The organism is Flavobacterium sp. LS1P28 (assembly GCF_003970335.1).
Taxonomy (GTDB): Bacteria; Bacteroidota; Bacteroidia; order Flavobacteriales; family Flavobacteriaceae; genus Flavobacterium.
The window spans coordinates 1-111,633 of record NZ_RYDI01000011.1; the positions used below are offsets into that span (position 1 = coordinate 1).

The 111,633-nt window shown below is 35.5% G+C and carries 111 protein-coding genes, 2 tRNA genes and 2 pseudogenes; 46 read left to right on the forward strand and 69 right to left on the reverse strand.

The window, feature by feature from the left end; genetic code table 11:
* Positions 1–118: 118 nt before the first annotated feature.
* Together EKL97_RS09570 and EKL97_RS09575 are read right to left on the reverse strand one after the other, a co-directional pair.
* A complete protein-coding gene (locus EKL97_RS09570) occupies positions 119–1,258 on the reverse strand; it encodes a DUF4105 domain-containing protein (protein ID WP_126568733.1) in 1,140 nt (379 codons plus the stop codon).
* Between the two features lie 218 nt (positions 1,259–1,476).
* Entirely contained in the window at positions 1,477–2,463 is a 987-nt protein-coding gene (locus tag EKL97_RS09575) for a PorV/PorQ family protein (RefSeq protein ID WP_126462170.1), read from the reverse strand.
* Positions 2,464–2,994: 531 nt separating this feature from the next.
* Between EKL97_RS09575 and EKL97_RS09580 the strand changes: the two genes are divergently transcribed.
* Together EKL97_RS09580 and EKL97_RS09585 are read left to right on the forward strand one after the other, a co-directional pair.
* A complete protein-coding gene (locus EKL97_RS09580; RefSeq protein WP_126555203.1) occupies positions 2,995–3,711 on the forward strand; it encodes a CDP-alcohol phosphatidyltransferase family protein in 717 nt (238 codons plus the stop codon).
* A 7-nt stretch (positions 3,712–3,718) separates the two neighbouring features.
* Complete coding sequence (locus EKL97_RS09585) at positions 3,719–4,582, forward strand: glycoside hydrolase family 25 protein (protein WP_126568734.1); 864 nt, start codon at positions 3,719–3,721, stop codon at positions 4,580–4,582.
* Positions 4,583–4,768: 186 nt separating this feature from the next.
* Here EKL97_RS09585 and EKL97_RS09590 read toward each other — a convergent pair whose 3' ends face one another.
* The 7 genes from EKL97_RS09590 to EKL97_RS09625 all read right to left on the reverse strand — a co-directional run bounded on the left by EKL97_RS09590 (position 4,769) and on the right by EKL97_RS09625 (position 9,081).
* The gene (locus tag EKL97_RS09590) at positions 4,769–5,116 is read right to left on the reverse strand and encodes a DUF86 domain-containing protein (RefSeq protein ID WP_126568735.1); all 348 of its coding nucleotides are present in this window, start codon (positions 5,114–5,116) and stop codon (positions 4,769–4,771) included.
* Positions 5,109–5,408 (reverse strand): nucleotidyltransferase family protein, encoded by a 300-nt coding sequence (locus tag EKL97_RS09595; RefSeq protein ID WP_126562235.1) that lies wholly within the window; start codon positions 5,406–5,408, stop codon positions 5,109–5,111. Before EKL97_RS09595 ends, EKL97_RS09590 begins: the two co-directional genes overlap by 8 nt.
* 395 nt (positions 5,409–5,803) lie before the next feature.
* Positions 5,804–6,034: a DUF5808 domain-containing protein gene (locus EKL97_RS09605; protein WP_126562237.1), complete on the reverse strand. Its 231-nt coding sequence runs from the start codon at positions 6,032–6,034 to the stop codon at positions 5,804–5,806.
* Positions 6,035–6,119: 85 nt separating this feature from the next.
* Entirely contained in the window at positions 6,120–6,860 is a 741-nt protein-coding gene (lptB, locus tag EKL97_RS09610) for an LPS export ABC transporter ATP-binding protein (protein ID WP_066082639.1), read from the reverse strand.
* A gap of 94 nt (positions 6,861–6,954) precedes the next feature.
* Complete coding sequence (locus EKL97_RS09615) at positions 6,955–7,308, reverse strand: carboxymuconolactone decarboxylase family protein (RefSeq protein WP_126453460.1); 354 nt, start codon at positions 7,306–7,308, stop codon at positions 6,955–6,957.
* Positions 7,301–8,116 carry a twin-arginine translocase subunit TatC gene (gene tatC / locus EKL97_RS09620; protein ID WP_126453463.1) on the reverse strand — a complete coding sequence of 272 codons (816 nt, stop codon included), beginning with the start codon at positions 8,114–8,116 and terminating at the stop codon, positions 7,301–7,303. Before tatC ends, EKL97_RS09615 begins: the two co-directional genes overlap by 8 nt.
* Positions 8,116–9,081, reverse strand: a complete 966-nt coding sequence (locus EKL97_RS09625; RefSeq protein WP_199740693.1) for an SIS domain-containing protein — start codon at positions 9,079–9,081, stop codon at positions 8,116–8,118. Before EKL97_RS09625 ends, tatC begins: the two co-directional genes overlap by 1 nt.
* 85 nt (positions 9,082–9,166) lie before the next feature.
* On the opposite strand from EKL97_RS09625, the gene EKL97_RS09630 reads away from it, so the two are divergent.
* Genes EKL97_RS09630 through EKL97_RS09640 form a run of 3 tightly spaced genes read left to right on the forward strand, consistent with a single transcriptional unit; the run spans position 9,167 to position 12,549 of the window.
* Positions 9,167–11,362 (forward strand): RecQ family ATP-dependent DNA helicase, encoded by a 2,196-nt coding sequence (locus tag EKL97_RS09630; protein WP_126462057.1) that lies wholly within the window; start codon positions 9,167–9,169, stop codon positions 11,360–11,362.
* A 9-nt stretch (positions 11,363–11,371) separates the two neighbouring features.
* A complete protein-coding gene (locus tag EKL97_RS09635; RefSeq protein WP_126568736.1) occupies positions 11,372–12,121 on the forward strand; it encodes a hypothetical protein in 750 nt (249 codons plus the stop codon).
* Positions 12,122–12,126: 5 nt separating this feature from the next.
* Positions 12,127–12,549, forward strand: a complete 423-nt coding sequence (locus EKL97_RS09640; RefSeq protein ID WP_126555157.1) for a hypothetical protein — start codon at positions 12,127–12,129, stop codon at positions 12,547–12,549.
* Positions 12,550–12,634: 85 nt separating this feature from the next.
* On the opposite strand, the gene EKL97_RS09645 is transcribed toward EKL97_RS09640, so the two are convergent.
* On the reverse strand, positions 12,635–12,874 hold the full coding sequence (locus tag EKL97_RS09645; RefSeq protein ID WP_126462062.1) for a hypothetical protein: 240 nt from the start codon (positions 12,872–12,874) through the stop codon (positions 12,635–12,637).
* 213 nt (positions 12,875–13,087) lie between these two features.
* Here EKL97_RS09645 and EKL97_RS09650 point away from each other — a divergent pair, with 213 nt between their 5' ends.
* Positions 13,088–14,653, forward strand: coding sequence for an NAD(P)/FAD-dependent oxidoreductase (locus EKL97_RS09650; protein WP_126568737.1), 1,566 nt, complete (start codon positions 13,088–13,090; stop codon positions 14,651–14,653).
* Positions 14,654–14,960: 307 nt separating this feature from the next.
* Here the strand turns inward: EKL97_RS09650 and EKL97_RS09655 are convergent, their stop codons facing one another.
* The 5 genes from EKL97_RS09655 to msrB all read right to left on the reverse strand — a co-directional run bounded on the left by EKL97_RS09655 (position 14,961) and on the right by msrB (position 19,380).
* Complete coding sequence (locus EKL97_RS09655; protein ID WP_126462068.1) at positions 14,961–16,049, reverse strand: glycoside hydrolase family 130 protein; 1,089 nt, start codon at positions 16,047–16,049, stop codon at positions 14,961–14,963.
* A 220-nt stretch (positions 16,050–16,269) separates the two neighbouring features.
* Complete coding sequence (locus EKL97_RS15570) at positions 16,270–16,434, reverse strand: hypothetical protein (protein ID WP_156063255.1); 165 nt, start codon at positions 16,432–16,434, stop codon at positions 16,270–16,272.
* A gap of 250 nt (positions 16,435–16,684) precedes the next feature.
* Positions 16,685–17,992, reverse strand: a complete 1,308-nt coding sequence (locus EKL97_RS09660; protein WP_126462070.1) for an amidohydrolase — start codon at positions 17,990–17,992, stop codon at positions 16,685–16,687.
* Positions 17,993–18,203: 211 nt separating this feature from the next.
* Complete coding sequence (gene msrA / locus EKL97_RS09665) at positions 18,204–18,818, reverse strand: peptide-methionine (S)-S-oxide reductase MsrA (RefSeq protein ID WP_126462073.1); 615 nt, start codon at positions 18,816–18,818, stop codon at positions 18,204–18,206.
* A gap of 1 nt (position 18,819) precedes the next feature.
* Entirely contained in the window at positions 18,820–19,380 is a 561-nt protein-coding gene (gene msrB, locus EKL97_RS09670; RefSeq protein ID WP_126568738.1) for a peptide-methionine (R)-S-oxide reductase MsrB, read from the reverse strand.
* Positions 19,381–19,669: 289 nt separating this feature from the next.
* On the opposite strand from msrB, the gene idi reads away from it, so the two are divergent.
* The 7 genes from idi (at position 19,670) to EKL97_RS09705 (ending at position 23,300) form a co-directional block, all read left to right on the forward strand.
* Positions 19,670–20,230 (forward strand): isopentenyl-diphosphate Delta-isomerase, encoded by a 561-nt coding sequence (idi, locus tag EKL97_RS09675; RefSeq protein ID WP_126462079.1) that lies wholly within the window; start codon positions 19,670–19,672, stop codon positions 20,228–20,230.
* Between the two features lie 12 nt (positions 20,231–20,242).
* The gene (locus EKL97_RS09680; protein WP_126555142.1) at positions 20,243–20,653 is read left to right on the forward strand and encodes a 6-pyruvoyl trahydropterin synthase family protein; all 411 of its coding nucleotides are present in this window, start codon (positions 20,243–20,245) and stop codon (positions 20,651–20,653) included.
* Positions 20,653–21,108, forward strand: coding sequence for a peroxiredoxin (locus EKL97_RS09685; RefSeq protein ID WP_126462085.1), 456 nt, complete (start codon positions 20,653–20,655; stop codon positions 21,106–21,108). The genes EKL97_RS09680 and EKL97_RS09685 overlap by 1 nt, the downstream gene beginning before the upstream one ends.
* 148 nt (positions 21,109–21,256) lie before the next feature.
* Complete coding sequence (locus EKL97_RS09690; RefSeq protein ID WP_126568739.1) at positions 21,257–22,219, forward strand: type I phosphomannose isomerase catalytic subunit; 963 nt, start codon at positions 21,257–21,259, stop codon at positions 22,217–22,219.
* A 68-nt stretch (positions 22,220–22,287) separates the two neighbouring features.
* Complete coding sequence (locus EKL97_RS09695; RefSeq protein ID WP_126453511.1) at positions 22,288–22,554, forward strand: hypothetical protein; 267 nt, start codon at positions 22,288–22,290, stop codon at positions 22,552–22,554.
* Positions 22,555–22,632: 78 nt separating this feature from the next.
* Positions 22,633–22,706, forward strand: a tRNA-Thr gene (locus EKL97_RS09700).
* Between the two features lie 129 nt (positions 22,707–22,835).
* Positions 22,836–23,300 (forward strand): hypothetical protein, encoded by a 465-nt coding sequence (locus tag EKL97_RS09705; protein ID WP_126555133.1) that lies wholly within the window; start codon positions 22,836–22,838, stop codon positions 23,298–23,300.
* A 188-nt stretch (positions 23,301–23,488) separates the two neighbouring features.
* Here the strand turns inward: EKL97_RS09705 and EKL97_RS09710 are convergent, their stop codons facing one another.
* The 11 genes from EKL97_RS09710 to EKL97_RS09760 form a co-directional block, all read right to left on the reverse strand.
* Positions 23,489–24,199 carry a DUF4369 domain-containing protein gene (locus tag EKL97_RS09710; protein WP_126453513.1) on the reverse strand — a complete coding sequence of 237 codons (711 nt, stop codon included), beginning with the start codon at positions 24,197–24,199 and terminating at the stop codon, positions 23,489–23,491.
* Positions 24,200–24,412: 213 nt separating this feature from the next.
* Complete coding sequence (locus EKL97_RS09715) at positions 24,413–26,281, reverse strand: peptidase M61 (protein ID WP_126462098.1); 1,869 nt, start codon at positions 26,279–26,281, stop codon at positions 24,413–24,415.
* Positions 26,282–26,336: 55 nt separating this feature from the next.
* The gene (locus tag EKL97_RS09720) at positions 26,337–27,284 is read right to left on the reverse strand and encodes an alpha/beta hydrolase (protein WP_126462101.1); all 948 of its coding nucleotides are present in this window, start codon (positions 27,282–27,284) and stop codon (positions 26,337–26,339) included.
* Position 27,285: 1 nt separating this feature from the next.
* Positions 27,286–27,630: a hypothetical protein gene (locus tag EKL97_RS09725; RefSeq protein WP_126462104.1), complete on the reverse strand. Its 345-nt coding sequence runs from the start codon at positions 27,628–27,630 to the stop codon at positions 27,286–27,288.
* Between the two features lie 62 nt (positions 27,631–27,692).
* Positions 27,693–27,971 (reverse strand): DUF2805 domain-containing protein, encoded by a 279-nt coding sequence (locus EKL97_RS09730; RefSeq protein WP_126462107.1) that lies wholly within the window; start codon positions 27,969–27,971, stop codon positions 27,693–27,695.
* A 109-nt stretch (positions 27,972–28,080) separates the two neighbouring features.
* A complete protein-coding gene (locus EKL97_RS09735; RefSeq protein WP_126568740.1) occupies positions 28,081–28,908 on the reverse strand; it encodes a sterol desaturase family protein in 828 nt (275 codons plus the stop codon).
* A gap of 45 nt (positions 28,909–28,953) precedes the next feature.
* On the reverse strand, positions 28,954–29,562 hold the full coding sequence (locus EKL97_RS09740; RefSeq protein ID WP_126568741.1) for an alpha-ketoglutarate-dependent dioxygenase AlkB family protein: 609 nt from the start codon (positions 29,560–29,562) through the stop codon (positions 28,954–28,956).
* Between the two features lie 4 nt (positions 29,563–29,566).
* Positions 29,567–29,920, reverse strand: a complete 354-nt coding sequence (locus EKL97_RS09745) for a MauE/DoxX family redox-associated membrane protein (RefSeq protein ID WP_126462116.1) — start codon at positions 29,918–29,920, stop codon at positions 29,567–29,569.
* Between the two features lie 68 nt (positions 29,921–29,988).
* Entirely contained in the window at positions 29,989–30,885 is an 897-nt protein-coding gene (locus EKL97_RS09750; RefSeq protein WP_126555115.1) for a DMT family transporter, read from the reverse strand.
* A 109-nt stretch (positions 30,886–30,994) separates the two neighbouring features.
* The gene (locus tag EKL97_RS09755) at positions 30,995–31,141 is read right to left on the reverse strand and encodes a DUF2721 domain-containing protein (RefSeq protein ID WP_126563838.1); all 147 of its coding nucleotides are present in this window, start codon (positions 31,139–31,141) and stop codon (positions 30,995–30,997) included.
* A 99-nt stretch (positions 31,142–31,240) separates the two neighbouring features.
* On the reverse strand, positions 31,241–32,161 hold the full coding sequence (locus EKL97_RS09760) for a LysR family transcriptional regulator (RefSeq protein ID WP_126555109.1): 921 nt from the start codon (positions 32,159–32,161) through the stop codon (positions 31,241–31,243).
* 89 nt (positions 32,162–32,250) lie between these two features.
* On the opposite strand from EKL97_RS09760, the gene EKL97_RS09765 reads away from it, so the two are divergent.
* The 6 genes from EKL97_RS09765 to EKL97_RS09790 all read left to right on the forward strand — a co-directional run bounded on the left by EKL97_RS09765 (position 32,251) and on the right by EKL97_RS09790 (position 38,440).
* Positions 32,251–33,687 carry an NADP-dependent isocitrate dehydrogenase gene (locus EKL97_RS09765; RefSeq protein ID WP_126568742.1) on the forward strand — a complete coding sequence of 479 codons (1,437 nt, stop codon included), beginning with the start codon at positions 32,251–32,253 and terminating at the stop codon, positions 33,685–33,687.
* Between the two features lie 300 nt (positions 33,688–33,987).
* On the forward strand, positions 33,988–34,290 hold the full coding sequence (locus EKL97_RS09770) for a hypothetical protein (RefSeq protein ID WP_126462128.1): 303 nt from the start codon (positions 33,988–33,990) through the stop codon (positions 34,288–34,290).
* Positions 34,283–35,119: a DUF6671 family protein gene (locus EKL97_RS09775; protein ID WP_126568743.1), complete on the forward strand. Its 837-nt coding sequence runs from the start codon at positions 34,283–34,285 to the stop codon at positions 35,117–35,119. The genes EKL97_RS09770 and EKL97_RS09775 overlap by 8 nt, the downstream gene beginning before the upstream one ends.
* Before the next feature lie 3 nt (positions 35,120–35,122).
* Positions 35,123–36,082: an L-threonylcarbamoyladenylate synthase gene (locus EKL97_RS09780; protein ID WP_126568744.1), complete on the forward strand. Its 960-nt coding sequence runs from the start codon at positions 35,123–35,125 to the stop codon at positions 36,080–36,082.
* 3 nt (positions 36,083–36,085) lie between these two features.
* Positions 36,086–37,438, forward strand: coding sequence for a dihydroorotase (locus EKL97_RS09785; RefSeq protein WP_126568745.1), 1,353 nt, complete (start codon positions 36,086–36,088; stop codon positions 37,436–37,438).
* A gap of 36 nt (positions 37,439–37,474) precedes the next feature.
* Positions 37,475–38,440: a sodium-dependent bicarbonate transport family permease gene (locus EKL97_RS09790; protein WP_126568746.1), complete on the forward strand. Its 966-nt coding sequence runs from the start codon at positions 37,475–37,477 to the stop codon at positions 38,438–38,440.
* A gap of 264 nt (positions 38,441–38,704) precedes the next feature.
* On the opposite strand, the gene EKL97_RS09795 is transcribed toward EKL97_RS09790, so the two are convergent.
* Positions 38,705–40,003 (reverse strand): erythromycin esterase family protein, encoded by a 1,299-nt coding sequence (locus EKL97_RS09795; RefSeq protein ID WP_126568747.1) that lies wholly within the window; start codon positions 40,001–40,003, stop codon positions 38,705–38,707.
* A gap of 367 nt (positions 40,004–40,370) precedes the next feature.
* Positions 40,371–40,925, reverse strand: coding sequence for an REP-associated tyrosine transposase (locus EKL97_RS09800; protein WP_126568748.1), 555 nt, complete (start codon positions 40,923–40,925; stop codon positions 40,371–40,373).
* 85 nt (positions 40,926–41,010) lie between these two features.
* Here EKL97_RS09800 and EKL97_RS15855 point away from each other — a divergent pair.
* Positions 41,011–41,229 (forward strand): annotated as a pseudogene (locus tag EKL97_RS15855) (RNA pseudouridine synthase); the annotation flags it as partial.
* Between the two features lie 50 nt (positions 41,230–41,279).
* Here EKL97_RS15855 and EKL97_RS09810 read toward each other — a convergent pair.
* From EKL97_RS09810 to htpG, 3 genes are all read right to left on the reverse strand, one after another.
* Positions 41,280–41,696, reverse strand: coding sequence for a YybH family protein (locus tag EKL97_RS09810; RefSeq protein WP_126568749.1), 417 nt, complete (start codon positions 41,694–41,696; stop codon positions 41,280–41,282).
* Between the two features lie 1,479 nt (positions 41,697–43,175).
* On the reverse strand, positions 43,176–43,346 hold the full coding sequence (locus tag EKL97_RS15575) for a hypothetical protein (RefSeq protein ID WP_158614923.1): 171 nt from the start codon (positions 43,344–43,346) through the stop codon (positions 43,176–43,178).
* Between the two features lie 433 nt (positions 43,347–43,779).
* Positions 43,780–45,681: a molecular chaperone HtpG gene (gene htpG, locus EKL97_RS09815; RefSeq protein WP_126568750.1), complete on the reverse strand. Its 1,902-nt coding sequence runs from the start codon at positions 45,679–45,681 to the stop codon at positions 43,780–43,782.
* Positions 45,682–45,861: 180 nt separating this feature from the next.
* On the opposite strand from htpG, the gene EKL97_RS09820 reads away from it, so the two are divergent.
* The 3 genes from EKL97_RS09820 (at position 45,862) to EKL97_RS09830 (ending at position 48,102) form a co-directional block, all read left to right on the forward strand.
* Positions 45,862–46,338 (forward strand): lipocalin family protein, encoded by a 477-nt coding sequence (locus tag EKL97_RS09820; protein ID WP_126555085.1) that lies wholly within the window; start codon positions 45,862–45,864, stop codon positions 46,336–46,338.
* Positions 46,339–46,355: 17 nt separating this feature from the next.
* Positions 46,356–47,051, forward strand: coding sequence for an OmpA family protein (locus tag EKL97_RS09825; protein WP_126568751.1), 696 nt, complete (start codon positions 46,356–46,358; stop codon positions 47,049–47,051).
* A 103-nt stretch (positions 47,052–47,154) separates the two neighbouring features.
* Positions 47,155–48,102 carry an ABC transporter ATP-binding protein gene (locus EKL97_RS09830; protein WP_126568772.1) on the forward strand — a complete coding sequence of 316 codons (948 nt, stop codon included), beginning with the start codon at positions 47,155–47,157 and terminating at the stop codon, positions 48,100–48,102.
* 205 nt (positions 48,103–48,307) lie between these two features.
* On the opposite strand, the gene EKL97_RS09835 is transcribed toward EKL97_RS09830, so the two are convergent.
* Positions 48,308–50,719, reverse strand: a complete 2,412-nt coding sequence (locus EKL97_RS09835; RefSeq protein WP_126563847.1) for a prolyl oligopeptidase family serine peptidase — start codon at positions 50,717–50,719, stop codon at positions 48,308–48,310.
* 291 nt (positions 50,720–51,010) lie between these two features.
* Between EKL97_RS09835 and EKL97_RS09840 the strand changes: the two genes are divergently transcribed.
* The 3 genes from EKL97_RS09840 (at position 51,011) to EKL97_RS09850 (ending at position 53,846) form a co-directional block, all read left to right on the forward strand.
* Positions 51,011–52,018: a 3-oxoacyl-ACP synthase III family protein gene (locus EKL97_RS09840; RefSeq protein ID WP_126563848.1), complete on the forward strand. Its 1,008-nt coding sequence runs from the start codon at positions 51,011–51,013 to the stop codon at positions 52,016–52,018.
* A 151-nt stretch (positions 52,019–52,169) separates the two neighbouring features.
* Positions 52,170–53,165 carry an isoaspartyl peptidase/L-asparaginase family protein gene (locus EKL97_RS09845; RefSeq protein WP_126461556.1) on the forward strand — a complete coding sequence of 332 codons (996 nt, stop codon included), beginning with the start codon at positions 52,170–52,172 and terminating at the stop codon, positions 53,163–53,165.
* On the forward strand, positions 53,166–53,846 hold the full coding sequence (locus EKL97_RS09850) for a copper homeostasis protein CutC (protein WP_126461553.1): 681 nt from the start codon (positions 53,166–53,168) through the stop codon (positions 53,844–53,846).
* A 197-nt stretch (positions 53,847–54,043) separates the two neighbouring features.
* Here the strand turns inward: EKL97_RS09850 and EKL97_RS09855 are convergent, their stop codons facing one another.
* Complete coding sequence (locus tag EKL97_RS09855) at positions 54,044–58,330, reverse strand: T9SS type B sorting domain-containing protein (RefSeq protein WP_158614924.1); 4,287 nt, start codon at positions 58,328–58,330, stop codon at positions 54,044–54,046.
* Positions 58,331–58,559: 229 nt separating this feature from the next.
* On the opposite strand from EKL97_RS09855, the gene argS reads away from it, so the two are divergent.
* The 7 genes from argS (at position 58,560) to EKL97_RS09890 (ending at position 68,442) form a co-directional block, all read left to right on the forward strand.
* The gene (gene argS, locus EKL97_RS09860) at positions 58,560–60,350 is read left to right on the forward strand and encodes an arginine--tRNA ligase (RefSeq protein WP_126568753.1); all 1,791 of its coding nucleotides are present in this window, start codon (positions 58,560–58,562) and stop codon (positions 60,348–60,350) included.
* 52 nt (positions 60,351–60,402) lie between these two features.
* Positions 60,403–61,119 carry a hypothetical protein gene (locus EKL97_RS09865; protein ID WP_126568754.1) on the forward strand — a complete coding sequence of 239 codons (717 nt, stop codon included), beginning with the start codon at positions 60,403–60,405 and terminating at the stop codon, positions 61,117–61,119.
* 128 nt (positions 61,120–61,247) lie between these two features.
* Positions 61,248–62,597, forward strand: coding sequence for a signal recognition particle protein (gene ffh, locus EKL97_RS09870; protein WP_126461544.1), 1,350 nt, complete (start codon positions 61,248–61,250; stop codon positions 62,595–62,597).
* Between the two features lie 77 nt (positions 62,598–62,674).
* On the forward strand, positions 62,675–63,556 hold the full coding sequence (locus tag EKL97_RS09875) for a bifunctional 5,10-methylenetetrahydrofolate dehydrogenase/5,10-methenyltetrahydrofolate cyclohydrolase (RefSeq protein ID WP_126568755.1): 882 nt from the start codon (positions 62,675–62,677) through the stop codon (positions 63,554–63,556).
* A gap of 227 nt (positions 63,557–63,783) precedes the next feature.
* A complete protein-coding gene (locus tag EKL97_RS09880; protein ID WP_126461538.1) occupies positions 63,784–64,710 on the forward strand; it encodes a magnesium transporter CorA family protein in 927 nt (308 codons plus the stop codon).
* Between the two features lie 273 nt (positions 64,711–64,983).
* A complete protein-coding gene (locus EKL97_RS09885; RefSeq protein WP_126568756.1) occupies positions 64,984–66,627 on the forward strand; it encodes a M14 family metallopeptidase in 1,644 nt (547 codons plus the stop codon).
* Between the two features lie 60 nt (positions 66,628–66,687).
* Entirely contained in the window at positions 66,688–68,442 is a 1,755-nt protein-coding gene (locus EKL97_RS09890; protein WP_126568757.1) for a M14 family metallopeptidase, read from the forward strand.
* Positions 68,443–68,572: 130 nt separating this feature from the next.
* On the opposite strand, the gene rluF is transcribed toward EKL97_RS09890, so the two are convergent.
* From rluF to EKL97_RS09910, 4 genes are all read right to left on the reverse strand, one after another.
* Entirely contained in the window at positions 68,573–69,385 is an 813-nt protein-coding gene (gene rluF / locus EKL97_RS09895; protein ID WP_126568758.1) for a 23S rRNA pseudouridine(2604) synthase RluF, read from the reverse strand.
* 109 nt (positions 69,386–69,494) lie between these two features.
* Complete coding sequence (locus tag EKL97_RS09900; protein ID WP_126461526.1) at positions 69,495–70,343, reverse strand: alpha/beta fold hydrolase; 849 nt, start codon at positions 70,341–70,343, stop codon at positions 69,495–69,497.
* A 39-nt stretch (positions 70,344–70,382) separates the two neighbouring features.
* Entirely contained in the window at positions 70,383–71,162 is a 780-nt protein-coding gene (locus EKL97_RS09905; RefSeq protein WP_126453591.1) for a zinc ribbon domain-containing protein, read from the reverse strand.
* A gap of 3 nt (positions 71,163–71,165) precedes the next feature.
* Positions 71,166–72,260, reverse strand: a complete 1,095-nt coding sequence (locus EKL97_RS09910; protein WP_126461523.1) for a Nif3-like dinuclear metal center hexameric protein — start codon at positions 72,258–72,260, stop codon at positions 71,166–71,168.
* Positions 72,261–72,386: 126 nt separating this feature from the next.
* On the opposite strand from EKL97_RS09910, the gene lpxK reads away from it, so the two are divergent.
* The gene (lpxK, locus tag EKL97_RS09915) at positions 72,387–73,412 is read left to right on the forward strand and encodes a tetraacyldisaccharide 4'-kinase (protein WP_126563853.1); all 1,026 of its coding nucleotides are present in this window, start codon (positions 72,387–72,389) and stop codon (positions 73,410–73,412) included.
* Entirely contained in the window at positions 73,384–74,196 is an 813-nt protein-coding gene (locus EKL97_RS09920; protein WP_126563854.1) for a purine-nucleoside phosphorylase, read from the forward strand. Before lpxK ends, EKL97_RS09920 begins: the two co-directional genes overlap by 29 nt.
* Positions 74,197–74,199: 3 nt before the next feature.
* On the opposite strand, the gene EKL97_RS09925 is transcribed toward EKL97_RS09920, so the two are convergent.
* The 14 genes from EKL97_RS09925 to recF form a co-directional block, all read right to left on the reverse strand.
* A complete protein-coding gene (locus EKL97_RS09925; RefSeq protein WP_126563855.1) occupies positions 74,200–74,511 on the reverse strand; it encodes a response regulator in 312 nt (103 codons plus the stop codon).
* A 104-nt stretch (positions 74,512–74,615) separates the two neighbouring features.
* Positions 74,616–74,924, reverse strand: coding sequence for an ATP-binding protein (locus EKL97_RS09930; protein WP_126568759.1), 309 nt, complete (start codon positions 74,922–74,924; stop codon positions 74,616–74,618).
* Between the two features lie 55 nt (positions 74,925–74,979).
* Positions 74,980–75,153, reverse strand: coding sequence for a tetratricopeptide repeat protein (locus EKL97_RS16040; protein ID WP_126562342.1), 174 nt, complete (start codon positions 75,151–75,153; stop codon positions 74,980–74,982).
* A gap of 139 nt (positions 75,154–75,292) precedes the next feature.
* On the reverse strand, positions 75,293–76,303 hold the full coding sequence (gap, locus tag EKL97_RS09940) for a type I glyceraldehyde-3-phosphate dehydrogenase (protein WP_126461511.1): 1,011 nt from the start codon (positions 76,301–76,303) through the stop codon (positions 75,293–75,295).
* Positions 76,304–76,378: 75 nt separating this feature from the next.
* The gene (lipA, locus tag EKL97_RS09945; RefSeq protein WP_126453603.1) at positions 76,379–77,248 is read right to left on the reverse strand and encodes a lipoyl synthase; all 870 of its coding nucleotides are present in this window, start codon (positions 77,246–77,248) and stop codon (positions 76,379–76,381) included.
* Positions 77,249–77,878: 630 nt separating this feature from the next.
* Positions 77,879–78,430 carry an RNA polymerase sigma factor gene (locus EKL97_RS09950; protein WP_126461508.1) on the reverse strand — a complete coding sequence of 184 codons (552 nt, stop codon included), beginning with the start codon at positions 78,428–78,430 and terminating at the stop codon, positions 77,879–77,881.
* Complete coding sequence (locus EKL97_RS09955; RefSeq protein ID WP_126461505.1) at positions 78,421–79,527, reverse strand: glycosyltransferase; 1,107 nt, start codon at positions 79,525–79,527, stop codon at positions 78,421–78,423. Before EKL97_RS09955 ends, EKL97_RS09950 begins: the two co-directional genes overlap by 10 nt.
* A 112-nt stretch (positions 79,528–79,639) precedes the next feature.
* Complete coding sequence (locus EKL97_RS09960) at positions 79,640–80,254, reverse strand: FMN-binding negative transcriptional regulator (RefSeq protein ID WP_126461502.1); 615 nt, start codon at positions 80,252–80,254, stop codon at positions 79,640–79,642.
* Positions 80,255–80,332: 78 nt separating this feature from the next.
* Positions 80,333–81,346: a UDP-N-acetylmuramate dehydrogenase gene (gene murB / locus EKL97_RS09965; protein WP_126555053.1), complete on the reverse strand. Its 1,014-nt coding sequence runs from the start codon at positions 81,344–81,346 to the stop codon at positions 80,333–80,335.
* A gap of 48 nt (positions 81,347–81,394) precedes the next feature.
* The gene (gene asnB, locus EKL97_RS09970; protein ID WP_126568760.1) at positions 81,395–83,242 is read right to left on the reverse strand and encodes an asparagine synthase (glutamine-hydrolyzing); all 1,848 of its coding nucleotides are present in this window, start codon (positions 83,240–83,242) and stop codon (positions 81,395–81,397) included.
* Between the two features lie 2 nt (positions 83,243–83,244).
* Positions 83,245–84,321 (reverse strand): glycosyltransferase family 4 protein, encoded by a 1,077-nt coding sequence (locus EKL97_RS09975; protein ID WP_126568761.1) that lies wholly within the window; start codon positions 84,319–84,321, stop codon positions 83,245–83,247.
* A 5-nt stretch (positions 84,322–84,326) separates the two neighbouring features.
* Positions 84,327–84,998: a DUF2461 domain-containing protein gene (locus EKL97_RS09980; protein WP_126568762.1), complete on the reverse strand. Its 672-nt coding sequence runs from the start codon at positions 84,996–84,998 to the stop codon at positions 84,327–84,329.
* 6 nt (positions 84,999–85,004) lie between these two features.
* Positions 85,005–85,703 carry a thioredoxin domain-containing protein gene (locus EKL97_RS09985; RefSeq protein ID WP_126562324.1) on the reverse strand — a complete coding sequence of 233 codons (699 nt, stop codon included), beginning with the start codon at positions 85,701–85,703 and terminating at the stop codon, positions 85,005–85,007.
* Positions 85,704–85,781: 78 nt separating this feature from the next.
* Positions 85,782–86,861, reverse strand: coding sequence for a DNA replication/repair protein RecF (recF, locus tag EKL97_RS09990; RefSeq protein WP_126461484.1), 1,080 nt, complete (start codon positions 86,859–86,861; stop codon positions 85,782–85,784).
* A 232-nt stretch (positions 86,862–87,093) separates the two neighbouring features.
* Between recF and EKL97_RS09995 the strand changes: the two genes are divergently transcribed.
* The 6 genes from EKL97_RS09995 (at position 87,094) to EKL97_RS10020 (ending at position 93,341) form a co-directional block, all read left to right on the forward strand.
* Complete coding sequence (locus EKL97_RS09995) at positions 87,094–87,867, forward strand: tetratricopeptide repeat protein (protein ID WP_126568763.1); 774 nt, start codon at positions 87,094–87,096, stop codon at positions 87,865–87,867.
* Positions 87,868–87,940: 73 nt separating this feature from the next.
* Positions 87,941–88,513: a 6,7-dimethyl-8-ribityllumazine synthase gene (gene ribH / locus EKL97_RS10000; protein ID WP_126563861.1), complete on the forward strand. Its 573-nt coding sequence runs from the start codon at positions 87,941–87,943 to the stop codon at positions 88,511–88,513.
* A gap of 212 nt (positions 88,514–88,725) precedes the next feature.
* The gene (gene mutL / locus EKL97_RS10005) at positions 88,726–90,567 is read left to right on the forward strand and encodes a DNA mismatch repair endonuclease MutL (RefSeq protein WP_126568764.1); all 1,842 of its coding nucleotides are present in this window, start codon (positions 88,726–88,728) and stop codon (positions 90,565–90,567) included.
* Positions 90,564–91,310 carry a rhomboid family intramembrane serine protease gene (locus EKL97_RS10010; protein WP_126453633.1) on the forward strand — a complete coding sequence of 249 codons (747 nt, stop codon included), beginning with the start codon at positions 90,564–90,566 and terminating at the stop codon, positions 91,308–91,310. The genes mutL and EKL97_RS10010 overlap by 4 nt, the downstream gene beginning before the upstream one ends.
* Positions 91,311–91,373: 63 nt before the next feature.
* Positions 91,374–92,243 (forward strand): rhomboid family protein, encoded by an 870-nt coding sequence (locus EKL97_RS10015; protein ID WP_126562329.1) that lies wholly within the window; start codon positions 91,374–91,376, stop codon positions 92,241–92,243.
* 51 nt (positions 92,244–92,294) lie between these two features.
* Positions 92,295–93,341 carry an endonuclease/exonuclease/phosphatase family protein gene (locus tag EKL97_RS10020; RefSeq protein ID WP_126562332.1) on the forward strand — a complete coding sequence of 349 codons (1,047 nt, stop codon included), beginning with the start codon at positions 92,295–92,297 and terminating at the stop codon, positions 93,339–93,341.
* A 16-nt stretch (positions 93,342–93,357) separates the two neighbouring features.
* Here the strand turns inward: EKL97_RS10020 and EKL97_RS10025 are convergent, their stop codons facing one another.
* The 7 genes from EKL97_RS10025 to EKL97_RS10055 all read right to left on the reverse strand — a co-directional run bounded on the left by EKL97_RS10025 (position 93,358) and on the right by EKL97_RS10055 (position 98,921).
* A complete protein-coding gene (locus tag EKL97_RS10025) occupies positions 93,358–93,984 on the reverse strand; it encodes a WbqC family protein (protein ID WP_126562333.1) in 627 nt (208 codons plus the stop codon).
* Between the two features lie 90 nt (positions 93,985–94,074).
* On the reverse strand, positions 94,075–95,646 hold the full coding sequence (lepB, locus tag EKL97_RS10030; protein ID WP_126568765.1) for a signal peptidase I: 1,572 nt from the start codon (positions 95,644–95,646) through the stop codon (positions 94,075–94,077).
* 68 nt (positions 95,647–95,714) lie between these two features.
* A complete protein-coding gene (gene dapB / locus EKL97_RS10035) occupies positions 95,715–96,443 on the reverse strand; it encodes a 4-hydroxy-tetrahydrodipicolinate reductase (protein WP_126453644.1) in 729 nt (242 codons plus the stop codon).
* A 3-nt stretch (positions 96,444–96,446) separates the two neighbouring features.
* The gene (locus EKL97_RS10040; RefSeq protein WP_126568766.1) at positions 96,447–96,644 is read right to left on the reverse strand and encodes a hypothetical protein; all 198 of its coding nucleotides are present in this window, start codon (positions 96,642–96,644) and stop codon (positions 96,447–96,449) included.
* Between the two features lie 45 nt (positions 96,645–96,689).
* Positions 96,690–97,250, reverse strand: a complete 561-nt coding sequence (locus EKL97_RS10045; protein ID WP_126461437.1) for a DUF5683 domain-containing protein — start codon at positions 97,248–97,250, stop codon at positions 96,690–96,692.
* Positions 97,250–98,149 carry a ParB/RepB/Spo0J family partition protein gene (locus EKL97_RS10050; RefSeq protein ID WP_126453647.1) on the reverse strand — a complete coding sequence of 300 codons (900 nt, stop codon included), beginning with the start codon at positions 98,147–98,149 and terminating at the stop codon, positions 97,250–97,252. The genes EKL97_RS10045 and EKL97_RS10050 overlap by 1 nt, the downstream gene beginning before the upstream one ends.
* A 4-nt stretch (positions 98,150–98,153) precedes the next feature.
* Complete coding sequence (locus tag EKL97_RS10055; protein WP_126453649.1) at positions 98,154–98,921, reverse strand: ParA family protein; 768 nt, start codon at positions 98,919–98,921, stop codon at positions 98,154–98,156.
* Between the two features lie 339 nt (positions 98,922–99,260).
* On the opposite strand from EKL97_RS10055, the gene EKL97_RS10060 reads away from it, so the two are divergent.
* The 4 genes from EKL97_RS10060 to trxB all read left to right on the forward strand — a co-directional run bounded on the left by EKL97_RS10060 (position 99,261) and on the right by trxB (position 101,126).
* Positions 99,261–99,335, forward strand: a tRNA-Pro gene (locus EKL97_RS10060).
* 43 nt (positions 99,336–99,378) lie between these two features.
* On the forward strand, positions 99,379–99,624 hold the full coding sequence (locus EKL97_RS10065) for a GIY-YIG nuclease family protein (RefSeq protein ID WP_126461428.1): 246 nt from the start codon (positions 99,379–99,381) through the stop codon (positions 99,622–99,624).
* Between the two features lie 113 nt (positions 99,625–99,737).
* On the forward strand, positions 99,738–99,983 hold the full coding sequence (locus EKL97_RS10070) for a GIY-YIG nuclease family protein (protein WP_126461428.1): 246 nt from the start codon (positions 99,738–99,740) through the stop codon (positions 99,981–99,983).
* A 198-nt stretch (positions 99,984–100,181) separates the two neighbouring features.
* Positions 100,182–101,126 carry a thioredoxin-disulfide reductase gene (gene trxB, locus EKL97_RS10075; RefSeq protein WP_126456237.1) on the forward strand — a complete coding sequence of 315 codons (945 nt, stop codon included), beginning with the start codon at positions 100,182–100,184 and terminating at the stop codon, positions 101,124–101,126.
* 115 nt (positions 101,127–101,241) lie between these two features.
* On the opposite strand, the gene EKL97_RS10080 is transcribed toward trxB, so the two are convergent.
* From EKL97_RS10080 to EKL97_RS10100, 5 genes are all read right to left on the reverse strand, one after another.
* Complete coding sequence (locus EKL97_RS10080; protein WP_126568767.1) at positions 101,242–102,075, reverse strand: GIN domain-containing protein; 834 nt, start codon at positions 102,073–102,075, stop codon at positions 101,242–101,244.
* Positions 102,076–102,161: 86 nt separating this feature from the next.
* Positions 102,162–102,902 carry a head GIN domain-containing protein gene (locus EKL97_RS10085; RefSeq protein ID WP_126456241.1) on the reverse strand — a complete coding sequence of 247 codons (741 nt, stop codon included), beginning with the start codon at positions 102,900–102,902 and terminating at the stop codon, positions 102,162–102,164.
* 2 nt (positions 102,903–102,904) lie between these two features.
* A complete protein-coding gene (locus EKL97_RS10090) occupies positions 102,905–104,638 on the reverse strand; it encodes a PspC domain-containing protein (protein ID WP_126568768.1) in 1,734 nt (577 codons plus the stop codon).
* 2 nt (positions 104,639–104,640) lie between these two features.
* Entirely contained in the window at positions 104,641–104,973 is a 333-nt protein-coding gene (locus EKL97_RS10095) for a PadR family transcriptional regulator (RefSeq protein ID WP_126456245.1), read from the reverse strand.
* Between the two features lie 271 nt (positions 104,974–105,244).
* Entirely contained in the window at positions 105,245–105,700 is a 456-nt protein-coding gene (locus EKL97_RS10100) for a DUF4870 domain-containing protein (RefSeq protein WP_126456247.1), read from the reverse strand.
* A 234-nt stretch (positions 105,701–105,934) separates the two neighbouring features.
* Here EKL97_RS10100 and EKL97_RS10105 point away from each other — a divergent pair, with 234 nt between their 5' ends.
* On the forward strand, positions 105,935–106,387 hold the full coding sequence (locus EKL97_RS10105; protein WP_126461413.1) for a DUF4442 domain-containing protein: 453 nt from the start codon (positions 105,935–105,937) through the stop codon (positions 106,385–106,387).
* Positions 106,388–106,667: 280 nt separating this feature from the next.
* Here the strand turns inward: EKL97_RS10105 and EKL97_RS10110 are convergent, their stop codons facing one another.
* The 6 genes and pseudogenes from EKL97_RS10110 to EKL97_RS10130 all read right to left on the reverse strand — a co-directional run bounded on the left by EKL97_RS10110 (position 106,668) and on the right by EKL97_RS10130 (position 111,371).
* A complete protein-coding gene (locus EKL97_RS10110) occupies positions 106,668–107,228 on the reverse strand; it encodes a DUF6642 family protein (RefSeq protein WP_126461601.1) in 561 nt (186 codons plus the stop codon).
* A 386-nt stretch (positions 107,229–107,614) separates the two neighbouring features.
* A complete protein-coding gene (locus EKL97_RS10115) occupies positions 107,615–109,150 on the reverse strand; it encodes a M20/M25/M40 family metallo-hydrolase (protein ID WP_126461410.1) in 1,536 nt (511 codons plus the stop codon).
* A 362-nt stretch (positions 109,151–109,512) separates the two neighbouring features.
* Positions 109,513–109,731 (reverse strand): GDCCVxC domain-containing (seleno)protein, encoded by a 219-nt coding sequence (locus tag EKL97_RS15865; RefSeq protein ID WP_231507379.1) that lies wholly within the window; start codon positions 109,729–109,731, stop codon positions 109,513–109,515.
* Between the two features lie 51 nt (positions 109,732–109,782).
* A pseudogene (locus EKL97_RS15870) lies at positions 109,783–110,127 on the reverse strand (MerC domain-containing protein); the annotation flags it as partial.
* 615 nt (positions 110,128–110,742) lie between these two features.
* Positions 110,743–111,174 carry an RDD family protein gene (locus tag EKL97_RS10125; RefSeq protein ID WP_126568770.1) on the reverse strand — a complete coding sequence of 144 codons (432 nt, stop codon included), beginning with the start codon at positions 111,172–111,174 and terminating at the stop codon, positions 110,743–110,745.
* Positions 111,174–111,371, reverse strand: a complete 198-nt coding sequence (locus EKL97_RS10130) for a hypothetical protein (RefSeq protein ID WP_126568771.1) — start codon at positions 111,369–111,371, stop codon at positions 111,174–111,176. Before EKL97_RS10130 ends, EKL97_RS10125 begins: the two co-directional genes overlap by 1 nt.
* Between the last annotated feature and the right edge of the window lie 262 nt (positions 111,372–111,633).

The window sequence follows — 111,633 nt, forward strand, 5'->3', positions numbered from 1 at the left end:
CTTTCTCCTGTAAATTTTTCCATACTTTAAATATACATAAAAATCATAAGTATTTATCGGAACACCTCAAAAATTTTAATATTTGTTTAGAATAATTCAGGTATAGTAAATTAAGATGTTACAATAGTGTAGGAATTCTTTTTTTATTTTTAATGGCCAGTCGCACTAAGATAATTCCGCTGGTTACCATTAAGGGTAAAACTATTATTAAATGTGCTTTGTTGATTATCAAAAAGAAATAGAGTACAACGGAGAGCAGATTAAATAAAACCAAATTATAGATCCCTTTTTGGCTCTTTTTCCAATAAAAATACAATAACCCTATTAAGGTTGGGTTAAACAACAAAATATTGTAGTTGTAACCCAGCTCAAGATGATCTGAATAAAACCCAATAAACGTAAAGAATAGTCCTATTGTTGCCATTAGAATAAGGTACAACAAATTGATACCCTTTTTGTTTATAAAAATGATTAGAGCAAGCAGTAAAAAATAGGTATACGGATTGTTCCACCAAGAGAAGGGAACTTCATTTTTGAATTCGATTATGGTTTTGTTTTCCGGTGCCAGCGGTCGGTTTTGAAAAAAAACTTTTTTTAGGCTTTTTTGCAATTCAAAGGGAAGAAATAATTGCGTGCCTAATTGATCTACTTTTTTTCCAAAAATGATACTTGTTCCTAGTTTCTCATAAAAATGACCGTCAAAATACGGATACAAAATAGTTCTGTAGGTGAGGTCAGTATCAGCATTTTTTACAATAGCGGTTGTGTCTAGTGTTTTGTTGATAATGGCAACAACCATAGAGGTGCAGTTTTTATCGATAAACTTATAGGTGTAATAACTTTCTCCTGATGCTAAGGATGTATTGAGGTTGTCAAACAGTTTTTGTTTTAAATGTTTAGGAATATTCAGCTCCTGCTCATAAACAGATCTTCTTTCGTACTGATATTGATTGATGAAATCTGGATAGGAATTTGCTACAGCAAAATACTGTAGGTCTCCTTTTATAAATTTCATCACGAAATTAGGGGTGTTAAAATCAAAAGCTCCATAATTATATACCACATCAATTGCATTTATTGTATCCTGAACGCGAATTGCCGTGTGGCCAAAAAGAGAATACGATTCATTGCCTGTTCCACAGGTTAGTACACTGACCTTCGTGTTTTTTGATAATTGGATGTTTTGTCCAAAACTACACGGTGCCGTTAAAAATAAAAACAGGAAGAAAATTATTTTTTTGAAAGAAGAGGTTTGCATTCGTTAGCTTTTAAAGGGTAATAGGGCGCTTATGTATTTAAAAAATAAATTTGCGTCCGCATTGATTGTATTTGTTTTCCAAAGATACTCAAAGAAACAAAAATGAAGCAGAAAGTTTGGTGGTTAAAATCAGAATTCATGTTTTCTAACGTATCGTGAACTTTTAAAAAATGGAATCATAATCCACAGCATTATTTGATTATAAAGGTTCTGTTAAATTAATTTCGGAACATTCCCAAATCTACTTTCACTGAAAAAATATTTGAGTATAAAGCGGTACTTTGATTGCCTAAATCGGTCAATGCATAGTCAATCTGAATGCCTTTGTATTTAAATCCCAAGCCAATATTAGGTTGGAAACCTACTCTTTCCGTCTGATCTAATTGCTGTACATTCTGAAAATTACCCACTCCGGCACGAACGAAGACCAAATCAGTGTAGCCAAATTCCAGTCCTAAAGCGGGATCAATACTTATAAAATTAGTTGCAATTAAATCATTGGTTCTGGCAAAGCGCATATTCACATTGGCTGCAGCCTGAATGCTGTAATCATACCGAATGATGAACCTTTTAGCAAGTCCCAATTGTGCTTTTGGGGCAGTAATTTCAGTGCTTTCCGGTAATTCTTGGTTTTCTTCAGGAATGGCACCAGCAATTTTTTTATATTCGTCTTCGTCAATATTCCACACGTTATACGTCGTTGTAATGTCGCGGAGCATTAGCCCAAATTGCCAGTTGTTTTTTTCGAATTGGATTCCGGCATCAAAACCAAATCCCCATGAATTAGCAAATTTCCCGATGATTCGGCGAATCACTTTAGCGCTTATACCATATTGAAATCCGGGAACGGGTAGTTTTCTGGCATAGGAAAAGGTAAATCCATAATCAGCCGTAGAGAAAAGACTGATTCGGTTGTAGTCAATATTACCCTGACTATCGATTAATTCAGTGGTGTTTAATATATCATCAACTCCAAAACGTATTAATGAAATGCCCCAAGCACTGTGATCATCAATTGGGCTGGCGTAGGCCAAGTAATCGTATTGGGCAATATTTGCAAAATAATTAGCATGCATTACTGAAACCTGATGGTCTTCCAGATGAATCAGGCCAGCGGGATTCCAATATCCTGAATTGACATCTCTGGTTGAAGCCACGACAGTATTTGACATGCCCAATGCAGCCGCATCAACCCCGATATTCATGAATTCATTGGAGTATTTTCTATCCGCTTGGCCATACGTGAGGGTGCTTGCCAAGAGGATTGCTACTAAAAAGCTTTTTTTTAAGGGCATCATTTTTACGAACTAAAAGTCTGTTTAATTTTCATCAAAAATATAATTTTTTACTGAGGTTATTTGATTTTGCTGCTGAATTTAGTATTGTGGATCAATTTAGTGTGGATTAGTCCTGAATTTATTGGATCTTCTAGTTTCTTGAGCTAAAAAATTTATGGGTAACAATGGTCGTAAAGAATTAAATTAACACGCGGATAGTACTTGAAAAGTTTGTTTTTATTCATTTTTTTAGAATCATAGTAAATTACAAAAGGAAGAATACCTTTTTTACAGCTGTTGTTTGAATTATTTGCACATAATTTAGAAATGCCCCTTTCAGAGTTTTGAGTCCTTAAAAAGCTACTTGGCTGTAGCGGTTTAAATCTCTATTACAAAACGTACTTTTCATTCACTTATTATGTTAAATTTGCCATCTTTGTGTACTTAAACTTTATTATGATGACTATTAAAAAGCATATCCCGAATTTAATTACGTTACTGAATCTTTTTTGTGGGTGCATTGCGCTGGTATTTGCTTTTAATAAAGATTTTGAAATGGCCTTTTATTTTGTTTGTCTGGGTATATTTTTGGACTTTTTTGATGGTTTTTTTGCCCGATTATTCAGGGTGTCAAGTCCGCTTGGCTTGCAGTTGGATTCTTTGGCAGATATGGTGACCAGCGGAGTTGTCCCGGGTTTAGTGATGTTTCAAATGATGATTAGTCATGCAACAACAGCACCAGCAGGTTATTTGCAGTTTTTCCCTTATTTGGGTTTTGTAATTGCGTTGGGCTCTTGTTATCGTTTGGCTAATTTTAATATCGATACCCGTCAAACAGATTCTTTTATTGGTTTGCCAACGCCTGCCAATGCACTGTTTATTCTGAGTCTGCCGTTGGTTTTGAAATATACCGATTCTATATTTATTGTTGAACTATTGACCAACCCATGGTTTTTATTAGTGCTAACCGTATTGAGCGCCTTTATGCTAAATGCGGAAATTCCGTTATTTTCTCTGAAAATCAAGAAGTTCAGTTTCAAAGAAAACACCCTTCAAATTGTCTTTTTGATCTGTGCTTTTCTATTGTTGGTTTTCTTTCGCTATTTAGGAATTCCATTACTGATACTGTTTTATGTTTTACTGTCGGTTTTGAATAATAAAGTAGTCAAAAAGTAATTTTTGAATGAGAAAACAAACCGTACGAAGAAAAACTACCCTTGTCCGTAAACATAAGAAGAAAGCAACTGTTTTCTCCGGAAAGTTTTTACGCTATTCTATTGGTACTCTTTTAGTAGCACTGATGGCTGCTGTTGGATATCATTATAGAGATGGTTTAGCGTATTATTTTAGTTTTAAATCGGATAAAATTCTACAAGAAGAAACTGAAGCCAAGCGCATTTCTGATGTTCGAAATTTTCAGGTTTTAGAAAAACACGAAAGAAAAAGTATCGGTTTAGATGTTTCAGAATACCAAGGTAAAATCAGATGGACTTATGTGGATACTTTAGAAAATAAATATCCACTACATTTTGTGTTTATTCGCGCTACGGTTGGGAAAGACCGGAAAGACCGAAATTTTGAGCGGAACTGGCTGGGTGCCAAAGAAAATAAAATGATTAGAGGCGCCTATCATTATTATCGTCCTAACGAAAATTCAATTGAACAAGCCCAACTTTTTATCAAAACCGTCACCCTTCAAAAGGGAGATTTACCGCCAGTTTTGGATATTGAAAAATTACCTAAAAACCAGTCGATTGAAAATCTTAAATTAGGCTTGAAAAGGTGGTTAAATGCTGTAGAATCCCATTACGGGGTGAGGCCTATTATCTATACCGGCGAGCGCTATTACGATGATTTTTTGAAAGAGGAATTCGGCGATTATCTTTTTTGGATAGCCAATTATAATTTTTACAGGGAGGAAATAGCCAAAGACTGGTTGTTTTGGCAATTTACGGAGAAAGCTTCTGTTCCAGGAATAAATGGCAATGTAGATGTCAATATTTACAATGGAGATTTGGAGCAGTTGCGGTATATTACCGTGGAGTAGTTTTTTTTTAATGAGAAGTGGTCAGTGAGAAGTGTTCAGTATTCAGTGATCAGTATTCAGTAGTCAGTGAGCAGTAGTTAATAAGCAGTGTTCAGTGAATAGTGAAAAATAAATTAGTGAAAGGTTTTAGCTTCTGATTTGCAACTCTTACGATTTTAGAGTAAAATAAGTTATTGAATTTTTACTTTAGTTATTTTTCAATACTGTATCTATTTCGATTTTTAATTTTGGTAAGTGATTGGTAAGTATAGCCCAAATAGTTTCATCGGATATGTTATCGTAGGTATGAATTACTTGGTTTCTTAATCCAACGATTGCGGTTGCATCAGTAATTTTGGAAGTAAAAGAACTGTCAGTTTTTAATATTCTATTTATGGCTTCTCCAATGATTTCAAGATTCCGTTCTACGGCTCTTTTTCTCATTATGTTTTTTCTGTATTCAAAAAAATCCATCTTTTCATCTATAAAATAACTGTTTATTTCATCAATAGACACTTGGACATCATAAAGCCGTTTTAGGATTTTTTTATCCATAAATTAATTGTTTGTTTTCTTCAATAGAACTAATTAAGTAGGGGTTTTTTAAAGTTTGTTCTTCTACTAAATCAATTTCTCTTTGCAGTAAATGTTTAAGTTTAGTTTTAAGATCAATGTAGTTTAAGAAGTATAATTTAAGGTCAAAAGATTTAAATTTCACTAAGAAATCAATGTCACTTTTTTCATTAAAAGAAGAAGTTGTTGCAGAACCAAAAAGATATAACTTTTCTACATTATGTGTTTCACATAAATTTTTAATTGTTTCTTTATTTAGGCTTATTAGATTCATATATCAAAGATATAGATTTTTTCTTATATGTTGTGAGTTTCTGAAAAGGTCGCAGGTCAAACGCATTAAAATTGAACCACATAGAAGCATAGAATTTAATTTAATTTTTGATTTAAATCTGTTACGAACAGTCGAAATTTAGGTGACATAGAAAAAAAGCCACTGCTTTTTTTTCTATTGTGAACTCTTATCACCATCAATTTTTTTTTTCACAGGAATAAATACTATGCTTCTATGTGGTTTGACTTAAATTTATTTTAATGCGTCTGATTGGAGGTTGTTTTAGCAATTCACTGAAAAGGCATCAGTTCCGGGGATAAAAGGGAATGTCGATTTTAATATTTATAGTGGAGATTTGCAACAGTTGCGCTATATTGCTGTGGAATAAATTATTGCTATTTTAGGATAGAAAAGGTCACAAAGGCAAAAAATAATAGGGCTCCAATCAAAAAAAGTACTGATTTAGGATTGGCAAAATTTATTGTGTTGCCCATCCAAGCATTTTTTTTAGGGGGTAAAATACGTTTATCTCCTTTGTTGTAATAAAACACTCCCCAAATCCAGTTGTCGGGATCTTTACTCCATTTCTCTAATGTCTCTTGACTTGGGTTGTCTTGATCTACCATTTTTGTAAATTTTAGGTTTAAATAAAAAATTATGAAATAGTAATTTTATAACCAAGCTTCTGATCACTTAAGAATTGATCACTTTTTAAAATTCCAATTTTTTCTTTCTCAACTCGAAATTTTGCCCCAGATACACACGACGTACCATTTCATCCTCAACTAATTCTTCTGGAATTCCGGCTTTAAGGATGCCACCTTCAAACATCAGGTAGGTTTTATCAGTGATGGCTAAGGTTTCCTGAACGTTGTGATCTGTAATAAGAATTCCGATATTTTTATTTTTTAATTGCGCTACAATTCGCTGAATGTCTTCAACGGCAACAGGATCGACACCGGCAAATGGTTCATCTAATAAAATGAATTTTGGATCTGTAGCCAGACAACGGGCTATTTCAGTTCTGCGGCGTTCACCGCCGGAAAGTAAATCCCCACGATTGGTTCTAATGTGTTCTAAACTAAACTCATCAATTAAACTTTCCATTTTTGCTTCTTGTTCCGCTTTGGATAATTTTGTCAATTGCAAAACACTTAATATATTGTCTTCGATGCTTAATTTTCTAAAAACGGAAGCTTCTTGAGCTAAATAACCAATTCCCTGCTGTGCTCTTTTATACATCGGGTAATCTGTGATGTTCAAATCATCTAGGAATATATTTCCGGAATTGGGTTTTACTAATCCCACAATCATGTAAAATGAAGTTGTCTTTCCGGCACCGTTAGGCCCCAAGAGTCCAACGATTTCGCCTTGATTTACCTCTACCGAAATGCCTTTGACAACACTGCGTCCTTTGTAGGTTTTGATTAGATTTTCGGCTCGTAATTTCATTTTTTTTGGTTTAATCGTTTAACGCATCAATCGTTTAATTGTTTAATCGTCAAATAAACGAATAAACAATTAAACGATAGAACTTCTTAACAAATTATTTTGTTGCGGTTTCCTCCAGTGCTTCCCAGAACTCATAGGCTCTGCGCAAATGAGGCACAACAATAGTTCCGCCAACAAGTGTAGCAATTCCCATCGCCTCCATCATTTCTTCTTTGGTGACACCTTCTTTGAAGCTCGTCTCCAAATGGTATTTTACGCAATCATCGCAGCGTAAAACGGCTGAAGCAACAAGGCCTAAAAGCTCTTTTGTTTTTACGTCCAAAGCACCTGGAGCATACGCATTGGTATCCAAATTAAAAATTCGCTTTACAATTTTATTATTGTCTGCCAATAATTTTTCGTTCATTTTCGAACGGTACTCGTTGAATTCATTTATGATATCAGCCATTTACTTTTTTTTGATTTTTTACAACTATTTTCGATATTAAGATACTTGCTTCATAGATTAACAACATCGGGATGGTTACAATTATTTGACTCACCACATCCGGAGGCGTTACAATTGCCGCTACTATAAGGATGATGACTACGGCATATTTCCAGTATTTCCTCAAAAATTCAGGGGTTACCAAGCCTAATTTAGTCAGGAAATAGATAATTATTGGTAATTCAAAAAATAATCCGCAAGCGATAACACTGGTTTTTACCATCCCAATGTAGGAATCAACGCTAAACTGATTTTTTACTACATCACTTATGGTAAATGTAGCAAAAAAGTTCATCGACATGGGGACAATTACGAAATAACCAAAAAGGACACCCATGAAAAAGAGCAAGGAGGAGGTGATCACAAAAAGCTTTGCGTGTTTTTTTTCGGTTTCATACAATGCTGGGCTTATAAATTTCCAGATTTCCCATAATACAAAAGGAAATCCCAATATAAAACCGGCAGTGATACAGGTCCAGATCAATACATTGATCTGCCCTTCCATATTGGTGTTTTGAATGATAAAAGCCATTTCGGTTACGCAAATACTATCAGCAAAACCCAAATAATGTGATAAATCACAAAAAGCACGGTAGGTAATAAAATTTGGATTGGTTGGTCCAAAGATGATAACGTCAAAAATATAGTCACTGATAAAAAATGTAACAGTGGCCAGGATTAATATAGCCACAGTACTTCGAACTAATAACCATCTTAATTCTTCAAGATGATCTAAAAAGGACATTTCGTTTAAGTTTTTCTTTGCCATTATAGTATTCCTTCTTTTAAAATGTCGTGTATATGTAAAACTCCTTTGTATTCGCCATGATCAACCACTACTAATTGGGTGATAGAAAAATCTTCCATTATGTTGAATGCCTCAACTACCATAGCTTCCGAAGAAGTCATTTTTGGGTTTTTTGTCATAATATCTTTTGCGGTTAAATCAGTGAAATTATCTCGTTCATTGAGCATTCTTCTTATATCTCCGTCCGTAATGATTCCGATTACCTTATGCTGATCTACAACTGCAGTGACGCCAAGACGCTTTTCTGAAATTTCGAAAATAACTTTCTTGATTGAAGCATCCGGAGTAACCATCGGTTTGAGACTGTGCTCTAACATATCTTTCACTTTGAGCAATAATTTTTTTCCTAATGCGCCCCCAGGATGGTAGACTGCAAAATCTTCCGGTTTGAAATCGCGCATTTCCATCAGGCAAACCGCAAGTGCATCTCCCATGACAAGTTGTGCGGTAGTGCTGTTTGTAGGCGCAAGATTGTTTGGACAGGCTTCGGAGGTGACGGTAGTATTCAATACAAAATCAGATCCTTTGGCAAGAAAAGAGGACGTATTTCCAGTAATGGCAATCAAGGTATTGCCAAAACGCTTCAATAACGGAACCAGTACTTTTATCTCCGGACTGTTGCCGCTTTTCGAAATACAAATAATCACATCGTCATTTTGTATCATTCCTAAATCACCATGAATGGCTTCGGAGGCATGAAGAAACAACGACGGAGTTCCGGTAGAGTTAAAAGTAGCCACCATTTTTTGGGCAATAATAGCGCTTTTTCCTATCCCTGTTACTACTAGTCTTCCGGCAGTATTATAGATGCTTTGTGTGGCACTAATAAAGTTTTCATCCAGAAAATCAGCGAGTTTTGCAATGGATTGGCTTTCCGATAAAATAGTTTTTTTGGCACTGGCCAATATATTTTCTGTAGTTATCAAAACTGAATAATTAAAATTTGTGTGTGTAAAAGAAATTTGTACCTTTAGATGATGCAAATTTATACAAAATACCACATAATAAAGAATGAATTCAAACGAAATTGAAATACACAAAGAATTAAAGAAATATTTTGGCTTCAGCCAATTTAAGGGATTGCAAGAACAAGTCATAAAAAGTCTGTTGAATAAGCAGAACACTTTTGTGATAATGCCAACTGGTGGGGGAAAATCACTTTGCTACCAGCTGCCAGCTTTAATTCAGGAAGGAACTGCAATAGTAGTATCGCCTTTAATCGCTTTGATGAAAAATCAAGTTGATGCCATTCGAAGTTTATCCTCAGAAAACGGGATTGCTCATGTTTTAAATTCCTCCCTGACCAAAACTGAAATTGCGCAAGTAAAAAAGGATATTACCTCTGGATTGACTAAGCTTTTGTACGTTGCGCCAGAATCGTTGACAAAGGAAGAATATGTCAATTTTCTAAAAACCGTACCCATTTCTTTCGTAGCCATAGATGAGGCTCATTGTATCTCAGAGTGGGGACATGATTTTAGACCAGAATACCGGAACCTGAAACACATCATAAAACAACTGGGTGATTTATCTATTATAGGACTAACGGCTACTGCTACTCCTAAAGTACAGGAAGACATTCTCAAAAACTTGGATATGTGTGATGCTACCACTTTTAAGGCATCCTTCAATAGACCCAATTTGTATTATGAAGTCCGTACTAAAACAAAAAATATTGAATCGGATATTATTCGGTTCATCAAACAGCATAAAGGCAAATCGGGTATTATTTATTGCCTGAGCCGTAAAAAAGTCGAGGCTATTGCCGAGGTGTTGCAAGTCAACGGGATAAGTGCCGTGCCATATCATGCGGGATTAGATGCTAAAACCCGTGCAAAACATCAGGACATGTTCCTTATGGAGGATGTCGATGTCGTAGTGGCCACCATCGCTTTTGGGATGGGAATAGACAAGCCGGATGTGCGTTTTGTAATTCACCATGATATTCCTAAATCATTAGAAAGCTACTATCAGGAAACAGGACGTGCCGGTCGAGATGGTGGTGAAGGCCATTGCTTGGCATATTACTCCTATAAAGATGTCGAGAAATTAGAAAAATTCATGTCCGGGAAACCCGTTGCAGAACAGGAAATTGGATTTGCTTTATTACAGGAGGTTGTGGCTTACGCCGAAACTTCGATGTCCAGAAGAAAGTTTCTGTTGCATTACTTTGGAGAAGAATTTGACGATGTCACGGGCGAAGGAGCAGATATGGATGACAACGTTAGAAATCCAAAAACAAAAACAGAAGCTAAAGCGGAAGTAGTACAACTGCTGGAAGTGGTGCGTGATACCAAACATTTATACAAATCAAAAGAAGTTGTTTTTACCTTGATTGGTCGTGTCAATGCAGTGATCAAGGCGCATAGAACGGATGCGCAGTCTTTTTTTGGATGCGGTTCAAAACACGATGAAAAATATTGGATGGCCTTGCTGCGACAGGTTTTGGTAGCTGGCTATTTATCAAAAGATATAGAAACCTATGGCATTGTCAAAATTACCGGCAAAGGACTGGATTTTATAAAAAAACCAAAATCCTTTATGATGTCGGAAGATCATCAATACAATGAGTCAGTCGATGAGGCTATTGTAACCGCATCAAAATCTACCGGAGTTGCAGATGAAATTTTGATGGGTATGTTGCGGGATTTGCGTAAAAAAGTAGCTAAAAAAGTTGGCGTTCCACCATTTGTGGTTTTTCAGGATCCATCACTAGAAGATATGGCTTTGAAATATCCGGTTTCTCAAGAAGAATTGATTAATATTCATGGGGTTGGAGAAGGAAAAGCCAAAAAATATGGAAAGGAATTTCTGGAATTAATCAGCCGCTATGTTGTAGAAAATGACATTACGCGTCCGGAAGATCTTGTCGTAAAATCGACAGGAGTCAATTCAGTAAATAAACTCTATATCATTCAGAATATTGACAGAAAATTATCGCTCGATGATATTGCTTCCGCAAAAGGGATTAAGATGGATGTTTTAATAAAAGAGATGGAACAAATTGTGTATTCCGGTACCAAGCTGAACATAAAATATTGGATTGACGACATGCTTGACGATGAACAACAAGAAGAAATTCACGAGTATTTCATGGAATCCGAATCGGATAATATTGAAGCCGCGCTCAAGGAATTTGACGGTGAATATGATCTTTGTGAATTGCGTCTGATGCGAATAAAATTCATTAGCGAAGTGGCGAATTAAAATAATTTTATGAAGTTTTTAAAAGTGTTTTTTGCTTTTTTAGTATCAGTCAGCTCATTTGCAACAGGTCAGGTTCTAGATTGTTTAATTATCGAAAAAGATACTTTAGCCATACAATCAAATCCTTTAGAAGGGTATTTTAAAGATCATCCAATTCCAGAAAAATTAATAAATAACCTTTCCAGTGCCAATTGGAGAGGTTATGTTGCTTATTTTAAATTTATAGATGGAAAATTTGTTGTTGAAAATATTTATAAAGAAGATTATAAAGAAAATAGCAACGGTAAGACTGATTATTTTCTGACCTCTATTTATAAAGATGTTTTTGGGACAAATGTTACTTTTGAATGCAATTATTATTCGGGTTTATTAATATGTCCTTCAGGAAAAATAGTGCAATATGTCCATATGGGGTATAGTTCTCTTTTTGAAAACTACAATCTTATAGAAATAAAAAACGGAATCAATCTCAAATCCAAAAAATTGACTGCGGGAGAGTTTTATCAATTTAGAAGAGATTATTTTAAATACTTTAAACATACCGAAGAATATAAAATAAAGGCTAACGATTTTAAAGAAATATCGATGCAGTCCAATCTTTCTAGCGGGTCTTTTTTTATAGAGAATCCAGGTTTAGGAAGAAAAAACGAATCACTTAAGAAAAAAGAAGCCGAGTTTAAAGCGGATAAGCAAGTTGATGCTTTTCTGTTTGCTTTTTTAAATGATTATATGAAAACAATAGAAATTCCAACAAATTAATAGTTATGAAAAAAAGATACCCATTTTTTAAAATAGTTGCTTTGGCAGTATTTTCAGTTTTAATTTTGAGTTTTACAATCGATAAAAAAGAGCAAGACGAGAAGCTGGTTGGTATTTGGAAAGGTTTTGAAAAAGATGGGCAAATAGAAGGAATTGAAAAACATTGGATTCAACAAAGATTTACTGACGGCACTTATGTAATAATGTTTACATCAAAGGAAGACTGTGAAGTCGAGACTTTTACCGAAAAAGGGAAATGGTGGACCGAAGAGGGTAAATTTTACGAGTCTTCAGAAAGTACTAACGATATAGATGTTTATAATTATGAAGTCAAAAATGATGAAGTCGTTGAATTTAAAAGTATACGGCTGTCTGGGGAAAACAATGATACCTATATATTTAGTGATTACAAACTTGATTTAAAGTGATGTAAGGTTCTATGATTAGGCTTAAATTTTGATAACAACCGTTGTTTTGATTTTTTTGTACATTTAGACCTTCGGCTTTATGACTTTAGACTGTAAATAATTCTCCACGATGCGGTTTCAAAGCATCTCGTACCTGAATCATGTTTTCATCGGTGACCACCATAAAAGCAATGGCAAGCATTTCGCTTTGGATTTCGAACCCAGTGATATTCAATGGCAATTTTTCAATAGCGATGTATTCTTTTAAATGGATTTCATGGTGTTCGGCAGTTTTTGCGGAAGCTGGCCCACGGAAATCCCATATCAATTTTATTTTTCTGGACATTTTTCCTTAAGATTAATCGGTTAATGGTTTAACTGGGTAACTGTTTTAGCATACAAAGTTACAACCTCTAATTCGAAAACTAGTCAATTTTAAAAATTGAAAACGGATTCTGTTTTCTACAAGAAGAAGTCAGTACAAAATACTACTTTTGTACGTGGATTATTTTTGACATTTTAAAAGTCAAATAATCTGAAAATCGAATAATCTAAAAAAATGCCTCAAGAACTCTTATTACAAGTATCCCCGGAAATTGCAGCAAATGATGTGCTGCTAAAAAATCATTTGTCAAAACAAATTACCGTTTCTGTAACTGAAATTCAACATATTTCTATTTTAAAGAGGTCGATCGATGCCCGTCAAAAAGCCATTAAAATCAATCTTAAAGTTGTGATTTTTTTAAAAGGAGAGCCTTTTCAAGAGCAAAAAATACAACTTCCGGAGTATAAAAATGTTTCCTCAGCTCAAGAAGTACTTGTTGTTGGTGCCGGACCCGCCGGACTTTTTGCTGCTTTGCAATTGATCGAGTTAGGGTTAAGGCCTATAGTTATCGAGCGCGGAAAAGACGTTAGGGGCAGACGAAGAGATTTAAAAGCCATCAATCTCGATCATGTCGTCAATGAAGATTCCAATTATTGTTTTGGCGAAGGCGGTGCCGGAACCTATTCGGACGGGAAGTTGTATACGCGTTCTAAAAAAAGAGGTGATGTAACGCGTGTCTTGGAGTTGTTTGTCGCTTTTGGAGCCTCTGAATATATTCTGATTGAGGCGCATCCGCATATTGGAACAAATAAATTACCTCAGATTATTCAGGACATTCGAGAGAAAATCATCGAATGTGGTGGACAGGTTTTATTTGAAACCCGATTGACCGATATTTTATTAAAAAATAATGAAGTTCAGGGTGTTGTTACTCAAAACGGCGACACCATTCTTGCCAATAAACTCATTTTGGCTACGGGACATTCAGCTCGTGATATTTTCGAATTGTTAGACCGAAAAAAGATTTTTATCGAGGCCAAACCTTTTGCCTTGGGCGTGCGGGCAGAACATCCGCAATCTTTGATTGACAGCATTCAGTACAGTTGTGATTACCGTGGGGAGTTTTTACCTCCCGCTCCGTATTCTATTGTGAAACAAGTAGGAGGCCGGGGAATGTATTCCTTTTGTATGTGTCCTGGCGGCGTGATTGCTCCTTGCGCCACGAGTCCCGGCGAAGTGGTTACTAATGGTTGGTCCCCATCCAAAAGGGATCAGGCTACTGCTAATTCGGGAATTGTAATCGAATTGCAACTGGAGGATTTTAAACCTTTTGCTAAATTTGGTGCTTTGGCCGGAATGGAATTCCAAAAAAGTATCGAGCAACGCGCTTGGCATTTAGCTGGCGAAAGCCAAAAAGTGCCAGCACAACGCATGATTGATTTTACACAAAACCGAGTTTCATCGGATATTCCAAAAACATCGTATGTTCCCGGAACTACTTCGGTAGAAATGGGACAGGTTTTCCCCGATTTTTTAACGCAAATATTACGGGAAGGATTTACTGAATTTGGAAAATCAATGCGAGGTTATTTGACTAATGAAGCCGTGCTTCATGCGCCAGAATCCAGAACGTCATCCCCGGTGCGTATTCCCAGAGATCCCTTGACCTATGAACATGTTCAAATAAAAGGGCTGTATCCTTGTGGAGAAGGCGCAGGTTATGCAGGCGGAATTATTTCTGCCGCTATTGATGGCGAGAAATGTGCGTTGATGATTGGAGCGATTTTAAACCAAAAATAATCTGAATAGGAATTTAGGTTTTACTACAGATTTTCCAGCTTTGAAATAAACTTCACTAATTGCCACCAATATCAATTATTATTAATTGGCATTGGTGGCTTATACTTAGAATTGCAGCCGTGCCAACTTTAAGTTTTCCCACTAAATCTAACCAGTTTTTTATAGCGTTCTTTATTTCTACTTTCAATGAATTTGAAAAAGTTAAAAAAAAAGAATTAATCCCCAAAATAAAAGGGATATAATATTCAGATTTTTGGCTTATTTAGGAAGTTTAGTAGTTGATTAATTAATGTCAACAAGATGGGTATTATCTGTTTTTGACAGCAACGGCAATTTTTGAATCAGCCGTTCCATAATACAAGAACCATTGTTTTTTAAAGTAAACTAATCCTTCTACAAAACAAACCTCATTTACTTCGCCTGTTTTTTCATAAGGCTTGTCCGGATGAAGGAAATAACTATCCATTCGGTCTATTAATTTATAGGGCTTTTCTTTGTCAAATAGCGCCTGGCTTGCTGCATAAGTGAATTTAGGTAAACTTGAATCATTATAATTTTCGGCATTACTTCCGTTGTAAATCAGCACGATACCTTGCTTTTGAAGTAATGCAAAAGGACCGGGTTCTACTAAACGACTATCAAAATACCCCATTCTGGGATGTAAAACAGTAATCATTTTTTTGTTTTCATTATTTTCGGCTACTTCCCAATGGATGAGATCTTCAGAGGTTGCTATATACAAATCAGTATCCCCAAAATACATCCAGTATTTGCCTTTAATTTTTGTAGCTATGATTTTATCTTTGTATAATTTGCAAACTATAGCTCCGGATTTTGACCACAAGTCTTTGTATTTTTCTTCCCTTAATACTAAACCGTGTTTTGTCCATGTTTTTAAATCTTTTGAACTGGCTAAACAAAGACGCGCAGTTTTACCATCATAGGATGTGTAAGTCATAATGTAAGTCCCATTCTCGCTTTCTATAATTCTAGGATCTTCAACACCTCCTTTCCATTCGTATTGTTTCATCGTGTCGTTGTCCGGATAGAATATTGGTGTGGGTTGTTTTTTAAAGTGCAGTCCATCATCGCTGATAGCTAGGCCTAATCTTGATGTCATGTCTTTGTCTTGCGCTCTGTAGATGAGGTATACTTTTCCGTCTTTGACAATAGCGGATGGATTAAGAACATTTCGTTCTTCCCAGTGGACTTTTTTGTTGCTTATTGGAGATTGAAAAACAGGATGTAACTGTGGTTCTAAAATAGGGTTTAGGCTATCTACTTTTACAAAGTCGAGCATCGCCCAATCCTTACTTTTACTTTGTGATTTATAGATAGAATTACCGCCGCAACTCAGTAGGATAAATGCGAATATGAGCATGATGGTTAGTTTCATAATGGTTATATAAATATGGTTTTAAGTATTCTTGAAGGAGTTTATGATTCCTAGCGTTATTTAGTATTTATTTGTCTCCAATAGGTGTGAAAGAGTCTTGTACGGTAAAGTTGCATCTATTTTATTAAACAACAATTCTCTTTTTGAAGTTACTATGATTTTAATGCTTTTAAGATGTTTTTTTTACATGTATTATGCTCATAAGATGAAATTGTTTGGCTTATTTTTTTGTTACAAAAGGCAACCAATTCAAATAAAGCTCTCTGTTTCTTGATTTCAACCCGCAACTCATGGAAAGTTTTAACAGTATAGGAGTCAGACGTTTTTTATAAGACGAGGTTCTACGCCCTTTTTGGTATTTAAAATAGGTTTCAAGTGCTTTCATTTTACAGCTTTTTAGTTGGCAATTTTCCTAGAGATTTCTTTTGAATATGTTTAGTGTTTCCTTGACAGAATCAACTTTTAAGATGCAGACATAAATTTACTAAAAATCGTTAAAAAAAACAGGTTAAGTTGCTTTAAATAAATCATTTGAATATTATTTTTTTGAATCATACAAAGGTGTAAAAAAACCGAAAATTTCTTTTCGGTTGTAGTTTTAAAAACTTTTTAAAATTGTCTATTCAGGTACTAATTTATTTTTTAGCATTCATTTCCATATAATCTATAGTTAGGTCGGACATTGCTTTCATTCCTAATACAAAACTACCCTCGTCGATATAAAAATCGGGGGTATGATGTGAGGCTGTTTCGGCAGGATTTTTGCCTTTTGGCATTCCACCCAGGAAAAAGAAAAGTCCGGGAACTTTGTCTTGATAGTACGAAAAATCTTCGGCTCCAGTTGCTGCAGGAGTCAATACCACATTGTTTTTCCCCGCTACAGTTTCTAATGTAGGGAGCATTTTTTCAGTCAATATAGGATCGTTATAGGTAATCAGGGTTTGTTTAGTGATGATCACCTCGGCAGTAGCTCCGGCACTTTCTGCAATATTGGTGGTAATTTGTTTCAATCTATTATGGATCATTTCCTGAACTTGTTTGTCTAGGGTCCGAATCGTTCCTGCCATTTCAAGTTCTTCCGGTATAATATTACTTCTTACGCCAGATGTAATTTTTCCAACACTAACCACGGCCGCGGACTCCGTTAAATCTACATTGCGACTCACAATAGTTTGTAATCCCAATATTATTTGGGAAGCCGCAACAATAGGATCTACGGATTGCCATGGGCTGGCTCCGTGTGATTGTTTTCCTTTTATTTTTATCTTGAACCAGTCTGAGGAAGCCATCGCTCCTTTTGGACGGTAATTGATTTTGCCGACTTCGGTGTCTGCGCTAATGTGTAAGCCAAAAATCACATCTACTTTTGGATTTTCCAGAACGCCTTCTTTTACCATTAGTGCAGCTCCACCTTCTTCACCATCGGGAGCGCCTTCCTCAGCAGGTTGAAAAATGAATTTAACCGTTCCTTTTAATTCACTTTTGATAGCGGCCAGAATTTCAGCAGTTCCCATCAGCATGGCTATATGCGAATCATGTCCGCAAGCATGCATGACACCTACTTCCTGACCGTTGTATTCTCCCATTGCTTTTGAGGCAAAAGGAATGGCGACTCTTTCTGTTACAGGCAAGGCATCCATATCTGCCCTAAGTGCTACAACCGGACCGGGTTTTCCGCCTTTTAAAATTCCTACCACGCCAGTTTTGGCCACACCAGTTTGTACTTCCATGCCCAAAGAACGCAAATGTGTTGCTATTTTTTCGGCAGTTTTAAATTCTCTATTGCCTAATTCAGGGTTTTGGTGAAAGTCTCTCCGCCAGGTACTGACTTTAGATTCTAAGGAGGCTGCTTTTTGGGCAACCGTGGCTTTAAGAACGGAATTTTGTGCAGTAGCAAAAAAGGAGAAGGAGCATAAGCCAGCAAAAAGAATAATTTTTTTCATTAGTTGGTAGTGTAAAATTTGGTTGCTAAACAGCCTTTATTTTAGTTAAAAACACAGCTGTTTCGATTCTAAAGAAGGTCAGTTAGAAACAAATATAGCAAAATTATTTCGTCTGGCATTAATTTTAAATAGGGGTGTAAAGTGTCTTTTTTTTGAGTAGGATATAAAAAAACCGTCTTGTCATTTCAAACAAGACGGTATTCTTACTCTTTTATTTTTGTTTCTTCAATCGGTTTTTAAAAAGCTTTTCGAATTTCTCCATTTTAGGTTGAATTACCATTTGACAATAGGGTTGGTTCTTATTGTTGGCGTAGTAATTTTGATGGTAATCTTCTGCTTTGTAAAATTTAGTCAACGGTTCTAGTGTTGTTACTATCGGACTATCATAAATCTTGGCCTTTTTCATTGCGTTGATTATCGTTTGCGCTGATTTTTTTTGTGCTTCATTTTTATAAAAAATGGCGGAACGGTATTGTGTTCCTACATCGGCGCCCTGCCGGTTAAGTGTCGTTGGGTCATGTACCGTAAAAAAGACTTTGAAAATCTCATCTAGATTCGTTACGTTTTTGTCATAGGTAATTTTTACCACTTCCGCATAACCCGATCTTCCAGTTGACACATCTTCATAGGTAGGATTGGTATTTTTGCCGCCTGCATATCCTGAGATTACCGATTGTACTCCAATGAGATTCTCATAAACGGCCTCAACACACCAGTAACATCCACCGGCTAAAGTAATGGATTCAAGATTGGATTGCTTTGGTGTTTGACCTTGCGCAAACAAGCTACTGGTCGTTAAAATACATACTAAAAATAATTTTTTCATGTTATTTGGTATCAGGTATAAAGTCAAGTGCGATTGAATTCATGCAGTATCTTTTTTTGGTTGGTTCCGGCCCGTCATCAAAAAGATGACCTAAGTGACCGTCACATCTTCCGCAGAGCGCTTCAGTTCTTTCCATTCCCAGTGAATTATCGGTTTTATAAACCACACTGTTTTTATTGTCTTGTTCGAAAAAGCTTGGCCAGCCGCAAGTGCTGGAAAATTTGGCGCCGGAACGAAATAATTTGTTGCCACAGGCGGCACAATAATAAGTCCCCTTGTCATCTGTATTCCAGAATTTTCCTGTGAAAGGTCTTTCCGTATCCGCATTACGAGTTACTTCATAGACATCTTCGGGTAGAACTTTTTTCCATTCGGCATTACTTACTTTGAGTTTTGCAGTATCCGTATTGGAGTAATATGGGTTTCCAGGTTTTTCAATTGTGTTTTTCATTGTGACAGTTTTTTTTATAGGATCTTGTTTCTTTGTTGTTTGTGCACAGGCAGTGAACATGAATAAAGAGGTTAAAAATAATACACTTACGAATTGGTTTTTTGTTTTCATCTTTTTTTTATTTACAGTACAAATGTAAAGCGCTTTTTATTTTAAAATGTCGGCTACTTTGCAATTGAATTTTCTTTTATTTAAGTTTTTGATTCCTCTATATTTACGAAAAAAATAGCCTTTTAGTTTTGCGGGTCTTACCCACGCTAAATTGTAAATTAGAAGACTAATACAAAGAATATAAAATTAGAATATTAGGATATTCAACACTCGTTAAACTTTTCACAAATTCAAAAACGGTACAGATACCCGTTCTTTTTTTGTATTTTTGACCTAATTATAAATCCACATGTTAGAAGAAAATGTAATCTTAGTTAATGAAAATGATGAGCAGATAGGGCTGATGCCTAAGCTTGAAGCGCATGAAAAAGCAGTTCTGCATCGTGCCTTTTCAGTTTTTGTTCTAAACAGTACGAATGAAATCATGCTGCAGCAGCGGGCAGGTCAAAAATATCATTCCCCGTTATTGTGGACTAATACATGTTGCAGTCATCAACGCGAGGGAGAAACAAATATTCAGGCGGGAAACCGAAGGCTATTTGAGGAAATGGGTTTTAAAACAGAACTCAAAGAACTTTTTCATTTTATTTATAAAGCGCCGTTTGATAATGGCTTGACGGAGCATGAACTTGATCATGTGATGATTGGCTATTATAACGACGCACCGGTCATCAATCCGGAGGAAGTGGAAGACTGGAAATGGATGAAAATTGAGGATGTTAAAATGGATATGGAATTGCAGCCGGCCTTATACACCGTTTGGTTCAAAATAATTTTTGACGAGTTTTATTATTTTCTGGAAGAACATAAAAGCCCTTTGTCTCTGAACTCGAGCACAGATAACCCCTAATTTATACGTTTTATGAAAGTGACTATTTCACGAAAAGCCCATTTCAATGCGGCTCACAGATTGCATAGGAAAGATTGGACTTTTGAACAAAATGATGCCGTTTTTGGCAAGTGCAACAATCCAAATTTCCACGGGCATAACTATGAACTGATAGTAAGTGTGACTGGGGAAATTGATCCGGAAACGGGTTATGTAATGGATGTGAAATTTCTGAGTGATATTATTAAAGAGGAAGTTGAGCATCAGTTTGATCATAAAAATCTGAACTTGGATGTTCCGGAGTTTCAGGATTTGAATCCAACAGCTGAAAATATTGTAGTAGTCATTTGGAATAAAATTAGAAAAAGAATCAAGGCAGAGTTTAAATTAGAAGTGGTTTTATACGAAACACCTCGGAATTTTGTAACTTATAAAGGAGAATAATGGAGCTAAAAGTAGGAGATACTATTCCCCATTTCATGGCGAAAGACACCAATGGAACTGATTTTGACAGTGGAAACGTAGTAGGCCAAAAACCGCTTGTAATTTATTTTTATCCTAAAGATAATTCGCCTGGATGTACTGCGCAAGCCTGTAGTTTTAGGGATCAATACGAAGATTTTAAGGATTTGGGTGCAGAAGTGATAGGGATTAGCAGCGATAGCGTTGCCTCACATCAAAAATTCAGCAAACAATTCAAACTGCCTTTTATTCTCTTGTCCGATTCTGATAAAAAAATAAGAAAACTTTTTGGGGTTCCCTCTGGAATGTTCGGGTTGCTTCCGGGACGAGTGACTTATGTAACGGATAAAAACGGAGTAGTACAAATGATTTTTGACAGTATTCTGGCAACAAAACATATTCCTAAAGCACTTGAAGCCATTAAAAAATTAGTATAATCAATTACAAGATGTGATTTGCTACCTTTCTGATTGGAATTAATTTATACTTTTTTCGGTAGTTTAACGGACTCCTGTAAATGGAAACCTATTTTGGTAGAAAACAATATTGATTTGTTTACATTTGGGACTCAAAAAAAATAGTTACATGACATTTTATCCCTTACAGTTTAAACCCATTTTAAAAGAAAGAATCTGGGGTGGTGAAAAATTAAAAACAATACTTAATAAACCCATTGCCTCAACGCATATTGGCGAAAGTTGGGAGTTATCGACTGTAGCAGGAGATGTCAGTATTGTGGCTCACGGAGATTGGAAAGGCAGTGCATTGACAGATATTATTAATGAGTTTCCTGAGAAAATCCTAGGAACAGCGGTTTATAATCGCTTTGGAAAGCAATTTCCGTTGCTTTTTAAATATTTAGATGCCCGTCAAGATTTGTCTATTCAAGTACATCCTAATGATGCCTTAGCAAAAAAACGCCACAATTCTTTTGGTAAAACAGAGATGTGGTATATCATGCAAGCAGATGATGACGCCCGAATTATTGTAGGTTTCAAAGAAAAATCGAATCCCGAAGCCTATTTAGAAAACCTAAAAAATAAAACCCTGCTCTCTATTCTGGATGATATAAAGGTACAAGCAGGAGATGTTTTCTTTCTGGAAACCGGCACTGTTCACGCTATTGGTGCTGGATTAATGGTGGCCGAGATTCAACAAACTTCGGATATTACGTATCGATTGTATGATTTTGATCGAGTAGATACGAATGGGAATACCAGAGAATTGCATGTGGATTTGGCATTGGAAGCGATCAATTACAACACAGTTGAAACTAAAAAAGAATACTCTAAGAATAGCAATGAGTCTAATCCAGTGGTTGATTCTCCTTACTTTACCACTAACTTTATCCCGCTAGATGGAGCTATTTCAGTTTCTAAATCTGGAGAAAGCTTTACCGTATATATGTGTGTGGAAGGAGCATTTGAAATAGAATTTGACAATTCAAAACTAGAATATAAAAAGGGAGATACCGTTTTGATTCCTGCTGCCATGCATGCATTCATTATCAATGGAAAAGCTTCAATTTTAGAAATTTACATTTCATAGTCGGTAATAGAAAGATTATGTGTACTTTTGCAGACGCAAATTAAAATTCAAATTTTAAAAAAATAAAAATGGCAAACATTAAGAATTTAAAAAAAGACATCAACTACGTTTTAGGAGATATTATTGAAGCAGTTTACTTGTTCGAAATTTCTACAACAGGAAAACCAACAACAGAAACGAATGCTTTAATTGACGAAGCGATTGCTGCTTTTGACACTTTAATCACAAAGGTAAATGTTAAAAAAGTAGAAAATAAAAAAGCACACTTCAAACAAATTAATGTTGAATTGGAACAAACTGCTAATCAATTGATTGCTAAAATCAACGAATTGTAGTCAAAAAAAAAGCAAAAAAAGTTTGAATTTGTTTTGGAAAACAGAAATTCAGACCTATATTTGCACCCGTAATGAGTCGCCAGCGTAGCTCAGTTGGCTAGAGCAGCTGATTTGTAATCAGCAGGTCGTGGGTTCGAGTCCCTCCGCCGGCTCTTTGATAAAACCATCCCGTCTTAAGCGGGATGGTTTTTTGTTTTTGGGGACATGACAATTGATTCCTATTTAATGCTTTTCATAATTTTTTTTGTTAAATTTGGGTTCTAACAAAAAAACAAATACATATGGAAGAGCATTCAGTGATTGAAAGTTTCGAAATGAAACTTAGCGCCTCTGCTAAGGGCTTTTTGAAAGAAACCGCAAAGTGGGCCTATTTTTTGTCCATTCTTGGTTACATCGGAATTGGGTTTATTATTTTTGCCGCTTTATTCGCCGGAACGCTATTCTCTGCTATGGCTAAGGTGAATCCTGCTATGGGAATGATGGGATCTTCTTTTGGGTTTGTAATGGCTTTTGTATACTTTTTGATAGCCATTCTTTATTTTTTTCCAGTATATTACTTGAATAAGTTTGCTTCAAATGCCAAAGCAGCATTCCAAAACAATGATTCAGATGCCTTGACTACTTCGTTAGAATACCTAAAGTCACATTATAAATACATTGGAATTATGACTCTGGTTGTTTTCTCTCTTTATCTTTTACTATTTGTAGGAATGATTGTTGCTGGAATAACTTCTAGTGCGCTATAGTGTGTTTTTAGGTCCTTAAACTGCTTTTATTCAGTATGTTAATCGGACTGTAATTATAAAACAAAAAACCATCTTGCCTTAACAAGATGGTTTTTGTTTCATTTTTTTTTAGAACATAAATTATGAAAAAATACTACTCAGGATAGAATACGAGGAGGTTCTAATAGTACTTCTCTTAATTTGTATGATTATTGCTGTTTTTTGATTGTTGCTACATACTCTGTTAATTGCTTTCCATAAAGAGATTTTGCCACTTTAGGAGACATTGATTTTTGAATCGTATCTAAGTATTTTATGTTGATGTCGTAAATCTGGGATAAGGCAATATAAGGCGCCACTTCGTAGTCTCTGTTGTTTAGAGCGAAATTTGTGGCAAATAAGTATTTTCTTTTCAAGTTAGAATCCTGTTTTGCTCCTATGCTATCAATGGTTTTTATGTTTTGACTTTTTACTGCATTGAATTTTTTTTCTATTAAAGTAAGACTTTCATCGGTGAAGCGGCTGTTTATTTTTTTAAATTCTTCAAAGATTTCATTGTTTTTAGAACCTGTAATTGTAGCATCAGATAAGTAGCGATCTAAACTGGTTTCAATAGTTATTTTTCCCGGCTCAGCAAAGAAAGGCAGGTTGTTGTCCATGGAATTACTCACGCCTCTGTCTAGAAACAAGTATAGCATTTCAGGTGATTTTAGATCTAAGTGACTTTCAAAAACGGCGCTTCCGTCAATATGAATCGTGTCAATTGCAACCAGCATTGTATCAACGACTCTTTGGATGTATAAAGTTCCTTTTTTTAATCCTTTAATATTTCCGGTAATGTGTACATTCCCTCCAGGTTCCTCCTTATTACAGGACGATAAAAGGATTAAAGTGATAAATGCTAGAATAGTTTTTTTCATGTGAAGTTAAAATTTGTTTTTTAGGACATGGCATCGTCATTTTTTATGATTTGTCCTGATATCTCGGGATAGAATCCTGGCGATTTGATTAGTGTTTAGATTTTGGCGCAAAATAAAGAAAATTGTTGGAATGATTTTGCTAACACATTCAAATTTATCAAAAAAAATCCCAATTTATTTCTAAATTGAGATGTTCCTCATTAAATTATCAATTTAAGCTTTTAACCAGGCTTCTTTTAAAACGGTTTTGGACGTATCAGTGGCTTTAAGAACTTCTTTTTCTTCGTAAGGAAGTGTAACTTTTCCTTTGATTATTTGTTCTTTTCCATCCCGTTTTATCTTAATTGTGATTGTATCGTTCTCTTTCCAGTTTTGACTTTCAGCAATCATTTCATAAATATTGTCTAATGAATAAGGTTTTTCATTTATAGAGATGATGATGTCGCCTCCTTTTAGCTCTAAAGTGGTATAAAAATCGTTTAGTTCTATAGTTGGAATTACGATAATTTCCTTTGTTTGTTGGTTCACGGTTATGTACGGGGATTGTCCTTTTAAGAACACATTACCAGGTACTTTTGCCATAGCTTTTGTGATGCCTACTTTAGCTAAGTACGTTTCATACGGTATTGGTGTTGGTCCGGAAACATAAGTTGTTAAAAAAGTCCCTACTTCAGGGTAGGTAAATGAAGTTATTTTTGCAAAAAGGTCCTTGTCATTAAACGGTTTTGAAGCGCCATATTCATTTGATAACTTTTGCATCAAATCAAGAATTCCTCTTTCTCCGTTGCTTTTTTCTCTGATAATGATATCCAGACACATTCCAATAAGAGCTCCTTTTTCATATACGTTCAAGTATTGGGCTTTGTAAGGTTCAGTCAACACATTTGCGCTCATCGTTGTGAAAGGCATCGTGTCATTCATTGCATTTGCATGTGCAATTTTTTCAGACATACGCGTATAAAATTCCTCTTCTGTAATTAATCCTTGATTAATCTGAAAAAGATTGGCAAAATATTCCGTCACCCCTTCGTACAGCCATAAATGTTCTGACATTTTAGGCGTGTTGTAATCAAAATAGTGAATTTCTTTAGAATGAATGGTTAAAGGAGTTACGATATGAAAAAATTCATGCGAAACTACATCTTTCATTGATTGTACCAATTCTTCTTTTGGCATCATTTCCGGTAAAACCACTGTAGTGGCTGTAGGGTGTTCTAAGGCTCCAAATCCCTTTGCATCAGTATCTTTCATGCTTGATAAATACAACAAGACGGTATATTTTTTGGTAGCGTTTATTTTTCCTAAAAATGTTTTTTGAGCAGTCATCATGGTTTTCATCTGTGGAGTAATACTTTCAGCAGTTACTTTTCCGGTAGGCGAAAAAACACTGATCAATATTTCCATACCGTCTACAGTAAAAGTAGTGTAGTCCGGTTTAGCATACATAATTGGATTTTCAACTAATTGAGCATAACGAGCTGTTGTAAATACATCATTTGTAGTACTTGCGTCTTGATCTGTCATGGAAGTTGCTCCCCAAAGTGTTTCCGGATGGGCTATATTTACCGTATAAGCAAGGTCTTTTTTGTCTTGAAAATAGCCCACAAAACCATGCGTGTTTAGCATGAAATTGACTCCTGCATCTATATTTGTTCCGGCAGGAGAGAAAATATCATTCTTGCCAAAGCCGCTTCCCTTTTCAGTATCAAATGTGTCGTTAACCCAATAGGTTATTTTAGTGACAGTTTTGGCATTCTTGATATTCCAGGTGTTGTCATCCGTTTTGTTAACCGGAAGTATATTGCCCTTATTGTCAAAAGCTTTTAGATCTTCAATGTATTTTCCATAATCATCAATAGAGTAGGTGCCAGGGACAATTTTAGGAATGCTGTAAGTGACTTCATCAGTGCTAATTTTTGGTGCGGTAATCGTAACCATTACTTTGTCTTCTTTAACGTCATTTAAGTTGATTGCTACGTGTACTACATCGGTAATTGATTTTGAAACATTTGCTGAAGTGCCAACAGTTTTACAGCTCCAAAGAAGAGTAGCAAATGCTATTGCAAAAAATATTTTTTTCATTTGTATTGTTTTTTGTTTATTGTATAGGTCTTTTACAAGAGGGAATTGTTACCCCTTATAACGATTTTATAAAGCCAGTTATTGCTGTCACCACTTTTGGAGCAATGGGTAAGTCCGGATTAGAATAGGATTTCATATTTACAGAATCATCTCCATTTATCTCTTTGAAAATATGATTCATTTTCTCGATCAGAACTAGCTTTGCTTCCGGTTTGGCTTTTTTTAACAGTTCTGCTTCAGCAACTGACACCTGTAAATCTGCAGTTCCGTTTAGCAGTAGTACGGGTATTTTTAACTTTGCAATTTCAATTTGCGGATTGTATTTTATCCATGAAATCATATAGGGCTGGATGCTTGCTCTAAAAAGGGAAGCTAACATGGGGTTTTTTAACTCGAAAGTTTCTCCGTTTTTAAGAATGTCCAGGTTTTTCTGAACTTCTTCTTTGAGGTAAGGGGCTTGCTTTGCTATTTGTTCCACCAGAACGGCATCAATGGTTCTTCCGGCTCCAGCTAATGAAATAAAAGCATCCGCTTTGCCATTGGCAGCAATCATTCCTATTAAGGAACCTTCGCTGTGTCCGGCAATTATTATTTTGTTGTACTTTTTTTGATTTTTAAAAAACAGCAAAACGGTGGTTGCGTCAGTGATGAAATCATCAAAAGTAAGGGTAGCTTCATTTACCGTTCCACTCTTCATTTGAGCAAGGATTCTTTTATCATAGCTAAAGACGGCAATATCATTTTTAGTTAATTCTTCGGATAAATATTTCAGGGAATTATTGGGGAGTCCTTTTTGATTGCCGTCCCTGTCTGTAGGGCCTGAACCTGCAATAAGGATGACAAGATTCGTCTTTTTGTTTTGTTTTAAAGGAGAGTACAACGACCCATTTAACAATGGATTTATAGTAACTTCATCCTTATTAAAAGATTGAATTGCTGTTTTTGTTTGTGAATGGCAGAGTATTGAACACGAGATCAGGAGTACGAGTAGTAATTTTTTCATTTTATTTCGCATTTAATTCGTTTATTGTTTCTTCCGGATTTTCGACTTCAATAATTAGTTTATTGTAATAGGAATCTTTGAGTTCAACAATAATTGCATTTTTTTTATTGCAAACGTCCCAAAAGTTGCGTTTTCCTTTTTTGATATAAGTGCCAGCAGTTATAACCCATGGTAATTGGGTGCCTGGCATTTTCCAGCCGATCCAAAATGTAAATTCATCGTTGCTTTGATACGCTCGGATTATTTTATCTTTCGGTACACGAATCTTATTTTCGAAAGCCCAAAATGTATGACTTCCTAGAATATCAAAAATAAATTCGTTTTCGTTTGATGTTACTGAAACCATAAATGTATGAGTTGAGACTGCTGTTTTAAAACAGAAAACTCCCGAATATCAGGAGTTTTATTTTAATCTAGTTTGTTTTTTATGTAATATTTACCGTCTAAGTCTTCGTCAAAATCATCCACTTTTATGGGTTTTGGTTTTGGTTTATTTGCGGTAGCTTTCTTTTTCCACATTTCAAATTTTTCTGCCGGCATCTTCTTCTTCATTATCTCTAGGATCTCTTTTTCGGCCAAACCAAATTCTTTTTTAATGATTTCAAAAGGATTTTTTTCTTCTAAAGCCATTGTAACAAGTTTTTCTGTTTGCTCCCAGTTCAATTCTTTGCGGTTACTCTTTTTCATCACGTGAAAATTAATTCAAATAGGTGTTAATGATTATTAAATTAAATTTTTTAATTTCATTCAATATTAAGAAAAATTATAATTACTTTTTCTCAAAAGATGATTTTTTTTAATTTTTTTTCTTTAATGGCTGTTTTTGAAACGGTATTTTCAATAAATTTTTTAATGCATTGTGTTCCTCAGGATTAGGATGGGTATCAATTCCGTAAATAATTTCTTCTTTTAGAAGTGTCATAAATGTGCCAAATAACCGATCCCAGATTGAAAATATATTGCCATAATTACTATCGGTATAGGGCAAAACATGATGGTGGTGTACTTTGTGCATGTCTGGCGATACGATAAAATAGCTCATAATAGTATCTATTTTTTTAGGAAGTGAAATGTTAGCATGATTGAATTGCGTTGCTACTACAGATAATGTTTGGTATAGAAAAACCATCCACATGGGGCTTCCAATGATTAAAACACCCAAAGCGGTAAATGTAAATCGGATCACACTTTCTCCCGGATGGTGTCTATTGGCGGTTGTGGTGTCAATCCAGGTGTCTGTATGATGAATCAAATGAAAACGCCACAGGAACTTGGTTTTATGTTCGACTAGATGCACCAGATAAGCGCCTATTAAATCCAATAAAAGCAATCCAATAAGGGCGTAAAGCCATAGCGGTATTTCAGGAAGCCATTGTAAAATTCCAAAATTTGTAGCAATTGTCCAGTCAGCCGCTTTTAATAAAATAAAAGCTAGGCAAAAATTGACAGCAATAGTCGTGAAGGTCATAAAAATATTGATGCCGGCGTGATGCCATTTTTTATAGGTGAAGTTAAAAAGCGGAAAAGCATTTTCGATCAGCCAGAAAAAAGTGATTCCGCCCACAAGAATTAAACTTCGGTGTGACGATGGAATGGTAGAAAAATAAGTAATGATATCATTCATAATTCAGATATTTATTCCAAATTTAATAATTTTTTATGAAAGTAATTATTTGATTACCCGGAAAGTGCCATTTATTCTGGGGCCAATAGGTTTTGTGGTTTTTGGAATCTGGTGTTTCCAGAAATGTTGTGTCGTTCCTTTCATCAGCAACAAACTTCCATGTTCCAGTATGATAGTTTTTTTTAGGTCTTTATCTAAATTATGTTTGAGTTGAAAGGTTCGTTGGGCTCCAAAACTCAACGACGCAATTATGGGATTGATTCCTAATTCTTTTTCGTTGTCAGCATGCCAACCGTTGCTGTCTTTTCCGTCGCGATATTGGTTGAGTAAGACGGTTGTAAAAGTAGTATCAGCACTTTTTTCGACTTGAGATTTTAGCTTTTGCAAAAGCAAATTCCAAGGATGTGGCTGCATCGTTATATTCGAATACGAGTAAGGTTTTCCTTCGTTTCCAAATAAAGCCGTCAAACGAGGCTGCGGATGAATTTTCCCGTATACACGAATATCGTCTTGTTGCCAAGGGATATCTTGCATTAATTCGGCAAAAATAATATCGGCTTGTTCTTGGTCAAAAAAATGAGGATAGTAGATGATATCCGCATCTGGCAAGTCAATAAATACGGGTTCTGATGTGGATTCGAAAAGTGATTTCACGAGATTAAGTATATTGGTACGCCCAGTAAATTAAAAATAATTGCAGTGGCATTCGCAATAGTAAGGCCCATTTTGGCAGACCCATTCTTGCTTTTTCATCAAAATACATATACAAATGTGTTGGAAAAATAGCAATCAACAAAGCGATCACCCCCCAAGCGGCGTAGTTGGAGAGTAACGGAATACAAAGCGAAATTCCCAGAAATATTTCTGCTAAACCACTGATGTAATTTAATAATTTTGGATTTGGAAAGTACGAAGGAATGATTTTCAAGTACAGTCTGGGATTCCTGAAATGGTTTAATCCTGCGATAAAGTAGACGAAAGCCATCACATATAAATGCCAAGGTAAATTCATAGTAAAGTTATTTAATACGAATTTATAAAAATTTTATTAAAATCAGTGCAAATGGATTGAAACTGCAATTAGGAGGTTCGCTTCAGGTTTACATTCATTATGATAATTGCTAAAATAATTAAAATAATGCCAAGCCATTGGATCAGGTTTACCTGCTCATTCAATAATAGATATGCCATAAGTACCGATACGGGAAGTTCCAGTGCCGAAACAATACTTCCCAGTCCGATTCCAGTCAGCGGAAAACCGGCATTCAACAATAAAGGTGGAATTATGGTTCCGAAAAGGGCTAAAATGATTCCCCATTTCATGAAAATTTCAAAGTTAAAAGGAGTAGTTTGTGTTGAGATTGCAAAAAAGGTCACGATGACAGCACCTCCCAACAACATGAATAAACTGCGTTGTGCCGAGGAAATATGAGTTGCCACACGATTAGCGGTAAACATTGTTGTAGTAAAAGAAGCTGCTGCTAAAAGCCCTAAAGCAATACCGCGCCAGTCTAAAACGATACTATTCTCGAAGACATTGGTAGCAAGGATAGTTCCGGTTAAGACAATAAATACGGAAACTATTTTTTGAGTAGAAGGAATTTTTTTTTCTAAAATCATTTCGAATAAAACACCCATCCAGACGGTTTGCATCAATAAAACAATCGCAATAGAAACAGGAATGTATTTTACTGCCAAATAATAAAAGATACTCGTAAATCCTAAAGAAGTTCCGGCAAGCATCAGCTGAGTGATGTTTTTTTGGGATGCTTTTATAACGGTTTTTCCTTTCTTAGCTTTTTGAAACATATTGATCAGCAGCATTCCCATGATTCCATATACAAATTGGGCAACGGTAACTTCGGGTGTGGTGTAGCCTTGACCGTAGGCTATCTTTACAAAAGTAGCCAGCATTCCGTAACTCGTTGCGCCGAGACCAACTAAGAAAACTCCTTTTAAGACACTATTTTTTATCATTTTTTTAATTTTAAAAAGCGGGCAAAGATAGGGTTTAGTTCCTAGTTATAAGGTGTAAATTGGTAGATAATATCAGAGTCAACCATAAATTCAGGTTTTTGATTTCCAATTAAATTACATCATTTTGCTTTTCGTGGTAGGTTTTTTTTAATCCTCTTATGATTGCAGCATTAGCCAAAAACCGGTTGGTATACACCAATAAAATCAACGAAGTTGCGCTAAAAAGTAATGCTAGAGTTTCTATTTGTAAAATCATAATTTAATCGAATCATTGTAAAGGCAAATATTGCTAATCTTTTGATGCATTTTAGTATTGCAATGAATAAGAGGAGCTTTCCTTTACTGACTTAAATTTTTAAAGTGTAATCCAGTTAAAGGTTTGTTCGATGATTCTTGTTTTTTCTTTTTGAATAAATTTTAAATAGGCATCGGCTACAGGTGAAAACTTTTTGCCTTTTAACCAAATTAAATTCCAGTTGGATTGAATAGGCAAGCCTTTTACCGGAATAATTTGTAGGTCTCCATTATTAAGCTCGTTTTTTATACCAATTAAAGGCATGATCGAGCATCCGAGTCCAGCCAGTACGGCTTGTTTTACCGCTTCATTTCCGGTCAGCACCATTTTTTTTGAAACTGTTAATTGATTCTGTTCTATAAATTTTTCCATCACATATCTTGTTCCTGATCCTTGCTCGCGATAGATGATGGGTAAGGTTTCTATGATTTTTTTTTCTTGAATTCCTTTTCCCATTTTTTGATCACTATTAGCAACAAGGAAAAGGGAATTAGGCATAAGCTCCACTTTCTCGATTTGCAGGGTTTCTGGTAACACGGAAACCAGAGAAAAATCTACTTCATTTCTTTCTAAATTTTTCAGTACTTTAGTTTTATTGGTCACATCCAGAATCAATTCGACACCTTGATTTTGTTTCAAAAAATCAGATAAAAAATAAGGAATTACATATTTCCCGGTTGATACGACAGAAATTTTTAATCGTCCTGTCAGTTGTCCCTTGAATGCCATTGTTTTATAATTGATCGCATGTACTTCATTTAGAATTTTTTCTGCAGCCGTGGCGATTTCTTTGCCAAAATCAGTAACAAACAGCTTTCTTCCGATTACTTCTGTTAACGGTACATCAAATTGATCTTGAAAATTTTTTAATTGAATGGATACTGCGGGTTGTGTAAGGTGCAGTTCCATTGCGGCTTTAGTGATGCTTTTATTTTGGGTAATTTTTAAAAAGACATGCAGCTGGTGTAGCGTATAATTCATAAATAATTTTTATGCTTTGTATTACAAATATAAATAAAAATATATGGATAGCCTGTTTTACTTTTGTAAAAAAAAATAAACAAAAAGATATGCAAAGAATAACAATAGCAAAAGGAGACGGAATAGGACCTGAAATAATGGATGCTACTCTAAAAATTATTAAGGCAGCGGGCGCACAGCTTCAATTTGATGAAATTGAAGTTGGTGAAAAAGTGTATTTAAAAGGTAATACCTCCGGAATTGAAAAGTCATCTTGGGATTCTATAATAAACAATAGAATATTTCTCAAAGCTCCAATTACTACTCCGCAAGGTGGTGGTTATAAAAGTTTGAATGTTACCACTAGAAAATTCTTAGGATTATATTCTAATGTTAGACCATGTATGAGTTTGCACCCTTTTGTGGAAACAAAACATCCAAAAATGGATATTGTCATTGTTCGTGAAAATGAAGAAGATTTATATGCGGGAATAGAACATCAGCAAACGGATGAAGTTGTGCAGTGTTTGAAAATCATCAGTCGTCCCGGCTGTGAAAAAATTGTTCGCTATGCTTTTGAATATGCCAAACAGTATGGAAGAAAGAAGGTAACTTGTTTCACAAAAGACAACATCATGAAGCAGACGGACGGATTATTCCATGAAGTGTTTGATGAGTTAGCGAAAGAGTATCCTGAAATTGAAAACGAGCACTGGATTATTGATATTGGTGCTGCAAAAATGAGCGATACACCAGAGAATTTTGATGTTATTGTAACCTTAAATTTATACGGTGACGTGATTTCTGATATCGCTGCACAAATTGCCGGTTCTGTGGGGCTGGCAGGCTCAGCAAATATTGGAGAAGAATGTGCAATGTTTGAAGCAATTCACGGATCTGCACCCAGAAGAGCCGGGCAAAATGTTGCGAATCCGTCGGGATTATTACAAGGAGCAGTAATGATGCTGAATCATATTGGGCAAAACGAAGTGGCTAGTAAAGTACAAAATGCATGGCTGAAAACGCTTGAAGACGGAATACATACCTATGATATCTTCAAAGAAGGCGTAAGCACTGCAAAAGTAGGGACTTCAGAATTTGCCGACGCAGTAATCCTAAATTTAGGGCAAAAACCAAAACAGCTTCCTGCTGTAGATTATAAAAATGTTCAAGCCTTAGATCTCCCGAAATATAAGAGAAGACCAGCTGCAAAAAAAGAATTGGTAGGTCACGATGTATTTGTGCATTGGAATGGAACCGATCCTAATTCGCTAGCTGAAATTCTAAAAAATATAGGGACTGAAAATCTAAAACTGAAAATGATTTCCAATAGAGGAATCAAAGTTTGGCCCGAAGGATTTAAACAAACCTTTTGTACAGATCACTGGAGATGCCGTTTCAAAGCTGAGGATGGAGTACTAGTTAACAAAGAGGAGATCATTGGATTATTGCAGCAATGCATCGACCATAATATCGATAGCATCAAAACTGAAAATTTATATAAATTTGACGGGAAAATGGCTTTTTCATTGGGTCAAGGACAGTAAGAAATGCGTTAACTTCTCCTTTATTTAATTGGTACTCTTTCACTAAATGTGCTGTTTCCTTTAAAGAATTTAATAAGGTGAGTCATTCCTAACACGCTCCAGTAAGTAGTAAAAAAATTAGTCCCTATGAAAAATAAAAATAAAAAAATTAGTTTGGTCTTTGGAATAGTTTGGTTGATTGGTGGAATACTATTGACAATCGTAGCACCTAATAACTTATTTTTCACACTGTTTCTAGGTTTGGGAATATTTTTCACGATCTACACATTACAAAAAAATAAAATTTCATTATAAAGTATTATGGAAAAAGAATATCAGTTTAAGTTAGTTGAAGGTCAGTTTGCACCATCAGAAGCAGGAAAAGTACTGTTTTCGTTAATCAACAATAAGATTAATTATCATAATTTAGAAAAATTTAGCAATCAAATTCGATTTGATGAAGACTGTTCGCATTCAAAAATAAGGCTTGAAACTCTTTTAGAAGCCTCTGAATACATCAAGGAACTCATCAAAGAAGCGTCGTCAAAGGATTTGGAACTGAAAATTGACAGTGTAATTCAAATTGTACTGTGTCCTAAAGTAAAAACTGAATTGAATGTTTGAGGGTAGACAATTACTCATTGCCACCAAGCATCACAAAGAAAAAGTGATTGCTCCAATTTTTGAAAAAGGATTAGGTGTTCACTGTTTTGTTCCTGAAAGTTATGATTCGGATATTTTCGGTACTTTTTCAGGTGAAGTGGAGCGGAAAAACACGGCAGTTGAAACCGTCAGAGCTAAATGTTTGGCGGCAATGGAAGAATTTGACTGCGATTTGGCTATTGCCAGCGAAGGCTCTTTTGGTTCACATCCTTCTATCTTTTTTGCCCAGGCCGATGATGAGTTTTTAATTTTTATCGATAAAAAAAACGACTTAGAAATCATTGCCAGAGAACTCAGTTTGGAGACTAATTTTTATGGAGAAAATATTTCTAGTAAAGAAATGCTCTTGGATTTTGCAAATAAGATTCAATTTCCTGCCCATGCCATAATTTTGCGAAGCAAGCCTGATGATCTAACAACACTAGTTAAAGGGATTACCACAAAAAGTGAATTGGAAGATACTTTTCAGCACCTTGTGAACAAATATGGGAGTGTTTATGCTGAAACTGATATGCGTGCGCTGTACAACCCCACTCGTATGGGTGTGATAAAAGTAGCGGCGCAAAAATTATTGGAAGCTATAAAAACGGAATGCCCAAGCTGTAAAGCACCGGGTTTTTGTGTGATAGATGCGAAACAGGGCTTGCCTTGTTCATGGTGTTCAGCGCCCACACGATCTACCTTGAGTTTTATTTACAGTTGTAAAAAGTGTTGTTTTAGTTCTGAAAAAATGTATCCCCATCAAAAAATAACCGAAGAACCAGGATTCTGCGATTCCTGTAATCCATAAGATATGAGTATAATCAGTAGTTCGATTCCAAAAGCTGTTGCGCTTTTAAATCAGGAGCAAATCATAGGAATTCCTACCGAAACGGTTTATGGTTTAGCCGCCAATATTTACAGTTCAAAGGCGGTAGAGCGTATATTTTCGATTAAAAAACGTCCGTTTTTTAATCCGTTAATTGTTCATATCAAATCGGCAACTGTCCTTTCTGAAATAGCGAGAGACATTCCTGAAAAAGCGAACTTGTTAGCAAAAGCTTTTTGGCCGGGACCTTTAACTTTGGTTTTAAAAAAGCAAATTTCCATTCCGGATTTGGTTACCGGTGGTAAAGATACCGTAGCGATCAGAGTTCCAAATCACCCAGTAGCCTTAGCCCTGCTGAATCAGTTAGCCTATCCGCTAGCGGCTCCGAGTGCTAATCCGTTTGGCTCTCTTAGTCCCACTACAGCAATACATGTTGCTGACTATTTTGAAGAGGTGTTACCAATGGTTTTGGATGGTGGAGCTTGTCAAAGGGGAATAGAGTCAACGATCATCGGATTTGAAAATGGGGAGCCTATTTTATATCGCTTGGGTTCTTTGGCTGTTGAGGATATTGAAGCAATTGTTGGGCCGGTAAAAATGATTACCCATGATGATATTGCTCCAGCGGCACCAGGCATGTTTTCTAAGCACTATGCTCCTTCGACGACGACTTTTTTGACAGCTGATGTGACGGAGAAGCTAAAAATGTTTCCGGATCAAAAAATTGGAGTTTTAGTATTCCAAAAAGGGATTGATGATCCAAAAATTGTACAACAGGAAATTTTATCACCTACAGGCAATTTAGCAGAAGCCGCATCGCAATTGTATGCTGCTTTGCATCGATTAGATGAGTGTACACTTGACTTGATTATAGCAGAACGTTTTCCAGATGTGGGTTTAGGCAAAACGATAAACGATCGATTAGAAAGAGCCACTAAAAAATAAGATATGGATACTATTATCAGAAATGCAAAAGTGGTCAATGAAGGACATATACTTAATTTAGATCTTCTGATTTCAGGGGAACGAATTGAAAAGATAGCACCATCAATTAGACTAAATCCTGAAAAAATATATATCGAAATTGATGCGACAGGACTTTATCTGCTTCCGGGAGTCATTGATGATCAGGTTCATTTTAGAGATCCGGGACTAACACATAAAGGCACTATTTTTTCAGAGTCGGTTGCCGCTGTGGCTGGCGGCATCACCTCCTTTATGGATATGCCCAACACGATTCCCAATACGCTGACTCAAGAGTTATTAGAAGAAAAATACACGATGGCGGCTGAGAAATCAATTGCTAATTATTCGTTTTTTATGGGAATTTCAAAAAATAACTTGGAAGAAGCTTTAAAAACAAATACTGAAAATGTATGTGGGATTACGGATGATGGTCTTTATTTTAATAATGACGAGGGAATTTTAGCCAACTATCCAGAATTTTTGGAGCAACTTTTTTCAAGAACCGATACCTTGGTAGCTTTGCACAGCGAAGATGATTCACTGATAAAAAAGAATACGGAGGATTATAAACTAATTTACGGAACTGAAATTCCTTTTTTTTATCATTCTCTTATTCGGGATGAGGAAGTTTGCCTAAAAGCAACTGAACGAGTATTGAAAATTGCTAAAAAACACCAAACACGCTTGCATCTCTTTCATATTTCAACTTTGGCGGAAGCCAAATTATTTGATAATCATACACCGATCAGAGAAAAACGAATCACCGCCGAGGCTTGTATACATCATCTTTGGTTTTCGGATGCCGATTATGAAAGACTGGGCTCCAAGATCAAATGGAATCCCTCCATAAAAACAGAGCAAGATAGAAAAGGTTTACTGCAGTATTTGCTCAATAATTCAATAGATATTATTGCAACGGATCATGCTCCTCATACTGTTGCCGAAAAAGCAGGGAATTATTTTCAGGCGCATTCCGGCGGACCATTAGTACAACATGCTCTTTTAGCAATGTTAGAATTATTTCATCGTGGTGAAATTCCGTTGGAGAAAGTAGTGGAGAAAATGAGCCATAATGTAGCCGAAATTTACAGAATAAAAGAACGAGGCTATATAAGGGAGGGCTATTTTGCCGATTTAGTTTTAGTCGATTTAAATAAAAAACAGGAAGTAACTCCAGACTCTCTTTTATATAAATGCAAATGGTCTCCTTTTGTAGGACAGGTTTTTAAAAGCAGCATCAGTTCAACTTTTGTAAATGGAAATTTGGTGTATGAAAAAGGACTTGTGAAGACAGATATAAAAGGAAAAAGATTGCGATTTGAAAAGATAAGATAATCAAAATGTATAAAATAATTTTAAAATAATTAAAATATGAATCTTAGTTTATTACTGGATAATTTAACTAATCCTGCCTTGTTGTTTTTTGTGTTGGGAATTATAGCCGTCTATGTCAAAAGTGATTTAGAAATTCCGGAGAATACCTCTAAATTTATATCGTTGTACCTTCTTTTTTCGATTGGTTTTAAAGGTGGACAGGAATTAGCTCACAGTCACTTTACTATAGAGATACTTTGGTCGATCGTTTTTGGAGTTTTGATTGCGGTATTAATTCCACTTTATACTTTTTTTATTTTAAAGAAAAAGTTTAGCATTGAGAATTCGGGCGCCATAGCCGCCGCTTATGGATCCGTGAGTGCAGTGACCTTTGTAACGGCCATCTCTTTTTTAGAAATTCAAAATTACAATTTTAGCGGCCACATGGTTGCTGTTATGGCGCTGATGGAAGCTCCGGCAATCATTATCGGAGTGATTTTGATCCGATTATTTAGTAAGGAAAAAGTTCAAAAAACGAAGATGACCACGATTATCAAACATTCATTTACTAATGGAAGCGTGCTCTTGATTCTAGGTAGTTTGGTTATTGGGTTTTTGGCCAGTGAGCAACAGGCTTTAGGAATTAAGCCGTTTACTACTGATATTTTCAAAGGGTTTTTGGCTTTATTTTTACTGGACATGGGAATTGTTAGTGGACGAAAATTAAATGATTTTTTCAAAAGTGGCTGGTTTAGCGTCTTTTTTGCTATTGTTTTCCCATTGATCAACGGGTGTATTGTGGCTTTCTTAAGTCAATTCGTTACCGATGATGTTGGGAATCGTTTTATTTTTGCTGTCTTAGCGGCCAGTGCTTCTTATATTGCGGTTCCGGCAGCAATGAAAATAGCCGTTCCAAAGGCGAATCCAGGAATATTTTTACCCATGGCTTTGGCAGTAACGTTTCCTTTTAACATTACTTTTGGGATGCCCATTTATTTTTCAATTGTGCTGTGTCATATTTAATGAGGTGCTACGCCAAATGTTTATAAATTATCAATCAGATTTAAATCCACACATAGAAGAGAAATATCGCTTTTAACTCATTACTATCGCTAATGTCCCGCTCGTGCCGATAACAATTTATAGTTTTTTACTCTTGAGAATGTGTACGAGCGGGATGCTCGCGCTAGTTGGGGCGATTGGGTTTGCCAAATTATCCTAAATACAGAACCAACAATAGTATAAGTTAATTGCCCAAAAGCCGTTGTAATGCCTATTGTAAAACGTTTATTTCGTAATCAAAATATTAGTTGGAAGTGTAATATTTTTTACAAAGATTAATCCATCGTACATTTCTGAAAACTTTTTTTGATAAAGATGATTATTTTTGAAATTGAAACCTCCACCACCTGCAACTAGTTGTTTATTTTTCCCTTTAAAGAAATTGGAGGAATTACCATCCAAAGCTTTAGACATATCAATAAAGTAAATTTCGTCCTTTGCTTCAATAAGTGTTTCGGCATAAGTTTTGGCAAATGGTTCACTTAATTCAAATTTTTTCCAACTGGGTTTTTCGTCCTTGTTGGAAAAATAACCAGCTAATGTACCGGTGCCAAAGTCAAACCCAACACTATAATAATCGTTTTTATAATATTCTTTCAAATGTCTGCCTAAATTATAAATGTTTCGTCCGCTATAATTTCCAGCTTGCTTATTATTAATATGTTCGTTATGAGCCCAAATAAAAGCTTTTCCATTTTTTGATTTATTTTCTACTATCCATTTAGCATTTTCAAACATTAGCAAATCTCTATCTTGACTATGATGATTTTGTACATAGTAAGTATATTTTGATAAATAATTCAAGGCTCTTATTGCTAAATTGAACTCATAAATATTCTCGTTTTTAATACCTTTTCTAAAATCAAATAAAATACTCTCAATTTTATTTAGCTTAGGAATTTGAATGTCTGCCCAATCAGTTTTTCCAGAGTATTTCACTTCTTTTTCTACACAATTGTCAACTACTAAAAGAAGTTCTTCACTTATAGGAATATTATATTTTTTTACTAAATTTTGTATTTCCTGATTGATTTTTTTCACGTCTTGAATGTCCATACCATAAAAACGAATTTGCTCGTCCTTAGTTTTATTAAGGTTATAATTTCTCATCCATTCCAAAAGATTGACCACTTCTTTGCAATACCAAAATCCGATGCTAAAATTGTTGGCAATAGTTTCTGCATTTCCTTTTCCACCACTAATCCATTCATTTATTCCAGCTTCTGAAGTGTATGAATCCTCAATAATAAACACTTTGATGCCTTGGTTTTCAACCAGATATTTGAAGAATTTAGCCTTTATATCGAAAAATTCTTTTCCTTGATGAGTAGTTTCTCCGAATCCGAATATTTTTGCATCAGCAAACTTTTGAGGGATGTTATTACTGAATATAGTAAGGTTCGTATCTGGATTTGCATCTTCAATTTTAATTGCATTTTCATTAATCCAGTTTACAGCTTTTTGATTTTGGGCATATGTTTCAAATAATAGAAAAAATGAGATGGCTGAAATAAATATTCTCATATGTTTAATGTTTGTTTAAATGTTTTACAACTTGCTTATATTTATGATAGAATCATGCAAAGTCAGCCAATTTTGGGTATATAGGTATGATAAACTACAGACTTTACTTTATTTCAAATATATAAATAATTCTTTACAAATTATTACTTAATTATTCTTTTTGCTAAACGAAGTTATAACAATAAAATGCTGTCAATACCCCGTCAGCGCGGATTTGCAATCCGTGTCTATTCCAATGATCAATTAAATATGTTTTACGATTCTTATTTTGAAATTTTAAATTGTGGATTTGCTTTTTCCGATTGTTCTTATTTATAGACAATCGTTAGCGCAGTTTTGCAAACTGTGCCCACTTCACAATTGGCAACTAAAATAAATCTAATAAAACTACCTCTAATTCATTTTCTAATGCAGCATAATTTCTTGCAGAACTGAAATAATAATCTTCCGGCATCGTTACAATTTTTTCATTTACAGGATTGTTGTGTATGCAATCCATTTTTTGTCTAATAAATTTATTGCTGTAAATATGTTCTGCATGATAGCCGTTTTGCCAAACTTTGTATTGTTGTTCTTGTTTTAAATGCTGACAAGCTTTTTTAAAATAATCCAAGATCCATTCTCTCCTGCTTTCCGGTTCTTCAATAATAGCCTGAATAATTTTTTTAGATGTATATTTTTTAAAATCACGCATTACATCGGATAATATAAAACCGTTTGTTGCTTTGCAAAGCAGATGAATATGGCTGTGCATAATACAATATCCATAAATTTCTAAGCCCTTTTGATCTTGACAATAGTGTAACGCTTGTATAATAATTTGTTTTTGATTTAATCGTGTAAAAATATCTACCCAACCCATTGTAGTTATAGTAATAAAATAAGCGTCTTCAGTTGTTGTGGCTTTATACTTTGTCGACATTTTTTGTGTTATTTGTATTGTTTGCTCACTATTTTTTGCACATTATTGTGGGCACAGTTTGCAAAACTGCGCTAACGATTGCGGTATATCGGTGCGATCGGGCAGACACCATCAAATTCGCGCACAGCTTTCGGCTATTGGCTCACCCATATAAGGCGATTTAAAATATGGTTTTGATCGAAGTAATCCAGATGGAGGCATTCATTTACATGCTCGAAAACTAGTCTTTACCCATCCTGTTACCAAAGAAAATATGGAAATCTTGGCGCCAACTCCTGATGATGTAATTTGGAATGCAATTTAGAAAACTCATTTCATATAAATATTTCGTCACAACCTTTCACTAAAAAAAAACTAACTAGAATGGTCAACTACGATTTTCCAACCTTCTTTAAATTTTTCTACTATTAAAGTAAAAAATCCTTTTTGTTCTCCTTTTTCCATTTGCAAATTCCAAGCACCTAAAACAAAGGCATGTTCGCTATCAATCATTTTTATTTGTTTGATATCAAAAGTTAGAGTACCCATTGCAGCTTTGTCAGGATAAACTTGTTGATAGATCTCTAAGTTTTTTTGCCAGCCGTAAAATGGTCCTGTTTTTCCAACAAATAGTAAAGAATCGGATTTTAAATAACCTTGCATATACCCAATCATATCCCCATTATTCCAATCTAAACGTTGTTTTTCTAAAACTGCTTTAATTTCTTTCTCTTGAGCAATTGATAAATGACTACAAAATAAGAGCACTATTGATAATATGATTTTTCTCATTTTTTTTACGATTTGATTGATTTTAACTTTATTGTGGACAACCTTTATCCCTTTTCATAAATCAAATGTATTCAAAAAATCGTGTTCATTCCCATTTAATTTTATGAAATATTGTACTATAAAATACTTGAACTACTTTTTAATTTTTGTACAATTTTACCCCAATATAAAATGCAGCGTTAATTATTTATTCCTGTACATCTCATGAATTCATTTTCAGGATAAAAAAATAGTTTTTATTTATACTTCTCTTAAACAAAATATGAAAATCCGTTAGTGCGGATTTGCAATCCGTGCCTATTCCAATTAATCAATTAAATATGTTACAGGATACTTTTTTTGAAATTTTGAAATTGCAAATTCCCTTTGTAGATATTCTATGTGCGCACGGATTGTAAATCCGCGCTGTCGCTGTCAAAAAAAAGTAAATCCGCGATCTAGCTTCTGAGGGTGCATAACCACTTGTACACGATTTTTAAAAATATTCAACAATAAAAAAATAAAACACTGCCCATATTATTATAAAAAATAGTCCAAGGTATACATTATTTAAATTTTTATTTAAGTCTTTTTTAATTATTAGTCGGTATAAAATCCAACCTATAAAAACGATTACTAAACCTACTACCATTACAATTCTTGACATAATTTATTTGTTTTTAGTATAATATGATTAATTCCTGTAGAAGCCTATTGCAATTTAGATTTAGTTACTCTTGAGAATGTTCACGAGCGGGACGCTCACGCTAGCGGGGGAATTTCATGCTTAAATATACAAAAAACCAACGAGTTGCATAAATTATTTGAACGATTTTTTGTACAAATTATCTAACATAGAGAAAGGAGGTTATTAGACAGTTTGACGTCCTTTGGCTTGGCGTCAGTTGGGGATTTGTTTAGCCAAATGTATCGATTTAAGAACCAACTTCCAAGTACAAAACCAACTTTAAAGTTTGTGTATGAAACCGATCGCTCTTATTTACAGACAATCGTTAGCGCAGTTTTGCAAACTGTGCCCATTTCAATTGGCAATTAATATAAATCTAATAAAACCACCTCTAATTCATTTTCTAATCTGGTCTTCGGTTTTTAGGGCTTTATTCTTAGCAGACATTTTGTTTGTTTTTAAATAGCAAAAAGTAATGAAGTACTCATAGCTTTTTCGTTTTTTGCTCTCTGTTGTGGGCACAGTTTGCAAAACTGCGCTAACGATTGTGGTATACCGGCGCGATCGGGGTAACAAACGTGAAACAGGCAAGTATAGAACTCGAATAAGACCTTTGGTTCTTAAAAATCAGAAAGATGCAATATGAAAATCCCTTAACTTAATGACATTGCGCGCTAGCTGGGAATCTTATTTAATCACCGCTCGTGCCTAGTGAAATTTAGAGTAATCTATCTATAAGAATTTTCACTAACGAGATGCTTGCGCCAGGCGGATAGAAGATTTATCATAACTTTTTGAAGATCGTTTAAAACTTAATTTTTGATAAAATAGATTATTTCGCCTAAACTTTTACCTGCTGCATATATTGCAAAAACACTTAAGGAAACTGCTGTAATTTTAAATTGTAGTTTGTATTTTGTATTTGCAAGATAATCTTTAGATTTCTGCATCAATTTTATAATTTCTACTTCTAAATTATTCATAATTAGGTGTTTTAAAGTCTTTATATTCTGTTAGTTTTTCTATGTTATTAATGTCAAAATTGCATGAAAATCTAGCTTTTCATACGATTTTGCTTAACTTATATTTAGTATTGAAGTAATTTAGAATATATTATTAAAACAAATATATAAATAATCCTTTACAAATTATTATTTATTTACTTTTTCTGCTAAACGAAGTTTTAACCTTAAAACGCTCTAAATAGCCCCGATAGAAGTGAAAATCCTTTGCTTTGGCGGGAGCCAAAAGCGAAGATTGCAGCGCATAGCGGGACGAAAGTAATTCTGGAAAACAATCGTTCTGCTCCAAAAAAAAAGCTGCCCAAGGTTGGACAGCTTTAGTATGTTGGATATTCCGAAGCACGTTCGGAATAAGCGATTCACATAATTTTAGTTGATAAAATGGGTTCGCTGCTTATTTGATCAGCTCAAAACTTCTTTTCACGAAAGCCGTTAATGCTTCTCCTTTTAATAGGTTTTGTGATAACTTCGCTAAGTCAAGCGCTTGTTTGACCAAACTTTCCTGAGCGTCTTTGTCTTTGTTGTTTAGAATGCTGGTTGCCAATTCAGAATTAGTATTTACAACCAAATTGTACATTTCGGGCATATTTCCCATACCGAACATTCCACCGCCACCAGACTGACTCATTTCCTTCATTCTACGCATGAATTCCGGTTGCGTGATGATAAATGGGGAAGCATTGCTATCTAAAGCTTCCAGTTGTACGGAATACGTTTGTTTAGGAACAATAGCTTCTAAAACAGTTTTCAAGTTGGTTTGCTCTTCCTCCGATAATTTAGAAATAGTAGTTTCCTCTTTCTTGATTATATTATCAATATGATCCGAATCCACACGTACAAAAGTCATGTTGCTGTTGTCGCCTTCAATTTTTTGAATTAAATGCGAGATAATTGGAGAATCCAACAATAAAACTTCATATCCTTTGTCTTTTGCAATTTCGATATAAGAGTGTTGCGCTTCTTTGTTTCCAGCATATAAAACCACTAATTTCCCGTCTTTATCCGTTTGATTTGCAGCAAGATTTTCTTTTAATTCTTCTAATGTGTAATATTTGCCATCCACTGTTGGATACAAGACAAACGCTCCAGCTTTTTCGTAGAATTTATCTTCGGAAAGCATTCCGTACTCCAAAACGATTTTGATATCGTTCCATTTTTGTTCAAAATCCGCGCGGTTTTCAGTGAACAACGATTTTAATTTATCGGCAACTTTACGCGTAATGTAATTAGAGATTTTCTTCACCGCAGCATCTGCTTGCAATCCAGAACGAGAAACGTTCAACGGAATGTCCGGTGAGTCGATAACCCCTTTTAACATAGTCAAAAATTCAGGTACAATTCCTTCAACATTATCCGTTACGTACACTTGATTTTGGTACAACTGGATTTTGTCTTTCTGAATTTGTAAATCCGAACCTAATTTTGGAAAATACAAAATACCGGTTAAGTTGAACGGATAATCTACATTTAAATGGATGTGGAATAACGGTTCTTCAAATTGCATTGGATATACTTCTCTGTAGAAATCCTTGTAATCAGCATCTGATAACTCCGTTGGTTGTTTCGTCCAAGCCGGGTTTGGGTTGTTGATGATGTTGTCAACTTCTACTTCAGTAAAAATTTTGTCTTTATCTTCTGCAGCAACTTCTTCACCCTTTTTTTGCTCTATTTTCTCTGTTTTGGTTCCAAATTTAATTGGAATAGGCATGAACTTATTGTATTTGTTCAGTAACTGATTGATTTTTGAATCTTCTAAAAATTCCAAAGAATCTTCGGCTATATGCAAGATAATTTCTGTTCCACGAGTAGTTTTGTCAGCAGGTTCTAAAGTAAATTCCGGGCTACCATCACAAGTCCAGTGCGCAGCTGGCTCGTCTTTGAAAGATTTAGTGATGATTTCCACTTTTTCAGCAACCATAAAAGCAGAATAGAAACCTAGACCAAAATGGCCAATAATTCCAGAATCTTTAGCAGAATCTTTGTATTTATCCAAAAATTCTTCAGCTCCAGAAAAAGCAACTTGATTGATGTATTTTTCCACTTCATCAGCTGTCATTCCCAGACCTTGATCGATGATGTGCAGTTTTTTGCCTTCCTTGTCGATTTTTACCTCGATAATTGGGTTTCCGTATTCTACTTTGGCCTCGCCAATGCTGGTTAAATGCTTCAGTTTTAAAGTTGCATCTGTCCCGTTCGAAATCAATTCACGCAAGAAAATTTCGTGATCGCTGTATAAGAATTTCTTGATTAAGGGAAAGATGTTTTCTACCGAAACATTAATTTTACCTGTTGTCATATTTTGAATTTTTAAGTTTATTTTTATGGATAAAATCCTTTCAAATAGAATACCAATTATTGTTGAAGTGACAAATTGGCGCAGGCGTTAATTATGATATAAAATAATTTAATTTTGAAACTATTTTGTTTTTATTGCTTTGTATCTTTGTTAAAACATTAATTACATAAATTTCAAACGATGAAAAAAATCATTTTATTATGCACATTAGCGGTTTTAATGTTTGCATGTAAGTCAACATCGGTAACGAGTACGAACACCGATAGAAAAGCTCAGGTCATGATGAAAGGAGACTGGGTGATTAGCGCGGTAACCTATCCAGGTTCACAATATATTAAAGTGAATACGTTTCAACTTGCGGATTCCGAATGCTTTATTGGAAGTACGTGGAAGTTTATTTCGAATAATAACAAAGGGAATATGGCATTGACCAAAGTAAATTGTGTTGCATTTAGCTCCCCAATTACATGGTTTGTTAACAATGAAGAGCAATTTGTATTGAAAGTACTTGATGCAGGTGAAAAAGCGCGAAAAGTGAGAGACGGTTATATTTTACGCCTTGCAAACCAAACGGAAACTTCTTTTCAATTGATCGATAAAATCGATGTAGGAGGAAAAATGACGGATGTCGTGTATCAGTTCCAAAAAGTTAATTAATTAATAAAAATAGCGATATGAAAAAGATTTCAATAGTTGCAATGGCAACAATAATGATTATAGGTTCAATGTTTACCAGTTGTGAAGCAATCAAAAACACCAATAAAACCCAAAGAGGAGCTGGAATAGGTGCTGTTGCCGGAGCCGTTCTGGGAGGTGTTCTTGGAAACAATCTTGGAAAAGGCGGTAATGGAGCAATGGGAGCTGTACTTGGTGGAGTTGTTGGTGGAGTTGCCGGTGGAGTTATTGGTAACAAAATGGACAAACAAGCAAGAGAAATAGATGCAGTACTTCCTGGAGCTGAAGTCGTTCGTGAAGGAGAAGGTATTAAACTGGTTTTGAATGAAAATGCAGTGCGTTTTGATACTAATAAATCTTCATTGACGGCCAGTGCTAAAGCAAATTTAGATAAATTAGTTCCTGTTTTTTCAGAATATCCGGATACTGATATTACGATTTACGGATATACTGACAGCACAGGTCCAGCGGATTACAATTTGAAACTTTCAGGAGAAAGAGCGGCATCAGTTAGAAATTATTTAACTAGCAAAGGGGTTTCTTCCAGTAGATTTCAAGTGACTGGTTTAGGAATTGCAGATCCAATTGCCTCCAACGAAACAGTTGATGGCAGAAGTCAAAACCGTCGTGTTGAATTTGCGATTACTGCAAACGATAAAATGATTAAAGATGCTGAATCCGAAGGAAAAAATTAAGTATAAAATACCAAAAAACAAAGGCTGTTTCGTCAAGAAGCAGCCTTTTTTTGTGTCCAAATTGCAATAAAACATTGTAAATTTGCAGTCTTAATTACAGATGATGCTCGAGATAAAAAACATATCCTTTACTTACATTGAAAAGCCCGTAATAGAAGAGGTTAGTTTTGCCATTGCAAAAGGGGAAAACGCCGCTATTATTGGCGAAAGCGGTTGCGGTAAAAGTACGTTGCTAAAACTCATATACGGATTATATGATTTGGATAACGGAACAATTACTTATAATGACAAACCTATTTTGGGTCCCAAATACAATCTGATACCGGGAGAAGATTATATTAAATATTTAGCACAAGATTTCGATTTGATGCCGTACATAACCGTTGAAGAAAATGTGGGCAAGTTCTTGTCAAATATGCATCCGGAACAAAAGCAAGCTCGAGTCCAAGAGCTGTTAGAAATGGTCGAAATGACTGCTTTCGCAAAAGTAAAAGCGAAGTTCCTAAGCGGCGGACAGCAGCAGCGAGTAGCCTTGGCAAGAGTTTTAGCATTAGAACCCGAAATTATTTTGCTCGATGAACCGTTTAGTCAAATTGATTCTTTTCGGAAAAATTCGTTGCGTCGCAATTTATTTAGGTATTTAAAAGACAAAGAGATTACCTGTATTATTGCCACACATGACAGCACCGATGCATTGTCTTTCTCTGATGAAACTATTGTGGTTCAAAACGGAAAAGTAGTGGCAAAAGGAAACTCAAAAACACTGTATCAAAACCCAGCTAATAAATATATAGCTTCGCTTTTTGGGGAAGTCAATGAGTTAAAATTGTCTCAATTAATTGAACTTGTGGATGAAGCGGATCAGCCGCTTTTATTGTATCCGCATCAATTAAAAGTGGTGGACAACGCCATTATGAAAGTAGTCGTAAAACAATGTTATTTTAAAGGAAGTCATTATTTAGTCAAAGCAGCTTTCGAAAGAAGAGCGATATTTTTTGAACATGATTCGGAATTAGCATTAAATCAGGAAGTATATTTGATGTTATCCTGATGATTAGTATTCAGTAAACAGTGCTCAGTATTCAGTGATTTTCAGTTCTGATAACTATCGAAAGTAGAAGTCGTTTTCAACTTTTATAAAAGTAGTAATAAACAAAAACCCCAAAGTCAAAGTGAATTTGGGGTTTTGTGCTATGTTAATTTTTTTGTACAACTTACTGATCACTCAATAACTGATCACTGAACCCTTTTTAGAATTAATTCTTTAAATACTTTTCTAAAAACTGGTCTTGTTCCCAAAGCAAATGCAAAATATTTTCTTTGGCTACATAACCGTGTGCTTCTTTTGGCAGAATTACCATTCTTGCCGGAGCACCCAACCCTTTCAAAGCTTGAAAATAACGTTCGGTTTGCAAAGTGAAAGTACCCGGATTATTATCTGCTTCACCGTGTACCAAAAGCATGGGCGTTTTCATTTTATCCGCATTCATAAATGGGGACATCGTGTTATACACTTCAGGAGTTTCCCAGTAGTTGCGTTGTTCGGTCTGGAAACCAAAAGGTGTTAGCGTTCTGTTGTAAGCACCACTTCGAGCGATTCCACACGCAAAAAGATTAGAATGCGTTAGTAAATTAGCGGTCATAAAAGCACCATAGGAATGACCGCCCACAGCTACTTTTTTTCTATTGATGTATCCTAAAGCATCCACGGCATTGATGGCCGCTTCAGCATTGTCAACTAATTGCGTCATGAAATTATCATTGGGCTCCGTTGTTCCTTCGCCAATTATGGGGAAAGCTGCGTCATCAAGAACTACATAGCCTTTGGTTACCCAATATACGAACGATCCATAACTAGGAAATGTAAATTCGTTCGGGTTTTGTGTGCTTTGTCCTGCTGATTTTTTGTCTTTATATTCAGCTGGATAAGCCCAAATCAACAATGGCATTTTCTCTTTTTTGATTTTGTCATAACCAACAGGTAAATATAACGTTCCGGATAATTCAACACCATCTTTACGCTTGTATTTAATCACTTCTTTACTCACGTTTTTGATACTTTCAAAAGGATTTTTGAATGCGGTAATTGGTGTTAGTTTGTTTTTTTGTTTAATATTTCTAAGGTAATAATTTGGGTATTCATTTTTAGACTGGATTTGGACTAAAACCGTTCCTTTTTTGAAGTCTTCAATCTCCAAAACGTCTTCTTTTTTATCGGTGTAAGTCGAAGTATACAACCGTTTTGCTTGCAACGTTTTCAGATTAAATTCACTTATAAACGGGAATTGCCCGTTTTTAGTAAATCCATTACCAATAAGATATGCATTGTCATTTTCGATAGCCAAAACATACCTGTTGTATTGGTTTTTTCTGGTTTCAAAATTTCCAGGATCAGAATATACATCCTGTGAATTTCTGTCGAAAATTACTTTTGGAGCCTGACTTGGATTCGAGGGATTTATTGCATACGTTTTGGTATTACGGGTATCATACCATTCATCTGTAATTATAGCCACGGTATCATTTCCCCAAATTATTCGGTCGTAGCGTTGTGGTGTTTTTACCAATGAAGTAGCGGAAAGATTAAAAGGTGCGTTCCAAAGAAAAACTTCATCTCTGAATTCCACTTTGTTTGCAGGATCTCCACCGTCTAAAGCTTCAGCATAAGTTAATGTTGCGGGTTTGTCGGTTCTCCAGCTCATGTTTCTTTTTCCTTTTCGAACGGCCATAAATCCTTTAGGAATAATCTCCGTCAGCGGCACTTCATTGACTACTTTTACTTCGTTTCCAGCTTTGTCATAGATTACTGATTTTGAAGGAAAACGACTCAACGGGACAATGTATGAAAAGGGTTTTTGAATCGTAGTCAGCATTAGATAATTGCCGTCAGGGGAAAAACTTTCTCCCGCATACATAGCTGCATTTTTGAATAAAGTTGCTGTTCCGTTCAGGTTTACTTTGTACAATTCAGAAGTCATGATGTTCTCAAAATTGATTTCATCATTCTTGTTTTTCAACATATCCGGATAAGTTCTGTTCTGCGATTTTACACCATCGGCGTTTGAAATTATCGGACCGGTTGGTAAATCTTTTTTGGCATCCAAAAGAGCTGCTCTGTTTTTTGGTAACATTTTCACCAAAATAGTTTCGTTGTCATTCATCCAGCTGAACGGACTTCCAATATTAGCATTCACTGTTGCTTCCGTTAATTTGGTGGCTTTCGCCGAAGCAACATCGATAACCCAAAGTTCTACTCCGGAAGCTGTGGTGTGCGAAAATGAGATTTTTGTATCATTTGGAGACCAACCGATAGTACTGATACGAGGATTCGTTGGCAAACCTGTAACCTGTACTTCATTTTTGTCTTTTATTTTGCGTAATTTCAGGTTGTTCACGTATGTAACAGTACTGGAAATATTTGTAATTGGATTAATCCGCAATCCACCCAAACGCAGTTCTTCTTGGTTTAAATCGTCCAGTGATTTATACGTATTTCTGTACGTAAGCAACATGTATTCTTTTTTAGTATCCATCGATACTGAAGGTGCTCTTTCATAATCCGCTAAATCCAATATGGACTGAGATGGTTTTTGATAGGTTAAGTTTTCTTGTGCAAAAGTGGTTAAGCTCAGTCCAAGAAATAAAAAAAATGGAATTTTTAACTTCATAATTTGAATGATTTTAAATTAGCATTGGCAGTATCAATAATTGGTCTAAAATAAATGAATCTTGTTACATTTGGAAACAAAAACTTTTTTTTAACGTTTGAGTCAGATCCGGATGAGGTCACAATAGTATTATTTTTAAGCACTTCAACAGATTGTATTTGTAAGTATAACAAGAAATTGCGCAAAAAAGCATAAAAGTTGTAAATTGCTAAAAAAGTAGTAATTTGTGTGCTCATATTTTCAAGTATGTTTTAAATTTGTACTCGTATTTTAATAAAATAACAATAATATATGTATCATTCAAAAATAGCAGGATTGGGTTATTATGTTCCCGAAAACGTAGTGACTAATGACGATTTGTCCAAAATTATAGACACTAATGATGAATGGATTCAGGAAAGAACTGGAATTCAGGAGCGAAGACATATTATAAAAGGAGAAGACACGACGACTTCTATGGGAGTGAAAGCTGCCAAAATTGCTATTGAGCGTTCTGGTGTTGCTAAGGAAGACATCGATTTTGTGGTTTTTGCCACATTAAGCCCTGATTATTATTTCCCTGGTCCAGGCGTTTTAGTGCAACGGGATTTAGGGTTAAGAACCGTAGGCGCATTAGATGTAAGAAATCAATGTTCTGGATTTGTTTATGCTTTATCAGTGGCAGATCAATATATCAAGACTGGCATGTATAAAAACGTATTGGTAATTGGATCAGAAGTTCATTCTACCGGATTGGATATGACCTCGCGCGGAAGAGGGGTTTCAGTAATTTTTGGAGATGGTGCAGGAGCGGCTGTTTTGAGCAGAGAAGAGGATTTGACCAAAGGAATTTTATCCACACACTTGCATTCTGAAGGGCAGCACGCCGAAGAATTAATTGTAAAAGCGCCCGGAATGGGAGGCCGTTGGATAACAGATATCTTGGCAGATAATGATCTGGATGATGAGAGTTATTTCCCGTACATGAACGGACAATTTGTATTTAAAAATGCAGTGGTTCGTTTTAGCGAAGTAATTAATGAAGGATTACAAGCGAATAATTTGCAGGTTTCGGATATTAATATGTTGATTCCGCATCAGGCAAATTTGAGAATTTCACAGTTTATCCAAAAGAAATTCAACTTGACCGATGATCAGGTCTATAATAATATTCAGAAATACGGTAATACTACCGCCGCTTCTATTCCAATCGCTTTGACTGAAGCATGGGAAAAAGGCAAAATAAAATCAGGAGATACGGTTGTATTAGCCGCTTTTGGAAGTGGATTTACTTGGGGAAGCGCGATTATTAAATGGTAAATAGTAGTACAATAAATCGTATGTCGATTCCAATTGTTCTTTGATAAATAGTCTAAGCCTGCGCAAATTATTGTGCAGGTTTTTTTTATTTAAAGAGGAACCGTTATATTTATAGTTCAAAATTGATGCAACCAATAGTAATACAATCAAAATGACTAATCGTAGAAATTTTTTAAAAACAGCTGCTTTCGCTTCCGCAGCTATGGCTTTACATTCATTCAAAGGGAAACCAGAGGAAGAAAATGATTTTTCATCTAAAAAAGGAAGTAAACCTATTGTGCTTTCGACATGGAATTTTGGAATCCAAGCGAATGCAGCCGCTTGGGAAATTTTAAAAAATAACGGACGAGCTTTAGATGCTGTCGAAGCCGGAGTAAAAATTCCAGAAGCCGATCCTACGGAACGGAGCGTAGGCTATGGCGGAAGACCAGATCGAGACGGTCGCGTCACACTTGATGCATGTATCATGGATGAAAACGCCAATATAGGCTCAGTAGGATGTTTGGAGTTTATAAAACATCCCATTGCGGTGGCTCGCGCTGTGATGGAAAAAACACAGCATGTCATGTTGGTAGGTGATGGTGCTTTGCAGTTTGCGTTGTCGCAAGGTTTTGTAAAAGAAAATTTATTGTTGGAAGAATCTGAAAAAGAATGGAAAGAGTGGTTGAAAACCAGCCAATACAAACCCATTGCCAATATTGAAAATCATGATACCATTGGGATGATTGCATTGGATGCTGACGGTAATCTTTCTGGCGCATGCACCACTAGCGGAATGGCTTTTAAAATGCACGGACGTTTGGGTGATTCCCCGATTATTGGCGCTGGATTGTATGTAGACAATGAAATTGGTGCGGCCACGGCCACAGGACATGGAGAAGAAGTGATTCGGATTTCTGGTTGTCACTTAGTGGTTGAGCTGATGCGCCAAGGAAAATCACCACAAAAAGCGTGTGAGGAAGCGGTTGCCCGAATCGTAAATTTGACCCGTAAAAGAAATAAAAATGTAAAAGATATCCAAGTTGGTTTCATTGCCTTAAATAAAAAAGGAGAATATGGCTCGTATTGCATTCAGGGCGGTTTCAACTATGCTGTCCATGATACATCTGGAAACCGATTAATTGATGCCGATTATTTTTTGAAATAAATGAAAAAAGCACAACTGGAAATTGCCTGTTTTAATTTAGAATCGGCTATAATTGCTGAAAATAGTGGTGCTGACAGGGTTGAATTGTGTGTCAATAGAACAGCGGGCGGAACAACGCCAGATTTAGAACTTACTAAAATTGTTCGCGATAAAATCACCATCGACTTGAATGTTATGATTCGGCCTCGTGGTGGGAATTTCGTTTATTCTGATTCTGAAGTGGCACAAATGAAATCAGAAATCTTGGCATTCAAAAAACTTCAGGTTGATGGTTTTGTTTTTGGAATTTTAAAAGAAGACGGTAGTATCAGTGAACAACAAAATAAGGATTTAGTTGCTTTGGCAAACCCATTGCCTTGTACGTTTCATCGTGCTTTTGATGGAGTAGAAAATAAATTTCAAGCACTTGAATCGCTAATCGGATGTGGTTTTAAAACCATTTTGACCTCTGGACAAGAAACAAATGTAGTTGACGGTATCGATGTTTTGGCAGCCTTAGTTAGAAAAGCAACTGACCGAATTATAATTATGCCGGGCGGCGGTTTGCGTTCTGTTAATATTACCGCATTAAAACAAAAAACAAAAGCTATTTTCTATCATTCTTCCGCAATTATTGATGCAGGGGAACTAGCAAATCAGTTGGAGATCCAAGCCCTAAAAGCAAATTTAGAATCCCTGTAAAACTTTATAAATCAAAAAACCCAGAGTTGGCATACTCCGGGTTTTTCTTTTTGTAACAAACTATTAAAATGAGTTTCTTTTGATTTAGAGTAGACTAAGGAAAGGCTAGTTTGTTACAAGCATTTTGCTTTTTTTATTTAAATAACAAAAAAAAGGTTTTATATTAATAAAAACCTTATAAAATAATAGAGAAGTTTTTATCGTTTCAAAGAAAAATGGGATTTATATTCTTTTAAAACAGAGTCCTCAGTATAGGAAATTGAAAACCAGTAATCATCCGCTGGGAGTGCATATCCATTGAAAGTTCCATCCCAACCGGAACCGTTAGGCAATAGTTCTTTCAATAGTTTTCCATAACGATCGAAAATATATAATTTTAAATTTTCTTGATTTGGTATTCCGGTGATGTTCCAGGTATCGTTAAATCCATCTCCGTTTGGAGTGAAGAATTTAGGACTGTTGATAAGTTTCACTGTTACTGGAATGGTGAAAGTTCCGCAATTGGCATCGCTGACCGTTATTTCATGAATTCCGGAACTCACATTGGTGAATACATTACGCTCTTGAGGGGAACCTCCATCTAATGAATATAAGAAATTGCTTCCATCACCTACAAATGGGATGGCAATAACAGTTATGGTTTGGTTGTCCGTGAACCACCCACTGGTTGTATAAGTTACAGAGGCTGGTTTTGAAGATTCAATAACCGTAAAAGGGACGCTGTCAGCAGTACAGCCAAAAATGGATAAGTTCGTAACAGTGAGCGTATAGTTTCCAGGTTCATTTGTTGACAAATTCTCAGCTGTACCTACTAAAGTTCCATCTTCACTTTTCCATTCAAAGGAATATTGTGGTGCAGTAAATCCACTTTCAATCAAGGCATCGGTAGTGATTCCGGTATCAATATCGATACAAATGGTAGGAACGATAAGGACTGGTTTTGGTTTTTTGGTGATAGTAATTACCATCGGTTTTTCGGCAGGACAAATCACTGTTCCTGATGTTCCTGATTGGGCATAGCCATAAATAGTGGTTGAAACAGTGATGAAATCCCCTGGGAATTTTTCAGTGTTGTTGCTTCCTGGACCACCTGGATTAGTGAAATATCGTGTTACAGGAGCTGTATACGAAGGAAGTTCAAAAGATTCACATCTGGTGACAGGAGTAATAGGTGTTATAATTGGAGTGTTATAAATGGTGACAATAAAAGGGTCTTCATCAATGCAGGTAACTCTATTGTTGTTTTCTACATATACAAAAAGCGTTGCTGTGGTAGTTATTGGGGAATAAGGAGGCAGTAATTGCACTCCAGTTCCATAGGGACCATTTGAAGCGGTGTAATAACTTCCAATCCCTACTATGGTTGGTAAATTAAAACTATTGCAGGCATATTGATCTGCTATGTCATTTACAAAAGTGACTAAAACATATATGCTGTATTCCGATACACAGCTGTTAGTGACGGTAGCAGGAGCATAAACATAGATTGTTTTTGAGGTTTTCAAAATGGTACCGGGAGGTAAAACAGGATTTGTGGGCGATGGTCCGCCTGCAAATTCGTAATATTCTCCGTTTATCAAATTATCTAAAATATAATTTTGGCCACATCGAATAACTTCAACCGGTTTTGCATCAATTGCAGGCGATTTATTAATGGTAATTAAGAACTCTTCTTGCACATAACAGGGTCCGGAAGTAGCTTTGTCATAAAAATACATGATTTGCGTTGTCGTTACAGGATAGCCCACTGGCCGAAGCGCACCGGTTCCTAAAGTTCCCGTGAAATAATTTCCTGAATGTGCTACTGCAGGTAAATAATAGACGTCGCAATGCGGATCTGTATCTGCTAATACTGGTAAAGGTGCAATATTTACCGTAATGGTAAAACGTAAATTATCGGTACACGTTTGACCTGTGACATAAAACCAAAGTGTTGTAGTGGCATTAATGAATGTTCCGGCAGGAATAACTGTTCCGCCACCCGCAGGAGCAGTTCGATATTCTCCTACTGTTAATGCAGGCAGTTTGTAGGCAGAACAGGAATTTACATCTGTTGGAGGCGTGATGCTTAATAGATTAATAAAAACTTTAAATGTTTTTTCATCAGCACAATTTTTTGGAGACGTAGCTGTTTCTTTATAGACGTAGATTTGAGTAGTTGTATTTATTACTGTTCCTGCAGACAAAAGAGATCCGCTCTTGCTACTGCCTGTATAGTAGACGCCGCCATTGAGATCCGCCGGCAGGATATAGGATGTACATGCAAATTGATTTACATAATTCGGCAATGCAGTAAAGGGTATTATTGTGATATCAAAAGGGTTTTCTTGTGTACAAGACGGGGTAACCGTAGTGTCCTCAAACCATACATATATCCTGTTTATTCCCGGAGTATTTATTGTGGATCCAGCAGCTAATTGTGTGTTTCCTGGGGCGCTACTGCCTCCGCTTTGAGTGAAATATTTACCATAGGACAAAGGCGGAAGCTTATATTTTGTACAATAGGTTTCAGAAGCGGGTGTGATAGTACTTAAATTTGCAATAGTAATATTAAAAGAATCTTGGTTGGTACACACTCCGGATTGATTGAAAACATATAAATTAGTTGTCGTTGTAGATATCACGTTTCCGGCAAAAAGTTGTGTTCCAGTTCCACTAGTTCCAGTCCAATATTGTGCTCCGGCATTTAGCAATACAGGTAAGGTATAAGACGTACAAACAAACACATCGTTTAATACATCGACTTTAGGTAATGGAGATACTAATAATTGAAAACTAGTAACAACATAACAATTAGGATTTGTAATATTTTGTAAACGCACCCACAACGTTGCACTTGGCGATAACAATTGGTTGCTCGAATTTAGAGTTATGATGTTTGCATTGTTATTAGCTCCTACTAATGAGGAGTGAAAAGTAAGTATCTTGTCCGAGGTATTTTGAGAACCTATGATCGATGCAATTTGTGACGTCAAATTGAAATTAGCTTTTAAAGGGCTTTCAGATAAATTTCTGGAGCATAATGTTGCAGCTACCGGGGTATTTGCAATTTGTGGTGGCGGAACAATAAGCAATTGGAAAGACCTGATTTCATAGCATAATGTATTTGGGTTTTCAATTCTGACAAAAATTTGCTTGCCACTTTCAATACTCGCAATCGTCTGAAGGATTGGTACTGTGCCAGTATTCCCAATGGCATCTCCATTAGTTAGGTGATAGGAAATAATAGTGTCTGCGGGCAAATCATCTAAAACACCAGCTGTTCCGGACGATTGGTTAACGCCGGCTAGAATGATTATGCTGTTTTTATTTAAATCAAAATCAGAGGATGAAGCTCCGGTATCACAGGCGTAAATGTTAGGAACGGTATTTAATACACCAATCTTAGGATAAATTTCTATAATGATTTCATCGGTAACCGCGATGCATTCAGGTTCTTTATACGTGACACTGTAGGTATGAATTCCGGAACTAACCAGTGGAGTAATTGTGTTGAGGTCTAATGTTTCTCCTGTTTGTGCCGGAGAAAATGCTATTCCTTGTTTTTTCCATACAAAAGTGGTTCCGGGACTTAAACCCATTGCAGATAATGTTGGTAAAGTATTTCCAGGACAAATAGCAGTATTGTTCGCCACTGTGTAATCAAATCCTAATACATCTTGTCCGATGTTAAAGCTATTTGCTTCTAAAAAAATGGCAGAATCATAACCTGTATTATTTCCTCCATCGGCAATAACTAATTTGATGCGATAAATATGGTTGATATCTAAACCGGTCGCTGAAGCTAACATTGAAACAGTTTGTCCATTAAAATTTATTGCAGGACCAAATCCACTGCCGTTAAAAGCTCCAAAATAGTTAGGATTGGCAGAAGGACAATTCTGATTATAGGCATCATCTCTTATTGTCTCCACAGAAACCGGAACAGTTGTATTTGGAATTACGGCTAAATTTATATTTGAACTTCCAGCCGTTACATCTTTTAAAAGAAATGCAAATGCATCAGAGAAGTTACATTGGGAGGTTCCGTACTCTTCTGAAGCAAAAACAAAGGAGAAATTAAAATTAGGTGTTTTTGGTTGAAAATCAAATTCAATGTAACTCGCATTTATAGAATTAATAGTTATTCCTGATTGAGAAAGTAAATTTCTTTCCAAATCAGTATCGCCCAGCCAAGCTGAATTACCATCACTTAAAATAGTAGTATTGGGACTGATAATTTTATTAACATCTCCGGTACTCAAAACGACACCATTTGCGAACGGGAAATTTGCATTGCTGTTTTCAAAGTAACCAATACCATTTGTTGAGCCATAAAACGAACCGGATTTATAAGTGACATTGGTTCCGGATACACAAGGTGAATTGATTAAGATATCATTAATCAATTGATCCGCCGTGTAAGTAGATGTATTGATTGTTACCGATTGTGAAAAACAAACGGCATTAAATAATAATAAAAACAGGAGTTGAATTTTTTTCATATTATTAATTAATTGCATATTTCAAATATACAAAAAACCGATAAAAAGTAAATTAATACGATGCAATAGTATTTTTAAACATATTTGTGATTTTAATCCTATAATTTATTAAAAATTCTTCTCTGAAGAATAGAATCTTTAGTAATGCTATTATGAGTTTCCATATCGATTTTCTAAATGATTTTTCTAATTAAATACTATCTTTGTAACCTTAAAATAAACACATAAAATGACATTATCACAAATTCTTACGCCTTCGATCGAAAAAGCGGTTCAAGCCATATTTGGCATTGCTATTGACAAAGTAGAATTTCAAACTACACGCAAAGAATTTGAAGGAGATATCACTGTGGTTATTTTCCCATTGTTGAAAGTAGTCAAAAGTAATCCTGTAGAGCTAGGGAATAAAATAGGAACTTATTTAGTCGAAAACATGGTAGAAGTGAGTCGATTTAATGTTGTTTCAGGATTTTTAAATATTGTTATTTCTGATGACTATTATTTGGATTTCTTTAATGAAATAAAAGACGATTTACGCTTTGGTTTCGTTACTCCATCCCGAAGCGTCGGGACTGAAGACAAAGCCGTAATGGTGGAATATTCTTCACCAAACACCAATAAGCCATTGCATTTAGGTCACGTACGCAACAATCTTTTAGGATATTCGGTGGCAGAGATTATTAAAGCTTCTGGTAAAAAAGTGTACAAAACCCAAATCATTAATGATAGAGGAATCCATATTTGCAAATCGATGTTGGCTTGGCAAAAATTCGGAAACGGAGAAACTCCAGAATCAACAGGATTAAAAGGAGATAAATTAGTTGGTAATTATTATGTTGCTTTTGATAAAAAGTACAAAGAAGAAATAGCGCAATTAATAAGCGCAGGTAAAACAGAAGAAGAAGCAAAGAAACAAGCACCAATTATTTTGGAAGCGCAAGAAATGTTACTAAAATGGGAAGCAGGAGATGAACAGGTAATCACGCTTTGGAAAACTATGAACCAATGGGTTTATGACGGTTTTGCTATTTCGTATAAAAACCTTGGAGTCGATTTCGATAAATATTATTACGAAAGTAATACCTATTTATTAGGAAAAGATGTTGTTCAGATTGGTTTAGACAGAGGCGTTTTCGAAAAAGATCCGGATGGTTCCGTGTGGATTGATTTAACGGACGAAGGTTTAGACCGTAAAATTGTATTGCGTTCTGACGGTACTGCAGTTTATATGACGCAAGATATTGGTACGGCAATCCAGCGTGTGAAAGATTATCCAGATGTAGGCGGAATGGTTTATACCGTAGGAAATGAGCAGGATTATCACTTTAAAGTGTTGTTTCTTATCTTGAAAAAATTAGGTTTTGATTGGTCTAAAAACCAATTTCATTTATCATACGGAATGGTAGATTTGCCTTCTGGAAAGATGAAAAGCCGTGAAGGAACGGTTGTTGATGCCGATGATTTAATGCAGGAAATGATAGATACAGCGCAAAAAATAGCAGAAGATTTAGGGAAATTAGACACCTATTCTGCGGAAGAGAAAAGTGAGCTATATAAAACTATTGGTTTGGGTGCTTTGAAATATTATATTTTGAAAGTAGATCCTAAAAAGCGAATCCTATTTAATCCCGAAGAATCGGTAGATTTTGCCGGAAATACCGGTCCGTTTATTCAATATACGTATGCCAGAATTCAATCTATTATTCGTAAAGCGAATTTTGACTTTTCGAATAAATCAAAAGTTGCAATACTTCATGAAAAAGAGAAAGAATTGGTGAAACAGTTAGCGTTGTTTCCTGAAGTGATACAAAATGCAGCACAGCATCACAGTCCGGCTTTGCTTGCAAATTTCACCTATGATATAGTTCGGGAATACAACTCATTCTATCAGGCGGTTCCTATTCTTGGCGAAGAAGATTTCGAAAAGAAAATTTTCCGAGTTCAATTATCTAAAAAAGTAGCAGATACTATAGCGGCTTCCTTTAAACTATTGGGTATTAGTGTGCCGGCAAGAATGTAATAATGGCATGTTTTTTGCGTTAATAATTACTTAATAATTTAAAAATACGATTATGAAAAAATTTTCAATCTTAGCTTTACTTACACTTGTAATAAGTTCTTGTACAAATGATCCCGCTTCAGGAGGGAATGTAACCTTGAAAGCCTCCGCGGTGTCTACAACAGCTAAGACTTCTCTAAATTCTCGTACTGCTGCCTCTACAGTAGTTTTTACTGATTTTAAAATTAATATTGGGAATATCGAATTTGAAACCGACATGGAAGATGCGATGTACAGTATGGATCCCAAATATGATGACGTTAAACTTAATGGGCCATTTTTATTAGACTTGCTTGATCCAAACCTAACGTTAAGTCCATTTATTACTTCTGTAAATGTTCCGAATGCGAGATATGAGGAAATCGAATTTAAATTCGAAAAATCTACTTTACTTGATGAAATGAATGGTAAGACTTATTTGATTAAAGGAACCATAAATGGGAAACCATTTATTATCTGGAGCGATGAGGATGCCGAACTTGAATTGGATTTTGAAGACCAAAACAAAGATTTCACTATCAACAGTAATGATTTGTCTTTAAACATTAAAATACATCTTGATGCTTTAATGAATAAATTAACAACTTTGGCAGACCAAGGCCTATTATTAGATACCGATGGAGACGGAGTTATCGAAATTAGTACTGGTAATGAAGATAGTCACAACGATATTGGCGACTTCATAAAAAATTTACTAGAAAATGAAACAGATTTAGACGACAACGATTAATCTAAAGTTAATTGATCGTATAATAAAAGAGGCTATCTGAAGAAGATAGCCTCTTTTTATTTATAATACTATTTAAACTTCAAAATCAAATGCTTAAATTTGCGCCTTAATTAAAGAGAAAAAAAAGTATGTTCGATAATTTAAGCGATAAACTAGATAAAGCCTTTCATATACTTAAAGGTCACGGAAAAATCACGGAAGTAAATGTAGCCGAAACGTTGAAAGAAGTTCGAAGAGCCTTGCTTGATGCGGATGTCAACTTTAAAATCGCCAAAGATTTTACCACCAAAGTAAAAGAAAAAGCAATTGGACAGGATGTATTGACAACGCTTCAACCTGGACAATTACTAGTAAAGTTAGTAAAAGATGAATTGACAGAATTAATGGGTGGTGATGTTGCCGGAATCAATCTTTCCGGGAATCCAACGGTTATTTTGATGGCTGGTTTGCAAGGTTCGGGGAAAACTACTTTCTCGGGGAAATTAGCGAATTATCTTCTTACAAAAAAGAACAAAAAACCACTTTTGGTGGCCTGTGATATTTACCGTCCAGCGGCAATTCAACAATTATATGTAGTTGGAGATTCGATAGGAGTGGAGGTATATTCTGAGCCAGAAAATAAAAATCCGGTTGAAATTGCTCAAAACGCAATCAAACATGCAAAAGCAAATGGATTCAATGTCGTGATTGTCGATACTGCTGGTCGTTTAGCTGTCGATGAGGAAATGATGAACGAAATAGAACGTGTTCATAAAGCCATCGAGCCACAAGAAACCTTGTTTGTAGTGGATGCAATGACCGGACAAGATGCTGTGAATACAGCAAAAACCTTCAACGAAAGATTAAATTTTGATGGAGTTATTTTGACTAAATTGGATGGAGATACGCGTGGTGGAGCAGCAATTTCGATCAAATCAGTTGTTAATAAGCCCATTAAATTCGTAGGTACAGGGGAAAAGATGGATGCCATTGATGTGTTCTATCCAATTCGTATGGCCGAAAGAATTTTGGGAATGGGAGATGTTGTGTCTTTGGTCGAAAGAGCCCAAGAGCAATTTGATGAAGAAGAAGCACGAAAAATCCAAAAGAAAATTGCCAAAAATGAATTCGGTTTTGATGATTTCCTTTCTCAAATTCAACAAGTAAAGAAAATGGGTAATATGAAAGATTTGGTTGGAATGATACCAGGTGCTTCAAAAGCCATGAAAGATGTGGAAATAGAAGACGATGCTTTCAAACATATTGAAGCCATTATTCACTCGATGACTCCAGTTGAAAGGAGCAAGCCGGCTCTAATTGACGTGAAAAGAAAAGCCCGAATAGCTAAAGGCTCCGGTACCAAAATCGAACAGGTGAATCAATTGATGAAACAGTTCGAACAAATGAGCAAGATGATGAAAATGATGCAAGGGCCAGGAGGTAAAAACCTTATGAAAATGATGGGTGGTATGAAAGGTGGAATGCCAGGAATGAGATAAAATGAGTAAAAAGCCGAAAGTCTTAAAGTTGTAACGACTTTAAGACTTTCGGCTTTAATACATTAAACTAAATAAAAATGCAATTACTAGACGGAAAAAAAACTGCGGAAGATATAAAAAGCGAGATTGCTATTCAAGTGCAGAAAATGAAAGCTGACGGGCAGAAAGTGCCTCATTTAGCAGCGGTTCTTGTTGGGTCAAACGGCGCAAGTTTGACTTATGTTGGCAGCAAAGTAAGATCATGTCAACAAATAGGATTCGAATCTACATTGGTTTCTTTAGCGGAAGACATCTCGGAAGTTGAATTATTGGCAAAAATCAAAGACCTCAATGAAGATGATGAATTAGACGGTTTCATTGTTCAATTGCCTTTGCCCAAACACATCGACGAGCAGAAAATCCTGATGGCTATTGATCCTGATAAAGATGTGGATGGATTTCATCCAACCAATTTTGGAAAAATGGTTTTAGAAATGGAAACGTTTTTGCCTGCAACGCCTTATGGAATAATGGAATTGTTAGAACGTTACAAAGTAGAAACAGCGGGCAAACATACTGTTGTTATTGGACGAAGCCATATTGTGGGTCGACCAATGAGTATTTTGATGAGTCGCAAAGGTTATCCAGGGGATTCAACTGTAACTCTTACGCACAGCAGAACCAAAAATATAGAAGAATACACTAAAAATGCCGATATCATTATTACGGCTTTAGGAGTTCCTAATTACCTAAAAGCAGATATGGTGAAAGAAGGTGTTGTGGTTATTGATGTGGGTATTACCAGAGTGGAAGATAGTTCACATCCAAAAGGATATGTGATTACCGGTGATGTTGATTTTGAAAATGTAAGTAAAAAAGCATCGTTTATTACTCCGGTTCCGGGTGGAGTAGGACCTATGACCATTGCAATGTTATTGAAAAATACGCTTTTGGCACGGGAAATGAAAAGAAATAAATAAAGAGAAAATAGTTTTGATTGAAAGCCTTAGACACCAGTTTAAGGCTTTTTTTAGTTTAAAAATGTATAAAATTCTGATAATTGATGCGGAAATAGAATTTAAAGAATACTTTTGTACCACTTAAAAAAAGACCTTTAAAATGGACGATTATTATTCGGAAATGTTGAACTAATATAGCGCTTGAACGATTTTCAAGAGGCTGTACATAAACCTATAGAATTTTTGAAATGAGAGCTTTTTACAAAAACAATAACGGATTAATTGCCACCGCTGAATGGACTCCAAACTGCTGGATAAATATTGAATGTCCTACCAAAGCCGAAAAAAAATATTTACTCGACGAATTACAAATTCCTGAAGCATTTTATAACGACATTGAAGATATTGACGAAAGACCAAGGATAGAAATTGAAAATGGTTGGACTTTGATTATCATGCGAATTCCTGTGAAGAGTAATGATGTGAAGTTGCCTTTTCATACGATTCCTGTTGGAGTTGTTTTTAAAGGAGAAGTTTGTATTACCATCAGTTTTCATAAAACGGAAATGCTTACTGATTTTGTAACCTATACCAAACGTAAGAATATAAACATTAAAGACAACTTCGATTTAGTGCTCAAATTATTGCTTTCTTCCAGTGTTTGGTTTTTGAAATATTTAAAGCAAGTCAATCAAAAAATAAGATTAGCCGAGGACAATTTAGAAAAGTCAATTAAAAATGAAGAATTACAAGCGTTGCTTCAAATAGAAAAATGTTTGGTATTCTTTATGACTTCCTTGAAAGGGAATGATATCCTATTGCATCGAATCAAGAATATAAAGTCCCAAAAAGAATATTTTGATTTAGATTTACTGGAGGATGTTGAAATTGAATTGCGTCAGGCACAGGAAACCACTAATATTTATAGCGACATCTTAACGGGAACTATGGATGCGTACGCTTCTGTGATTTCTAATAACATGAATACGATTATGAAGCAGATGACTTCGATTTCGATTATTCTGATGATTCCAACATTGATTGCCAGTTTGTACGGAATGAATGTGCCTAATGATTTACAAGACAATCGTTATGGAATCTGGATTGTCATTTCTGTATCTGTTTTATTATCTGCTTTTGGTGTGTTTTTGTTCAAAAGAAAAAGATGGTTTTGATAGAAATAGATTTCAACTTTAAATTTCACTATTCCTGAGACTATGGATTTACTTTAATAGTGTATCAAAAAGTTTTAATTTTCCAAAATAATGATTTTGAAATAAAAGTATAATACTATGTTTAGGGTTAAATAATAGCTGTATACACCAAATAATGGTCTTTTTTAGAGTTAAAGCGCCTTGTTAATGATGGCTTTATGAAATATTTTTCGCATAATTTAGGATAGGCCAAATTTATAAACTACATTTATTTCTCAAATAAATTACTATCTAATGAGAAAAAAATTACTGTTTTTATTCGTACTTTGTTTTGGTATCACTCACGCTCAAAAGGACTACTTGAACTATGAAAACCTTACTAAAAGTCTAAAAGAGCTTGACGCCAAAAGTAAATATTGCACTGTAAAATCAATTGGTAAAAGTAGTGGAGGTAGAGAAATATGGGTAGTAACAATTTCCGAATCAACCACTCCAAAACCAGCTTTGCTTATCACAGCCGGGCTTGACGGAAAATACCGTGCTGGTACACAGATCACCTTAAAAATGATTGATAACGTATTGAAAAACGAGAAGTTAGCTGCGATTTTAAAAGAAAAAACGATTTATTTTGTTCCTGCTGTAAATCCGGATGCCATAGATGCTGCTTTTGGTGCTGTAAAAATGGAAAAGCGCGGTAACGATAACAAAACAGATGATGACAGAGACGGTAAAATAGGCGAAGACCCTTTTGAAGATTTAAATAAAGATGGTTTAATTACGCAACTTCGGATTGAAGATGTAACAGGAAGTTTCATTGAAAGCCCAGAGGATTCCCGTGTTTTAATAAAAGCAGATCCAACAAAAAATCAGGTTGGCAAGTATGTTTTAATTTCAGAGGGAATTGATACCGATAAAGACGGAATGTTTAATGAAGATTTTTCAGAAGGAGTCAATATCGACAAAAATTTTACTTTTGACTATCCTGCTTTCGAAAAAGGGGCAGGAGTTTATGTAGCTTCTGAGCCAGAAACCAGGGCACTTCTTGATTTTTTATATTTGAATCAGAATATTTATGGTGTACTTACTTTTGGGATGCACAATAATTTATCTGAGACTCCAAAGTATGATAGTAAGTTAGCTAGTTCTAGAATTATTAAAGGATGGTTAGAAAAAGATAGTAAAGCAGCAGAGCAGGTTTCTAAATTATATACCCAAAAAGCGACAATCAAAGGCGGCCCTAAAATGCCGATGACCAAAGGAAATTTTGCGCAAACCGCTTATTTCCATGCAGGGAGATTCAGTTTTTCAACACCAGGCTGGTGGGTTCCTAAAGTAGAGGCTAAAAAAGATTCGCTGTATTCTAAATTAGAAAAGCCAGCAGAAAAAGATAAAGAGGAATTAAATTCAGAAGTCTCTTTTTTAAAATGGGCTGATAGCCAAAATATAAAAAATGTTTTTGTTGACTGGTCAGTTATTAAACATCCTGATTTTCCAAATCAAAAAGTAGAAGTAGGAGGTTTTATCCCTTATGCTCTGAATAATCCACCTGTGAAATTTTTAGAAGAAACAGCGAATAAACATGTGCTTTTTGTGGAAGAACTTTTGGCAGCCATGCCAAAAATTGAAACAAATGTTCCCGAAGTAGAAAAGATAAAGGAGAACTTATACCGAGTCACTATAAAAGTGGCCAATAAAGGGTTGCTGCCTACTTATACTGAAATAGGAGATAAAATCCGATTTGTTTCTAAAATGAAAACAGAAATTCTACTCCAAAAAAATCAAATCATGGTTTCTGGCAGGAAATATTTTATCCGTAATAGTATGCAAGCGGATGAATCAGAGGAATATTCATGGCTGATTTCAGGTACAGGAAAAGTGACGATCACTACAGGTTGTGCCACTGCAGGATTTAAAGAGGTAATTGCTGATTTGAAATAATAAGTTGACTTCAAAAAAATAAAAAAGGATATTGAATCCTCACCGATAAAAAGTAAAAAAATGAAAAAATACATACTACTCAGCTTGTTCAGTTTTATTTTTTGGGTTACTAATGCTCAAAAAAATGGTATTGCTCCACAAGATTTAAATGGCATCCGTGCCATTGGTTCCCCTGCTAATCCCAAAGTAAAAATGACTTGGGATCAGTACCATGATTATGCACAGGTGACTCAGCTAGGAAGTGATTTGGTGAAAGCCTATCCAAATTTAGTTAAAATGGAATCCGTAGGGAAATCCTATGAAGGAAGAGATCTTTGGGTATTAACGATCTCTGATTTCGATTCCGATAAAGTTGAAAACAAGCCTGGTTTTTATATCGATGGCGGAATTCACGCAAATGAAATGCAAGGTGTTGAGGTTGCCATGTATACGGCATGGTATTTAGCGGAAAGTTTTCAAACTATTAAATTCATAAATACTTTATTAAAAGAAAAGGTGTTTTATATTGTAATGACTATCAGTCCTGACGGGCGGGAAAATTTTATTTACAAACCGAACAACTCTAATACCTCTCGTTCAGGAATGCGTCCTTTTGATAATGATGGTGACGGTCTGGTAAATGAAGATACGCTTGATGATTTAGATAACGACGGGAATATCGTGATGATGCGTAGAAAATCAAAAATAGGACGATGGAAAACAGATCCTAAATATCCTACTCGCATGTATCAGGTCAAAGGAGATGAAATAGGAGACTATGAAATGTTAGGGTATGAAGGTTTAGATAACGATAAAGATGGTTTAGTAAATGAGGATTTGATTGGGACGTATGATCCAAACCGAGATTGGGGATGGAATTGGCAACCTAATTATGTTCAAAATGGGGCATTGTTTTATCCAGGTACACTTCCTGAAACCCGTGCTATAAAAGCCTTTATTATCAATCATCCCAATATTGCCGGAGCACAAAGCTACCATAATTACGGCGGAATGTTTTTAAGAGGTCCTGGCGCTGCAGAAGACGATGCGTTATTTGCTCCACAAGATATTGAAGTGTACGATAATATTGGAAAGTTAGGGGAAAAAATGATTCCGGGTTATAATTATTTTGTAATTCACAAAGACTTGTACACTGTTTATGGTGGAGAAATTGATTTTTTGTCTTTGACTCGAGGGATATTTACTTTTAGTAATGAATTGATGACTTCCTATAAGTTATTTAACCAAAAAAATACCGCTGGACGATGGGATAATGATGAATTCAATGAATTTGATAAATACCTGTTGTTTGGTGATGGCTATGTAGAATGGAAGGCGTTTAATCATCCGCAGTTTGGCGATATTGAAATAGGAGGTCCTAAAAAGAATTACATTCGGAATCATCCGGGGTTCATGATCCAGGAAGATGCACACAGAAACATGGCGTTTTCATTGTACCATGCGTATCAGACTCCAAAATTAGAAATTGTAGGTATTGAAACTGAAAAGCTTTCAGGGGATTTAGTTGCTGTGACTGCCACAATTATGAATACAAGGATCATTCCAACCCATTCGCGACATGATGTAAAAAACAAGATAGAGCGTCCTAATTATATCAGTTTAGCGGGTAGTACCGTTGTAGCGGGTATGACAGTTCAAAACGAAGATTTGAATTTATTTACAGAACAAAAATTCAGTCCAGAGACCATTGCAGTACCTATTATTGAAGGGATGGGTAATGTAAAAGTAAGATGGATCGTTAAAGGAAATCCCTCAGGTGCAATGGTAAACGTTTCCAGTGCCAAAGGCGGAACAGTCTCTGAGAAAGTAAAATAGATAAATACTACTGTGGTTTTTAATCAGTACAAACGTGTAATTTGTTTTAGAGTGAAGTGCTATTCAGTACGCTTTAAAATGGTTTCTAAAAACCCAGACTAGCTCTGGGTTTTTTATTTATAATTGTTTTTTAATAATCGCCTCGTCCTTTAAATCTAGGATCATCTCTTTTGATAAATTCCGTTCTTCTTTTTGGTACTTCTACTTTTGGTAAACTGGCTTCTTCGGTTTTGATCGAAGGTTCGATGAGTTCGTTTAATTCTTTGATTTCGGCATCAGTCAAATCACGGAAACGACCCACAGGAATGTCCAGCGAAATATTGATAATTCGGATGCGTTTTAATGCCGTAACTTCATACCCCAGGTATTCGCACATTCTACGAATTTGACGGTTTAAACCTTGTGTCAACACGATTTTAAAAATGGTAGAACTAATTTTTTCTACCTTACATTTTCGGGTGACGGTGTCTAAAATTGGTATGCCATTTCCCATTTTTTCAATAAAACGATCGGTGATGAGTTTGTTGACCGTTACGGTATATTCTTTTTCGTGATTGTTTCTTGCACGTAGTATTTTATTGACGATATCGCCGTCATTGGTCATAAAAATCAATCCTTCACTGGCTTTGTCTAATCGTCCTATAGGGAATATACGTTTGGGGTAATTGATGTAATCTACAATATTATTGCGAACCTCCAGATTTGTAGTGCATTCGATTCCTACCGGTTTGTAGAAAGCAAGATAAATAGGTTTTTCGTTTTTCTCACGGATTAGTTTACCGTCAATACGCACTTCATCATTTGGTGAAACTTTAGTGCCTAATTCCGGTACGACTCCATTGAGGGTTACTCGACCTTCTGCAATGATTTTGTCAGCTTCGCGGCGGGAGCAATACCCGGTTTCTCCTATGAATTTATTGAGTCGTTTTAGATTTTCTTCCATGATACAAAAGTAATGAATTTGGAAATAGTTATAGGAGTTTTGTATAATCTTTGTCATTTGGACAAAGCAGAAATGGCATAACGATAATACTATTCTGATGGTGTTTGTTCTACTCCGTTTCAAATAAAAAGCGGGAGACTTTTTTATACAACCCATCGTCATGCATGCTATGCCCTAACCCATTAGTTTCAATGAAAATAGAATTTTTCCAGGTGCTGGCTATTTTTTTTCCTTCTTCAAATAAAACAACTGTATCATTAGTGTCATGAGCGATTAATCCTTTTGTTTTTATTTTAGTAGCAAAATGCTTGGCTGAGAATTTTTCAAGTTTTAGTTTAAAATGGTGTAGATAATGTGCTTCAAGTCCTTTTGAAATTTTAGAGTTTAAACTCAACATTGCAATATAATTATCGAGAATAATTTTGAAATCACTCGGCGATCCTAAAATCACCATTTTCTCAATAGTGTTGTTTTGATAAACAGATTGATAATACAAGCAGGTTTTTCCTCCTAAGGAATGGCCAATTAGGTATTGCGGTTTAAATTTTTGAACTATAAAATCAATAGATTTCGCATATTGGGGAATATTAAATTCCTTTCCACTTGATAAGCCATGAGCAGGAGCGTCGATTGCTATGATTGTACTACCGGATTTTTTTAAATAGGGTACCATTTTTTTCCAGCGTGAGGCATTGCTTTCCCATCCATGCACGAGGAGTATTACAGTATTATTTCCTTTCCAAGTATAGGTTTGAATGTCGTGTCCGTTATGCTGAAAAGTTTCCGCAGCTGTTTCTTGTAGTATTTTAGGAAGTTTTGCAGCAGTAAGCCTGCCTTCTCGGGGTTCGCTAAAAAGAGAATAAGCAAGTTGGGTTGCCTTGTCAAGAAATACGTAGCTTAATAAATTTACGTATAATCCAATAGTTTTAGTAAACAGATAATAAAGTATTTTTTTCATAAAAAAAAAGTCCCGATTGGTATCGGGACTTAACTATAATTAGAATTTAGAAAACAATTGTTCCATTTTCTCTTTTTCTTCGTCAGCCAATACACTGTCGACTAATATTCTTCCGGAGTGTTCATCAGTAATGATTTTTTTTCTGGAAGCAATTTCTACCTGTGTTTGTGGGGGTATCGTGAAGAAAGATCCTGCAGAGGCTCCTCTTTCGATAGAAACAACAGCTAAACCATTGCGAACACTTGTTCGGATTCTAGTGTATGCTTTTAGCAATCGTTCTTCTATTAAAGCTTGGTATTCTTGTGATTTCTCAGTTAAGAACGCTTCTTCTTTAGCTGTTTCTGCCATAATGGCGTCTAACTCTGATTTTTTATGCTTTAAGTGATTTGACTTCGCTTCTAATCTTTCTTTAGAACTAGAAATTACTTCTTTCTTGTGTTCGATTGAAGCTTTCATTTCTTTAATTTGTTTTTCAGACAACTGAATTTCTAATTCTTGAAATTCAATTTCTTTAGTCAACGAATTAAATTCTCGGTTGTTACGAACCGTTTCTTGTTGCTTAGTATATTTTTTGATGGACTCTTTGTGCTCATCAATTGCATTCTTTTTTACTTTGATTAGATCCTCAACAACTTCGAGTTCTCCTTTCAGTTTTTCTGAACGGGTGCTTAAACCTGCAACTTCATCTTCTAAATCGTCTACTTCTAAAGGAAGTTCTCCTCTTACGTTTCTGATTTCGTCAATTCTAGAGTCAATAAGTTGTAAATCATAAATTGCTCTTAACTTGTCCTCAACACTTAATTCTTTCGTATTCGCCATATTCTATAAGTACTTAACTGGATTTGAATTTTCTTCTGATAAAATAACTGCAAAATTAAGGATTTTTTTCCGAAGATACTCAACAATATAATTTTTTGTATAACGTTCGCTTTCAAAATGTCCTATATCGGCCAAAAGCAACTTGTTTTCGGCCTCATAAAATTGATGGTACTTCAAATCGGCAGTCAAATAGGCGTCTGCTCCGGCCTGAATTGCATTTTTTATGGCAAAACTTCCCGCTCCGCCAAGCACAGCTACTTTTTTAATTGTTGCACCTGTAAAACCGGAATGCCGAATTCCGCCGCACTCCATTTTTTCTTTTGCAAAAAGCAGAAACTCTTTTTCATTCATGGGATTTTTTAATTCGCCTATCATGCCTAAGCCAATATTTTGGTGTTGGTTTTGCAATTCATAAATTTCATAGGCCACTTCCTCATAGGCGTGGCTATTGAATAAGGCTTTCAGGATTTTTTTTTCTAAATGTTTTTCGAAAGTGACTTCGATTTTGATTTCGTCACCTTGTACAAATTCAAATCGTTCTCCAACCTGCGGATTGCTGTGCTCGTTTCCCATATAGGTTCCAATTCCTTTCGAATTAAAACTGCAATTTGCATAATTCCCAATCGTTCCCGCTCCTGCGTCAAAGAGGGCATTTCGTACTTCTTCCGCATTTTTAGGAATCGTGTAGGTTACTAATTTCCGAATGAAGTTTTGCTTTGGAATCAGGATTTTAGTATGTATTAATCCTAATGCATCACTAAATATTTTATTTACACCTTCTTGATGATTGTCTAGCGCAGTGTGAACGGCATATATAGCTATGTCATTTTTTATGGCTTTGATAACAGCGCGTTCCACGTAGTTTTTACCCGTTATTTTTTTCAATCCAGAAAATAAGATGGGATGAAAACAAACCACCAGATTGCATTTTTTTGCAATTGCTTCGTCAATTATATTTTCTAAAGCATCATGGCAAACTAAAATACCTGTAGCCTCCGTTTCCTGATCGCCAACCAATAGTCCTACATTGTCAAAATCTTCAGCATAGGCGAGTGGCGCCATTTCTTCGAGTACGTCTATTATTTCTTTGATTTTCATGTTTTTGACTCTGATTTACACAGATATATATTTATACACAGATTCAAAGTTATTTTTAATTTGCGAAAATTTGTGAAATCTGTGTTAGATTTTTAAATCAAAGATAATTTATTCTACTTTCGTAAAATGAATTTACTTCGAAAATTACTATTCCCTTTTGCCGTTTTGTATGGTTTAGTAACGTGTATTCGAAACTTTCTTTTCGATAAAGGGGTTTTAAAATCATACTCGTTTGAATTGCCCATTATTGCTGTTGGGAATCTTAGTGTTGGAGGAACCGGAAAAACGCCCCAAATTGAATATTTGATTCGCTTGCTTTCGGATAAATATAAAATTGCTACACTAAGTAGAGGCTATAAAAGGCAATCTAAAGGTTTTATTTTGGCAGAAGCCACTTCGAATGCGGAAACCTTGGGAGATGAACCTTTTCAGTTTTATCAAAAATTCCCATCGATTCAAGTTGCGGTTGATGCCGACAGAAAAAATGGAATAGAGCAATTGCTTTCGCAATCCATAAAACCAGAAGTGATTTTGCTTGATGACGCTTTTCAACATCGAAAAGTAAAAGCGGGTTTTTATATTTTATTGACTTCTTATGGTGATTTATATTCGGATGATTGGATGTTGCCAACCGGGAATTTACGCGAAAGCCAAAGCGGAGCGGCAAGAGCGAATGTGATTATGGTGACTAAATGTCCTCATAACCTTTCATTTGAGGAGCAGGATGACATTAAAAAGAGGCTAAAAGTTGGTAAAAATCAAGAATTATATTTTACTTTTATAGCATACGATGGTTATATTTATGGTGAAAATTTAAAGATAAAGGGGAATGAAATTCAAGATGCTGCTAAGGTACTAGTGGCAGGAATTGCAAAACCGGAACCATTTTTCGCCTATTTTAAGGATACTAATGAGGTCTGTTTGTCTTTTCCGGATCATCATAATTTTACCGATAAAGACATTTTAGAAATTAAAAAGTTAGCTCAAAACAACATGATTATCACTACCGAAAAAGATTATATGCGATTGAAAGGAAGTTTACCAAGCGGACAACTCTTTTATCTGCCTATAAAAAGTACTTTTATTTCCGGGAGTGAAAATTTTGATAAAACAATTACAGATTATGTGGGAACAAGTACAGGAAACCGTTAGTTACATTAAGCAAAGAATTGATTTTACGCCAGAATATGGTGTGATTTTAGGATCAGGATTAGGGAGTTTTACCGATGAAATGAAGGTAGAATATACACTGCCCTACAATGAAATTTTAAATTTCCCTGTATCGACGGTACCAGGTCATAAAGGGGCCTTGGTTTTTGGAACAATAGGCGGTAAGAAAGTAGTGGCCATGCAGGGACGGTTTCATTTTTACGAAGGCTATTCGATGACTGAAGTGACTTTTCCGGTGCGAGTGATGAAGTTTTTAGGGATTGAGAAATTAGTGGTTTCAAATGCATCAGGCGGTGTGAATCCGGCTTATAAAGTAGGCTCTATTGTGATGCTTACGGATCACATCAATATGACGCCGGAGCACCCTTTACGTGGGAAAAATGACGAACGTTTTGGACCTCGTTTTGTAAATATGAGTGAGCCGTATTCGAGAAAAATGATTGCAAAAGCGACTGAATTAGCTAAGCAACTTCATATCGAGGTTCATGAAGGAATTTATCTGGGGCTTCAAGGGCCTACTTTTGAAACTTTGGCTGAATATAGAATGGTCAAGATTCTTGGTGCAGATTGTGTTGGGATGTCAACCGTTCCTGAAGTAATTGTGGCCCGTCACATGGATCTGGAGACCTTTGGAATTTCTGTAATTACGGATATGGGTAATGAAGAAAGTATTGGCACTATTTCACACGATGAAGTATTGGAAGCAGCAAAAAAAGCTGAACCGCAAGTGAGGAGTCTTATTAAAGAATTGATTTTAAACTATTAATGACTAGATGTATTCAGCGATTGTTATGTAAAATTCCTCTGGGGCGAACGGTTTTGTAATGACTTCATTCATTCCAAAAGACAAGAGCATTTTGCGGTTTTCATGCAATGTGATCGCCGTAAACGCTATGATGGGGGTGGTTTTATCAAATATTCTAATCAATTCTGTAGCGATTGTGCCGTTGATACCCGGTAAATGAGCGTCCATAAGAACCAAGTCAAATTTGCTTTTTCGAACTAAATCAATGGCATCTTCCCTATTGTCAACTAATTCACAAATGATTCCTTTATTGATGAGTATCTTTTTAGTGATCATTTGGTTGATTTTATTGTCCTCTACCAAAGTATTTTTTATTCAACAATTTTGAATCATAGTTTGCTTTTGGTTTGGTTTCTTCTTGTAGTGGTTGTTCGCTTATTTTAAAGTCCAGCAGGAATGAAAATGTAGATCCTTCTCCTAACAGTACTTTTTAGTTTAATTTGGCCGCCCAGTATTTTAATTAATTTTTTTATGATAGTTAATCCTAGCCCCGTGACGCCATATTTTTGATTTACTTCTATGGGACTTTGGGAAAAATTGTCAAAAACACTTGCCAGTTTATCTTCGGGGATTCCAATTCCGGTATCAGTAATTTCATAATATAAAGTTGCATTTTCATTCTGCAAAGAGTGCAGTTTGGTAATTACGTGTACGGCTCCGTTTTGTGTAAATTTTAGCGCATTGTTGATTAAATTTCATTTGGGTTTTCTACCAATAACAAATGGGTAATTCCGTTGATGGCATTCAGAGGGGTTTAAAACTTGAAAATAAAGTCGCGCTCTTAGAGAACGTTTCTATGGCGTTATCATACTCTTTTAAATCAAAATAAATTTTACCCAGATTATAATTCTGAAGTGCTTGATCTTCTATGTTTTTATTTCGAGTCGCATAAAGGATTGCTTTTTGAGGGTGTAGCAGTGCCTCTTTTAATTGTTAGTTTGAATGCTGGAGTTCCTTAACTAGTGTAATATAAAATACTGTCCGTTTTCTCTGTAGATTGAGGAAACAGTGAGGAGTAAAAAACAATAATAAACACGAAAAAATAATTCATTTGTAATTAAATTTTTTCGTGGTTATTTTCTGTCAATAGTATTAGGTCAATTATTCTGGATGAATAACCAATTTCATTATCATACCATCCAACTACTTTTACCATTTTATCAATAACCGAAGTGAGTTGAGCATCGAATATACAAGAATTTTTATTGCCAATGACATCAACTGAAACAATTGGGTCCTCGGTATAATCTAAAATACCTTTTAAAGTAGTTTGTGCAGCATTTTTGAAGGCGGCATTTATTTCCTGTATTGTTACTGTGCGCTTTACATTGAATGTGATGTCAGTCAAGGAGCCGTCAGGGACAGGTACCCGGATGCCGCAACCGCCAATTTTACCTTCAAACTCGGGAAATATTTTTGTCAACGCTTTTGCAGCGCCAGTTGTTGTGGGTACAATAGATTGACTTGCTCCTCTGGCGCGACGCAAGTCTTTATGTGGTTGGTCGTGCAGACTCTGGTCTGTGGTGTACGAGTGAATCGTAGTAATGTAGGCTTGTTCTATACCGCAAAGGTCATTGATTACTTTGATCATTGGAGCGGCATTATTGGTAGTACAGCTGGCATTTGATATAATGGTTTCCGTTCCGTCAAGTATACAGTCATTGACACCTAAAACGACTGTTTTGATAGTGTCTACTTCTGATGGTGCGGAAAGGATTACTTTTTTGGCCCCAGCCAAGATATGGGCATTCAGCGCTTCAAAAGTCTTGTATTTACCTGTGGATTCGATTACGTAATCAATGTCTACACTTTTCCAGTCCAGATTGGAAATGGTTTTTTCATGGAAAAACAAAAAATGATTTCCGTCTACCAGAATTCCTTTTTCATCATCGCTGACCGTAAAGGGTAACACCCCGTGAATACTATCATATTTCACTAAATGGGCCATTGTTTTCTTGTCGGCAATATCATTTATGGCAACAACTTCTATTGAGGGATGGTTTAAAAGTAATCGGAATAAATTTCGGCCGATTCTTCCAAAACCATTTATGGCTATTCTAGTTTTCAAATGGATTCATTTATTCGTTTATTCGTTTATTCGTTTATTTGGTTAACCGATTAAACAAATAAACGAAGAAACTATTTATAATATATGTTTTTGTGCTTTGTAAGAGGACCGAACTAATGGTCCGCTTTCTACATGACGGAACCCTAGTTCTAAACCAAATTTCTCGTATACTGCAAATTGATCGGGTGTTATGAATTCTTTTACCGGCAAATGTTTTTTGCTGGGTTGCAAGTACTGACCTATTGTAACAATATCCACATTGGCTTCCCGCAAGTCCCGCATGGTTTGAAAAACTTCGGCTTCCTGCTCGCCCAGACCTAGCATAATACCTGATTTTGTTCTCTTAATTCCTTTTTCTTTCAAGTAGCGTAATACGGCTAAACTTCTGTCGTATTTTGCCTGAATGCGGACTTCACGGGTTAATCGGCGTACCGTTTCTACGTTATGCGAAACTACTTCAGGATTGGCTTCTACGATACGGTCAATATTTCTTTCGATACCTTGAAAATCAGGAATCAGCGTTTCCAGTGTTATATTGGGGTTCATTCTTCGAATGGCTTTTACGGTTTCTATCCAAATGATTGAGCCGCCATCTTTTAAGTCATCTCTGTCAACGCTGGTAATCACGGCGTGTTTGATATTCATGATTTTGATAGAACGCGCTACCTTCTCGGGCTCATCCCAATCTACGGTTTCGGGTCTTCCTGTTTTTACCCCGCAAAAACCACAAGAGCGCGTACAAGTGTTTCCCAGAATCATAAAAGTTGCTGTTCCTTCACCCCAGCATTCACCCATATTAGGGCAACTTCCGGAGGCACAAATTGTATTTAAGCTATATTTGTCCACTAAGCCACGAAGCTCAGTGTATTTTTTTCCTATTGGGAGTTTTACCTTCAACCATTTTGGCTTTGCAGTTGGTAAAGTATTTTCTAAAACTATTTCCATATTTAAATTTTCAAAGTACAAAGATAAGGAATAGAGTTTATTTGTAGATTCGTTTCGTTGTTTATTTGAATAAAGAGATACGGATACTTTGGCAGTACTAGAGTCGCTTTTCTTAGGAAGTAGTCGTTCTGATTTTCGGTATATCCATGCTTTTTGCTATGTTTCTCGAAATGGCGGCAAGGGATACCACTACCATCAGAGCTCAATTAGATTAAGGTACACTCGTAAAAAAAATCAGGTATAAAAAAGCTTCAAAATGAATGGAATCTTTTTTATATCTGCTATTTGTTTTCTATTTCATTTTTGGAATTATTCAATTTGTTAGAGTTTTATGGAATAATGAAGTATATGTTTTTCATGGTTGTGAAGATGTAGAAAATTCTCAAGGATATGTAAGTAATTATAAAGAAGGAGATATTATAGGAAGACCGTTAGTTTATTTTACTTTTTTTGGAATAGTGACGAGTCTGATAATAGACATATATTGAATTTAAAAAACAAGATAAACTTTTTAAGTAAGTTACCCTTTTTGATATTTCCAATAATAATTTTGGGGCTTTTATATTTTTTTGGTTTAGATAATAAATTTGAAAATCAAAAAATAGATTTGCTATATTTTTTAAGATAAATTTACCTTCTACTTTTAATGATTTCTGCCAATAATTTCTTGGCACGAAGCAACTTAATTTTGACATTACTTAGCGGCTCATCAATCTTGTTTGCAATTTCCTGGTAACTCATTTCCTGAAAATAACGCAACTGTATCACCTCTTGATAATGGGGTTTCAATTCTTTAATGAATTGCAGTAATCGGGAAAGATTTTGTTCCGTTATCAATTCATCTTCCGCAGATGGAGTAGTGTCGGCAATATTGTAGGCTTGCTGGTCGTGTTCATCGGTAATTTCTACAAAAAGACTCGATTTTTTTTTCCGCAATAAATCGATGTGAACGTTTTTTGCAATAGCAATAAGCCAGGTGTTGAACTGGAATTCCGCATTGTAAGTGGCTATTTTATCAAAAGCTTTCGAGAACGTCTCAATGGTGATATCTTCGGCATTGGTTTCGTTTTCGGTGCGTTTCAGCATAAAACCATATACTTCATTCCAGTAATGATTCAACAGAAAAGTGAAGGCAACTTGATCGCCTTGTTTTGCTTTTTCTATCTGTTCGTTTATTTCCAATGGACTGGTTTTGAGAATGTATTTGTTATAAAAATATTGATTTGAGTAAATAGCAATACCAATTCAATTATTGGATACCAATATACAACATCTTTTTCTTTTAATTTGCCTGCCGAAAATCCGATGACAATCCATGTTACAAGATACCGAAGCGCAATTAAACTAAGCACTAATATCCATTGGAATTGAAAAGACAGCAATACAATGGGCAATAAAATGAATAACAATTGCGAACAGTAAAACAGACCTAATTGTAATTTATCAAAAGGTTTGTAATAATTTGCCGTAGCCACATGTCGCCTTTTTTGAATCAGCCAGTCTTTGTAAGTTTTTTTTGGTCTGGAAAGCGTAATGCTTTCCGGCGTGAAAGCAATAGTGGTATTTCTAGCATTTGCCGCCTGGTTTACAAATAAATCATCGTCACCGGAACGAATTTGCATGTGATCAATAAAACCATTTACATTGAAAAACTCTTCTTTTTTATACGCTAAATTTCTTCCTACACCCATGTACGGATGTCCTGTTTTTGCCCAGGAAAAATATTGAATCGCGGTTAACAAAGTTTCAAAACGAATTATTTTATTCAGGAAAGAATTGGCAATTTTTTCATATTTCCCATACCCCAACACGATAGTTTTTTGCATCGTAAATTGAGAACTCATGGCTGTTATCCAGTCCTTTGAAGTGGGATAACAATCCGCATCAGTGAATAGTAAATACTCTTTTTTTGCGGCTTTTATTCCTAATGTCAACGCATATTTTTTGTTTCCCCAAAAGGCTTCGTTGTTTTGTACTTTTACCAAACGAATATTTGGATATTGTTTTTCAAAACCTTCAAAAATAGCCAGAGTAGCATCACTTGAGGCATCGTCAATCAAGACAATTTCAAAATCAGGATAGTTTTGTTCCGCCAGTAAAGGGATGAAATTTGCTGCATTTTCTTCTTCGTTTTTGGCACAAACAATAACTGAAATGGGGATTCTTTTTGGTGTTATTTTTTGGATTTTGGCGAAAGCAAATTTCCCAAAAACACCTAGATAATATAAAATTTGAACCGCAATAATAAAAATAAAAAAGTAAAGAATTAGTATAAGCATCTGAGTTTAATGAGTGTTTAAATCCCCGATCCCGAAGCTTCGGGACGGCAGAGTGCAAAGGTATGAATAGAATTATGAATTGTAAATTATAAATTATGATTTTTAAAAGAATTTATAGTGGGCATTTCTTCATCTCATTTGCAACTGCTATTGACTGAAAATCTTTTGTTTTTTCTAACTCAGAAATGATGTTTTGATGGTTTTTTTCGTCTCTGTTTTGAGATAATTTTTTTGTGGCTTGAATTTCAGTTATTTCAATTTCAAAGGCGACAATACCGCGAGTTTGCATCATGGTTTTTTTAGATAAATCTGCTATACGAATCGGGTTTTCAGAATTCTGTTCGTACTTATCGACCAGTTTTTTTAAGGATTCAATGATGGCTTCTCCTTCAATAATTTTTATTTTTCCGTACACATGAACCGCAATATAGTTCCATGTTGGAACATTTTCATGATCGTACCAAGAAGAAGAAATATAACTGTGAGGTCCGGAAAATACAGCTAAAATTTCGTCGTTGTCTATAAAACCATTCCATTGTGGGTTTTCTTTAGAAATGTGCCCACATAAAATTTCCTTGCCTTCTTTGTTGGTTTCCAGTTCCAAAGGAATATGTGTGGCACACAATTTCCCATTGGTTTGATTGATTAAAATACCAAAACTATTCTCTTGCAGAAATTTTTTGATTTCTTCCTGATTTTCGTTTTTGTAGATTTCTGGAGTGTACATTTTAGGATTGGGTTTTTGGGAATTAGGAATAGGGATTAGTAAAACGATTTTAAAATTTATTGGACTAATGCCTAGCACCTAAATCACATTTACTTCGGCCTCAATATGGATGCCAAAAATTTTAAAAATAGTGTCCTGAATATTTTTAGAAACATTCAAAATTTCCTGTCCGGTTGCATGACCATAATTCACTAAAACCAGCGCTTGATTTTTATGGATTCCGGCATCGCCAAAACGTTTTCCTTTGAAACCGGCCTGTTCTATCAGCCATCCAGCAGGAACTTTTACTTCAGTTTCTGAAATATCAAAATATTTCATTTCAGGAAATTTCTTGTAAATTTTTTCGAAATCGGATTTTAACAGAATCGGATTTTTAAAGAAACTGCCACTGTTTCCCAATGCTGCCGGATCGGGTAATTTGCTTTGTCGAATGGTAATTACAGCATTGCTGACGTCCTTTAAAGTCGGATTGCTGATGTTATTTTTGGTTAATTCAGCCGAAATATCGCCGTAAGAAGTATTGATTTTATGGTTCTTTTTAGTCAATTTAAAAACAACTGATGTAATGATGTATTGGTTTTTTATTTCGTTTTTGAAAACACTTTCCCGGTAACCAAAATGACATTCGTCCTTTGTGAAAATTTTTATTTCCTGATTTGCTACCGTCATTGCTTCACAGGAAACAAAAGTATCTTTGATTTCAGTTCCGTAAGCACCAATGTTTTGGACCGGCGTAGTCCCTACATTTCCGGGAATTAGCGACATGTTTTCTAATCCTCCAAAATTTTGATCGATGGTCCAAAGCACAAATTCATGCCAGTTTTCGCCCGCCTGACTTCTGACCCACACAAAGTCTTCGTTTTCTTCAAGGATTTTTTTGCCTTTCAAATCGATATGAATCACAAGGGCATCAATGTCTTTTGTCAAAAGCATGTTGCTACCTCCGCCCAAAATAAATTTTTGCTGCGTTTTATTTTCTTGTAAAATAGTTGTCAAATCCTGTATAGAATGAATGGCGACAAACTGTTTTGCTTTGGCTTCAATACCAAATGTGTTGTATTTTTTTAAAGAGAAATTAGGTACTATTTCCATAAAAGAAAGGGCGTTTTGTGTTGTTGAATCCTGCACCAAAAGTAAGGATTAAAATTTAGTTGCATACGTTTTCATCCAGATATGCATCATAAACAACGGCATTATATACGGCGTCATTCTGGTGTCTCCTTTTTGTAAATTCATTATCAGTTTATGGATGTGAATATGTTCAAAATAAGGGATTTGAAACAGATCACTTTTTGCGAAAGACTCTAGTTCATCTTTAAAGGCATGACTCTTTGTGATATAATCACCCCACGGCGCACTCAAACCTACTTTTCTGAAATTCAGAATTTCATTTGGTAAACGTTCTTCCATTGCTTTTTTTAGAATGAATTTCCATTTTTCCCCTGAGAAGAGCCACTTGTCATCCAATGATCCGAGACCAACAACTAATCTTGGGTCCAAAAATGGTTCCCTGCATTCAATGGATGCGCCCATTGTACAGCGATCGTTCCTGTCCAGAAGTGAGCATAAATAGGTGTGTTGGTCAAAATAAAGGGCTTGTCTCCGTAAGTTATCTGGATACAAAGATTTTGCTTCTTTATAAATTTGTTTTCGGTATTCGTTTTCAGGAGGGGTATTGATTCCAAAAGTTTCCGCAATATCATTTGGATAAATAGTAGAGCCATTATAAATAACCAAATCAGATTTTTTACTAATTTGAGCATAACGCATTAACTTCTCGTAGCGTGGTTTTTTTGTAAAAAAATCTAGATTGCCAATGGCTGCAATAGAATTCAATAATGAGGGATATTGTAGGGTTTTGTAGCGTACATAACCACCCATTAACTCATCAGCACCTTCGCCGGAAAGCAATACTTTTACGGAAGGTTTTGCCATTTGAGATACCGCTAAAAGGTGCGGTTCACTCAAGTGCATGATTGGTTCATCCTGAAAATAAGTGGAACGTAGTAACTGGTTATAAAGATTTTCATCCTCTAATTGCATAGTTTGAAATCCATAATCGAATTTCTCGGCCATCATTTTTGCCAGATGTGCTTCATTGTGTTCTTTCTCTTTGAAACCCATATTAAAGGTCTGGATGCCGTTGTATTTCTGGTGGTGTAACGAGGCTAAAATAGAGGAGGAATCCAGTCCACCACTCAATAAAACACCTACAGGCACGTCGCTTACCATGCGCATTTTAACAGAATCATCAAAGGTTTCCCGAAACCATTCGACTGGATTTTTTATTTCAGGTTGGTTTCGAATTTCATTTTTTAGATTCCACCACTTTTCTGTAGTGGTTTTTCCGCCTTCTTCAATAATTAGGCTATTGCCAGGCAGTACCTTTTTTACGTTTTGGTACAGCGTGTTTTCTCCAGCTACAAATCGGTTAAAAACATATTCTTCCAGTCCGTCTTGCGCCATTTTAAGCGGAACTCCAGCCGTGAAAAGCGCTTTTTGTTCCGATGCAAAATAAAATGTTTCGTTATAAAAAGAATAATATAGCGGTTTAACGCCCATTCTGTCTCGAACAAGAGTCAGCTTTTTTTCTAATGTATCCCAAACAGCAAAAGCAAACATACCATTTAGGCGGTGGAGCATTTTTAAACCGTACAATTGAAATAATTTCATTAAAATCTCCGTGTCTGAGGTCGTTCTGATATCAAATCCATTACTTTTTAACTCTGGATAAAATTCTTTGTAGTTATAAATTTCGCCATTATAAATGAGCACATATCTTCCGTCTTCGGATAGGAAAGGCTGGTGCCCGGCTACTGAAACATCCAAGATTGAAAGTCTTCGGTGTCCAAAACCAATATTGTTTGCTATAAATAATCCTTTGTCATCCGGACCGCGATGTTCCAGAGAATCCCGCATATTAGTAAGAACGCGTTCGTTTACTTTTTTCTGAGATTGTAAATGCAAGATTCCATTAATTCCACACATAATTAATTGGATTGATTTTGGTTGATTAATTCGTGGTATTTATGGGCAATAATCTTCATGTTAATACTATAATCAGCATTTTTTTCAACAATTTTTCTATTCATAGAAACAGCTTCGTTTCGGTATTTATCGTTTTCAAATGCCCAAATTAATTCTTCGGCAAGTTTATTGTAATCATCTACGGGGACTAATTGCCCGTTTTTGCGGTGTTTAATCCAGCTTTTATTTCCGGAAATAGCACTTAAAATTGGATAACAATTAGTTGCCATTGCTTCAAATAAGGATGCCGAAACGCCTTCCGTTACGGGCATACTGATGTAAATGTTTGATTCTTGCAATAGCTTTGGCAATTCCGTATTCAGAATTCTTCCGGTAAAATTGACTTTATTTTCAATGTTTAACTTTTTAGCTAACTCTTTTAATTTAAAAAGTTGTGTTCCGTCTCCTACAATGGTAAGGACGAAATCTATCCCTTTTTGATTTAAAACAGCAAACGCTTTTAAAACAATAGCATGGCAGTATTCAGGCATCAAAGAGCGGGTGACGATAGCGCAAATTTTTTCAGGATTGGCAGTTTTTTGATTGCCAAATTGCACCAAATCAATTCCCTTTGGTAATACCAAAACTTTACTCATGTCAACTTTAGCCTCCAGCATAGATGAAGTCATCGCGGGTCCCCAAGCGTGAATTAAATCGGCTTTTTTGAAAGCGTAATGCTGAATTATTTTTTTTAATGGAAGTGAAATAGATTTTTCCGGCCACAAATCCGTTCCGCCTTGTTGTGCGATTGCAACTGGTTTTACTCCGGACAATGCAGCAAGAAAACCATAACTGGTGGTTCGTTCCGCGATTACCATATCCGGTTTTTGCAGTTGGATTATTTTTCTGATTTTTAAAACAGCAAGTTCAAATTCGAAAATCCGTAGTATTCGGTTCTTAAAACTATCGCTAGGCGTTTTTAATTCCCATGTTATAATTTCGAAATCACCAAATTCCTTGAGTCCATTCATCCAGGTGATGGCATCGGCTCTGTAGGATTCCCCCAAAAAAAGTATCCTTCTCTTTTTTGTCGATATCATTTGAATTACTCGGAAGTTAAGGCTCGATTGATGAAATCGTTCAATGGTTTTAGCACAATCAGTTTTTGACTCATTACGGCAACAAAATCCTTTTTGGCAGCTGCCGAAAAATCAATTTTCTGTGAAGACTCAAAACTCTTTAGTTTTAATAATTCAATAGCCGGATGTTCTTTTTCGTACCCCCGTGGCGGGTTTTTCAGGGTATTTTTTTCATTACGATCAAAGTCGTTAAATTCTTTTTTGAAATCTTTCTTCTCAAGAATAGCTTCCAGATCCTCATGAAAAAATGCTATTTCTTTGCGCATTTTTTTTAAGTCATGGGATTCCGGGCAGTACAATCCGCCGGCAATAAAACTCGCGCCTTTTTCCAGATGAATGTAATAGCCGGAACGATTCAGCCCTTTCGCACCAGACGAAAGCCAGATTCCCAAATGCGATTTGTAAGGCGTTTTGTCCTTAGAAAACCGAATGTCGCGATTAATTCTGAACGTACAATTTTTAATTTCTAGCATTTCCAGCGATGGATCCAAAGGTTTCATGACGTCCAGTAAGTCCCCAACTAGTTGTTGGTAGTCTTTCTTGAACCTTTCGTAGCGTTTTTTGTTTTCCAGAAACCAATCCCGATTATTATTGGCTTTTAAATCATCAAGAAATTGTAGTGTTTCTTTTGAAAGCATCTTGTACTATTGTATTTGTTTTCTTAATTCTTCTTCGCTAATGAAACCGGATTTTCTCCATTTTACTGCTGCTTTTTCATACAATAATAGAGTAGGAAGTTCACTGATTTTCATTTCGGTCATTAAGGTTTTGTTTTTGTCGGCATCCAATCGTATGATGGTTACGCTATCTGCTAGTTCAGTTTGCATTTTTGTGATGTAGGGCGTCATTTTTTTGCATGGCGCACACCATTCTGCATAAAAACTAACCAATACTTTTTTATCAGAGTCTACTGATTTATTGTAGTCCTGCAAAGTCATTCCAGTGATTTTGTTGCTTGGTTTAGACAGTCCTGCAGCGTCCCATTTTAATATTCCGCCTTGTAATTGGTAAACATTTGTAAAGCCAAGTTCTTCCAGTTTTTCAACGGCACTTTGACTTCTTCCGCCGCTTTTGCAGTACACGAAAACAGGTTTTGTTTTGTCTAGTTTTTCGGTGCCTGCAACAAAGCTGTCTCCGAGCCAATCTACATTTACGGCTTTGTCGATATGATCTGACGAAAATTCCGCAGGCGTTCGTACATCCAGAATTTGTGGATTTGGTGTTGCCGCAATTTTTTCGCTAAAAACTTTTGCATCGATAGTTTGACTTTCTTTTGATGCTTGTCCATTACAAGATAAAAAAGCAAAAGATATTATTAATACGAATATTGAACTGAATTTCATTGTAATTTGATTTATAATTGAATACGCTAAATTAGGTGTTTTTTCAATTTTCAGGCCTTATAAAGTACTAAATAAAAGTTATAAGTTGAAAATTTTATAGCTCTGATGGGTCAATTTTAGAATAACTTCCGTACGTTCCGGATGGGTATCTGAAATGAAAAGTTGACCAAAAGTATCGCTGTTGACCATTTCGATTATTTTGGCCACGCGACTTTCGTCTAATTTGTCAAAAATATCATCAAATAACAGAATTGGTTTTACACCGCTTTGTTTTTTTAAAAACTCAAATTGCGCTAATTTTAAAGCGATCAAATACGATTTTTGTTGGCCTTGCGAGCCAAATTTCTTTATTGGATGTTGGTCAATTTCAAAGGCTAAATCGTCTTTATGGATTCCTACACTCGTATAATGTAACGCTCGGTCTTTATTGATGTTTTCCTGTAAAAGGGTCAACAAGTCTTTTTCGAATAAATGGCTTTCGTAAACGAGTTGCACGGTTTCCTGTGAACCCGTTATAGCTTGATGATGGGTATTGAAAATAGGAATGAATTGTTCTATAAATGCTTTTCTTTTTTCGAAAATATAGTTTCCAAAACCATTGAGTTGTTCATTATATATGGAGAGCGTGTCAGTATCGAAAACATGATTTAACGCAAAATATTTCAACAAAGCATTGCGCTGACTCATTACTTTCTGGTATTGAATAAGTTGCTGTAAATAGTGGGAGTCCAGTTGCGAAATCACACTGTCCATGAATTTCCGTCGGGTTTCGCTGCCTTCCACAATCAAATCTCTATCGGCCGGAGAAATAATCACTAAAGGAATAAACCCAATATGATCTGAGAATTTGTCGTAGGCTTTGCCGTTGCGTTTCAATATTTTTTTCTGTCCTTTTTTAAGGCTGCAGACAATTTGTTCCGTTCTTTCGTTTTTTTCAAATGCAGCATCTATAACGAAAAATTCGGCTCCATGTTTGATGTTTTGTACCGCCAATGGATTAAAATAGCTTTTTCCGTACGATAAATGGTAGATTGCATCGAGCACATTTGTTTTGCCAATACCGTTTTTACCTACAAAGCAATTTATTTTAGAGTCAAAATCAAAATTAGCTTCAGAAAAATTCTTATAATTGAACAGTGAAATTTTTTTTAAATACATGGGTAAGGCTTACTGGTATTGAGAACTTTGCTGTTTTTGAACAGACTTTTCAAAGTGGGTGCAAATTATTGAAAAATATCGATAAAACCGTCTTTTCTGTTTTTTCTATGAGAATTATTTTGTCTTTGGAAACAAAGAATCTGATAAGATATTTTTTTTAAATATAAAAGCATATTTTTTGTGTGGGTTTGAATAAAAATTTTATTTTTGCGACTCACTAAATTAAATTTAAATGGCTACTTACAATAAAAGAGGATATAAAGCACCAAAAGAAAAAGAAACAAAAGACGGCGTTGAAGCAGTAGTAGTTGATGATAAGGACAGTACAACAGCAGAAGTATTTTCTAAATTAGATCAAACCGCTACAATAACGGAGGATTGGGTAGCTAAAAACCAAAAAATTATTATTGGATTAGTTGCCGCTGCTACCCTATTTACTATTGGATATTTAGCTTACCAAAGATTTATTGCTGCACCACAACAAGATGAAGCCGCTAATGAAATGTTCGTGGCACAACAAAACTTCCAAAAAGCAACCGATGGAGTTGCAAGCGACTCCTTGTATAAGCTGTCTTTGAATGGTTCAGAAGGTAAATTTGGATTCCTGAAAATTGCAGATGAATATTCTGGAACTGATGCTGGAAATTTAGCTAATTATTATGCTGGAATTGCCTATTTGAATACCGGAAAATATACTGAAGCGATTGATTATTTAAGTAAATTTAAATCGGATGATATTGTTTTAAGTGCGTTGGCAAAAGGAGCAATTGGAGATGCTTATTCTCAAAAAAATCAACCAAAAGAAGCATTAGAGAATTATGTAAAAGCGGCAGGATCTAATAAAAATGATTTTACAACACCACGTTTCTTGTTGAAGGCCGGAAAAACAGCTTTGGCTCTAGGAAATAAAGAAGAAGCATTGAAATATTTTACTGACATCAAAGAAAATTATGAGGGCGCTCCAGAAACTGCTTCAGTTGACGTTTTAATAGGATTGGCACAATAATATAAAAGTTAATAGTCACAGTTTTTAGTTTCCAGAAACTGCATACTGCGACTGTGACTGAAAACTAAATAAGATGGCTACCGAAAATAAAAATTTATCCGAGTATGACAAAAATATGGTTCCAGACGCGAAAAAATTTCGTTTCGGAATTGTAGTTGCAGAATGGAATGACACTATCACCGAAGGGCTTTTTGATGGGGCATTCAAGACATTATTAGAAAATGAAGTTCCTTCCGGACAAATCATACGGTGGAATGTTCCAGGGAGTTTTGAACTTGTCTATGGAGCCAAAAAAATGTTGCAAACTCAAAATGTGGATGCTGTTATTGTTATAGGGTGCGTCATCCAAGGACAAACCAAACATTTTGATTTTGTGTGTGAAGGCGTTACGCAGGGAATAAAAGATTTGAATGTTCAAACGGATGTTCCGGTTATCTTTTGTGTTTTGACAGATAATACCATGCAACAATCAATTGATAGAAGCGGAGGAATTCATGGAAATAAAGGGACTGAAGCAGCTATTGCTGCTATAAAAATGGCTTATATCCGCCAGCAGGCATCCTTGAATCATCAGTTCGATAACCAACAGTTACTGTCTCCCGGTGCTTTGCAAATTGAAAATTTGCCATTGGAATTAAAAGAATAAGAATAAAAATTTATAATTCTTTAACCTATACTATTGCATATATAGTATAGGTTTTTTGTTTTATTTATGATTAAATACGCTACCATTCCCCGTAGAAATTCATTAAATTTGTGCTTCTTGGTTTTATAATAAACTATTGTCGCCCGGAGAAGTCTATACTGAGCGAAGTCGAAGTACAGTCAAAGGGATAAACTTTAAACCTAATTTTTTTAATGTCGAGTATAATTCAATTACTTCCGGATCATGTTGCCAATCAAATTGCTGCTGGCGAAGTCGTTCAAAGACCTGCTTCGGTAGTCAAAGAATTGCTCGAAAACGCGGTAGATGCCAGAGCAACGGATATCAAACTAATTATTAAAGATGCCGGAAAAGCATTGGTTCAAGTCATTGACAATGGTTTAGGGATGAGTGTTACTGATGCGCGTTTGTGTTTTGAGCGCCATGCTACCTCCAAAATCCGTCATGCCGAAGATTTATTTTCACTGCATACCAAAGGGTTTCGTGGCGAAGCATTAGCATCTATTGCGGCAATTGCCCATGTGGAAATGAAAACCAAACAAGATCAGGAAGAACTTGGAACCCATATTATTGTTGAAGGCAGTAAATTCGTATCTCAAGAGGTAGCTGTTTTGCCTAAAGGAACTTCATTTGCCGTGAAAAACTTGTTTTTTAATATTCCAGCACGACGGAATTTCTTAAAGTCGGACACCGTAGAATACCGCCATGTAGTGGATGAGTTTCAGCGTGTGGCTTTGGCTGATCCAAAAATACATTTTACATTTTATCACAACGGCAGTGAAATGTTCAACTTGCCTCCATCAACTTTACGACAACGAATTGTGAATATTTTTTCAGGTAAAACCAATGAAAAATTAGTTCCGGTTCAGGAAGAAACTGAAATTGTAACAATTCAAGGATTTGTAAGCAAACCAGAATTTGCCAAAAAAAATCGTGGAGAACAATTTTTCTTTGTCAATGACCGTTTTATAAAAAGCGGTTATTTGCATCATGCGGTTATGGCTGCCTATGACGGAATCTTAAAAGACGGTGCGCAGCCCAGTTATTTTTTATATTTGTCAGTGCCACCCAACACTATTGATATCAATATTCATCCCACTAAAACGGAAATTAAGTTTGATGACGAACATGCTTTATATGCTATTTTACGTGCTTCCATAAAGCATAGTTTGGGCCAGTTTAATGTGGCTCCAGTGTTAGATTTTGATCGCGATTCTAATTTAGATACGCCGTATCATTACAAAGATTTAGAAGGTGCTACACCGACGATTCAGGTAGATGGCAACTTCAATCCGTTTTCCGAAGAAAAACCCAGTAAGCAATTTTCCAGTTATAGAAAACCAGAACCAACCGCTAATTGGGAAAGTTTATACGTAGGCTTAAAACAGGATACGGATGAAATAGGGCATTTGACTTTCGAAAATGAAGAAGTTACCTCGTCTTTATTTAATGACGAAGAAGTGGAGCATTCTGTTCATAAAACGTATCAAATACATAAAAAATATATTGTTTCCTCCATCAAATCCGGAATGGTAATTGTCGATCAGCAGCGGGCGCACCAACGTGTTTTGTATGAGCAGTTTTTGGTCAATATGACGGTTAATCAAGCCTCAAGTCAGCAGTTATTATTTCCTTTGAACCTATTTTATTCGTCAAGCGAAATGGAGCTTATCGGGGAATTACAATTATCATTAATGAATACCGGATTTGTTTTTGAAGAAAATAACACCGATCATATTGTTATTTCAGGAATACCGGTAAATGTAACGGAGAGTGAAGTTTCACTGGTTTTAGAACAATTATTAAGTGATTTGCAGGACGGAATTCCAGAAAGCAGTTTCAGCCAGAACGATACGATTGCCAAATCGATGGCCAAAAGTTTAGCCGTGAAAACAGGAACACACCTGACAGAAAAAGAACAGGAAAATTTGGTCAACGGACTTTTTGCCTGTAAAGACCCAAATGTTTCCCCATTCTATAAACCCACTTTCATCACCATGCGTGTGGAAGATTTAGATAAAAAATTTGCATTATGAGAAACGTTACTGAAACCGTAAAACAATTAATTATTATCAATGTATTGTTTTTTGTAGGGACACTGATTATAAAAGAGCCCGCCTATAAAATATTAGCATTGTATTTTCCGGAAAACCCAAGTTTTCAATTGTGGCAACCGGTGACGCACATGTTTATGCATGGCGGTTTTATGCATATTTTTTTCAATATGTTTGCGTTATATTCTTTTGGATCTGCTTTAGAGCAAATGTGGGGAAGTAAGAAATTCTTGTTTTTCTATATTTCCTGCGGATTAGGTGCAGCGTTGTTGCATACCGGAGTCAATTATTACTATTTTCAAGACGGATTGAATACGCTAATGGCTAATGGTTTTTCTAAACAAGAAATTTTGCAAATTTTGAACGAAGGTAAGATTGATACCAGATGGCAGGAGATCTTAGCGGTTTCTGATTTTCAGAATTTCACAAGTGCCTATGTGGGTACTGCAGTGGGAGCCTCTGGCGCTATTTACGGAACGATAGTAGCCTTTGCCTTTATGTTTCCTAATGCTGAGTTGTCTTTGATGTTTATTCCTGTACCCATAAAAGCAAAGTATTTTGTTCCGGGTTTAGTGTTAATCGATTTGTACCTGGGTATTTCAGGAAAATCAATTTTTGGTGGTGGCGGAATTGCCCATTTTGCCCACGTTGGTGGCGCCTTATTTGGTTTTATTATTACGTGGTACTGGAAGAAAAATCAGTTCAATAAGAACCGTTGGAATTAAAAGTCTAACAGCTTTTAAAGTAGTATATAACCTAAACAGCAGCTCTTAAATCCCAATTAACTTATGAATATTATCGACGACCTGAAATTACAATACAAAATGGGAGGAATAGTGACTCAGCTACTCTTTTGGAATGTCGCTTTGTTTGTGCTTCCGTGGTTGTTTTTTGCACTTTTATCCGTGTTGAGTGTCCATATTGATTATGTTCAATATGTGAGTTTGTCGTCTAATCCGTTGGATTTGCTCTGGAAACCATGGTCGTTGCTTTCGTATGCTTTTTTTCACAGCGGCATCATGCATATTGTTTTTAATATGATTGTTTTGAATTTTTCAGGCAGATTGTTTATGACGTTTTTTACCTCCAAACAGTTGTTGGGCTTGTATCTTCTGAGTGCCATTTTTGCGGGGATATGTTATATTCTGGTGTTTTATGTTTTAAATATCAATGCGCCAATGGTAGGGGCTTCAGCTGCTATCATGGGTATTTTAGTAGCTGTTACAACTTATTATCCGTTGATGAGCGTACAGCTTTTGATTATTGGAAATGTCAAATTATGGCATATAACCGCTGTAATTATTATTATTGATTTGATGCAGCTGCGTTCCGAAAATATGGGTGGACATATTTCTCACCTTTCCGGAGCTCTTTTTGGTTTTATTTTTATTAAATTGCTTCAAAATGGAACGGATTTAAGTACAGTTGTATCTCGTAGTTTAGATTTTTTTACAAATTTGTTTCGTAAAAAACCTACTACACCGTTCAAAAAAGTACACAAAAATTACCGTAAACCTGTTGAAAAAACGGCTTCAAAAATAATTGAAAAAGATAAAGCACAGCAACAGATTGATGAGATTTTAGATAAAATCAGCCAGTCCGGTTACGATAGTTTGACTAAAGAAGAGAAAGAGTTCTTGTTTAAAGTAGGTAAATAAGCTTTTTAAAGTGGTTAACATTTTTGTTTAAATAATAAAATATAGAAAAAAATGAAAAATCTTTCATGGTTTAATAAAGGAATGTTTTTTTTGAACATAGTCCTTACCCTTGTGACTTTTACTGCCTATGTTTTGCCTTTTCTAGCCCCTAAATCGTTTCCTTTTTTGTCAGTTTTGACACTTTTTATGCCTCTTTTTTTTATATTAAACGGTTTGTTTTTTATGTATTGGGCCATACAATTCAAAAAACAGTTGATTGTATCGGGTTTAGTATTATTGATTGGCATTACTTTTATAAATAAATTCTATAAGTTTTCAGCACCGGAAGTAATTAAAGAAGAAAAAGATTTTACTATAATGAGCTACAATGTGCGCTTGCTAAATGTTTTTAAGTGGATTGATAGAGATGATGTGCCCTCAGATATTTTAAACTTTATAAATGATAAGAATCCAGATATAGTGTGTATTCAGGAATTTTCATCTTCGGGTAATATTGATTTAAAGGTATATCCACATCGTTATATTTTTATGAATGGTGATAAAATTAAAACAGGACAAGCAATATTTTCAAAATTTCCAATCCTTAATCAAGGGAAAATAACGTTTCCAAACTCCAGTAATAATGTGATTTTTGCTGATATAAAAAAAGGAAAGGACATTATCAGAGTCTATAACATGCATTTACAATCTATCAAGATTTCTCCCGACGTAGATGAAATTGATGAAAATATTGAGGTCATTGATCAACAAAAATCGCAAATGCTTTTTATCAGAATTAGCAAAGCGTTCAAACAACAGCAACAGCAAGCAGAGATTTTTAAGGAACACAAAATGAAATGTACTTACCCTACAATTATTTGCGGAGATATGAATAATAGTGCGTTTTCTTATGTGTACCGTAACATAAAGGGCAACATGAAAGACAGTTTTGAAGAAGCCGGAACCGGTTTTGGAGAGACGTATAAATTCAGGTATTACCCGGCCAGAATTGATTATATTTTTGCCGATGAGAAAATGTCAGTAAAGAAATTTGAAAACTTTCCTCGATTTATAAACTCGGATCATTTTCCTATTATGGCACGATTGTCTTATGAGTAGCAAGTAGAAAAATGCTTTATTTGATAATCAATTCTTGTTTTTTTAAATAATCCATCGCGTATTTTCCTTCATTAAACAGCAAATCCAGAACACTCAAATTGTTGATAAAACCATGTTTGTCATCAAAAACCTGTGTGTAGTTTTCAAATATCGAAACGTCTTTTTTTCCGTTGACCAAAGCTCTTAAGTCGGTAATTGTCTCGATATCAATCTCATGAAAGTATTCCGTGGTTGTAGTATAATCCAGTTTTATTCGGAAACATTTGGATAGAAGGGCTACAATTTCAAAATTTAAATCCAATAAAAATAGTTGTTTTTTTTCAAAAATGGGACGAATGTCATCTTCAAAATATTCAAAAAAAGGAGAACTTCTGTAGGCGGCTTCCAATGATTTGAAATGTTGTTTTTGCCAGTCAAAGTCGGTTTCGATTTTGATGTCTTTAGTTTTTTGATGACTTTCTTTTGAATGCTTCACGGGAATATTCAACAGCTGAATCCCATTGGGACTATAAATATAAGCGCGGTTGCGATTGGTTTGTTTCTGAAAATTATCGGCAACCTCAAAGGTGATGCTCTCCGATTGTACCATGGCAGCAAAATTGCTAATCGAGGGGAAGTAAGTTGGGTGTATGAGAATATTCATATTTGTCTAAAGTTTTTAAAGTTATAATGTCCAAAGTCATAAAGTTAGATTAGATTCTAACTTGATGACTTTCGACCTTGAAACTTTGGACTAATTTTTTGCCTCTTTTCTTTTTTTCCAAAAATATTCTCCTACGAAGAAAATAACGAGTCCTAACAGGAATAATTTAAAATACGACTGCGGTTGCCCTTCACCGCTAACCGTTGTGAAAACCCTGTCCCAGCGTACTTTTTCTAATCCTTTGCCGTTAGGATCGATACTGAGCCATATAAATATAGGTTTTCCTACAATGTGATTTTCGGGTACAAATCCCCAATAACGACTGTCTTCAGAGTTATGACGGTTGTCTCCCATCATCCAGTAATAATTTTGTTTGAAGGTGTATGTTTTTACAACGGCACCGTTTAATCTGATTTCGTTTCCTGTAACCTTTAGATCATTTTTTTTACCATCCTCATTCATTTCATAATCAGTAATGATTGCTTTGTAGAAAGGCAGCGTTTCTGTGCTTAACGCAACCGTTTTTCCTTTTTCCGGAATGTAAATCGGGCCAAAATTATCACGATTCCATTTATTGATATGCGGGAAGATTGTGTTGTCCGCATCCTTTGCTATCTGTCTGATTACAGCCGTGATACCTGGTGTGTTTTTTAATCGTTCTGCACCTGCTTCAGTCAAGGCACTCAGAAAAAGGGTGTCTCTTTTCGTTTGATCTATAAATCCAGCAGGATCCGTCACATCTAAATCCTTAAATATTGATTCAAAATCGATAGGTGTTTTTCCGTCCAGAGCTACTTTATAAGAGAACTGTGGTTTAGCTCTTTCGGGCATTTGCAAGAGTTTGCCATCAATATAAATCATGCCATCCTTTATGGACAAGCTGTCTCCGGGTATTCCCAGACATCTTTTTACATAATTCGATTTCTTATCAACGGGCTTGTAGGCACGTCTTTTTGAAGTATCAAAAAATCTATAAACGGTATCTACCGGCCAGTTGAACACAACAATATCCGTACGATCAATATTCTGAATGCCGGGCAGTCTCATGTACGGTAATTGTGGCCAGATGAGGTATGATTTACTTTTTGTCAAAGGAATAGAGTCGTGTACCATTGGGAATGCTACTGTGGTCATGGGAACTCTTGCACCATAATTCATTTTACTTACAAATAGAAAATCACCGACTAATAAGGATTTTTCTAAGGAGGAGGTAGGGATGGTATACGGTTGAATGAAATAGGTATGAACAACTGTGGCTACAATTACAGCAAAAAGCAAGGAGCTAATAGTGTCTGCCGTTTTGTTTTCAGGACTAAGGCTTCTGTCAGCATTATAATTTAATTTTTGGGTATAATTAATGTAGTATATATATAATCCAAAAGTAATTATTCCCAGAAAAGTATCTAATCCGGATCGTTTTCCAAAACTGCGTAGCGTTTCTACCCAGATTACCGGAAATACAATGAGATTGATGATTGGAATAAATAGCAATACAGTCCACCAAGTGGGACGTCCTATTATTTTCATTAAAACAATTGCATTGTAAACAGGAATAGCGGCTTCCCAACGTTTTCTGCCGGCGCTCTCATACAGTTTCCAAGTTCCTAGAAAGTGAATAATCTGGACTAGCAGAAAAAATACAAACCATTGATATACTGACATAGTTTTTTGTTTTAAGTTTGAGAATTAAGATTGTTTCGCTAGAAATGTACTCAAACAGGTGAATAATTTTATTTTAATTCTAATACATCTTTCATTGTGAAAACGCCTTGCTTTCCTACAATCCATTCAGCGGCAATGACTGCCCCAAGCGCAAATCCTTCACGATTGTGCGCGGTGTGCTTCATTTCGATTGCATCCACAGCAGAATTGTAATTAACGGTATGCGTGCCAGGTATTGTACCAATTCTTTTGGCTTTTATAGGAATTTGTTTTTCCAGTTCGTTTGGGCTCAAGTGATTTGCTTCCGGTTTTTCTAAGGTCCAGTTGGTGTAAGAACTATTTGCAAGTATTCCGTTGGCCAATGAAATAGCAGTTCCGCTAGGTGCATCCAGTTTTTGGGTATGATGAATTTCTTCAATCGCTACTTTGTACGTGTCAAATTTCGACATGATTTTAGCCAGATATTCATTGAGTTCAAAGAAAATATTTACTCCTAAACTAAAGTTAGAACTGGAAATAAAAGCGCCTTTTTTTTGATTACAAAGTGCCACCATCTCCTCATACTGTTCCAGCCATCCTGTGGTTCCTGAAATAACGGGCACATTGGCCTGGAAACAACTGGAAATATTGCTCACTGCAGCAGTTGGAACACTGAAATCAATTGCCACATCAGCTGCTGAAAGTCCATCAAAAGTGTTCTTTTCCTCTTTTTTCAAAACGATTTCATGCCCTCTTTCCAGTGCAATCCGTTCAATTACCTGACCCATTTTTCCGTATCCTAAAAGCGCAATTTTCATTTTTTATTTTTTTTTTGAATAGTGTACAATTCCTATTAGTAGTAATCCTATTAAAAGACCGGCGATAAAACCAGAAAAGAAATCATTCATTCGGATCGAATCAAACGCTTTAATTTCTGAATAATTCACTAAGGTGAGCAGCAGTAAAACGGTAGTGAGGATAAAAAAATATTTCTTTCCTATTTTAGTAACTAATAACATAAGCAGCGGTTCTTTTTTTTGTATTTAAGCTTTCCGGTTTTGTGTCTAAAACTGATAATTAAATGTTAGTCCTACATTCGTCTTAAATGTTACATTATCTGGATAAAGAACGGGTCTTACGGATAAGTTTTCATCAACATTAAATTGTAATAAAGCTGCATCTACATTCGCATCAAGAATATTCAGGGCGTAAAAGGCAATTGTTATCAAAGCGGACAAATCACGATTTCGCTGGTAAAATTTTTGGCCAGCAATTAATCGATTGTTGTCTAAGAATGCTAAATCGTCAGTGGTGTAGCCTTCTAGGCGACTTTTATAGGCGTCTCTGTATTGGTGGTATTTTTTATTACTGTCGATGTAAAAGTAAAGACTGGTTCCTATGGCGCCATAAACCAGCGGTATTTTCCAGTATTTTTTATTGTAAGCCTGGCCTAATCCTGGTAAAATTGCAGAAAAAAAAGCAGCTTTTGCTGGGGTCAACGGATCAATGTCATTTGATTTCAAAGTGTCTTTTGCCACCAAAACCGCCTCTGTTCCCGTTTGGGAAAAAACAGTGTGATTTCCTAAAGTGAAAAGGAGCAGACTTATGAAAATGATTTTATGCACTATTCGTTTATTAGTTTAATGATTCTTTTGAAGTCTTCTTCAGAGTGAAATGGAATTGTGATTTTTCCTTTACCATTTCCGGCTACTTTCACATCGACTTTAGTTCCAAAATAATTTGTAAAAACGCTCTTTTGAGTATCTGCAATTTCAAAGGAGGCCGTTTTTGGTTTTCCGGCGACTTTAGGTTTTAAACTTTCCTGATAGTTTTTTACCAAAGCTTCCGTATCACGAACCGATAGATTTTGACTGACAATTTTTTGATAAATATCAGTTTGAATATCCTGGTCTTCAATATTGATTATCGCACGACCGTGACCCATACTGATAAAACCATCTCGAATTCCGGTTTGGATTATAGGATCCAGTTTCAAAAGCCTCAAATAATTAGCAATAGTAGAGCGTTTTTTCCCTACTCGCTCACTCATTTGTTCCTGAGTCAGTTGAATCTCATCGATCAAACGTTGGTAGGATAAGGCAATCTCAATAGGATCTAAATCGTGGCGCTGAATATTTTCGACTAAGGCCATCACCAGCGATTCGTTGTCATTTGCAATCCGAATGTACGCAGGAACAGTAGTCAATCCCACAAGGGTAGAGGCACGAAGACGGCGTTCTCCTGAAATCAATTGGTATTTATTGAAATCTAGTTTTCTAACAGTGATTGGTTGAATAACACCTAATTCCTTGATAGAAGTTGCTAATTCCCGCAATGATTCCTCATTGAAATTGCTTCTGGGCTGGAACGGATTTATTTCAATAGCTTCAATATCAAGCTCAATAATGTTTCCTACAACTTTATCGGCATTTTTATCATTTACGGATTTTATATCGTTTTCCGGATCTTTCAATAACGCGGATAATCCTCTTCCCAGGGCTTGTTTTTTTAGTGCTTTTGCCATAAAACTATTTGCTGTTTTTCTTTATAACTTCTTGAGCTAGATGCAGGTAATTGGTAGCTCCTTTGCTTGTTGCATCGTAGTTTATTATGCTTTCGCCAAAACTAGGCGCTTCACTCAATTTGACATTTCTTTGAATAATAGTATCAAAAACCATGTCGTTAAAATGTTTCTGAACCTCTTCAACCACTTGGTTTGACAAACGCAAACGGGAGTCAAACATGGTCAATAATAATCCTTCGATATCTAAATCCGGATTGTGAATTTTTTGGATACTTTTTATGGTATTCAGTAATTTCCCTAGTCCTTCTAATGCAAAATATTCACACTGAATAGGAATAATTACGGAGTCAGCGGCCGTCAACGCATTTAAGGTAAGTAATCCCAATGATGGCGCACAATCTATGATAATATAGTCGTAATCGTCTTTGATACTTTCTAATGCTAGTTTAAGCATATATTCTCTATTCTCCTTATCGACTAATTCAATTTCAATAGCAACAAGATCAATATGCGATGGAATCACATCCACGTTTATAGCAGAACATTTTATGATGGCCTCTTTTGGTGTGTGACTGTGTTCTAAAATTTGATACGTACCTATTTCTACGGATTCCACGTCAATACCCAATCCGGAGGACGCATTAGCCTGAGGATCAGCATCAATAAGTAATACTTTTTTTTCTAAAACACCCAATGAAGCAGCAAGATTAACTGACGTAGTAGTTTTGCCAACCCCTCCTTTTTGATTAGCAATCGCGATGATTTTGCCCATTTATTTTTCTAAATTTTGAACCGTAAAAATACAATTATTTATGGTTTCTAAAAATCTATTTTGTTAACATTTGTTAATGCTTGATTAGTCGCTATTTGACCATTCCTGTTTTGAAAACGAATTTCATTTTATGGGAGCTATTTCAGCTGTGCACTACAATCCCGATTGTTCGGGACTTGAGTTGCAATGTGGGCTAGGGGAAGTTGTGGATTCATTCTGCTTTGAAAAAATATTTTTATTTAGATTTTTATATTGATTTTCCAAATAAATAATTTTAGTTCTTAATTTCAGCAATAGTTTTGCTAAAGCAAAAAATAATGCTATCTTTGCACCCGCTTACGGGGTGTAGCGTAGCTCGGTTATCGCGCCTGCTTTGGGAGCAGGAGGCCGCAGGTTCGAATCCTGCCACCCCGACAAAAGCCGAACAAGTGTGTTCGGCTTTTTTTATTTTATAAATATGTACATTGTATACATAATTCAGAGTGAAATTACTTTTAAATATTATGTTGGTCAAACGGACCATCTTACAAATAGATTATACCGGCATAATTCTGGATTTAGTTTGTCTACAAAATCTGGGAAACCATGGTGTTTGATTTATGAAGTTGAACTTCCAACACGATCAGAGGCAATGATTTTAGAGCATAAAATAAAAAAAAGAGGAGCGAAAAGATACTTGGTAGATGTAGGTTTCTTTAAATAAATAGTTAGTGGCTCGGATATAGCGTCCCGCAATGGCGGGAAGACCGCAGGTTCGAATCCTGCCACCCCGACAAAAGCCGAACAAGTGTGTTCGGCTTTTTTTATTTTATAAATATGTACATTGTATACATAATTCAGAGTGAAATTACTTTTAAATATTATGTTGGTCAAACGGACCATCTTACAAATAGATTATACCGGCATAATTCTGGATTTAGTTTGTCTACAAAATCTGGGAAACCATGGTGTTTGATTTATGAAGTTGAACTTCCAACACGATCAGAGGCAATGATTTTAGAGCATAAAATAAAAAAAAGAGGAGCGAAAAGATACTTGGTAGATGTAGGTTTCTTTAAATAAATAGTTAGTGGCTCGGATATAGCGTCCCGCAATGGCGGGAAGGCCGCAGGTTCGAATCCTGCCACCCCGACAAAAATCCATTCTGTCTCAACAGAATGGATTTTTTTATTAAAGCATAACAAAAACTGATACTTCCAGTTCTTTATTCCAGCAATAATATCTTATTTTTGCACTGTTAAATCCAAAAAAAACATCACTATGTCTGATACAATCGAAAAAATTAAATGTCTTATTATAGGTTCTGGTCCAGCAGGGTATACTGCCGCTATTTATGCTGCTAGAGCAAATATGAATCCTATTTTATACCAAGGAATGCAACCGGGTGGCCAACTAACGACTACTAACGAAGTAGAAAATTGGCCTGGTAATCCTGAAGGAATAACGGGTCCGGAGATGATGGTAGGATTGCAAGCACAAGCGCAACGTTTTGGTACGGATGTACGTGATGGTTGGGCTACAAAAGTAGATTTTTCAGGAGATATTCATAAAGTTTGGATCAATGATACAATAGAATTGCATTGCGAAACAGTAATTATTTCTACCGGGGCAACCGCTAAATATTTAGGCATGCCATCTGAACAACACTATTTAAAGATGGGTGGCGGAGTTTCGGCATGTGCCGTCTGTGATGGATTTTTCTATAGAAATCAAGAAGTAGTAATCGTGGGTGCAGGAGATTCAGCTTGCGAGGAAGCACACTATTTATCTAAACTTTGTAAAAAAGTAACCATGTTGGTGCGAAGCGAAAAATTCAGAGCATCGAAAATCATGGAAGAGCGCGTTCGCAAAACAGAGAATATCACCATATTGATGAATCATGATACTGTTGAAGTGTTAGGAGATGAGCAGGTTGTTACCGGAGTAAAAGCTTTAAATAAAACAACTAATGAAGTTTTTGATATTCCTGCCACTGGTTTCTTCGTAGCTATTGGTCACAAACCAAATACAGATATCTTCAAAGATTTCATTTCATTAGATGAAACGGGTTATATTATCAACACTCCCGGAACTTCAAAAACGAATGTGGAAGGCGTTTTTGTGGCAGGTGATGCCGCGGATCATGTGTATCGTCAAGCAATAACTGCAGCCGGAACAGGTTGTATGGCCGCTCTTGATGCCGAAAGATATTTGGCCGCTAAATAATCATAGTTAGGAAAGTTAATATTGAAAAAGTCCCATTTGCCATAGCAAGTGGGACTTTTTGTATAACATCAATCCGGTTTTTCTCACTCTCTTTTGGAGAGGGTTGGGGAGAGGATTATTTCAATTTTTTCGCCAATTGAGCTTCATCAGCAAATTTTCGTATTTCTATTGTTGGGCTACCCAGAAGTTGAATTTCAGATTTGCCAGCGGCATCAATAATTACCGCCGTCTCCACAAATAAGCTGCAGTTGGAATAACTTTCAGTTATTATGTCCGCATTTTTTGTATTGAATTTATTTCCGGTGAATGAGGCATTGTTATCCAGTCGAATCCGCATATTTGTGGCATTTCCTTCTAGGGTTGCAGCTGATTTTTGGTACAAATCTACCTTCAAATCAATTGTGGTAACTAAGGCTTTAAGTGTTGCATTTTTGCTTAATTCGACAGTACTGTTTTCAGATTTTAAATTGAGTTCTGTTTTTGATTTGTCATCTGCCTGAAGTAAGAAATCCGTTGCGTTGACATTCACGAATAATTTGGAGGCATCATAGGCTTTTAGTGTAATGGTGTTTAACAAAAGCTCCTGTATCGCATTGACGGTCGATTCATCTTTGGCGGTAATGAGGTTTAATTCATTGGTATAGGTCACTCTTACAATCATTTTTTTATAGTTAACAGCTGATTTTGTTGTATAAATACGCAAGGTGTTGTCTCTTAAATCCAAAGAAATAATACCGTGTAAGTTATCATCAGCCTCAATTTTTAGGGCTGTTTTTTCTCCTCTTTCCAGATGGACTTCTAGATTGTCTTCGACCAGCAGCGCTTCAAAATTGCCGACTTCTCTTTGCTCAACAGTCACTGTTTTTGATCCTTTTATTTTTTCTTTTTTCTGAGCAAATAGCAATGTAGTTGATACAAGCAGCAGGAGTATAACAGTATATTTTTTCATGGTCATTTAAATTAGTGTCTACACAAATATAAAAAAATCATCCACTTGTGATGGATGATTTCTTTATATTTTAACAAAAGTATATCTTATTCTTGGCTGATGCTCCCGCCTGAACTGGTATTTTTCTGAATCGATTTTGGCTGTATGTCGTACGTGATGTTTCCTCCGCTGGATGCCTGAGCATTTAAGCTAACGATAGGATGAACGCTAATGGACGCACCGCTGGAAACATCGGCACTAACTTCATTTGCTAATAATTTATCAGCGTTGATTTCACTACCACTTGATGCAGTTGTTTTAATCTGTAGCGCTTTCCCATTAATCGTAATGGTACTTCCGCTACTGGTGTCACAAGTAATATTGTCAGATTCGATGCTTAAATCTATCGATGCTGCACTCGAAGTATTCAATCGGATGTTCTCCCCTTTCAGGGTGTTTTTGCTCGTGATAGTCGAGCCGCTTGTTGCTTCTAATTCATCAATAACAGGCATTTTTACTGTCACTTTTTTTGATTTCATGTTGATGAAAGAATTTTTATCACACGAAATAACAAGTGTTCCATTTTCTACTTTGGTAGTGATGTGTTTTTGTAAATTATCATCTGCTTGAACAATTATTTCAATTTTATCAGATTGTTCTATAACGACATCTATGGCATTGTTAACCTCTATGCTTTTGAAAGCACCTTCAACAAGCCGCTTTTCTGTGGTGATATTTCCGCTTCCTTCTATTGCATTGAAATTAATGGAGTGGTTGCACGAACCGAATAACAAGGCTGTTAGGGCAACCAGAATGAACTTTGTAATTAAGGTGATGATTTTCAACATGACTAATTCGTTTTAATGATGATCCCGTCTTTATTTATTTTCAATCCTTTATTGGTTTTGTTTGATTTTAGGGTGTCTTTCTCTACAGTAACTCCATTGTTATTTATGGTAACCGTAACATCCGTGCTATCGTCTCGAGCGGTGCTATATACATCATTATACTCGTTTTCATCAGCGGGACAATTTAAACATTTTATTTGAGAATTTTCTACTTTGTAAATGTAATTATCTGAACTGTAGTGTAAATTGAAAAATTCATCATCAGATCTGTCGTAATTTTGTACAGAGGCATCTGGTTTTAATAACGTTCCTTCAGGTACAAATACTGTTATTTCTATTTCTTGATCTCTGTATTTATTTTTTAAATCAGTAAGTAAATAGTTGTCTAAAATCAATTGATTGCCTATTATTTTATAACCGTATTTAATTTGTTCGGCTCTTCGTTTTGCCTCTGATAACGATTTTCCTCTTGCTTCTTTTTCAATCTGAATATAAGGCAGTTTCTCCTCTGTTTTTTCGATTTTAAAACTAACTTCATTCGAATAAATAATATCTGTTCCGGTAGAATCTTGTGTTACCATGAAATCATTACGGTCTTCCACATTTTTAGCAAAATAATCATTGTGTTTGAATTTAATTAAAAGGGTATCATTTGGATTTAAATTAAGGGTTTCTTTCTTAACCACTCTCCCATCTACGGCAAATGCACTGGCCTGTTTTATTCCAATTGATATTGCTAATGCTACTGCAATTAGCCATAATGCAAACAGCGTATATTTTGCAATATTTCCAATAGACTTCATGTTTGGGGCCAATAGCTTGAACCCTAATAATGCTAAGAAGAAGAACGGGATTCCAACAGCAAAGAACATTAACAATCCAAAAGCCCATATTGGATAATCTGTAAAATTACCTGCTTCTATAAAACCTTGCCAAGGAAAATCAATAAAAATTCCGGAACCTAATGTGAAAATACCTATTAACAAAAAAAACAGTATTGTTATTCCTGTAATAATCAAAATTACCCCTAAAAATTTCGCGAAAATTTTAAAAATAGTCATGATAAAGTCGCTAAAAGAGCTTCCAATTTTCCCGACACCTGTTTTTATCTGGTTGCCATACTTGTCGTAATCCACACTTTTTATTTTGTCTGAAACATTTTCAAATTCTTCTCTAACTTTTTTTTCAATGTTAGAAATCGTAACCGGTTCCCCAGTCATTTCCAGTTTTTCAGTGGTAGTAATCGCTTCCGGAGTTACAATCCAAAGAATGATGTAGGCGAGAATTCCAGTTCCAAATCCAGCAAAAACCAATAAGATAAGAACGATTCTGATCCACACGGCATCTACGCCAAAATAATGCCCTAATCCTGCGGCTACTCCGCCAATCATCCCTTTTTCTTTGTCGCGATATAGTTTTTTAGTTCGTCTATTTGAGTGGTCACTAAAACTTTGAGAACCCTTCAAGTCATCTTCAATGATGTAATCTTCCGGTTGTCCCATTACGGCGATAACGGCATCTACATCTTTCAAACCAATAACGTATTTGTCTGTTTTTTGTTTGTCATTTAATAATTCCGAAACACGCATTTCAATATCCTTGATGATTTCATCATGTCCAGACGAATTGGATATAGAACGTTTTATAGCATCAAAATAGCGCGTCAATTTTTGGTATGCATCTTCATCGATGTGAAAGAACATTCCGCCTAGGTTTATATTTACAGTTTTGTTCATGACTATTGTTTTTGGTTGGTTATTAGGTTTACGGCATCGGACAATTCCGTCCAGGTACCATTCAATTCGTTTAAAAAAGTTTGTCCAATTTCGGTCAAGCCATAATATTTTCTTGGAGGTCCTGAAGTGGATTCTTCCCAACGGTAGTTGAGCAATCCATCGTTTTTTAATCGCGTCAGCAGTGGATAAATGGTTCCCTCCACGACTAATAATTTTGCGTTTTTTAATGTGTCCAATATTTCCGATGTGTAGGCTTCTTTTTCTTTTAAAACGGATAGGATGCAAAACTCGAGAACACCTTTACGCATCTGGGCTTTTGTGTTTTCAATGTTCATAATTTCTTTTTTTGATTTTAGTGTTGATTAAACGGTTCATTTTTTGATTGCCGTGCCAGTTCTCCTTTCTGGCTCGGGTGATGATTTGTCATTGCGAGGAACGAAGCAATCTCGTATTGCATGATTCTCTTTTTATTTTTTCGGAGCTTATTCCTGCTTTCCACTTTATCTTTACTTGCTTAAAGAAAGCAAGTAAAGGATGTCGTTTCAATCAGGGCTAGTTTGTTCGCTCTATGTATTACGTCTGTTCTCTTTTAATCTGACTGCTTCCTTATTTAAGGAACGGAATCGTTATTGGATATTTGTATTTTTCTCCGTTTGATGTTTTAATCGAGGCATAAATAATCAAGAAGAATTCAGCCACTTTCAAAAGTCCGAAAATCAGAACGCAAATTAATCCAACCGTTAATAGTGCAATGTTGTCTTCAAGGTTGAAATTCGAAAGTGTAATGTCGTTATGATGTATCAATGATTCGAAAGAAACATTTTTGAAAGCCGAAATAAGAAATGAAGGAATTGCAATCATAATCAGCACCAAAGAGTAGATCAATAAACTCAATTGAAAATTCAACACTTGTTTTCCGTGGTGATCCACAAATTCAGATTCCTCTTTCTTGGTTGTCCAAAGAATTATTGGAAAAATATAATTTCCAAAAGGAATGAAATACTGCGTTAAAGTACTTAAATGCGTAAATGTCGCGATGTTTTTTTCAGTTGTTGTTTCCATGATTAAAAGTATATAGTAATTTCTTATGCAAATATATATCTAAAAGATAGTATCTTGTTACGCATAGTACCAAAATTTAACACAACATTAACAAACAATTTTTGTATGTACGCATAGTATTTTTTTGTAATTTAGCAAAAAACCTAGCGGTAATAAACGCGCCTAAATTCAAAATCCAAAGAATAATACAGAATGGCGACACTCTATTCCCATAAAAAAAAACAGTAGCTACCTATGAAACTTACAGCCTCTAAACTTAATAAATTTTTGTTTTTCAAATTACCTTCGGCATTTATCTGTGGCGTACGCGTAAAAACCATAGATGAGAACCAATGTATAGTTTCTGTAAAACACCGTTGGATAAACCAAAATCCATTTAACTCGATGTATTTTGCCGTGCAAGCCATGGCTGCAGAGCTTGCCACGGGTGCTTTAGTAATGTTTCAAATTCAAAAAAGCGGCAAAAAAATCTCGATGCTTGTTGCGAATAACAAAGGAAATTTTACCAAGAAAGCTACCGGTAGAATCACTTTTACCTGTAATGACGGCCATTTAATAGAAAAGGCGATTCAAGAAACCATTGCTACAGGAGACGGACAAACGTTTTGGATGAAATCCATTGGAACCGATGAAAAAGGAATTCAAGTATCCGAAATGGATTTTGAATGGAGTGTGAGGGCCAAATAAATAAATCTTTTTTAAACACTTATTCACAATCGAATCTCTTTCGTGAAGTGACCATTAAGCAGAATTAGAATTTTTGGTTTAAATAGGTTACTTTTTTTGTGAAATTAGAGTACTGTTTTTTGGCTTTATCTAATAGTTCAAAACCCAGAATAAATTTGAACCCCGGAATGTGTATTTAGCTTTTGATCTGAATGAATTGAATACCCGTAGGCGTTTTAATGCGGGCGTTTATTAAATTGATAGGTACCCCGTTTTTAATTGTATATCAGCGCTATCAAGATTAATAATACAATCTAAAATCGAGTAGCTGACAAAGGGCAAAGTGCTTTTCATGTAATTCGGTAACAATATCTACAACATTATCTTGCTCTTCAAATAAGCTAAAAAAAGCTTTGTCTATGGCACAGCTTGTTAATGTATTGGATGGTGCTCCATATCCGGAAACGGCACGTGCTCCAGTGATATCTAAAAAGTATTGTGCTTCTTCCGGGCTTAAGTCCAATACCTTTGCATTTGCAAAATGTAAAATTTTTCCTTTCATTTTTCCTTCAAAAAGCTCGGCTATTTCCTCTAAACTATAGTAATAGTCATTGAGACAAATGGTGTTTCTTTCGCCTGGCATCACTAAGTAGATTATTTCATAATTTTTAAAATTATGGTCGTCATAAAGCAATGCATTTAAGCTTTCTTCTAACCCCTCAATGGTATCACAGGTTTTGTAAATACTGGTTATACCTTGTTCAAAAGCCAATTGCTCTAAGTTTTTAATCACTTCAGTTGTGGTGGTAATTTCTGTATTAGGAACGGCTTCCAGGCAGAAAATAAAGGTATCAGAATCCATTAAATTCTGGGTGTTCGGATGGTTCATTAGTTACGAATTATTTATTGGTTCCAATAATTGTTAAAACGAGGTGCTTTAGTCTATTTTGTTTATAGCTTCTAAAAAATTTGTGATTGTTATTTGCTCAATGTTGTGGGCACAGTTTACAAAACTGCTTTCGATAGCGGATTTTCAATCCGTACCCGTAAATAATATCAAAATAATTCTAATAAAACCACTTCTAATTCACTCTCTAAACTGGCATAATTTCTTGCTGAATCATTCTCTTTTTGGGCTCGGATTGCAAATCCGCCCTATCGTTGTCCGAAAATTAAATATCCGAGTGATTAGGATTAAAAAGTATTCTCATTACATTATTTAAGTTAATGATAAGCTACCGTTTAGAGTTATTTTATCAGCATTAATGACCCCATAGTTTCTATACCATCAAACAAATTTTGAAGTCGAATGTTTTCATTTTCTGCATGCTGGTTGTTGTCATGATTCGCTATTGGAACGGAAATGGTGTTTGTTTTTAGATATTTTTCAAATAAATATAACGGTAGACTTCCTCCCATAGTTGGTTGCAGTACAACTTGGTCTTTTGTTGTGGCTTCAACTGCAGAAATCACCTTTTTGACAATTGCTAAGTCCATGGAGGTGCGTTGCGCATTTATTCCATTTTTATCACGGATGACTTTTATAATTTTAGGGTACAAATTTCTTTCTTCATCTGTAGGTTCGTTGCTTGTGACGAAGTAGCCTTGTTTTATTATATGATCAATTACTTTTTGTTGTTGTCTTTCCCAGTCGTTCCCTAATACTAACCTCAGGTCTATAACAGCGGTAGCAGTAGTTGGAATTTGATTTGAGGCCATTTTGCCTACGTTACCACTTTGCATACCATTTATGTTTAAAGAGGGCAGGTTGATCGATTCGCTTAATGTTTTATCTCGCATTTCAGCACTATTTATACCAAGCTCAGTTTTCATCTGTTCGTCAACAGAAGGAACTGTCAATAATGCTTTATTCTCTGATAGTGTTAATGGTATTACATCATCATAAAACCCCTTTATCGTCACGCGACCATTGTTATCTTTCATTGATGCTAACAGCTGTGCTAGCATCATCGCTGGGTTTGGAGCCCAATTACCATAATGTCCGCTATGTAATGGTCTTTTTGAGGCATATACCGTAAAGTAAAGGTTTGCATCTCCTCTAACACCAAAATAAATTTGCTTTTTCCCAGACTGATGTACCGGTCCGTCGCATATTATCCATAAATCGGATTGTAAAAGGGCTTTGTTCTCTTGTAGGATTTCATCTAGGTGTGTTGAGCCCTTTTCCTCTTCTCCTTCAAAAAAGAATTTAAGATTGTAACTCGGTTTTAAGCCGCTTTTATTAATGGCGTCGTAAGCATTTATAATAGCATCAACTCCTGCTTTGTCATCGGAAGCACTTCTGGCATATATTCTCCATTCGTTATTGTATTTTCCATCTAAAGGGAAAGGAATGTTACTGCCATTTTTATCAATAGCTGCCGTATATAACTTTGGGATAAAAGGACTCAGATTTTGATTCCATTGTTCAGGATTTACAGGTTGGCCGTCGTAATGGGCATAGAAAATCAAAGTTGTCTTTGCACCCGGTATAAGAACTTCACCGTAAACGGCTGGCGGAATATTTTTAGTTTTTCCATGTAATAACTGCACATTTTTGATACCTTTTCGATTCATCATTGACATGATGAAATCAGCATTTTTACGAAGGCTTAATGGCTCTGATGCTACGTTAGGGATACTTAAAAATTCTGAGAATTCAGTAATAATTTCGTTTGCGTTCTTTTGTGTGTATTTTTTTATTTTTAAACTTTCTACTGATTGTGCGTTAACTAGTTGTATAGTCAAAATCAAGAGTGGAATAATTAGATTAAGCTTTGTCATATAAAATAGGATTAGTTAAGTATTTAGAATATTAATTTTGCGGGCGGCTGCTACCAAATATATATAAATTTTTCCTGCTTTTGGGTTCCTATAACCAGGATAGGCGGATTTGTAATCCGTGCTCGTAAATAATATCAAAATAATTCTAATAAAACCACTTCTAATTCACTCTCTAAACTAGTATAATTTCTTGCTGAATCATTCTCTTTATGGGCACGGATTGCAGATCCGTCCGAAGGGTCTGGATTCTCCCGTAATAAGGGGATGGGATGGACTGTGTAAAACGAGTTTCATTGTTAGTGCCACGCCACATAACTCTAACTGTTGAAAGAAGGACTAATTTATTTCATTTATTCTCGTTTTTAGCAACATCTTGTTCCAACTTGAATTGGTGGACATTTCACACTTCCGTAACTACAATATACGCAACAATCTCCTTCTAATGGTCGCAATATTGTTTTACAATTTTTACACTCGTAGAAAAATTCACAAGCATTTGTCGGCATCATTTCGTCTTTTTTGTATCCACATTTCGGACATATGATTGTCGATTTCAATTCAACAGTTTTTCCTTCATATATTCCACAAGTTTTACAATTTCCGTATATTTTATTTTGATAATAATTTCCAATTGTTGCGATAAAAAGTCCAAACATTCCTGCATACATTAAATAAGTTGAATTTTCAGATTTACTCAAATAATATCCGGAAAATATAATTATTCCGCTCGAAATTGCAATTAATAATGGATAGAAGTATTTATGTTTTCTATACGAAATATATATTCCGATAATTGAAATCAAAACCATTATTTGAAAAATCCACATTGTCCAACCTCCGAATAATTCTAAACTTCCAAGCCCAAGTGCTGATGCTCCAAATGCAAAAAGAGGAAAACAACAAGGTGAGAAAATTGCAGTTAGAAAAAGTCCAAATGTTCCAAGTTTGTCAATATTATTTATAAGTTTAAATTTCATTTTTTTTATTTTCTTTTTTTTGACTTTTCTTTCGGTTTCTCTTTCGCGCAAGTCTTAGTGCCAAGGTCAGTTGTTTTTCCGATGGGTCTGGATAAAAACCTCCAAGCGAACTGTATTTTTGTAGTCACTGAGTGAATATAAGTAAGTCGAAAGTTTAAAAGTCGTAAAGTCAAAAGAATTAACTTTAAGTAAAACAGCTTTAAATCAGATTTTTACATGATTTTATCCTGATTTTAAAATACGACATTATACCATAGTTATTACTTATGTGATTTAAACTACACTAAAAATTCTTTTTTTTAAAACGGACTGTTTATTCATGAAATAAAATAAGTCACACAAAGTATTAAAAAATAACGACCAGCCCATTCTATATTATTTCAACAAACATCTTATGTTGTTATAGCTTTATACTTTGTAGCGATTTTTTGTTATTTGCTTAATGTTGTGGGCACAGTTTACAAAACTGCGCTAACTATTGTGGCATATCAGCGCTATCGGGTGCACGGATTGCAAATCCGCCCTATCGTTGTCCGAAAATTAAATATCCGAGGGATTAATATAATCGTTGTCCGAAAAAATCAGATGTCCGAGCGATCGGGGTAGCTGTTTTTTTTATTTATTTTCAATTTCCGTTACTATAGTTTTCGCCCAAATATCGCCTAAACGTTGGTTTCTGTCGGTGTTTTTAATTGTTATTATTCCAATTAGACCAAATGGGAACATATCAATTGGGTCCATTAAATGTCTTTTTATTGATTGGCTCAAACTCAATTCTCCGTTATTTTTGGTTAAAGATTTAGGTTTTAAGCTAACAATAGAATTTCCAAGAGTTGCTCCTAAAAATACTTCAGGAAGCACAATTATCGCAAACCAAAAAATAATTGGAACTAATCCTAATATTCCTGTAACCGAATATCCGCCTTCGTCATTCGGTTTTCCAAATGAGTAAACAAAAGCAAAGAAAAAACCATATACTAATGCATAATCAATAAATCCTGCAATAAATCTTTTCACTAAATTCGGCTTAGTAATATTTTCTCCCATTATTTTTTCAATATTAATTCAATCGATAATTTATCAACTTTTAAAAGTTCTAATATTCTTTCAGCTTTCAATTTGTCATTTTTTAAAGCTTTTTCAAATTCTTTGTCTAAACCGCAAACATAAAGTCTTTCATTGACCGTCATTCCGCCAATATTTTCCACAAAAATAATTTTATTCTCAATTTCTTTTTCAGTCATATTTTCGGATTCTGTGGTAAAATTGCTACCAACGTCAGTTCGTCTAAAAACCTCTAAACGAACTGTATTTTGTTATTCATTGAGTAAATATATGTTATTTAAACTACAATTAAAATTCGTTCTGGTAAAACTCGCTTTATGATTAATAAAATAAAACAGTCCGTAAAAAGGGTTATATATTGCTCTTAGAGTCCCAAAATATAAAGCCAGTATTCTTAGATACTGTGTGAGTAGATTGTGATCAATCAGGTTGAAGATTCGG

Bases quoted from the DNA above. Each gene is read 5' to 3' on its own strand.
- EKL97_RS09570 (WP_126568733.1), bottom strand. From the start codon at position 1,258: ATGCAAACCTCTTCTTTCAAAAAAATAATTTTCTTCCTGTTTTTATTT.
- EKL97_RS09575 (WP_126462170.1), bottom strand. From the start codon at position 2,463: ATGAATATCGGGGTTGATGCGGCTGCATTGGGCATGTCAAATACTGTC.
- EKL97_RS09580 (WP_126555203.1), top strand. From the start codon at position 2,995: ATGACTATTAAAAAGCATATCCCGAATTTAATTACGTTACTGAATCTT.
- EKL97_RS09585 (WP_126568734.1), top strand. From the start codon at position 3,719: ATGAGAAAACAAACCGTACGAAGAAAAACTACCCTTGTCCGTAAACAT.
- EKL97_RS09590 (WP_126568735.1), bottom strand. From the start codon at position 5,116: ATGGATAAAAAAATCCTAAAACGGCTTTATGATGTCCAAGTGTCTATT.
- EKL97_RS09595 (WP_126562235.1), bottom strand. From the start codon at position 5,408: ATGAATCTAATAAGCCTAAATAAAGAAACAATTAAAAATTTATGTGAA.
- EKL97_RS09605 (WP_126562237.1), bottom strand. From the start codon at position 6,034: ATGGTAGATCAAGACAACCCAAGTCAAGAGACATTAGAGAAATGGAGT.
- lptB (WP_066082639.1), bottom strand. From the start codon at position 6,860: ATGAAATTACGAGCCGAAAATCTAATCAAAACCTACAAAGGACGCAGT.
- EKL97_RS09615 (WP_126453460.1), bottom strand. From the start codon at position 7,308: ATGGCTGATATCATAAATGAATTCAACGAGTACCGTTCGAAAATGAAC.
- tatC (WP_126453463.1), bottom strand. From the start codon at position 8,116: ATGGCAAAGAAAAACTTAAACGAAATGTCCTTTTTAGATCATCTTGAA.
- EKL97_RS09630 (WP_126462057.1), top strand. From the start codon at position 9,167: ATGAATTCAAACGAAATTGAAATACACAAAGAATTAAAGAAATATTTT.
- EKL97_RS09635 (WP_126568736.1), top strand. From the start codon at position 11,372: ATGAAGTTTTTAAAAGTGTTTTTTGCTTTTTTAGTATCAGTCAGCTCA.
- EKL97_RS09640 (WP_126555157.1), top strand. From the start codon at position 12,127: ATGAAAAAAAGATACCCATTTTTTAAAATAGTTGCTTTGGCAGTATTT.
- EKL97_RS09645 (WP_126462062.1), bottom strand. From the start codon at position 12,874: ATGTCCAGAAAAATAAAATTGATATGGGATTTCCGTGGGCCAGCTTCC.
- EKL97_RS09650 (WP_126568737.1), top strand. From the start codon at position 13,088: ATGCCTCAAGAACTCTTATTACAAGTATCCCCGGAAATTGCAGCAAAT.
- EKL97_RS09655 (WP_126462068.1), bottom strand. From the start codon at position 16,049: ATGAAACTAACCATCATGCTCATATTCGCATTTATCCTACTGAGTTGC.
- EKL97_RS15570 (WP_156063255.1), bottom strand. From the start codon at position 16,434: ATGAAAGCACTTGAAACCTATTTTAAATACCAAAAAGGGCGTAGAACC.
- EKL97_RS09660 (WP_126462070.1), bottom strand. From the start codon at position 17,992: ATGAAAAAAATTATTCTTTTTGCTGGCTTATGCTCCTTCTCCTTTTTT.
- msrA (WP_126462073.1), bottom strand. From the start codon at position 18,818: ATGAAAAAATTATTTTTAGTATGTATTTTAACGACCAGTAGCTTGTTT.
- msrB (WP_126568738.1), bottom strand. From the start codon at position 19,380: ATGAAAACAAAAAACCAATTCGTAAGTGTATTATTTTTAACCTCTTTA.
- idi (WP_126462079.1), top strand. From the start codon at position 19,670: ATGTTAGAAGAAAATGTAATCTTAGTTAATGAAAATGATGAGCAGATA.
- EKL97_RS09680 (WP_126555142.1), top strand. From the start codon at position 20,243: ATGAAAGTGACTATTTCACGAAAAGCCCATTTCAATGCGGCTCACAGA.
- EKL97_RS09685 (WP_126462085.1), top strand. From the start codon at position 20,653: ATGGAGCTAAAAGTAGGAGATACTATTCCCCATTTCATGGCGAAAGAC.
- EKL97_RS09690 (WP_126568739.1), top strand. From the start codon at position 21,257: ATGACATTTTATCCCTTACAGTTTAAACCCATTTTAAAAGAAAGAATC.
- EKL97_RS09695 (WP_126453511.1), top strand. From the start codon at position 22,288: ATGGCAAACATTAAGAATTTAAAAAAAGACATCAACTACGTTTTAGGA.
- EKL97_RS09705 (WP_126555133.1), top strand. From the start codon at position 22,836: ATGGAAGAGCATTCAGTGATTGAAAGTTTCGAAATGAAACTTAGCGCC.
- EKL97_RS09710 (WP_126453513.1), bottom strand. From the start codon at position 24,199: ATGAAAAAAACTATTCTAGCATTTATCACTTTAATCCTTTTATCGTCC.
- EKL97_RS09715 (WP_126462098.1), bottom strand. From the start codon at position 26,281: ATGAAAAAAATATTTTTTGCAATAGCATTTGCTACTCTTCTTTGGAGC.
- EKL97_RS09720 (WP_126462101.1), bottom strand. From the start codon at position 27,284: ATGAAAAAATTACTACTCGTACTCCTGATCTCGTGTTCAATACTCTGC.
- EKL97_RS09725 (WP_126462104.1), bottom strand. From the start codon at position 27,630: ATGGTTTCAGTAACATCAAACGAAAACGAATTTATTTTTGATATTCTA.
- EKL97_RS09730 (WP_126462107.1), bottom strand. From the start codon at position 27,971: ATGAAAAAGAGTAACCGCAAAGAATTGAACTGGGAGCAAACAGAAAAA.
- EKL97_RS09735 (WP_126568740.1), bottom strand. From the start codon at position 28,908: ATGAATGATATCATTACTTATTTTTCTACCATTCCATCGTCACACCGA.
- EKL97_RS09745 (WP_126462116.1), bottom strand. From the start codon at position 29,920: ATGAATTTACCTTGGCATTTATATGTGATGGCTTTCGTCTACTTTATC.
- EKL97_RS09750 (WP_126555115.1), bottom strand. From the start codon at position 30,885: ATGATAAAAAATAGTGTCTTAAAAGGAGTTTTCTTAGTTGGTCTCGGC.
- EKL97_RS09755 (WP_126563838.1), bottom strand. From the start codon at position 31,141: ATGATTTTACAAATAGAAACTCTAGCATTACTTTTTAGCGCAACTTCG.
- EKL97_RS09760 (WP_126555109.1), bottom strand. From the start codon at position 32,161: ATGAATTATACGCTACACCAGCTGCATGTCTTTTTAAAAATTACCCAA.
- EKL97_RS09765 (WP_126568742.1), top strand. From the start codon at position 32,251: ATGCAAAGAATAACAATAGCAAAAGGAGACGGAATAGGACCTGAAATA.
- EKL97_RS09770 (WP_126462128.1), top strand. From the start codon at position 33,988: ATGGAAAAAGAATATCAGTTTAAGTTAGTTGAAGGTCAGTTTGCACCA.
- EKL97_RS09775 (WP_126568743.1), top strand. From the start codon at position 34,283: ATGTTTGAGGGTAGACAATTACTCATTGCCACCAAGCATCACAAAGAA.
- EKL97_RS09780 (WP_126568744.1), top strand. From the start codon at position 35,123: ATGAGTATAATCAGTAGTTCGATTCCAAAAGCTGTTGCGCTTTTAAAT.
- EKL97_RS09785 (WP_126568745.1), top strand. From the start codon at position 36,086: ATGGATACTATTATCAGAAATGCAAAAGTGGTCAATGAAGGACATATA.
- EKL97_RS09790 (WP_126568746.1), top strand. From the start codon at position 37,475: ATGAATCTTAGTTTATTACTGGATAATTTAACTAATCCTGCCTTGTTG.
- EKL97_RS09795 (WP_126568747.1), bottom strand. From the start codon at position 40,003: ATGAGAATATTTATTTCAGCCATCTCATTTTTTCTATTATTTGAAACA.
- EKL97_RS09800 (WP_126568748.1), bottom strand. From the start codon at position 40,925: ATGTCGACAAAGTATAAAGCCACAACAACTGAAGACGCTTATTTTATT.
- EKL97_RS09810 (WP_126568749.1), bottom strand. From the start codon at position 41,696: ATGAGAAAAATCATATTATCAATAGTGCTCTTATTTTGTAGTCATTTA.
- EKL97_RS15575 (WP_158614923.1), bottom strand. From the start codon at position 43,346: ATGAATAATTTAGAAGTAGAAATTATAAAATTGATGCAGAAATCTAAA.
- htpG (WP_126568750.1), bottom strand. From the start codon at position 45,681: ATGACAACAGGTAAAATTAATGTTTCGGTAGAAAACATCTTTCCCTTA.
- EKL97_RS09820 (WP_126555085.1), top strand. From the start codon at position 45,862: ATGAAAAAAATCATTTTATTATGCACATTAGCGGTTTTAATGTTTGCA.
- EKL97_RS09825 (WP_126568751.1), top strand. From the start codon at position 46,356: ATGAAAAAGATTTCAATAGTTGCAATGGCAACAATAATGATTATAGGT.
- EKL97_RS09830 (WP_126568772.1), top strand. From the start codon at position 47,155: ATGCTCGAGATAAAAAACATATCCTTTACTTACATTGAAAAGCCCGTA.
- EKL97_RS09835 (WP_126563847.1), bottom strand. From the start codon at position 50,719: ATGAAGTTAAAAATTCCATTTTTTTTATTTCTTGGACTGAGCTTAACC.
- EKL97_RS09840 (WP_126563848.1), top strand. From the start codon at position 51,011: ATGTATCATTCAAAAATAGCAGGATTGGGTTATTATGTTCCCGAAAAC.
- EKL97_RS09845 (WP_126461556.1), top strand. From the start codon at position 52,170: ATGACTAATCGTAGAAATTTTTTAAAAACAGCTGCTTTCGCTTCCGCA.
- EKL97_RS09850 (WP_126461553.1), top strand. From the start codon at position 53,166: ATGAAAAAAGCACAACTGGAAATTGCCTGTTTTAATTTAGAATCGGCT.
- EKL97_RS09855 (WP_158614924.1), bottom strand. From the start codon at position 58,330: ATGAAAAAAATTCAACTCCTGTTTTTATTATTATTTAATGCCGTTTGT.
- argS (WP_126568753.1), top strand. From the start codon at position 58,560: ATGACATTATCACAAATTCTTACGCCTTCGATCGAAAAAGCGGTTCAA.
- EKL97_RS09865 (WP_126568754.1), top strand. From the start codon at position 60,403: ATGAAAAAATTTTCAATCTTAGCTTTACTTACACTTGTAATAAGTTCT.
- ffh (WP_126461544.1), top strand. From the start codon at position 61,248: ATGTTCGATAATTTAAGCGATAAACTAGATAAAGCCTTTCATATACTT.
- EKL97_RS09875 (WP_126568755.1), top strand. From the start codon at position 62,675: ATGCAATTACTAGACGGAAAAAAAACTGCGGAAGATATAAAAAGCGAG.
- EKL97_RS09880 (WP_126461538.1), top strand. From the start codon at position 63,784: ATGAGAGCTTTTTACAAAAACAATAACGGATTAATTGCCACCGCTGAA.
- EKL97_RS09885 (WP_126568756.1), top strand. From the start codon at position 64,984: ATGAGAAAAAAATTACTGTTTTTATTCGTACTTTGTTTTGGTATCACT.
- EKL97_RS09890 (WP_126568757.1), top strand. From the start codon at position 66,688: ATGAAAAAATACATACTACTCAGCTTGTTCAGTTTTATTTTTTGGGTT.
- rluF (WP_126568758.1), bottom strand. From the start codon at position 69,385: ATGGAAGAAAATCTAAAACGACTCAATAAATTCATAGGAGAAACCGGG.
- EKL97_RS09900 (WP_126461526.1), bottom strand. From the start codon at position 70,343: ATGAAAAAAATACTTTATTATCTGTTTACTAAAACTATTGGATTATAC.
- EKL97_RS09905 (WP_126453591.1), bottom strand. From the start codon at position 71,162: ATGGCGAATACGAAAGAATTAAGTGTTGAGGACAAGTTAAGAGCAATT.
- EKL97_RS09910 (WP_126461523.1), bottom strand. From the start codon at position 72,260: ATGAAAATCAAAGAAATAATAGACGTACTCGAAGAAATGGCGCCACTC.
- lpxK (WP_126563853.1), top strand. From the start codon at position 72,387: ATGAATTTACTTCGAAAATTACTATTCCCTTTTGCCGTTTTGTATGGT.
- EKL97_RS09920 (WP_126563854.1), top strand. From the start codon at position 73,384: ATGTGGGAACAAGTACAGGAAACCGTTAGTTACATTAAGCAAAGAATT.
- EKL97_RS09925 (WP_126563855.1), bottom strand. From the start codon at position 74,511: ATGATCACTAAAAAGATACTCATCAATAAAGGAATCATTTGTGAATTA.
- lipA (WP_126453603.1), bottom strand. From the start codon at position 77,248: ATGGAAATAGTTTTAGAAAATACTTTACCAACTGCAAAGCCAAAATGG.
- EKL97_RS09955 (WP_126461505.1), bottom strand. From the start codon at position 79,527: ATGCTTATACTAATTCTTTACTTTTTTATTTTTATTATTGCGGTTCAA.
- EKL97_RS09960 (WP_126461502.1), bottom strand. From the start codon at position 80,254: ATGTACACTCCAGAAATCTACAAAAACGAAAATCAGGAAGAAATCAAA.
- murB (WP_126555053.1), bottom strand. From the start codon at position 81,346: ATGGAAATAGTACCTAATTTCTCTTTAAAAAAATACAACACATTTGGT.
- asnB (WP_126568760.1), bottom strand. From the start codon at position 83,242: ATGTGTGGAATTAATGGAATCTTGCATTTACAATCTCAGAAAAAAGTA.
- EKL97_RS09975 (WP_126568761.1), bottom strand. From the start codon at position 84,321: ATGATATCGACAAAAAAGAGAAGGATACTTTTTTTGGGGGAATCCTAC.
- EKL97_RS09980 (WP_126568762.1), bottom strand. From the start codon at position 84,998: ATGCTTTCAAAAGAAACACTACAATTTCTTGATGATTTAAAAGCCAAT.
- EKL97_RS09985 (WP_126562324.1), bottom strand. From the start codon at position 85,703: ATGAAATTCAGTTCAATATTCGTATTAATAATATCTTTTGCTTTTTTA.
- recF (WP_126461484.1), bottom strand. From the start codon at position 86,861: ATGTATTTAAAAAAAATTTCACTGTTCAATTATAAGAATTTTTCTGAA.
- EKL97_RS09995 (WP_126568763.1), top strand. From the start codon at position 87,094: ATGGCTACTTACAATAAAAGAGGATATAAAGCACCAAAAGAAAAAGAA.
- ribH (WP_126563861.1), top strand. From the start codon at position 87,941: ATGGCTACCGAAAATAAAAATTTATCCGAGTATGACAAAAATATGGTT.
- mutL (WP_126568764.1), top strand. From the start codon at position 88,726: ATGTCGAGTATAATTCAATTACTTCCGGATCATGTTGCCAATCAAATT.
- EKL97_RS10010 (WP_126453633.1), top strand. From the start codon at position 90,564: ATGAGAAACGTTACTGAAACCGTAAAACAATTAATTATTATCAATGTA.
- EKL97_RS10015 (WP_126562329.1), top strand. From the start codon at position 91,374: ATGAATATTATCGACGACCTGAAATTACAATACAAAATGGGAGGAATA.
- EKL97_RS10020 (WP_126562332.1), top strand. From the start codon at position 92,295: ATGAAAAATCTTTCATGGTTTAATAAAGGAATGTTTTTTTTGAACATA.
- EKL97_RS10025 (WP_126562333.1), bottom strand. From the start codon at position 93,984: ATGAATATTCTCATACACCCAACTTACTTCCCCTCGATTAGCAATTTT.
- lepB (WP_126568765.1), bottom strand. From the start codon at position 95,646: ATGTCAGTATATCAATGGTTTGTATTTTTTCTGCTAGTCCAGATTATT.
- dapB (WP_126453644.1), bottom strand. From the start codon at position 96,443: ATGAAAATTGCGCTTTTAGGATACGGAAAAATGGGTCAGGTAATTGAA.
- EKL97_RS10040 (WP_126568766.1), bottom strand. From the start codon at position 96,644: ATGTTATTAGTTACTAAAATAGGAAAGAAATATTTTTTTATCCTCACT.
- EKL97_RS10050 (WP_126453647.1), bottom strand. From the start codon at position 98,149: ATGGCAAAAGCACTAAAAAAACAAGCCCTGGGAAGAGGATTATCCGCG.
- EKL97_RS10055 (WP_126453649.1), bottom strand. From the start codon at position 98,921: ATGGGCAAAATCATCGCGATTGCTAATCAAAAAGGAGGGGTTGGCAAA.
- EKL97_RS10065 (WP_126461428.1), top strand. From the start codon at position 99,379: ATGTACATTGTATACATAATTCAGAGTGAAATTACTTTTAAATATTAT.
- EKL97_RS10070 (WP_126461428.1), top strand. From the start codon at position 99,738: ATGTACATTGTATACATAATTCAGAGTGAAATTACTTTTAAATATTAT.
- trxB (WP_126456237.1), top strand. From the start codon at position 100,182: ATGTCTGATACAATCGAAAAAATTAAATGTCTTATTATAGGTTCTGGT.
- EKL97_RS10080 (WP_126568767.1), bottom strand. From the start codon at position 102,075: ATGAAAAAATATACTGTTATACTCCTGCTGCTTGTATCAACTACATTG.
- EKL97_RS10085 (WP_126456241.1), bottom strand. From the start codon at position 102,902: ATGTTGAAAATCATCACCTTAATTACAAAGTTCATTCTGGTTGCCCTA.
- EKL97_RS10090 (WP_126568768.1), bottom strand. From the start codon at position 104,638: ATGAACAAAACTGTAAATATAAACCTAGGCGGAATGTTCTTTCACATC.
- EKL97_RS10095 (WP_126456245.1), bottom strand. From the start codon at position 104,973: ATGAACATTGAAAACACAAAAGCCCAGATGCGTAAAGGTGTTCTCGAG.
- EKL97_RS10100 (WP_126456247.1), bottom strand. From the start codon at position 105,700: ATGGAAACAACAACTGAAAAAAACATCGCGACATTTACGCATTTAAGT.
- EKL97_RS10105 (WP_126461413.1), top strand. From the start codon at position 105,935: ATGAAACTTACAGCCTCTAAACTTAATAAATTTTTGTTTTTCAAATTA.
- EKL97_RS10110 (WP_126461601.1), bottom strand. From the start codon at position 107,228: ATGGATTCTGATACCTTTATTTTCTGCCTGGAAGCCGTTCCTAATACA.
- EKL97_RS10115 (WP_126461410.1), bottom strand. From the start codon at position 109,150: ATGACAAAGCTTAATCTAATTATTCCACTCTTGATTTTGACTATACAA.
- EKL97_RS10125 (WP_126568770.1), bottom strand. From the start codon at position 111,174: ATGGGAGAAAATATTACTAAGCCGAATTTAGTGAAAAGATTTATTGCA.
- EKL97_RS10130 (WP_126568771.1), bottom strand. From the start codon at position 111,371: ATGACTGAAAAAGAAATTGAGAATAAAATTATTTTTGTGGAAAATATT.